Here is a 94602-nt window from a genome sequence, read left to right as displayed (position 1 = left end):
ATTTTACATTGGTCAGACTGGCGACGACGGCATCAATACCGGGCGCAACAATGTCACTACCGCCGCCGGGGAGATCATCGGCTTACAGAGCAATTACGGCTGTAGTACTAATTAGAGTAATGACATGAAAAAGGTGGAATTTGACTTTGACCAATCCCCTGAGCTGGATACTTTCTATGGTAAATCTAAAGTGTATTTCGAGCTTGAGGATGATTTTGGTGTCAACTTAGATGCGCTGTGGGATACAGTGACTGGACATATTCAGTTACCGGTTGAGATTAATCTCATCCACTAAACACCACAAAAATAAACGCTCTTTACGGATTTGATATCGCTGTTTGAAGAAGCCAAAGAAGAGATGGAAGGGGAGTTACAATTTAATGTACTTGGTTGAACTTTCCTTTATGTTGAGACTCCCCGTTTAAAAAACGGGGAGTCTCTTTTGTGGAAAATCATTAAATACCCCACATGAGTTTGTTCTTATTACTTTTAAGGCAATTTCTTCCCATTGATTATACACTCTAGTCTATTTTGGCCTTCTTGGTCTCTTTGGGTAATAAAGATATTAATTTTTTAAAAATTAATATCTACTTGGTATGGAAGAAATTTTTATTTATTAACTACATGGCTTTCATCGCCAGAAAAATATTTCTCAATATTTTTAAATGCACTTTCGAAATAGATGTCATAACAGCTCTTAGTAACATAGCCGATATGTGGGCTACACAGTACGTTATTTCGTTTTAATAAAGAGTGTTCAGTATTCCAGATAGGTTCAATGTCAAAAACGTCCAGTGCGGCAAAGCCGAGTGTTCCTAAATCAAGGGCTTTTTCCAGTGCGCCTACTTCTATCAACCCGGAACGAGCTGTGTTCACCAAGACTGCGGTAGGTTTCATTCTGCTTAAATCAGAAAACGTGATGCCACCTGTGGTTTCTTTGACTAATCGTTGATGCAGGGTGATGATATCTGAAGTCTGAAAAAATTCTTCACGGGAGCCTGGAACAATCAATCCTTCTTGGCGGGCTTGCCCTTGAGCACGGATTGATCCCCAAACCTGTACTTTCATATCAAATGCCTGTGCGTACTTGGCAACGAGTTGGCCTATCTTGCCATAACCGACTATTCCAAGTGTTTTTCCCGCTACAGTATCGCCAAATTCAGTTTGCCAGAGGCCTTTTTTCATCATTTCTACAGAAGACACAAACCGACGAACAGAACTTTGAATTAACAGCCAGGTTAATTCTGCTGCGGCAATAGGTGAACCAATACCTTCAACAACGGCAATACCCCGTTGTTTACATAATTCAAGATCGATATTGTAAGCAATCTTTCCTGTCTGGCTGATGAGTTTTAAGTTAGGGGTTTTAGACAAGAATTTCTCATCAATGAAGGTTCTTTCCCGAATCAGTATTAGGACATCAGCCTTGGACAATAGCTCTTCTGCTTTGGGATCACGGTCGAGGGCACCGAGACAAGCTACCTCAAAGTCACTGTTCTGATGTAAGGCCTGAATTTGTTTTGTAGCATGTTGATAATCATCAGGAATAACAATTAACGGCATTTGAGATATCCTTTAGATAAATTCTTCGTAATGTAGGGAAACGGGATGGAGATAATCAGAAAAAATAAGATTATCTTATATTTCGTTACCAAGCTGTAACATTTGATTCAAAGTGTTAACTTAGGCTGGTTAATATAATGAAAAAGAAGGGATAGAAAGACATTACCGCCAATTCTTAATATGAAATGGCGGTAAGGGAGTGCTAAGCTGATTCCGATAATTCTTTCAAATATTGGAAAATCTGACGGTAGGATTTAGGTGGCTTGTTAGCTGCCTTCTCTTTTTTAGCATTACGAACCAGTGAGCGAAGTTGCTGGCGATCAGTATGTGGATACAGAGCTACGACTTCTTCAAGGGCATCATCGCTTTCAACCAGTTTGTCACGCAGTTCTTCCAGCTTATGTAAAATAACGATTTGCTGGTTGTGACGGTTTTTCAGTTTATCCAATGCAATGGTGATTGGTTCAGGATCGCGGGCACGCAATAATTTACCAATTAACTGCAATTGACGGCGGCGTCCTTCACGTTTGATTTTCTGTGCCAGCTCAATGGCTGCCAGCAGATCTTCATCCAGAGGAATTCGCTCCAGTTGGTTTTTACTGAGTTCAACCAGTTCAGTCCCCAACTTTTTCAGTATTTCAGCATCCCGCTTAATTTCACTTTTACTGACCCAGATTATCTCTTCTTCTTCCTCTTCAGCAGGATAATTGTTGAGCCAATCTTCAGGCTGCTTTGCCATAATCGTTTTCCTTCTAAAAAGGCCGGATAAGGTGCGTTTTGGAGCATGACCTATCGTCCGGTGGGTGTTAACATCCTAATATTGTGTATTGTAACTGGGAAAATTGCCTGATTACCACTCGGCATTCGTGTCATGAACCGAAAATAGGCATTTTTTCTGACTAATTCTCTTTTTAATTCATTGGATTACGGTTAATTAATGATAGTCACTAATCAACAAATCGCGGAGCAGCGTAAAACGCTGGAAGATGCGGTTGCCCATGCTCTGGAATTAGCGAAAGCAGGTTGTGATGCTGCGGAAGTCGCGGTTAATAAAACCACGGGAATTAGCGTCAGCACCCGTTTCAGTGAAGTCGAAAATGTTGAGTTTAACAGCGATGGCGCACTGGGGATCACGGTTTATAACCAGCAGCGCAAAGGGAGCGCGTCCTCTACGGATCTTAGCCCCGAAGCGATTGCTCGTACTGTGCAGGCCGCTATTGATATTGCTCGTTATACTTCTCCTGATCCTTATGCGGGTCCGGCGGATAAAGAGTTATTGGCATTTGAAGCACCTGATCTGGATCTTTTCCATCCCGCTGATCTGGATGCAGATAAAGCCATTGCTTTGGCTGCCCGTGCTGAACAAGCGTCATTGCAGGCAGATGAACGCATTACCAATACTGAAGGTGGAAGTTTCAACAGTCATTATGGTATTCGGGTATTTGGTAATAGCCATGGCATGCTGCAAAGCTACAGCTCAAGCCGCCATTCTATGTCAAGCTGTGTGATTGCTGAGCAAGATGGCAATATGGAACGCGATTATGCCTATACTGTGGGTCGCCATTTTGACGAGTTGCAATCACCTGAATGGGTTGGACAAGAATGTGCTCGCCGTACGCTTTCCCGTCTGGGAGCGCGTAAGCTATCAACGATGAAAGCGCCAGTTATCTTTTCTGCGGAAGTGGCTACTGGGTTGTTCGGGCATTTGGTTGGCGCGATCAGTGGTGGCAGCATTTATCGTAAATCTTCTTTTTTGTTGGATAGTCTGGGTAAACAGATCTTACCTTCATGGCTGACGATTGAAGAGCATCCCCATTTACTGCGTGGATTGGCTTCAACGCCATTTGACAGTGAAGGTGTGCGCACAACACCACGTGATATTGTTAAAGATGGTATTTTGCAGACTTGGTTGCTGACTTCCTATTCTGCTCGTAAGTTGGGAATGATAAACACAGGCCATGCAGGTGGAATTCATAATTGGCACATTGCAGGTCAAGGTCTGGATTTTGCAGGTTTGCTGCGTGAGATGGGAACTGGCCTGATCGTCACTGAGTTGATGGGACAGGGAGTTAGCGCGGTTACTGGTGATTATTCTCGTGGTGCATCCGGTTTTTGGGTCGAGAATGGCGAGATCCAATATCCGGTTAGTGAGATCACCATTGCAGGCAATTTGAAAGATATGTGGGCAAATATGGTGACAATTGGTAATGATATCGAAACACGCAGCAATATTCAGTGTGGTTCGGTGTTGCTGCCGGAAATGAGTATCGCCGGTCAATAGGGATACTCAATCAACAGCAGCCAGTTCGGTGTAACTGAGCTGGCTGGAAATCAGCGGTGGTATTCACCCGCGGCTTCTGGTTGGTAAATTATTTCTAATACTTTTATGCGGGTTTTTTCACCGTTTGGCAATTCCCATGTTATTTCATCACCCACCCGCAGACCCAGAAGAGCGGCACCCAAAGGGGCCATGACTGACAGATGTTTGGTGCTGTCTTGCAGGGAAGCAGGATAGACTAGTGTACGGATACGCTCTTCATTGCTGCTCAGATCAATAAAACGAATTTCACTGTTCATTGTGACAACATCGGCAGGAATATCTACCGGAGCCACTATTTCAGCTCTATCCAACTCTTTGTTCAAAGCATCCGCAATACTGGTATTCGCAAATGCAGGTTGTTCTAACAGAGAATCTAAACGTTCAGCATCCAGTTCATTGATAATGATTTTAGGTTTTTTCATACCACACTCCAAATTAGGCTCAATACAAAATAACACCCCGCATCGCAAGGAGGGGGTGTTATTTTCAAAGTGATTAAAATGATATTAGGCTGTTCTGTCGTGAAAATAAAGAGATCATGATCACGAACTGTTTTGTGTTGTTAATGAAATAAGACTCTTTAACATAGGTTAGAAGAAATAACCAGATATCATTTGCGGCTACTGATTAAAGTCCTGTAACAGCAATTTTTGGGTTGGTTTCCCCCCAAATGGAAGATAACTCTACAACGTGCATATCGCTCCATTTCTGGACATCAGACTGGGTAATTTCGTCGTTGCCTTGTTTACCGAAGATCACCACTTCGTCGCCGGCCTTCACATCAGGCAGGTCAGTAACATCTACCATAGCAGTATTCATGGAAATGCTGCCAACAATTGGCGCACGATGACCATTGATCAAAACATAGGCTTTGTTTGACATTCTGGAGGTTAAACCATCAGAGAAACCAACAGGCAGGTTAGCGAGTTTGGAATCACGTTTCAGGATGTAAGTGTTGTCATAGCCGATACCATTACCTTTAGGATATGGTTTAACGGAAGCAACACGGGTTTTTACTTCAATCAGTGGCTTGAATTCTGGATGGCTGTTGGGCAGAACGCCGTACAGAGCGCTACCCACGCGTGCCATGTCGAATTGTGCTTCTGGGATAGTCATTGATGCAAAAGAGCTTGATGCGTGCAGAGTAATTTTATCTCTTTTCAGGTTGGCAGTTTTGATCAACCAAGAAGTTTGTTCTTTGAAGTTTTTAATACTGTCACGGATTGTATTCAAATCGGTGAATGCATGGTGGCTCATCATGCCGACCAGTTTCAGGTTAGGCAACTGAATGATTTTCAGAGCTTCTTGTTTGCCCTGCTCAGTTTTCATCTCCAATCCATTGCGGCTCATGAGGCCTGTATTCAGCATCAGATGGACGCGAATTTCTTTGCCGTGTTTTTTGACCAGAGCATCAATGGCTTTAGCGTGATTCAGATCACCGATCATCTCTTCCATATCATAGCCCAGTGTGCTTTCGATTTCGCTCACATCGGCTGTGCGGACGCGCATCAATTGCCCTTTAAAACCGCTTTCACGTACGATGCGAGCCTCTTCATTACTGGTGATGCCTACACAAGACACGCCAGTTTTAATAATGGACGGCATTAGCAGGCCGATACCATGACCATAAGCATCACCTTTCAGAATCGCACACATTTTGGTGTCTTTATTCAGTTTTTTTTGCAGTGTGTGGATATTATTTTCGAAAGTCGTGGTATTGACTTCAACCCAAGCGTTATTGGTTGCTGCAACGCTTTCTGTGTGAGTGTTATCTAAAGAGAGTTCAGGTGCTGCTTGAGCTGCTCCTTGGCATAAAGTCAGGCCAAGAAAGATAGCTAGTGCGGTCTTATTAAAATTCATGAAGTAAGTCTCCAGGCTCGGATCTGTTTATATAAAAACTCGTATATAAATACCCCTTGATGATAAATATTTTTCAAATAATTTCATATTGTTAAGTATTATTGGGGTAATTTTAATTGTAACAGGGAGATTATTTGTAATAGACATTATGATAAATTTAATTTATTGGTTAAGGTGTTAATGTGATCTTTTATGGCTGATTGTTGACTGAGGGAATAATAAAAGAAATACAGAACGATATTTGGACAAAAATAGGACTTGGAAGGGAGATGATCCCCCTTACCCAGTGTGGGCAGGGGAGCAGTTATAAAAAGGTCAAAGTTATAAAAAGGTCAATGACATATAACACCGAAGCGTTCTCTGAGTGTTTGTTCTGTATAGTCAAGGCGAAAGAGATTTCTTTGTTGTAATAAAGGGATAACGTGTTCGATCATGATTTGAAGCGCCTCAGGAAACACATCAAAATTTAAATTAAACCCATCTGCGGCATGTTCCAAAAACCATTTTTCCATATCATCAGCAATCATTTCCGGGGTTCCTAACAACATTCGATGCATTCCCAGATTTTGTAAAATAAGCTGATAAACTGTCAGGTTTTTGGTACGAGCTAATTTGATTATTTCTGATGAAAAACCTTTAGAAACAATATCATTAGATGATTTTTCGATGAGTCTATAAGGTAACGGTTCATGTAATTTAAGATCGTCAGGCTCTAATCCCAGTTGCCGAGATAACATGATAATATCTTCGTTCACATCTCTTAACTCGTCCATCTTTGCTTTTCGTTCTTGTGCCTCAGCAAGCGTTGAACCGATTATGGGGTATAAACCCGGCAATATTTTTAGTGAATTTTCACTGCGATTTTTTGCAACAACTTTTGCTTTCAGACGTTGATAAAAAAGCTTTGCTCCTTCAAAAGATGTTTGTGCAGTAAATACAACATCTGCGAACTTTGCTGCTAGGTTCAGCCCCGCTTCCGATGAGCCAGACTGTACCAGTAACGGTTTACTTTGTGGACTGCGGGGAATATTTAATGGTCCTGCAACAGTGTAGTATTGTCCACGGTGGTCAATACTGTTCACCTGTGCGGGATCAGCGAATATACCGCTTATTGCATCTGCGACGAGTGCATTTTCTCCCCAACTTTCCCATAGTTTCGTAGCGACTTGAATGAACTCTTCTGCTCGTGCATAGCGTTCAGAGGAACTGGGTAATGGCATTTGACCAAAGTTTTTTGCAGCAGCCGGATTATAGGTAGTAACGGCATTCCAGCCTATTCGACCGTGGCTCAAATGATCCAGCGTTAAAAGTTGTCGAGCTAAATTAAATGGATCGCTAAAGGTGGTAGAGGCGGTACAAATAAATCCTAGGTGTTTTGTTACTGATAGAATTGATGATGATACTATTAATGGATCTAACATTTGTGAAGGGCCATGAGCATGACCATGTAATGATAGCGAATCTGAAAAAAATAGTGCGTCAAATTTTCCGAGTTCTGCTAATTTTGCTATTTCTTGATAGAAAAGGGGGTTGATGAATGCGCGGGTATCATTGTGAGTTCTCCATCCTGCCGGATGCTGACCGACTCCGACGATATGGCAATTTAGATGCATCATTCTTTTATTAAACATAATGATTTTTTCATTTTTTCTAGAACGGATGTCAATATATTTTATTAAGTTTTAATATTTCTTGAATATCTTTTGATAAGCCAATAGCATTTTCTCCGTAACTTAATTTTGCAGCTTCCCAGACACATTGCCCTATAATTTTAGGATGGTATCCGTTCAACTGTATGACTTTGATAATACTTTCCCCATAAGCAAGGCCTATACCGATTTTTAAAGGGGGTAAATTATATCGTTGCCATAAAATATCATTAACATGTTTAATTGTATTATTAACGCATTTCCTAGCAGCTTTATAAGCTTTATTTATTACATTAATTCTGTTTTCAGGTTCAACATGAAATAAAATTAATACTCCGTCTCCAAGTAGCTCTGTAGCTTGCCCACCTTCTTGTGCGGCTGTATAAACAATTGCAGGAATTAATGCTGATATTTCATAGAAAACTCTCTGTAATCCACTTTCTATAATAGGGGATTCAGGAGAGTGTTGAAAATGAGAACTGGAATTCCTCATGTCTGCCATAAATACAACAAATTCACCAACCTCAGGTTTGTTATTTTCTAAAATTGGATATCCTGGTATGAAAGTTTTGATTAGATTTTTGTCTAATTCAAACGTCGGAGTAAAGGGGTTTTTATTATTGTAATGGGAGTGCAATAATTCTATGGTATTAAAATTGTTATTAATATCAGTATGTTGATGGATATCTTCATCACACGTGGTTTTTAAAATGTTAATTTCATTTCTATATTTATTTAATTCGTGCTGGATTTGCTGCCATTCTTTTTCTGTGTGGTCGAGATTTAAGTTGATATATTCTATTAACTGACTATCAATGTTATATTTTTTTGATTTTTTGGTCATGGCATTCTTTTTGTGTTTTACAAGTAAATCAAAACCAATATAAGTCAGATAGTACATTATGTAAATAAAGAAATAATCTACTTTGTTTGTGTTTTTTAACAAAGTGTACGATTAATTAGATCGTCAGAATCATTTCTGATGAATGTTTTTTGCTCAATGGTGGAGAAAAAAGAGAAGATTTTATTCTTCGTCAAAGCCAGAATTGAACAACTTAACAATAGCTACCAGAGCCTGCTGTTCATCCGGCCCACTGACTTCAACATCAATGTGGCTGCCTTGTTCTGAGTCCAGCATCAGCATGGCAAGGACGCTATGGGCTTCTGCTTGGATATTATTGCTGTTGCGCAGGATGACCTGCGATTGAAACTGCAGTACAAGATCATGCAGTTTCATCGCAGGTCGGGCATGCATTCCAAGCCGATTTTTAATTTCAAGCTGTTGTTTGATTGTCATGCTTCGCTTTGCCGGTTGCTGTTGTCGATTGCTATAAATTATACGATTTATAACTGTATTATTTTATAATTGTATTATTTACGTTTTTCCAGTGTGCGATGACGTGACTGTACGTTTTTACCACGGGAACGAAAATAATCTGCCAACTGTTCTGCAACATAGACTGAACGGTGTTTGCCGCCTGTGCAACCAATGGCGACGGTCAGGTAGCTGCGATTATTGGTTTCCAGCATGGGTAGCCAAAGTTCAAGATAGCTACGAGTCTGGTAAATGAAGTTATGAACTTCTGTATGACGATCTAAAAATGCTGCTACGGGACGATCCAAGCCTGTCATTGGGCGTAGTTTCGGGTCCCAGTGAGGATTTGGCAGGAAACGCACGTCGAAAACATAATCTGCGTCAATTGGAATACCATGTTTGAAGCCAAAGGATTCAAACACCATAGTCAATTCCCGCTCACGTTTGCCCAGTAAACGTGTCCTGAGCATTTCTGCCAGCTCATGAACGGACATTTCAGATGTGTCGATGATCAGGTCAGCGCGTGAACGCAGGGGTTCAAGCAGATCGCTTTCTTGATCAATTGCACTTTCCAGTGACAGGTTTTTGCTGGAAAGTGGATGCAAACGGCGAGTGTCACTGTAGCGGCGGATAAGGGTGTTGCGATCTGCATCAAGAAACAGCAATTGTGGTGAAAAACTGTCAGGTAATTGCGTCAGCGCTTCTTCAAAAATTTCTGGCGACTCTGGCATGTTCCTGACATCAATGCTAACTGCAGCCGAAATATCACGTTCAGCCAGTGTTGTTGCCAATTCTGGCAACAACACAACCGGTAGGTTATCTACGCAATAGAAGCCCATGTCTTCCAATGCACGCAGAGCGACGGATTTCCCTGAACCTGAACGACCACTGACTATCATTAGCACCATGAGGTGACTCTCCTAAATGTTTACAATTGTAATCGCTAATTATTCAGTAATGATTTTATATAATTCTTCATCACTCAGCGCTGAGCGCAGACGGCGGCAAAGATTTTTATCTGCAAAGCGTTTTGCAATCAATGATAGTGTGTGTAAATGGGTCTGGCACTGATCTGAGGGCACCAATAAAGCGAACAGTAAGTCAACAGGTTGATTATCGATGGCATCAAAGCTAATGGGTTGCTCCAGACGCAAAAATACCCCAACGGCACCATCCGGACTCTCTTTATCCAATTTGCCGTGAGGAATCGCAATTCCGTTGCCAATCCCCGTTGTGCCTACTTTTTCGCGGGAAAGAATAGCTTCAAATACGATGTTTTCAGATACTCTGAGCTGTTTTGATGCTAGTTCGCTGATAATCTCTAAGGCGCGCTTTTTACTCGAGCAGGGTACGTTGTTGCGTGTGCATGGGGGTAAAAGCACTGATCTTAGTGGTAAATCTGTTTCGTTGTTCATTTCTTTATTCACTTAGGGCCTTATGATACCAGATGACTGATTAGCCATCTGGTATTGATACACTGCACTAGAACCGGACTATAGCGCATTCTATATAGAGCGAAAGATTACATAGATCGAACTATGGCGCTATAGAAGGTGTAATAATATAGAACAGTGATGATTTTATGATAGCCCCGTTGCCTGAAAGCTATTAATGTTGTCTCAATTTACTTTTGTGTTTGGTCAATTGACGCGCCAGCTTATCTACCAGTGCATCAATTGCCGCATACATGTCTTCATGCTCTGCGGTTGCATGCAACTCATCTCCATTAACATGCACCGTGGCTTCGGCGATTCTTTCCACCTTTTCCACCCGGAGTATGACCTGGATGAGGTTAATTTTATCGAAATATTGATCCAATTTACCGCATTTGGTGTTCACAATGTTGCGAAGTGCATCTGTGATTTCAATATTGTGGCCTGTAACATTGAGTTGCATAGTGTTTTCCTTCTCTGTGTTGTTCAAACCAGTTTTTTACGTTGGTTTGAAGGCGGGATGGATAACGACTCTCTATATTTTGCGACAGTCCGACGAGCCACTTGAATACCTTGTTCAGCGAGTATGCTGGCCAATTTATTGTCGCTCAGTGGCTTGGCCGGGTTTTCTACCGCGACCAGTTTTTTCACCAGAGCACGTATTGCGGTAGAAGAGGCTTCACCTCCACTATCGGTATTAACGTGGCTGGAGAAAAAATATTTAAGCTCAAATATCCCTCGTGGGCTATACAGGTACTTCTGTGTTGTCACACGAGAAATGGTGGACTCATGCATGTCAACTTGGTAGGCGATATCAGCCAGTACCAGCGGTTTCATGTGTTCATCACCATACTCAAAAAAATCTTGTTGTCGCTCAACAATACAGCTGGTGACTTTCAATAATGTTTCATTACGGCTTTCGAGGCTTTTGATCAGCCATTTGGCCTCTTGCAAGTTATTGCGTATGAACAGGCTGTCACTTTCATTATTGGCCCGTTGCCCCAGTGCTGCGTAATGTTGGTTAATTCGCAGACGGGGAATGCTATCGATATTTAGACTGACTTGCCAGCTTTCATTTTCTTTCTGTACCAACACATCTGGAATAACATATTCTGATTCACCAGCATTGACTACCAAGCCCGGTTTTGGCTCCAGTGATTGAATGATATCAATTGCCCCTTTCAGAGCACTCTCTTTTAATTTGCTCTGACGTAATAAATTACGGAAATCCCGGTTACCCAGTAGTTCAAGGTATTTGCTGACAATAAGTCTGGTTTCATTCAGATGAGGTGTCTCTGACGGTAGCATTGAAAGCTGGATAAGCAAGCATTCGCGCAAGTCACGGGCGGCAACCCCAATCGGGTCAAAATGCTGTATGCGCTTAAGGACGATTTCGACTTCTTCTAAAGTCAGTTCATCATCACCAATACTGGCAAGAATGTCTGCAATGGAAATAGTCAGGTATCCGCTGTCATCAATTGCGTCAATGATTGAAGTGGCGATGGCAGCATCCGTTTCGGTGAATGGCGTCAATTCTGCCTGCCACATGAGATAATCTTGCAGTGTTTGAGTGGTTTCCCCCTGATATACAAGGAAGTCATCAGCGCTATAATCACTGCTGGTTCCTGAAGGCGTGCCAGCGGTGTAAATTTCATCCCAACTGGCATCCAGTGGCAATTCTTCAGGTATATCCTTCTGTTCAAGTGCTTCGCGGGTATCCATGACATCAGTTTCCGCATCAGAAAGTAGCTGATTTTCCACTTCCTGATGTGGGTCATCTTGTTCAAGCAGAGGGTTGATTTCCAAAGCTTGCTGAATCTCCTGCTGAAGCTCAAGCGTCGATAGTTGCAACAAACGGATGGCTTGCTGGAGTTGCGGCGTCATCGTCAATTGCTGACTGAACCTGAGTTGCAAACTTTGCTTCATAGCGTTACCACTTTCTTTAATCTAGCCTGAATGGTTCCTTGCATCGCGCCTGACAGAAGGATGAAAGTTAAAGACGGAAGCCTTCACCCAAATAGACGCGTTTGACCTGCTCGTTATTCAGGATGTCATTCGGAGCACCGTGGGCAATCAAGTGGCCTTGACTGACGATATAGGCACGTTCGCAGACATCCAGTGTTTCACGGACATTGTGGTCAGTAATCAGTACACCCAATCCGTAATCCCGCAGGTGTTGAATGATCTTTTTAATATCCAGGACGGAAATTGGATCAACGCCAGCAAAGGGTTCATCCAACAGGATGAACTTAGGATTAGCAGCCAGTGCACGGGCAATCTCCACTCGACGGCGTTCACCACCAGAAAGTGATTGTCCAAGGCTGTCACGCAGGTGAGAGATGTGAAATTCTTCCATCAACTCTTCTGCTCGTTCTTTTCTCTGCTCTTGGGTCAGATCCTTACGGATCTCCAGTACAGCCATCAAATTGTCGAATACACTCAAACGACGGAAGATAGAGGCTTCCTGAGGCAAGTAACCTATCCCGCGGCGTGCACGTTCATGCAGGGGCAGCAGACTGATATCTTCTTCATCAATGGTGATAGAGCCGGCATCACGTGGAATAATGCCGACAACCATGTAGAACGTGGTCGTTTTACCTGCGCCATTGGGACCAAGTAAGCCAACAATTTCTCCTGACTTCACGTTCAGGCTGACATTCTCAACGACCTTACGGCCTTTATATGCTTTCGCCAGATTTTCTGCGTTTAGTATTGCCATCAGTCGTTATTTACCCTTTTTATGAGTATCAGCGCCGTGAGTACCGGGGTCTTTTTCCTGTAGCTGAGCAGGTAACAGGACGGTGGTGACACGTTTACCTTTATCACTAAAGGCTTCCATCTGTTGTGTCGGGACCAGGTAAGTGATTTTATCGCCTTTGATATTGCTGTCTAGTTGTTCAAGGTAGGCGTTACCCGTCAGGGTGAACAGCTCTTTATCCATCTCATAGCGCATCTTTGATGCATGACCTTTGAGAGGTTTACCATCATCCTGCATTTGGTAAAAAGTGGCAGGATTACCGTAAGCTTCAACGACTGTTTTGTTAGAATCACCTTCCGGGCGGGTAACAACGACTTTATCTGCATGAATATCGATTGTGCCTTGTTTTACGATAACACTATCCGTAAATGTGGCAATGTTTCCCGTTAAATCCAGAGACTGTCTTGCTGAGTCGATAGTAATGGGTTTTTTTGTATCATCTTTCAAGGCCAGTACGGGCAGGCTGACTGCAAACAGTGTACTGGCAATAACGGTATTACGGATTAGGTTGTTCATGTGGAATCTCATATCGAGTGGACACTTTTTCAATCAGTTCAGCAGTTTTGTTTCGCAGATTGCCACGCATTTTCATGCCAACAGATTTTAGACCGACGCCAATGATAGTAGCTTGGTCATCGGATGCGACATCTTGTGTTATGAGATTGACGGTCGCGTTGTCTGTTGTGATCCGCTGCAATTGTGATGCATCGGTCAGGCTATCCACTTGGACATCCCCATACAGATAGAGCATGTTATCTTTGGTCAGCTTGGCCTTATTAGCGCGTACTGTCCATGTGGCTATCAGAGTCCCGGGGGTGCCATTCGGGTCAAATGTTGTCAGTACGGGGTTGGTAAACCAGGTCAGTTTCGTTTCCGTATAGTTTTTAACATCGTCAGCGACCAGTTTGTAAGCCAGCTTACCCGTCGGATCATAGACAAAAGTAACAGCTTCCTTTGTTTGATAAGCGGGATAACCATCATCCCCGATCGGTGATGAGGCATCATCATTGACATTTGATAAATTCCAGCCAATCAGCGCAAGCGCGATCAGTGCCAGTATTGCGATTAGCCAGGATTGAATTTTACTCATTCTTTTTTTTCAGTTTTAATTTATATGGATAACCCTTTGGCATCTTCCAGCTTATTCTGAGCGAAGAGCACCAAATCACAAAGTTCCCTGACTGCACCACGACCGCCGGCAATCTGAGTTACATAATCTACTTTTGGCAACAGTAATGGATGAGCATCAGCAACCGCAACAGATAATCCAACTTGTGCCATGACAGGCCAGTCAATAAGGTCATCACCAATATAGGCGACTTGCTCTGGCTGTAATGCTAGTTTATCCAACAGTTCTTTATACGCCAAAACCTTATCGTTCTGGCCTTGGTAAAGATGTGTAATACCCAGTGTATCTGCACGATTTTCCAGCAGTTTTGCTTTGCGACCAGTAATGATGGCAACTTCAATACCAGAAGTGATTAAACAACGGATACCATAACCATCACGAACGTTAAAGGCTTTCAGTTCCTCACCTTCATTGCCCATGTAGATAAGCCCATCAGACATTACACCATCAACATCACAAATCAGAAGACGAATTTGACGGGCTTTTTCAATAATTACTTTATTTACTGGGCCATAACAGGTGTCCAGATACTCTTTTTTACTCATTAAGAAATTCTCTTGAGATGTATATCATGCTTATGTGTATCAGTTTACTTACTTTATACGACTCCGGCCTGCAAAAGATCGTGCATGTGTAGTACGCCAAGTAATTTGTCGCCTTCTGTGACCAATAGTGAGGTAATGTGGCGTGATTGCATTAAGTTTAAGGCATCAACCGCCAGTGCATTCGGTTTGATGCGGATGCCACCCGCAGTCATGACATCAGAGATTTTTGCATTATTTAAATCAATGCCCATATCGAAAACACGGCGCAAATCACCATCAGTAAAAATACCGCTGATTTGCATGTCATCATCACAGATAACCGTCATGCCAAATTTTTTGCGGGTGATTTCCACCAAAGCCTCACGCAGAGTTGCTGTATGGGAAACATGAGGAATATCATCACCTGTGGTCATTAAATCGCTGGTCAGCAGCAGAAGTTTACGCCCGAGTGTACCGCCTGGATGAGAGAGGGCGAAGTCTTCGGCAGTAAAGCCGCGGGCTTGCAAAAGCGCAAGGGCCAATGCATCTCCCATGACAAGTGTTGCGGTGGTGCTGGTGGTGGGAGCCAAGCCCAATGGACAGGCTTCTTGTGGCGTTTTAATGCACAAGTGGATGTCTGAGGCTTTGCCCATGCTGCTGTCGCGATTGTTTGTCATGCAGATGAGCGAGACTTTTTGTCGCTTGAGAACGGGAATTAATGCCAGAATCTCGTTCGATTCACCCGAATTGGAAATAGCCAGAACGATGTCTTTTGATGTTACCATGCCGAGATCGCCATGGCTTGCTTCGCCAGGATGAACAAAGAAAGAAGGAGTACCGGTACTGGCAAATGTCGCAGCGATTTTCCGCCCGATATGACCGGATTTGCCCATCCCCATCACAATAACTTTCCCTTCACAGTCAAACATTAATTCACAGGCTTGGCTGAAATCGTCATTAATATATTGCTCCAGGCCAGCCAGCCCTTCGAGTTCAATATGTAATACTTGCTTACCTGCTTGCTGAAAATCGATCTTAGGCATGTTTTTACTTCCCACTCTTTTCCCATTCAATTGGTAATTACTCAGTACCATGATAATTAGAAACAAAAAGTACGACAAAATAAGCGATAAAACAGCCCAGTAACAAGATGCCATTCAATCGGTTTAATTTATGCTTTCTTCCCAGACAAAATACGGTGAATAGTATACTAGCAGCCATCATGACCCAAAAATCCCGATAAAATGCTTCATCTGCAATGGTGCTGGGGGAAAGTATGGCGGGGACACCCAGAACAAGTGTCACATTGAAGACGTTTGAGCCAATAATATTGCCCACAGCCATGTCATTTTCGCCTTTTATGGCCGCAGCAATGGTGGTAGCAAGTTCAGGCAGGCTGGTTCCCACGGCAAGAATTGTCAGACCAATAACCAGCTCACTGACACCATAAATACGAGCAATGGCAGTTGCATTATCAATGACCATGCGGGTGGAAATGGGAAGAATAATTAAACCCAAGACAACCCAAAGAAGCGCAATCCCTTTGTTGCCTTCAACAGGTAATTCTGAATTTCGTTCTTGGGTATAGCTATCAACACCATTATGTTGAGATAAAGCGGTCTTTTTTATCATCAGCGAGATAAAGAAAACGGCTGAAAGGACTAAAAGGATACCATCCAGACGGCTCAGGTATCCATTCGACAGCTGATACCCTGCAAATGCGGTGATTGCCAACATCAGGGGAACTTCTTGTCGCAGAATTTCTGATTTTACCCTGATTGGCCTAATGATAGCTGCCGCTCCCGCAATTAACAGCAAGTTAGTAATATTGGAACCAATTGCATTACCCACAGCCATATTCGGTAGTCCGTCTAAACTTGCTGTGACAGATACCATCAGCTCTGGCAGTGAGGTTCCGATTCCCATAATGACCAAACCGACAATAAAAGGGGGAATTTTCATGGCACGGGCAAAAACGGCCGCACCATAAACTAATCTATCCGAACTATATACCAGTAAAATCAACCCAGTAATGAGCAGTACAATAGTCAGAAACATGGAGTGTCCCTTAAATAAGATTTATTCCGAGCATAATGCTAATAATGGTTGATTTTTAAACATGGAACGTTTATTCAGCTAGACTTATACATTCTGACGATCAAGAGATGAAAAGTAAAATTTGTCACAACTTTGCTAACGCAAATTAGGCAATTTTTTGTAGTATGCATTATTACTGATTTAAATACAGTAAATGAAGACAGTTCTATTAACGGTTAGGGGCTACCAATAATGAGTCAACAAACAGCAAATCTTATTGAGATCTGCGGTATGCATTTCACCCGAGGCCAACGCCTGATTTTTGCTGATATTAATCTGACCGTTCCGAAAGGAAAAATTACCGCCATTATGGGGCCTTCTGGTATAGGAAAAACCACATTATTGCGTCTGATTGGAGGGCAAATTCGCCCTGAACGCGGTGAAATCTGGTTTGATGGTGATAATATTCCGGCATTGTCCCGTCCACGCCTTTATGCTGCCCGCAAGAAAATGAGCATGTTATTTCAGTCAGGTGCTTTATTCACTGATCTGAATGTTTTTGACAATGTGGCTTTTCCCCTGCGTGAGCATACCCAACTGCCTGAAGAGTTGATTCACACAACTGTGATGATGAAGCTGGAAGCTGTGGGATTGCGTGGTGCTGCGCACTTGATGCCATCGGAACTCTCTGGGGGCATGGCAAGGCGAGCGGCATTAGCAAGGGCAATTGCACTCGATCCTGACTTAATCATGTTTGATGAACCCTTTGTCGGTCAAGATCCCATCACGATGGGCGTTTTGGTGAAGCTGATTGATGAGCTTAATCATGCGCTTGGTGTCACGTGTGTTGTCGTTTCCCACGATGTACCTGAAGTACTGAGCATTGCCGATTATGCTTATATTGTGGCTGAGCAGAAAGTGATTGCAGAAGGTACTCCAGATCAATTGAGAATGAATCAGGATCAACGGGTGCGGCAGTTTCTTGATGGTATTGCTGACGGGCCTGTACCTTTCCGTTTCCCAGCCGGGGATTACAAAACTGAGTTATTAGGATAATGGAATGTTGATATTAACACGGGCATTGGCGGCAATAGGCCGACGTACGATTGAGGTTGCGGCTTCATTCGGTCGTGCGGGTTTCATGTTGTTTAGAGCAATCATTGGTAAGCCAGAGCCTGCCAAGCAATGGGCACTATTGCGTCAGCAACTTTACAGCGTGGGTGTTCAATCACTTCTGATTATTGTGGTTTCAGGATTGTTTATTGGCATGGTTTTGGCCTTGCAGGGTTATTTGGTTTTGAGCACATTTAGTGCGGAAGGCAGCCTCGGCATGATGGTAGCGTTATCACTGCTGCGTGAACTGGGGCCTGTGGTGACTGCATTATTGTTTGCGGGGCGGGCGGGTTCAGCTTTGACCGCAGAAATTGGTTTGATGAAAGCCACTGAACAGATTTCCAGTCTGGAAATGATGGCTATTGACCCGCTGCGCCGAGTTATTGCCCCGCGTTTTTGGGCTGGGTTTATTAGCATGCCTTTGCTCTCCTTAATCTTTGTTGCTGTGGGGATTTTGGGAGGAGCAATGGTCGGTGTCGATTGGAAAGGCATTGATGGCGGTTTTTTCTGGTCGTCTATGCAATCTGTGGTGGAATGGCAAAAAGATTTGCTCAACTGTTTTCTCAAGAGTGTCGCTTTTGCAATTACGGTAATGTGGATTGCACTGTTCAATGGTTATGATGCTATCCCAACATCGGAAGGGATCAGCAGGGCGACGACGCGCACGGTAGTACATGCGTCGTTGGCGGTATTGGGTTTGGATTTTGTGCTGACAGCACTGATGTTTGGGAACTAAGTCGATGCAAAGCAAGAAAAATGAAATTTGGATTGGGGCTTTTATCTTGATTGCGTTGGCTGCAATCATTTTTTTATGTCTGAAAGTTGCAGATATTCGGGCTTTCGGCAGCCAGCCAACTTATCGTGTATATGCTGCATTTGGTAATATCGGTGGTTTGAAAGTTCGTTCACCGGTGAAAGTTGGCGGAGTTGTGATTGGTCGGGTGCAGAGAATCTGGCTGGATCATAAAACTTACACGCCGCAAGTTGAATTGGATATTTTCACACAATATGACAATATTCCAAATACCAGTTCGCTTTCTATCCGAACCTCAGGGCTGTTGGGGGAGCAATATATTGCCCTCAATATCGGGTTTGATGACCCTGATTTAGATACTTCCATGCTGAAAGATGGAGATCGTCTTGAGGATACTAAGCCTGCGATGGTACTTGAAGACTTGATTGGTCAGTTCTTGTATAAGAGTAGTAGTGGAAATCAGGAAAAATCCGCTTCGGCACCTGCACAAGCACACTAACCAGCAATCCACTGCTTAGGAGAAATACACTTATGTTTAAGCGATTACTTATGGTTGCGTTGCTGGTGGTTACGCCATTGGCCAGCGCTGCAGATCAAACCAATCCTTACTTATTGATGAAGGATGCCGCTGAAAAAACGTTTACCCGTTTGAAGAAAGAGCAACCTCAGATTCAGGCAAATCCACAAGTCTTGCGCCAAATAGTGCATCAGGAGTTGATGCCTTATGTGCAGGTCAAATATGCAGGAGCACTGGTTTTGGGGCCTTACTACAAACAAGCGACACCTGAGCAGCGTGATGCTTATTTCAAGGCGTTTGAATCCTATCTGGAGCAGGCATATGGCCAGGCTTTGGCTATGTATCATGGACAAAATTACCAGATTGCACCAGAACAGCCATTGGGTGATAAGTCTATAGTGGCAATTCGTGTCACGATTATTGATCCTAATGGGCAACCGCCAGTTCGCTTAGATTTTCAATGGCGTAAAAACAGTAAGACAGGTAATTGGCAGGCTTATGACATGATTGCGGAAGGCGTGAGCATGATCACGACCAAACAGAATGAATGGGTGGATATCCTGCGTCAGAAAGGAATAAATGGTCTGACTGAACAGTTGACTATCAGCGCGAAAGCACCGATCACTTTAGAAAAGAAAAAGTGAGATGGAAAAAGGCACTTTTGATAGCGGCATGATGAGTAAATAACATGATAAGTAAAGAAAAAGCCAATCAGGAAACTATTGACTGGGAAAAGACCGACAATACATTGTTTCTGAAAGGCACATTGGGTCGTGATAGTTTGCTTCCCCTTTGGCAACAAAAAGACCGTATTCTGGAGGGAATCGACAATATTGATGTTTCCTCGCTTAATCATGTGGACTCTACGGGGTTGGCTCTGTTGGTCCGATTAAAGGGAGAATACCAACAACGTGACAGGACACTGACATTTTCAGGCGTTAGTGAACGTTTAAATACGTTGATAACGTTGTATGGCCTGCAAACTCTTCTTAGCGATAATCAGCCTAAAGTGTAATTCTTTTTTTGATAATCAGCGCCCTTGTAAGCCATAAACTTGCAGGGGCGTTTTTCTTGGTTTAAGAGTCGTCTGGATTCCATTAGGATAGGTATCTACTATTATTTTCTAACGACAAATATTTTCTAACAACGAATGTGAGCAATTTATGGATACTAATGAAATTAAAAAAGTGCTGATGGAAAATTTGGCACTTGATGAAGTTATCGTTAGCGGTGATGGCAGCCATTTTCAGGTTATTGTTGTTGGTGCACTTTTTGATGGTCTGAGTCGAGTTAAACAACAGCAGACGGTTTACGCTCCTCTGATGGAATACATTGCTGATAACCGCATTCATGCGTTGTCAATCAAAGCCTATACTCCTACGCAGTGGCAGCGAGACCGCAAGCTTCAGGGATTTTGAGTCTGTTTTCCTCGCCGCGAACAGCACACTTTGAATTAAATAAGAGAATTATGACAGATGGATAAATTTTGTGTGAAAGGACCTGCCTGCCTATCGGGAGAGGTTACTATTTCCGGGGCAAAAAATGCCGCATTACCAATTATGTTCGCAGCGTTATTGGCAGAAGAGCCAGTTGAATTACAGAATGTTCCTGAATTGAAAGACATTGATACCACAATCAAACTGCTCAATCGTTTGGGAACTAAAGTAGAACGTAACGGTTCTGTTTTTATTGATGCCAGTGGGGTCAACAAATATTGTGCCCCTTATGAGCTGGTCAGGACGATGCGAGCTTCCATCTGGGCATTGGGGCCATTGGTGGCGCGTTTCGGCCAGGGGCAAGTTTCTTTACCGGGTGGTTGTGCTATTGGGGCTCGTCCTGTTGATCTTCACATTACTGGATTGGAACAGCTTGGTGCGAAAATCGTGCTGGATGAAGGTTATGTCAAAGCCACTGTGGATGGTCGCTTGAAAGGTGCCAGCATTGTTATGGATAAAGTCAGCGTTGGGGCAACGGTGACTATCATGACTGCAGCTACATTGGCAGAAGGCACAACCATTATTGAAAACGCCGCACGTGAGCCTGAAATTGAAGATACGGCTAATTTCCTCAATATGCTGGGAGCAAAAATCAGCGGAGCGGGCACCAATCGCATTGTGATTGAGGGTGTCGAGCGTTTGGGAGGTGGTGTTCATCGAGTCCTGCCTGATCGTATCGAAACAGGCACTTTCTTGGTTGCTGCTGCAATTTCTCGTGGTAAGGTGATTTGTCGTCACGCGCAACCAGATACCTTGGATGCTGTTTTAGCCAAACTGCGTGAAGCAGGGGCAGACATCAAAGTGGGAGAGGATTGGATTAGCCTTGATATGCATGGTCAGCGGCCGAAGTCAGTGACATTCCGTACTGCGCCACATCCGGGTTTCCCAACTGATATGCAGGCGCAATTCAGCTTATTGAACATGGTTGCAGATGGTGTAGGTATGATCACCGAAACCATTTTTGAAAATCGCTTCATGCATATCCCTGAGTTGATTCGTATGGGTGCACGGGCTGAAATTGAGAGCAATACAGTACTGTGTCATGGCGTTGAGAAATTGTCTGGTGCTCAGGTAATGGCGACTGATTTGCGGGCTTCTGCCAGTTTAGTATTGGCTGGTTGCATTGCTGAAGGAACGACAGTCGTAGAACGTATTTATCATATTGACCGTGGTTACGAGCATATTGAAGATAAGCTGCGTGGTCTTGGGGCAAATATTGAACGTATTAAGGCTTCTAATTAAACGGAATTAATATTTTTCCTCGCCCAACGTGTGTTAGTAGCCCAATGTGTGGGCGAGGAGTGAGCAAGGTCAGACAATTGGGGGGCATCGATCTGCCGTGTCCGTTTTAGTAATCATCAAACTCATCGATTGTGACGTTAAAAGTGAGGGAAATACCATCGCGCAATACGGTGACAGGCACAACGCTACCTGGGGCTATTTCCGCGACTTGATCCATCATTTCGGCTGGTGAAATTGCAGGCTGATGATTGACGCTGGTAATGATATCTTCCGCTTTGATGCCTGCTTTTTCAGCAGGACTGTTTGGTTTGATCTGGAAAACACGTACCCCTTTAATTTGATTGATGTTATTGCCTGATGAGCGAATATTGAGTAACTCTTGCGAGGTGATACCTATATATCCCCTGATAACTCGTCCATCACGGATCAATTTATGCATGATTGTCGTAGCCAGCTTCGTTGGAATGGCAAATCCCAATCCTTCCGGTGTTATACCAAACTCTGACTGATCGAACGTCAATGTATTGATGCCAACTAATTCTCCTTGCGTATTGACCAAAGCACCACCAGAGTTGCCTTTATTAATTGATGCGTCTGTTTGCAGGAAATTCTGGCGGCGTGTTTGGCTAAGACTGACACGCCCAGTTGCGCTGATAATGCCCTGCGTAATGGTTTGTCCCAAATTGTACGGATTGCCGATGGCTAACACGATATCTCCCACATGGGGGATTCGCTCAGGGTTAATTGGGATCACGGGAAGGTTTTTGGCTCTGATTTTTAAGACTGCCAGATCCGTTGGGCCATCTGAGCCAACTAGCAGTGCTTCATAAAAGCTCCCATCTTGTAATGCGATAATGATGGAACCTGCTTTATTGATGACATGTCTATTAGTGAGAATATAGCCCTGCTCACTCATAATGACACCAGATCCCAAGGCGCGAAGTTCCCGGCTTTCATGGGAAAAACTTCCCATATTGCTACTGTAAATATTAACTACAGCAGGAGCAGCTCGGCGGACTGCTTTGCTGAAACTTGATATTCTATCGCTGTTGTTGCCGCCGCTCAGGAAGTTTTTTAAGCCACTGGGGCGTAGGGACGGTATAGCGATCAGCAAAATAGCTGCAATAAATAAGCCTATGAGTATAGAGCGTAATAACTTGATCAGCATGGCATTATTCAGTAATCAATGATTGAAAGAAGGATAGCATAGAAGTGAACAGACACAGCATTATACTGTGTCTGTATGGATTTTATACTTTTTGTCACCTTGCAAGTTGCTGCTTTGTTGGCTGTGTCGCAACTTGAAATCTATTGAGTATAAATTGTGTTCTTTAGACTCAATAGATTAATTACGCAGTAACAGATAAACATTATCGTCACCACGTAAAACGTTCAAGGCGATAATGGAAGGCTTCTCTTCAGTGATCTTACGTAATTCACTGATGTTCCGCACACGCACATTGTTGGCTCCAACAATTAAGTCATTCTTCTGTAAACCAAACATAGCAGCAGGTGAGTTCGGGGCAATGGAATCCACTTTGATGCCTTGAGTATTTTTTATGGTGCCATTGCTCAGGGACGCGCCTTGCAGGGCGATACTCAGTTTTTCCGCTTTGGTTGACTCGCCATCACTGTTATCAAGAGCTACGGTGACTTCAAGTGGTTTCCCTTTACGCAACAGACCAATTCTGACTTCTTTGCCTACGGCGGTTGTACCAATCTTCGCCCGCAATTCAGCAAAGCTATTCATTTTCTTGCCATCAAAGGAAACCAGCACATCTCCTGGTTTAATACCTGCTTTAGCGGCGGCTGATTTAGGAATGACTTCACTGACAAATGCCCCTTGCTGTGCTTCAACTTTGAGTGCCTGGGCAATGTCAGATGTCATCTCGGTCCCTTTGATACCGAGTATGCCGCGTTTGACTTCTCCATGATCAATAAGCTGCGCTGCAAGGGTCTTGGCCATATTGCCGGGGATGGCAAAACCAATACCGACGTTACCGCCACCGGGGGCAATGATAGCGGTGTTAATGCCGATCAACTCCCCTTTCAGATTAATCAATGCGCCACCGGAGTTACCACGGTTAATGGAGGCATCGGTCTGGATAAAGTTTTCCAAACCTTCCAAATTCAGGCCACTGCGACCCAGAGCGGAAATGATGCCTGATGTAACTGTTTGCCCCAATCCAAATGGGTTACCGATTGCGACAGCGTAATCTCCAACGTGCAGTTTGTCGGAATCAGCGAATTTAATGGCAGTCAGGTTTTTAGCATTTTGCAATTGTAAAAGTGCAATGTCAGTTTGTGGATCACGCCCAATGAGTTTTGCTGAATATTCACGACCATCGTTTAATTGAACGCGTATTTTATTTGCATTATCAATAACATGGTTATTGGTCAACATATAGCCTTTATTGGCATCAATAATAACGCCTGAGCCTAGCCCCTTGAATGGGCGGCTTCTTTGCCCTTGTGGGGGAAAAGCCGGGCCGAAGAAGAATTGGAAATCGTCGGGTAATTGAAGCCGTTGGTTTTGTACTTCTGTACCTGAGGTATGAACCGTGACAACAGAAGGAAGTACTTTTTCCAGCATGGGGGAGAGACTGGGTAATTCTTGAGAGGCCATTGCAGCAGGTAAAGCTGCATTACTTACCACTGGAACTGAAGTTAAAGACAGTCCAATACTAATAGCGAGTGCGCTGAGCAATGTATTTTTTCTTTTCATGAATACGTTCTCTTAATACCTAAGCTAGAAAAGGAAATTTTACTTAAGATACCTATCCCGTCCGGGCATTTAGAAGCCTCAGAAATTACGCGTATTTGGATAGGCTCTAAGCATAATTGTTTCAATGCTGTTATGACTACCAACTATTCAGCAAAGTTCACTAATAAAGTAGTTTAAATGAACTTCTTTACAGGTATTTACGTGAATTAGAAATAAAAAACAAAATTTTTTCGGCTGGATGAAGAGTCACAACAGAAAGCCGTGGTATTCATCGTTACCACGGCAAAGTTCATTATTATTTCTTATCTTGAATTGGGCGGAATAGACCAGAGGCACCCTCAGAATAATCCCGTGGAGGCATATTAGCAGTCGCTTTATGTGTCTTAGCTTCGGATTCGCTCAGACGGTAATTGAAAGGATTATCTTGTACTGGCATGTTGGGCATCAGGTCATTGGAGCTTTTAGCCATGTGCTGATACAATTGACGATAATCGCGCGCCATATTGTCAAGTAATTCAGCACTGCGGGCGAAATGGCTGACCAACTCTTTGCGGTATTCTTCCAATTCAGCCCGATTTTTCTCTAATTCAGCTTGTTGCGCATTTTGTTGGCGTAGCTTGGAGCTGCCAAAGCGGACAGCCAGCGCGCCGATGATAAAACCAATGATTAATCCGATCAGTGCATATTCCCAAGTCATGGCAACTCCTTTAATAACATCATTGTTCTGCAATGTTCTGCAATGTTTTGCAATCAATATTGTTCGCAATCTATTAGAGCTTTATCCCATTAGGCAGTTCTATTTGCAAGGATATACGCCTACTGGGATAGGCTCTTGGTATCATGACTACCACTATAACCGTTAATTTAGTCAGAGTGGAATATTGATTATTATTTAATTAATTTATCTATTGCTTAATATATTAATTTTATACGGATTTACCAAAATATGTAGTCAAAAATTCGTAGCCAAAAGCATCTATACTCAATGGATTTCGGACTAATGGGTTTCTAACCACTGTGCGAAGGCAAGGGCTGCGAATGTAGCCAACAGAGCTGTTACATACGATACGCATTGAGAATAAAAATTTTAAGGATTGTCACTTTCATGTCACCGATTACACCTTCATCTCTCTATCAAGCAGCGCTGTCTGATGGTCAGTATCAACCTGACGAAGTACAGCGCAATACTGTTGAACGTCTCGATATCATACATCGTGATCTCGTCAATGCCCGATCTTGTCATATTCCGCAATCCAATGGATTGAAAGACATGTTGGGCAAGTTGTTTGGTCGGCAATCCCCTGAGCAGTATCGTCCTGTTCAGGGACTCTATATGTGGGGGGGTGTAGGGCGAGGAAAAACGTGGTTGATGGATATGTTTTTCCAGAGCTTGCCTACTGAGAGGAAACTGCGTCTCCATTTTCACCGTTTTATGTTGCGGGTACATGAAGAGTTAACAGTTTTACAAGGACATGAAAACCCTTTGGAAGTAGTCGCTGATGGCTTCAAGGCACAGACGGATATCCTCTGTTTTGATGAGTTTTTTGTATCTGACATTACGGATGCAATGATCCTCGGTACATTGCTGGAGGCCCTGTTTGCACGGGGCATTGCCTTGGTGGCGACATCCAACATTCCACCTGATGAACTATATCGAAATGGATTGCAGCGTGTGCGGTTCCTGCCTGCCATCGAGCAGATCAAAAAATATTGTGATGTCATGAATGTCGATGCAGGTATTGATTATCGTTTACGGACACTTACACAGGCTCACCTTTATTTGACGCCATTGACGGAACAGAATCGGCAGGAGATGCGTCATATGTTCCAGCGTTTGGCTGGACGAGCAGGAGAGCCGAATCCTGTATTGGAGATCAATCATCGCAACATGCCTGCAATCAGTAGTATTGATGGTGTATTGGCCATCCATTTTAAAACATTGTGCGAAGATCCCCGCAGTCAGTTGGACTACATTGCTTTGTCGAAGCTTTATCATTCTGTTTTGTTGCATGATATGCCAATCATGACGGAATTGAATGAAAGTGCGGCACGGCGTTTCATTGCACTGGTAGATGAATTCTATGAGCGTCAGGTAAAACTCATCATCAATGCTGATGCGCCGATGGAACAGATTTATCAAGGTGAGTTGTTGACGTTTGAATATCGACGTTGCTTGTCTCGATTGCAGGAAATGCAGAGTGAGGAATACCTGAAACTTCCGCATTTACCCTGATTTATTTACCTCTTTGGATACCAATGCATGAAAGTAATACCAACCAATAGGATAATTATTGAATTTGGGGTCGATTTTTTATGATGAGTTCTCTATAATCTTGCGACCCCACGTTACAGCAGGTTTTTTTTCCCAAAAAACTTGCATTAGTGCCGGCATAGGCTATTCGAAGGGGTAGGTTTGCTGGACATGAGTCGTGTGAACCTCCAAAAAGTTTCTGAACATCGAGTGTTCACCAACATGTAACTTATAATTGGGTAAGCTTTAATGAAAACTTTTACAGCTAAGCCAGAAACCGTAAAACGCGACTGGTATGTTGTTGACGCAGACGGCAAAACTTTGGGCCGTCTTGCAACTGAAATAGCTCGTCGCCTGCGCGGCAAGCACAAAGCGGAATACACTCCGCACGTTGATACTGGTGACTACATCATTATTGTTAACGCAGAAAAAGTTGCTGTAACTGGCAACAAACGTGCTGACAAAATTTATTATCACCACACTGGCCACATCGGTGGTATCAAGCAAGCGACCTTTGAAGAGATGATTGCCCGCCGTCCTGAGCGTGTCATTGAAATCGCGGTTAAAGGCATGCTGCCAAAAGGGCCACTGGGTCGTGCAATGTACCGTAAACTGAAAGTTTACGCGGGCAACGAGCACAACCACGCGGCACAGCAACCACAAGTTCTGGACATTTAATCGGGATTATAGGCAATGGCTGAAAATCAATACTACGGCACTGGTCGCCGCAAAAGCTCCTCCGCTCGTGTCTTCATTAAGCCAGGTAGCGGTAACATCGTAATCAACCAACGCAGCCTTGAAGTTTACTTCGGCCGCGAAACTGCGCGCATGGTTGTTCGTCAACCACTCGAGCTGGTTGATATGCTGAGCAAACTGGATCTGTACATCACTGTTAAAGGTGGTGGTACTTCTGGTCAGGCAGGCGCAATCCGTCACGGTATCACTCGTGCACTGATGGCTTATGACGAGACTCTGCGCTCTGAACTTCGTAAAGCTGGCTTCGTTACTCGCGATGCTCGTGAAGTTGAACGTAAAAAAGTGGGTCTGCGCAAAGCACGTCGCCGTCCACAGTTCTCCAAACGTTAATTTATTGCCACAGTTGTGGCAATGGGTTAAAGTTAAAAAACCCACCATTTTTATGGTGGGTTTTTTTATTTCTACAGATTTTTTCATTCCTTAATAACTCTCTATTTTTTGCAAATAAATAGCGCTTTTTAATGATAAATTCCTGAATTCCAATATTTCATCATTAATTCTCAATGTACTTCCCCACAAAATGTGCAAAATCTGATAGAGTAGTAATAATTTTTTGCCTTATCCATGAATTTGCCCGATTTGGCAGAGGTTAAATATCTTTCCAAGAAATTTCTCGTTACAGCCAGTAAAGCAGTTACTAGAAAAGTGAAGGGAATAGCCTCGGATAATAAGTGCGAAACAGGATGAGAATATGAGCGAGAATAGCCGCTGTTTATTGAAGGGCTGTTCATTCCTTTTTTTAGATAAACTTGGAGGTTTTCATGGCTGTCGCTGCCAACAAACGTTCGGTAATGACTCTGTTTTCCGGCCCGACCGACATTTTTAGCCATCAAGTGCGAATTGTACTGGCGGAAAAGGGGGTCACTGTAGATATTGTACATGTTGATCCTCTTGAAGAAGATAATTTGCCTCAGGAGTTGATTGATTTTAGTCCTTATAAATCTGTTCCAACTCTCATTGATCGTGATCTGACTTTATATGATTCTCGCGCCATTATGGAATATCTGGATGAACGTTTCCCACATCCACCACTCATGCCTGTGTATCCAGTCTTACGTGGCACGTGCCGCATGGCGATGTATAGAATTGAAAAAGATTGGTATTCCCTGATGTACAAAATTCAGGAAGGAAATGCTCAGGAAGCTAATGCTGCACGTAAACAGCTTGCTGAGAAATTACTGAGTAAGGATTGTATATCTCTTTTCAATCCTTTCTTCGCGCATGAAGAGTTCAGTTTGGTGGATTGCTACTTGGCTCCGCTGCTGTGGCGTTTACCTGCCTTAGGCGTCGAGTTGTCAGGTCCGGGCACAAAAGAGCTTCAAATCTATATGCAGCGTGTGTTTGAACGTGATGCATTCTTGGCCTCACTGACAGAAGCCGAACGTGAAATGCGTTTACAATCACGGAGTTAATTTATGGAGATGACTCAAATGTCTCCACGCCGCCCCTATTTATTGAGGGCACATTATGAGTGGCTATTGGATAATGACATGACCCCACATATTGTTGTGGATGTTAACGTTTATGGAGTTAGCGTCCCGATGGAATATGTGCAAAATGGGCAAATTATTTTGAATGTCTCGCCGAGAGCGGTTGGCAATTTAGAATTGACTAACGATGAAGTGAGATTCAATGCCCGTTTTGGTGGTGTTGCTCGTCAAGTTAATGTGCCGATGGCAGCTGTTATTGCGGTTTATGCCCGTGAAAATGGTGCGGGAATGATGTTTGAGCCAGAACTTGCCTATGATGAGGATACTGGATCAGAAGAAACAGTTGCACCAATAGCCGATAATTTGGTACTTATCCACGATAGCAGGCATGGTAACAAAGCTTCTCACGATAATGATTCGCCAGATGACGAACCGCCACCTCAACCGCCAAAAGGTCGTCCAACTTTGCGCGTTGTAAAATAATTGCTTAACGCTCATACCTTATAGATTTTAAGTTGCAGTCAGCAAGGCTGTAACTTGAAAGGTGAAGAGGCGTATTGGAAATGCAAATAGAGGAGACATTGATCTCCTTTATTTTTAGTTCAGAAATAAGCGTTACGAGCTTTTTCAAATTCCCACATACAGATTTCGATATTATCTCGATTTTCCCCAGTATTCGATTTTTCTGCTGCGTTTAAGCTATTCATCATTTTTTTGGCAAACTCTTTCTTTTTATCCAGTTTATTGAGCGTATTAGGAATAGTGCAGATATCAGTGAATGAAAGCGTACGGTGTGCTTTTGCCAGTGCTAATACCTCTACAGGATTTTCAGTCAAAGCAACAGATAAAGCGTTAATGATTTTCTGAGGAAATTTTGGATGGGCATTAGGGTTGAGCTTAAAGGCAATTTGCAGCCATTGTGTATCACCAGTCGAAATACTATGGAGCATGTTGTCCTGTTCGTATTTTTCATTTATCTCCGCCACAACAGAATTTACACCTCTTTCTTGTAATTGCTGCATAATTTTGGCAGGCGTAGAGAATTTTGCAATTGATGGCAAGCTTGTCAAGGACATGCAAGAGAAGAAGAGTATCTGTGTGAGTAATCGCATGTATTTCTTCCTGTTATTATCGTTTTAATGATCTTTTATTTCACGTCTATTTAACCAGTTACTTTGAGCAACTTTCTTTTCGAAAAAAATAAGCCTTATGGCTGTATTACGGTGTTGCACTATTGTTGTATTGTTATAATGAGTGGGAGATTAAATCGGTATATTTGACTTTAGAATATAAGAATAGTCGTATAAATCGAAAAAATACAACTAGTGTGGTAGTAAAAAGAAAATAAAAAACCGACGGGATTTTTATGTTTTTGAGATCTTCTCCGACTCAGGGATCGGAGAAGTCATTAGAAGAAAAAGAATTGGATATTACACTTCAAGATAATCGAGAATGCCGAAAGCGGCTTTTCGGCCTTCATCAATGGCTGTTACTACCAAATCAGAGCCACGCACGGCGTCTCCACCTGCGAATATTTTCGGATTACTGGTCTGGAAAGGCAGATTACTGGACTCAGGAGCTATAATGCGGCCTTTTTGATCGAGGCTGACTTGATGTTCATCTAGCCAGCTCATGGTATGGGGTTTGAAGCCAAACGCCATGAGCACGGCATCAGCTTCTATCAAGAATTCGGAACCTTGAATAATCTCAGCCTGACGACGGCCTTTTTCATCGATGGCACCCAGTTGTGTTTTCACAACTTTAACACCACAAACATGTCCTGCGTTATTAATCTCAATGCTCATTGGTTGGAGGTTAAAGCGAAACTCTACACCTTCTTCTTTAGCATTTTTTACTTCACGACGGGAGCCGGGCATATTTTCTTCATCCCGCCGATAAGCACAGATAACACTGGTTGCACCTTGGCGAATCGAAGTACGGACACAGTCCATAGCAGTATCACCACCGCCCAGAACCAGAACACGTTTAGCTTTCATATCAACATAAGGCTGTTCAGGGAGAGAAAGGTAGCCCATCAACTGACGGGTATTGGCGATTAAAAAAGGCAAAGCGTCATATACTCCGTCAGCGCTTTCGTTCACTAATCCTCCACGGATGGATTGATATGTTCCAACCCCAAGAAATACGGCATCAAATTCTGTCGTAAGTTCAGCCAGTGTGATGTCTTGGCCTATCTCTGTGTTCAGCCGGAATTCAATACCCATCCCGGAGAACATTTCACGGCGGCGAATCATCACCTCTTTTTCTAGTTTAAAAGCGGGGATACCGAATGTGAGCAAGCCACCAATTTCAGGATGGCGATCATAAACCATCACTTGTACACCGTTACGGCTCAGGACATCTGCACAAGCCAATCCCGCAGGGCCTGCTCCGATCACGGCTACACGTTTGCCTGTCGGGATGACATGCGACATATCCGGTTTCCAGCCCATCGCGATGGCCGTGTCATTAATGTAACGTTCAATATTACCGATGGTGACAGCACCGAAGTCATCATTCAGTGTACAAGCACCTTCACACAGGCGATCTTGCGGACAAACCCGCCCACAGACTTCTGGTAAGCTGTTGGTCTGGTGAGATAATTCTGCTGCTTCAATAATGCGCCCTTCATTGACGAGTTTCAGCCAATTCGGAATATAGTTGTGTACAGGGCACTTCCATTCGCAGTACGGATTACCGCAAGAGAGGCAGCGATCTGCTTGTGCTTGTGCCTGAATTTCAGAAAAGGGTTCATAAATCTCAATAAACTCTATTTTTCTGATTTTCAATGGTTTTTTAGGTGGATCGACACGCTGCAAGTCGATAAATTGATAAACATTCTGGCTCATAATTGACTCCTTACTGTGCCTGAACCCGCAATTCGGCAGCAGAACGACTGCGGTGCCCCAACAACGCACTGACATCACTGGATTTAGGCTTAACCAAAGCAAATTTATTGACCCATTGAGACCAATTTTCCAATATGCTTTCGCCGTGTTGAGAGTTTGTCAGACGAACGTGTTCGGTGATTAATCCCCGCAGATGTTCTTTGTGAATAGCCAAACTATCCATTGAGAGAACTTCCACCAGCTCTGGATTGACGCGTTTACGGAAATCATCAAATTCATCAAGCACGTAAGCGAATCCACCTGTCATGCCCGCCCCAAAATTGACACCAGTGCTGCCTAGAACACAGACGATCCCACCGGTCATATATTCACAGCCATTGTCGCCGATCCCCTCAATAACGGTGATGGCACCTGAATTACGTACTGCAAAGCGTTCACCGGCATGTCCGGCAGCAAAGAGTTTCCCGCCTGTTGCACCATACAGGCAGGTATTACCGATGATAGTGGCTTCGTTACTTTTAAATGCTGAACCAATAGGAGGAAGGATGGTAATACAGCCACCTGCCATACCCTTACCGACATAATCATTGGCATCGCCGATTAAAGTCAGTTCAACACCACCCGCATTCCAGACCCCAAAACTTTGTCCGGCTGTTCCACTGAAATGTAGTTTGATCGGATCGGCCGCCCGTCCCTGATCGCCATACCGGGCTGCAATTTCACCGGAGAGAGAGGCGCCAACAGAGCGATCTGTATTTTGGATATCAAAATAGAACGTCTTGCTTTGTGAATTTTCCACATAAGGCATCGCTTGAGCGACGATTGATTTATTCAGTGTCCCCTGATCAAAAGGAGAATTATCTTCTGTGCAATGCAGTGCTTTGCCGACGTGAGGCTCTGCCGTTTCTAGCAATGGTTCAAGATTGAGTTTGCTCTGCTTAGCCGAAATTCCCTCAAGTATTTCCAACAAATCTGTTCGACCAATCAAATCCGTAAGTTGTTTCACACCTAATTGCGCCATCAGTTCTCGTGTTTCCTGCGCAATAAAGCGGAAATAATTCATGACTCTTTCTGGCAGGCCGTGATAATGAGATTGCCGCAGTTTTTCATCTTGCGTAGCGACACCGGTGGCGCAGTTATTTAAGTGACAGATCCGCAAATATTTACAGCCAAGGGCAACCATTGGGCCAGTCCCGAAACCGAAACTTTCTGCACCTAAAATAGCCGCCTTGATGATATCCATACCTGTTTTCAACCCTCCATCAACCTGAAGGCGGATTTTATGGCGCAGCCCATTGGCAACCAACGCTTGTTGGGTTTCCACCAGTCCCAATTCCCATGAGCAACCCGCATATTTGACTGAAGAGAGCGGACTTGCACCAGTTCCACCATCATAACCAGCAATGGTTATCAGGTCGGCATAAGCTTTGGCGACACCTGTGGCAATGGTTCCTACGCCGGGTTCTGAAACCAGCTTGACGGAGATCAGCGCTTTCGGATTCACCTGTTTAAGATCGAAAATCAATTGGGCCAGATCTTCAATTGAATAAATATCGTGATGTGGCGGTGGGGAAATCAGAGTAACCCCCGGCACGGAATAGCGTAATTTGGCGATATAAGGCGTGACCTTATCTCCCGGTAATTGACCACCTTCCCCCGGTTTTGCGCCTTGGGCGACTTTTATCTGGATCACATCGGCACTGGCTAAGTATGCTGGTGTCACTCCGAATCTGCCAGAGGCGACCTGCTTAATGCGGGAAACTTTGTTGGTGTGATAACGCGCAGGATCTTCTCCACCTTCTCCTGAGTTGGAAAACCCACCTAACGCATTCATCGCTTCTGCCAGCGCTTCATGGGCTTCAGGACTGAGTGCGCCAATTGACATGGCTGCTGTATCAAAACGTTTGAACAAGGCTTCCGCGGATTCAACATCTTCAATGTTAATGGGATCGCCTTTAGGGGAGATGGCTAGCAGATCCCGCAATGTTGCGATGGGACGCCCATTAACCAATTCAGAATATTTCAGATAATCGTTGTAATTGCCACTATGAACTGCCGCTTGCAATGTACTGACAACATCAGGGTTATAAGTGTGATATTCCCCATTATGGACATATTTCAGTAGCCCCCCTTGATCAATAGCGTGGCGATGTAACCATGCCCGTTTGGAAAGATTACGCAGATCTTGTTCAAAATCACTGAAATCTGCGCCTTCAATACGACTGACGACACCATTGAAGCAGATATTTGTCACATCAGAGTGCAGGCCGACGGCTTCGAACAATTTCGAGCAGCGGTAAGAGGAAATGGTGGAGATACCCATTTTGGATATAATTTTATACAGCCCTTTATTAATGCCATTGCGATAATTAAGCATAACGCGGGCGTATGGCGTATTGATTGTGCCGTCATCCACCATTTTTCCCAGTGACTCATAGGCCAGATAAGGATAAACCGCAGTAGCACCAAAACCGATTAATACCGCAAAATGATGTGGATCACGCGCACCAGCGGTTTCTACGATCAAATTGGTATCGCAGCGCAGGTTTTTTTCAACCAAACAGTGCTGAATTGCACCGACTGCCATTGGCGCAGGAATTGGCACTCTTTCAGGTGAAATATTGCGGTCGGATAGTACCAGCATTACTGCACCATTGCGGGCGATTTCTTCCGCTCTTTCACATAAAGTTGAAATAGCGCTCTTCAGCGTGATCTCCTGTGGATTGAAGGTCAAATCCAGCGTATCAGCGCGATAATAGGATTCCTGATGGGTCGTCAGTTGTACAAAATCAGAGTAAAGCAGAACCGGAGATTCAAAGCACAGTCGATGAGCCTGTCCCTCAGCTTCGCAAAAGACATTCATTTCTCGTCCAATGCGGGTAGCCAGAGACATAACATGGGCTTCACGCAATGGATCAATAGGAGGATTGGTAACTTGAGCGAATTGCTGACGAAAATAATCATAAATAATGCGCGGACGGCTGGAAAGTACAGCAAACGGCGTATCATCTCCCATTGAACCTGTCGCTTCTTGAGCATTTTCACCGAGGATACGGATAATTTGATCCAATTCCTCATAACTGTAGGCAAACTGTTTGTGGTAAGTCGCCAACAGGCAATCATCCAAATCTCTCTGCCCGATTTGCTCTTCCGGCAACTCTTCGAATGGAGTCAACCGTTTGACGTTTTTCTCCAGCCACTCTTTATAAGGGTGACGGCTTTTCAAATCATTATCAGTTTCAGCAGAGTGAAGAATGCGGCCCTCATAGGTATCAATGACCATTAATTCACCAGGTCCAACACGGCCCTTTTCGACGACTTCATCTGGTTGATAATCCCAAATACCGACTTCAGAGGCACAAGTAATCAGCTTATCTTTGGTGATCACATAGCGGGCAGGGCGCAAGCCGTTGCGATCCAGATTACAGGCGGCATAACGCCCATCGGAAATAACGATGCCGGCTGGCCCATCCCAAGGTTCCATGTGCATGGAATTGAAATCGAAGAATGCACGCAGGTCATCATCCATATCAGGGTTATTCTGCCATGCTGGTGGAACGAGCAAACGCATGGCGCGTATTAAATCCATACCGCCATTGAGAAACAGTTCCAGCATGTTGTCCAGTGAACTGGAATCGGAACCGGTTTCATTAACAAAAGGCGCAGCAGTATGTAAATCAGGGATAAGTGGTGTGTGAAACTTATAGGCTCGCGCCTTAGCCCATTCACGGTTTCCCGTAATGGTGTTGATTTCCCCATTGTGAGCCAGATAGCGAAATGGTTGTGCCAACGGCCAGCGGGGAACCGTATTAGTTGAAAAGCGCTGATGGAATAAACAGATAGAAGACTCCATACGCAAATCGGCTAAATCGGGGTAGAAACGGGGTAAATCCGCAGCCATGCACAGTCCTTTATAAATCGTGACCAGATTAGACAGGCTGCAAATATAAAAGTCGTTGTCGGTAATGCGTTTCTCTATGCGGCGACGGCAAACGAACAGGCGGCGTTCCATATCTTGCGCCCGCCATCCGGCTGGTGCGTTGATGAAAACTTGCTCAATGCGGGGGAGGCTTGATAGGGCAATATCACCTAAAATATCGCGATTGATAGGAACTTCCCGCCAACCCACAATGGATAGGGTTTCGTGTTGTAATTCCTGTTCGATAATGTCACGGCATGATTGGGCTATTTTTGCATCCTGACTCAGGAACAGCATGCCGACAGCATAGTTTTTAGCGAGCCGCCATGATTGCTCACTGGCGATCATTTGAAAGAAACGGTTTGGTTTTTGCATTAACAAACCACAGCCGTCACCCGTTTTTCCATCCGCCAGAATCGCGCCCCTGTGTTGCATACGAGCCAGTGCGTGTATGGCTGTGCGCACCACTTTGTGACTCGGCTCTCCTTCAATATGTGCGATTAATCCAAACCCACAGTTATCTTTTTCCTGCAATTTATTATACAACATTGTAAAACTCCCCAAGTTCTGTCCGACTCTTTCTGTCTGACTCTCACATCACTCGCGAGATGGCATAGATATATTTATTTCTACGGGCGTCTAATTCGCGCCCTCAGTTAAACGCCACTTGTTTTATTGATATCCACAAGCGGTAAATCAAAATGATGTTATGTCATATGTCACTGCATAAATATGAGACGGATGATTATCCGACAGGTGATTTTCAGTGAATTCCCAACTTAACGATAAAAATAGAGTAGGTCAAATAGTGTCAAATTGCGTTTTTTGTAGGAAGATTTTATTTATTTGATTGATTTTAATGAAGAAACATTGAGTTTTTGTCTTTTGTGACCAAGATCACCCTCTTAGGTGATGTGATTTATATCACTAAAATTACCACATTATCTATTTTATATATGCTTTAAAATGCAAAATATTTAACATTTTATACTGATAATTTATTTTAGATTGGATTTGTTATGTGTATTTTCTTCTTTTCAAGAGAATGTGATTGATTGTTTTTTAATCTCAAAAAAGATGATTGAAACCTATTTGCATAGTTATTCTATTTTTTGGATATTTTATTCTACATAGGGTTTAAGGGTGATATCACTCAACGAAGTTGGGGCTTTTTTGCGTTATGATTCAATCTGGTGACTTTACCGGGAATAATTTTACTGGGAGCGGTTATGAAGCTGATTCGAGGGCTTGCCCAATATTATGTAGATTTGATGATGAAGCTGGGGCTGGTGCGTTTTTCTATGTTGCTTGCATCGGCTTTGGTTATTCTTGCTATAGCTATGCAGATGGCAGTCACAGCCGTACTGACTGGAAAAGTGGAGAGTATTGACTTAATCCGCTCCATCTTTTTTGGTTTGTTGATCACACCTTGGGCGGTTTATTTCCTTTCCATCGTAGTTGAGCAACTTGAAGAATCCCGCCAGCGTTTATCTAGTCTGGTCGAAAAACTTGAAGAAATGCGTCAGCGCGATGCGGCATTAAATCTGCAACTCAAAGAAAATATTGCCCAATTAAATCAAGAGATCGGCGATAGAGAAAAGGCGGAAAAAACGCATTTGGTTTTGTTGGATAAACTTAAACTGGAAATGGAGCACCGAGAAAAAACCCAGATTGAACTTGAGCAGCAATCAATACTATTGCGTTCATTTCTGGATGCCTCCCCAGATTTAGTTTATTACCGTAATGAAGAGAATGAATTTTCCGGCTGTAATAGGGCGATGGAATTGCTGACTGGCAAAAGCGAAAAAAATCTCATAGGTCTGACGCCGACGGATGTTTACGATAAAGAAATTGCCAGCAAGGTGATGGAAACTGATGAAAAAGTATTTCGCCACAATGTATCCCTGACTTATGAGCAATGGTTAGTTTATCCCGATGGTCGCAAGGCCTGTTTTGAGCTAAGGAAAGTCCCTTTTTATGATCGCGTTGGCAAGCGACATGGGCTAATGGGATTTGGGCGCGATATAACGGAGCGTAAGCGCTATCAGGACGCATTGGAGAATGCCAGTAGGGATAAAACGACTTTTATCTCTACGATTAGCCATGAGCTTCGTACGCCTTTAAATGGCATCGTGGGCTTGAGCCGAATATTGATGGATACCGACTTAACACCAGAGCAATGCAAATATCTGGAAACGATTCATGTCAGCGCCGTTACCTTGGGGAATATTTTTAATGATATCATTGAATTAGATAAAATTGAGCGCCGCAAGGTTCAGCTTGATAACCAACCGGTTGATTTCACGGGTTTCATAACAGATTTGGAGAACATTTCAGGTTTATTGGCGCAGCCGAAAGGAATTAAATTTGTATTGGAACCAGAGCAGCCATTACCAGCAAAAGTACTTACTGATGGAACCCGCTTGCGACAAATCTTGTGGAACCTGATTAGCAACGCCGTCAAATTTACGCTTCAAGGTGAAATTAGGGTTCGTATCTGGCGTGAAGAAGGAGAGCGCTTATTTTTTGAAGTAACGGACTCCGGTATTGGCATTCCTCCTGATGAGCTGGAAAAAATCTTCGCAATGTATTATCAGGTCAAAGACAGTGCTGGCGGACGCCCTGCGACAGGCACAGGCATTGGCCTTGCGGTTTCGAAGCGCCTTGCTCAAGGCATGGGGGGAAACATTGCAGTGAAAAGTACGTTAGGCCAAGGTTCTTGCTTTACTTTGTCTGTTGTTGCTCCAGCCATTGGTGATAACCCAGAAGGGAAGGCTGAACAAGATACTGTGCCATTGCCAGCACTTAACATCTTGTTGGTGGAAGATATTGAATTGAATGTCATTGTGGCTCGTTCTGTGCTGGAGAAACTGGGTAACAGCGTGGATGTAGCCATGAATGGCCATGATGCATTGGCAATGTTTGATCCTGATGAATATGATTTAGTGCTACTGGATATCCAATTGCCGGATATGACCGGACTCGATATCGCCCGTCAATTGCACCAGCGTTACTCCTCTCAATCCTTGCCTCCTTTGATCGCTCTGACGGCTAATGTATTGAAGGATAAAAAAGAATACCTTGATGCAGGCATGGATGATGTGCTCAATAAACCGCTATCCGTCAAGGAATTGACTGCCGTAATAGAAAGATATTGGGGTAAGACATCTGAATCTGAAAGTATCTTACCGGAAGTTGTTATTGTGAATCAGGATGAAGAGCGGCTAGATATAGAGATGCTTAACCAATACATCGAATTGGTTGGATCCAAAATGATTATAGATAACCTGTCTATTTTTGAAACCATGATGCCAAGTTACATTTCTTTGCTGGACTCCAACATGACTGCCAGAGATCAAAAAGGCATCACGGAAGAGGCTCATAAGATTAAAGGGGCGGCTGGTTCAGTAGGGTTACGTCACTTGCAGCAATTGGCTCAGCAGATTCAGTCACCAGATTTACCTGCGTGGTGGGATAATGTTCAAGAGTGGGTGGATGAGTTAAAGTTGGAATGGAAGCAGGATATAGAAATATTGAGAAATTGGTTATCAAGCGCTACAAAAAAATAACCCCAACCGAAGTTGGGGTGCGCTAATACTGCGCCAACACCAGGGAAACTTGTTTACCCGCTTATCTAAGATTTATTTTCGATGCGAGTAATTAAAGAATTCTTCCGTATAGAACACAAGTACCAACATAGCAAAGATAAGATTTTTTGTTACAAGATTCATTAAAATCTGTGATGAAGATTGGTGTTTAACCCTCTAAGGGGTTAAGCATTAATCTACTACAAATGGAGAGAAATATGAAATCTGTTGCCGTTATATTAAGTGGATGCGGAGTGTACGATGGAAGTGAAATTCACGAATCAGTCCTGACTATGCTCTCTTTAAGCCGTCTTGGCGCTGAAGTGTCTTTTTTTTCGCCTGATGAGGAACAACATTATGTTATTAATCACCTTAATGGAGAAGAGAAAAAAGAAAGTCGCCACATAATGGAAGAATCCTCCCGTATAACACGTGGAAATATACAGCCTTTATCCAAAGTTAATATTGATGAGTTGGATGCGCTGATTATTCCTGGGGGTTTTGGTGTAGTCAAGAATTTATCTAATTTCGCATCTAAAGGTTCTGATTGTGAAATAAATAAAGAGTTATTAAGTGTGGTGCAAAATATGCACAAGAAGGGTAAGCCGATGGGGTTTATGTGCATTTCTCCTGTTATGGTACCTAAAATATTAGGCAAACCGATAAAAGTAACCATCGGCAATGATCCAGAAACTGCGGCTGAAATAGAGAAGATGGGAGGCATACATATTGAATGCCCCGTTGATAGTGTTGTCATTGATTTTGAAAATAAAATTGTAACAACACCCGCTTATATGCTTGCAGAATCTCTGTCTCAGGCAGAAAAAGGAATTGATAAATTGGTTAGAGAAATATTGGGAATGATTGAGTAATAGGATGAAAAATCCTTTTTCAATATTATGGCGCTGGCTGAAAAGAATTGTCGTGTCGATCACAGTTCTGTGGTTTGTTGCTGTAATCGCTTTTTCATTTCTGCCGGTGCCGTTTTCTATGGTGATGATAGAGAGACAAATAGGCGCTTTAATGTTAATTAATTTATCTTATGTTTCTCATTCCTCATGGGTAGATCAGAATCAAATTTCACCTTATATAGCATTAGCCGTCGTTGCAGCCGAAGATCAAAAATTTCCAAAACATTGGGGATTTGATTTTGATGCTATTGAAACTGCTATAGCGCATAACAAAAAATATCAGAAGCGAATTCGGGGAGCATCGACAATTTCTCAGCAAACAACCAAAAATTTATTTTTATGGGAAGGACGGAGTTGGGTCAGAAAGGGGTTGGAAACGGGAATGACGGCGGTACTGGAATTGCTATGGTCAAAGAAACGTATTTTGACGGTCTATCTTAATATCGCCGAATTTGGCAATGGCATTTTTGGTGTTGAAGAAGCAGCCCAGCGTTACTTCGGCAAACCTGCCAGTCGATTGACAGTTTCTGAGTCAGCGTTGCTCGCTGCTGTACTGCCAAACCCCCATCGCTATCAGGTGGATGCTCCCACTAAATATGTATTGCAGCGTCAACAATGGATTTTGCGGCAAATGCAGTTAATGGGGGGAGAGAATTACTTAAAGCAAAATGACTTGAGATAGGAGAAAGCGGCCCAAATTGGTGCCGCTTTAATGGTTGTTAGCTGAGCTATCGCTTTTGGCTGAGATTTTCAGTTGAGATATGTAAATGCTGTTGTTACACGTCTTACGCCGCTGGTTTCGCTGGCGATTTTCGCAGCGTCACTTCCTTCTTGTCGAGTGACGATGCCAAACAAAAAGACTTCACTATCTTCTGTCACCACTTTGATGCTGGATGACCTCACGGCATCACTGGCTAAAATTTTTGAGCGCACTTTGGTTGTCAACCAGGCATCGGAGGAAACTGTGCCCAATGAAATGGGGTTACCCTGACGGATTTCGTTATATACCGCCTTGGTGCCTTCAACTTTCGACGCAATCTGTTTTGCCTGCTCAGCCAGAGCTATATTTGGGCTTTGGCCTGTTAAAAGAACCTTATTTTGATAGACAGTGGCGACCACACGGGCTTGTGCCTTAATTTGTGGATCTTTGCTGATAGCCGTGCTGACACGGGCTTCCAATGTAGTATCGTCAACTTGTTGGCCAATTGTTCGCGGATCTGAACCGGCTTTTGTGGCAAACGCGGCCGAACCTACGACGGCAGCGCCAATACATCCTTGTAATAGCATTGCGCTGAAACATACCAATAATAGAGAAAATAACCGCATAAGCTGGCTCCTTATTCATCCTGATGAGGGAATAATGTATTGTCGATTAAGTCGCACAGACAGTTAATTGTCAACATATGGACTTCTTGGATCCTGATGCTATGGTGTGAGGGAATGCGTATTTCAACATCCTGAGGGCCTAGTAAGCCCGCCAATTCACCACCATCGTAGCCTGTCAGCGCGACAATCGTCATATCACGTGTAACAGCAGCTTCTACCGCTTTGATGATATCCCGACTGTTTCCATGTGTAGAAATAGCAAGCAGAACATCCCCTGTATTTCCCAATGCTCTGACTTGTTTGGCGTAGATTTCGTCAGGCTGTTTACTGTTGGCTATGGCGGTGATCACCACATTATCCGTATTCAGTGACAGGGCAGGCAAACTTGGTCGATCCGTTTCGAAGCGATTAATCATGCTGGCGGCAAAACGCTGTGCGGTTGCGGCAGATCCACCATTACCACAGCAAAGGATTTTATTGCCGCTCAGCAGTGATTGAACCATCATGATTGCGGCGCGTGAGATTGCGTCGGGTAATGCTTCTGCTGCTGCGATCTGAGTTTGAATACTTTCTGTAAAGCAGACTTTAATTCTATCCAGCACGTTATGACCTATGTATTTAGAATATATTTATTTAGCGAGAAAATTGAGAACCTACTGAAATAGGCTCTCATTCAGGGTGAAGGCATTTTTCAGCCATTCAAATTTTTGGCCTGTTATTGCACAAACATCGAAGCGGCATGGTGCAGTTTCCAGACATTCATTTCGTCGGGACAGCCAGACAGCCGCTGTATACAAAAGCTTTCTGCGCTTACTTTGGGTAATTGTAGCAATGGCGCCACCATATTGTGCATTCTGACGAAAACGGACTTCAACGAATATCCATGTATATTTATCACGCATAATCAGATCGATTTCCCCACCACGAATTTTCACATTCTCAGCAACAAAGACAAGCCCTTGTTTTTGCAAAAACAGTTTAGCTTGTTGTTCATAATGGCGCCCTAGTGCATAGCGATTGTTTGTTGGTTTTTTCATCCTGAAATGACCACGATTCCTTTCATATTTCAAACGGTAGCTTTGTTTCCTGCTTTTACGCCCCCTACTATTATTTATGTTCGGGGGAACCTTTGTACCATATGAATATTTATCTAATTGTTTTTACGTGATTTTATGTTTAATTGTTGTAAGCGGCATTATTCACGTTATCGACATTTTCAGTGTTATTAGCATTCTCAGTGTTATCGATACTGTCTGATCGATCTTCAATAACTATACGACCACTATTGAATCGCATCCATGGTAGTTGACGCAAGATGGTGCAGTTATCCGTCACGGAAAGTTCTCCCGATGCACCATTCAGGCGGAATCCCATCTCCTGCCGCATTTGCGCAAATTGGTTAGCCAGTGACCATGCATCGATTCCCATTGCATAGATGCGCATCAGAGAATAGTCATTGGCGAATTTTTTGGCGGCTTGTTGCATTAATGGCACATTCGCACCTGTCAGCAATGGAATATCACTAAATTGCATACCATCCATCTCTAGACGGAAATCAGGGCCTGAGCCTGATGTATTGCTGCGTGAGCTGGCATAGAGAGTCGGTTTTTTACGGGAACTGATTGCCATATCGATCATTGGTTTGATGGTGGTCAGTTCATTTGCTGTCGCGATAATGTAAACAGCATCCACAGGGGTAGTCGCTGAGCTTGTGGGGATAACTGGCGTACCAGACAAGCGAATGCCAATACCACGGTTCATGGACTGTCTCATTTCGCTCGGTGTTCCAAAAGCTTGTTGCAATACCGCCTGACCGCCCAATTTTTGCCACTCTTCTGCAAAGGCTTTTACAACTCGAGTACCCAATTCAGTGCGGGGTATCAACACCAGAGGACTGCGCTTTTGTTGTTGCCAAATATGCATCGCGGCATTTTTCGCCTCATCTTCAGGAGAGAGCGAGAAATAACAGATACTTGGCTGCGTTTGTGGTACATCGAGTTCATTGAGCGCCAGAATATTCAATGGAGTTTCAATCTGAGCCAATTGTTCTACATTAATTTTCAGCAATGGCCCAACGACCAGAGTCACACCATCTTGTTCAGCCTGTGCCAGCAGAGCAGTGAGTGGCTGGCTGTTGGTGTCATAGACTTTTACAGTCTGATTATTGATAGGGGCATCATTAATCGTAGAAGCCACTGTTGGTACCGAATCCGCAGTTGATACGATATCTGTGGCCGCATCCATGTCAGATACGGGTTCAATCGCAGCAACGCCACTATTTTCTGAATTTGCAACGCGGGTATTTTCAGGATCAGCTGATTCAGTATTAGATGGAGTGGTGTTGATTGCTCCATTTGAATCAACGGTATTCGTTGGCAATTCTGGTTTTGGCAATGCAGGTCTTGATGAAGATAACTTTGGCAATCCTTTTTGTGCATCAAGGAAACCTTGGCGAATAGCTTCACCAAACACTTTTGTCGGACCGCTCAAAGGCAGAAATAATCCAATTGTGGCATGGCTGGTTTTGGTCTCTTGCAGAATTTGTTGCAGGGGCGAAGGTAAACTACGTGCAGCAGGATTGTTTGAATAACGGATTTGCCAATCGTGGACAGCTGAACGCAGTTTCTCCAGATCCTGTTTATTGATCTGATAGGTATTGAGTAAATCAAGCCAACTTTGCAATGTATATTCGTTGGCATTAATCACCAATTCACTCATTTGCCGGGGTGAAAGATGCGTCAGTAATTGCCATGTCTCATCAAGATTTTTCTGGCGGGTGGTATCATCTGTTTGGTTTTTTGTTAAATAGGACTCCAACGCGATGTAAGCACGGATAACATCCAGCGATGGTTGATTGTGTGCTGCATCAATAATGGCTTGATAGCGGTTAATCTCTGCGCTGATATTGTCCTGAGGCTCAGAAGTTGGTTGCCCTTGCTGTACGGGCGTGGTACACCCTGCAATAATCATAGTCGACAGCAGCGCTGTATAGACTAAACCAGTTTTAAAACGCACAAAAATTGAGGGAAGCATACTGTATCCAGTGATGTTTTTTTTCAAAGATGCTCAATTTTAAATCGGTCATTCGGATGAAACAATGAATCAAACCAATCGAGCAGTGGTTACGACATCCACGCTATATGTTGTACCAACCCCTATTGGAAATCTGGGGGATATTACTCAGCGTGCTCTTGAAGTTCTTAAACATGTCGATCTGATTGCAGCCGAAGATACGCGACACACTGGCTTGTTGCTTCAACATTTTGCCATTAATGCGCGCATGTTCGCACTTCATGATCATAATGAACAGCAGAAAGCAGATCAATTACTTACGAAACTTGAACAAGGGATGAGCATCGCATTGGTATCTGATGCCGGTACACCTTTGATCAATGATCCGGGCTATCACCTTGTCCGTCGCTGCCGTGAAGCGGGCATTAATGTGGTGCCACTTCCTGGTCCTTGTGCGGCAATTACAGCATTGTCTGCTGCTGGCTTACCTTCAGATCGCTTTTGTTATGAAGGTTTCTTACCCGCCAAAAGTAAGGGGCGCCAGGATACTTTGCACGAGTTAGCACAAGAGCCGCGAACGCTGATTTTCTACGAATCGACACATCGTCTGTTGGACAGTTTAGAAGATATTGTGAAAGTGTGGGGTGCGGATCGTTATGTGGTTCTGGCACGGGAATTGACCAAAACGTGGGAATCTATTCGAGGAATGCCCGCTGGTGAACTTCTGACATGGATCAGGGAAGATGAAACCCGTCGTCGAGGAGAAATGGTTCTGATTGTGGAAGGGTATCGTAAACCTGCGGATGATAGCTTGCCGCCAGAAGCCTTGCGAACGCTGGCGTTGCTGCAAAAAGAACTTCCATTGAAAAAGGCGGCGGCATTGGCGGCAGAAATCCATGGTGTGAAGAAAAATGCCTTGTATCGTTATTCGCTCGATCAAAACGCTGCACAGGATCAAATTGAAGAAGACGCGTGAAAACTCCTATACATTGAATAGCAAACCTCTTATAATCCGCGCCGGAGTTGACCAGACAGTCGCTGCTTTACCACTCTCCCTTGGGAGAAGTAAAGGGGAGGAAAGTCCGGGCTCCATAGGGCAGGGTGCCAGATAACGTCTGGGAGGTGAAAGCCTACGACCAGTGCAACAGAGAGCAAACCGCCGATGGCTCATTTTTGCAAGAAAATGAGATCAGGTAAGGGTGAAAGGGTGCGGTAAGAGCGCACCGCGCGACTGGCAACAGTTCGTGGCACGGTAAACTCCACCCGGAGCAAGACCAAATAGAGGTTCAGATGGTACGGCCCGTATCGAACCCGGGTAGGTTGCTTGAGCCAGTGCGCAAGTGCTGGCCTAGATGAATGGCTGTCCAAGACAGAACCCGGCTTATCGGTCAACTTCACAAATTTAGCCCTATAGAGCGAAAGCTTTATAGGGCTTATTTCATTTATGGGTAAACTGGGTAAATTGGCTCAACATGGAATGGGTATCAGGAACAAAAGGAATTAGTCATTCAAATCAATAAATAGGCCTCGAAATGGAGTATCCGCCTGTAATATCACTTCCTGCTCTTCCTGAATGAATACACCATCCCCGCATTTGATCATTACCTCTCTGCTTTTGTTATCCTTGATTCTTATGTTACCGCGAATGATTGCGTTACCACTGATGGATTGCAGGTAAGCATGTTTGCCTCGCAAAGTCAGAATCTGGTTGTTATGGGGCTTAAGCACGAGATAGCTTATCCAGACTTGTTGGCGCAGACGCATACTATTGTTTTCTGACGTAGGCGAGGCCAGCAATGTGAGTGGCTTGTTTGTCAGTACCTTACGCTGTAATGGCTGTGCTTCTTGCTGAGGGCAAGCATTGAGCCAGAGTTGCAGCCGTGTCAGTGGTATTTTGTCACTGGTATTGTGCTCACTGTAACGAATTCCCTGACGGGCAGAAAATAGCAGGCAATCCCCCTGACGTGCCTGGAAGTTGTTGCCTTCACTGTCCCGATATTGAACTTCCCCTTGCAGGATAATATTCAGAATATCAACATGAGGGTAAGCTTTGGGTTGGAACTCAGTTTTTGGTGCCAAAACTTCCTGATTAAGAACACGCAGTGCCCGGTAGTTCAAAAATTTTGGGTCAAAATAGTGACCAAATGAAAAAGTATAGCGAGCCTGTACCCAACCATAATCAGCTTTTCCGCATTGATTTGCTGTTCTCGTTATAATCATGACTGTAATCTCTTCAACTATAGATCTATTATTCTCGATCTTAATTATCTGGACGTTGAAATGTTAGCCAGTTAATCTGGTGGCTATATTCAAAATTCCTGATTGAGAAAAATATGGGTAAAGAACGAGCGCTTACATTGGAATCCCTGCGGGTAATGGATGCGATAGACCGACGGGGAAGTTTCGCTGCAGCAGCGGATGAGTTGGGCCGAGTTCCTTCCGCATTGAGTTACACCATGCAGAAATTGGAAGAAGAGCTGGATGTTGTGCTGTTTGATCGTTCTGGTCATCGCACGAAATTTACCAATGTTGGCCGGATGCTGTTGGAACGAGGGCGATTATTGCTTGAAGCGGCAGATAAATTGACAGCAGATGCCGAAGCGCTTGCCCGCGGTTGGGAAACACACCTGACTATTGTGTGTGAAGCCCTGTTCCCAATCACATCACTTTTTCCTATCGTGGATAAACTGGCTACTAAATCGAATACACAACTTTCGTTAATGACGGAAGTACTGGCAGGTGCTTGGGAGCGCTTGGAAACCGGGCATGCTGATATTGTGATTGCACCTGACCTTCATTTTAGGGCTTCGGCGGAAGTGAATTCGCGGGCACTTTATTCTATTAATAACGTCTATGTTGCCAGTGTGGATCATCCTATCCATCATGAGCCCGAACCACTGTCTGATACTACACGAGTAAAGTATCGTGGAATAGCAGTAGCTGATACGGCAAGGGAGCGTCCTGTATTGACGGTTAAATTATTGGATAAACAACCACGTTTAACGGTGAGTACACTGGAAGATAAACGTCGGGCGCTTTTGGCTGGGTTGGGCGTGGCTACGATGCCATATCCTATGGTGGAACAAGATATTGTTGAAGGCCGCTTGTGTGTTGTGGGTTCGGAATACAGCCATGAAACCAACATTATCATGGCATGGCGGCGCGATAGTATGGGAGAAGCGAAGTCCTGGTGCTTACGTGAAATCCCCAAATTGTTTGCGAAGAAATAGCGTGCATGAAAGCCCCTTGCTGCGATTACACAGCAAGGGGCTTTCAGCTTCTACCAGTTTTTTCTACCAGTTTTTCTTCAATGCATGATCAATACTGAATTTTCCTGGTCCCATCATAGCCAGCAGCAGGTAACCTGCGCCGATGGAGAAATTTTTCAGGAACATAGTCAGGTTCATGTCATTTGAAAAATCATTGTGGAACAGAATAGCTGTCAGAATACAGAAAATAAATGTAAACACAGCCGTGGTACGGGTTAACAGGCCGAACAGCACAGCAAGCCCGCCACCAAGTTCAAGTAAGATAGTCAGTGGCAGTAAAATTCCCGGTACCTTCATGGCTTCCATAAATTCCTGCGTTCCCGCGTAGGCATCACCTAGTTTTCCATACCCTGCGATAATGAAAAGAACGGATATTAAAATACGGGCAACCAATAGGCTACTATCTTCAAATTTTTTCATGAACGTCTCCAAAAATACCGCAGGTAGCGATAAATAAGCTGTTTATTTTGATTTTTTGTCCAATAAATGAACTAAATGGCACAATTTGTTAATCATTGGCTGATGGGTGGTATTCTAAAGAGAGGTGTTATTTGTTGATAGTAAGGAATATTAACAATTTCATGCAGTTTTTTTGAAGAAATTAGTCATAGTACAAAAGGGGATTTGAATAAGAAACAGAATTGTGGCGACTTACTTGTATAATGTATTTCGCATGGCTTTCATGAACCCCAAGATGCTGACCATACGGCGTGACCAGCGATAAAATTTCTTGGGATGGCGCAGACCATAAATCAGGGCAATACCAGAGCCAATGGCGAAATAAGGCTTGAAAGCAGCCAAAGTTTGCCAGCCTTTATCATAAGCTTGCGTGGCTTCAAGCCAGCTCCGGCTATAAACAGAGAGTAACTGTCGTTGTTGCTGGATCTCTTTTAACAGCTGCTGTTTTCGCAATTTTCGCTGATGATACCCCGATTTATTCATGATGGTCACCCTCCAGCATTTTTCGGTCAACATTCAACTGTTCTCGGGTTGCGTTAAGAAAGGTCAGTTTTCGGGCTTTTTTTATCGTCCATATTGCACTAAATACGGCGAGGAACAGTAGCGTTCCGGCAGTGATGACCATTGCCGTTATTCGGTAGTCTGGATCGATAGCCCAGAATATCAGCACCAATAGGCACATCAGGCCAAAGCCCGCGAACACTAAGGTAAACCCTACCAGCAGAAGCAGATGTATCAGCGTTGCTGCTCCCTCCTCCAGTTCGACAGCGATGAGTTTGATACGGGTTTCAACCATATGAACGACAATTGCTGCTACTCGTCGTACAGTATCAAATAGCCCTTTTCCAGGGCCTTTCGAGTGAGGGGATTGAGTCATTTCAGCGCCTTGAAAGCAGAACACCCAATACAACGCCAACTGCTGCACCGATACCGATACCAGTCCACGGATTGTCACGGACATAATTATCTGCATGACCGGCAATTTCTTTCGTTTGATCGACTAGTTTATCGTTGGCATCATTGAGGGCATGACGTGCATCTTTCAGCATTTTTTCTGCTTTACTGCGTAATTTCTCCAGTTCAGCCTTCGATTTTTCACCAGAGTCATTAAGGACTTCTTCCAGAGTATCCGCGAGGGATTGTAACTCAGCGCGTAAATCTTCAGAGCTTCTTTTCTGTGGCATTACTTATCTCCTAAAATATACGGTGGATGAATCTCTACCATAGACGCTTTTATAAGGAGTTTAAAGCATGAATAGATGAAAAATTGTCATAATATGCTACGAATTAATCTAAAAAACTGTTTGAAGTGGACGAGAGGGAGCGCTTAATAGATAAGTGAAATGGGCCGGGAGAGTAATGCCCTGTGATATGTTTTTGGTCATATCACAGGGAAAAAGTGGATTGTTATAAAGCCAATTGCTTAAAGTAGATTGTTTTAAAGTAGATGACTTTACAGCCGATTGTTATAGGGAAGAATTATTAGCGCGTTTTTTCCGCCAAACGACGACCAGGCTGCCAATTAAGCCGATGAGCAGTAAGCACAGTGGTAACAGAACCAAAAAATTCATCAGATATTCTTCATACTGGCGGAACAGAGGGCTTTTACCAAGAACATAACCCAGTGTTGTTAGAATAATCACCCACAGGAATCCGCTAAGCCAATTGAATATTTGGAAACGTCCATTTTTTAGCCCGGCAAGGCCTGCCAGTGTTGGTAGCAATGTTCTGACAAAAGCAATGAAACGACCTATCAGTAAGGCGGATAAGCCATGACGATGGAATAGGTTATGTGCACGTTGGTGGTAATGTGCGGGAAGGTGTGACAACCAGCTCTGAACTAATTTCGAATTGCCAAGCCATTTTCCTTGAAGATATCCAACCCAACAGCCAAGGCTTGCTCCGGCGGTAAGAATAACTAAAGTTTCAGGAAAGCTCATGGCTTCTTTTGCAATCAAGACACCAACTAATATCAATAGACTATCACCGGGTAAAAATGCGGCAGGTAATATTCCATTTTCCAGAAATAGGATAGTAAATAACAGGATGTAGATCGCCCATACTAATGATGGATTAGCTAGTGTTTCGTAATCTTGGTGCCAAAGTGCATAAATAAGGTCTGTTACAATTTCCATCAAATGTTCCTAAAACGCGGGTTAAGGATTGCATCTTACTTTTATGGTGCATTTATGGTGAATTTCTATTGGTTGCTTTGAAATACAAAGCATTAAATTCCATTGTCATAAAATGCTCTCGAAATCCCTTCAAGATGGCATAAAGATTGACAGGGACACTTTAACAAAATCAGCAGTAGCGAGACAGAAAATTTTGTTGAGCAATTGAACATTAACTCAATGTAAAAGTAATTCATTCGGATATATCAATTAATTAATTAATCATTTGATGAATTTCCCAAAAATAGCATTAATGGCAATTTATCATGCGAATGGATTAAATTTATCTATCTTTTCAGCTAATCCACCCCTGTTCATTGACTAAATTTGACGAAAAATAATCCCTCCATGCTATTCGTATTAAACAAATAATCTGTGTTTATTTCTGAAAATGGATTTTTTATAATATATTGAATTTATGGATTAATTTTCTATTTTTTATTGTCACATTTATTACGTTATGAATGTATTGCGATGAGAAATTTGCAGTTTCGATCACACAAATGTAACTGAATTGTTATCAATCGTTGTGTTGTCTGTATATTGCAAGGAATTACGCTTTGGCGTTCTCTTAATTTCCCTATACTGGGAAAGTAAACACAAAAACATCAAGCTCAATGAGCCAAAAATATCAAATGGATAGACTATGGAAAAACAACAAAAAGGCTTTGTGTGGTACATTACACAAGGAAGCCTAGTAAAACAAATTCTGCTCGGATTAATACTGGGGATATTACTGGCATGGTTAGCGCCTTCTGCGGCTGAATCGGTTGAACTGCTTGGAACACTTTTTATAGGAGCCTTGAAAGCGGTGGCTCCTGTTTTGGTGTGGATATTGGTCATGTCTTCGATTGCAAACCACAAGATAGGCCAGAAAAGCAATATTCGCCCGATCATCTTCTTGTACATTATCGGAACATTCCTTGCAGCAGTAGTGGCCGTAATTGGCAGTATGCTGTTCCCATCGACGTTGGCGTTGGTGATGAATGATGCTCAAGTATCACCACCGGAAAATATTGTAGAGGTACTGAAAGGGGTATTGATCAATATTGTTGCCAATCCGATCGATGCGATATTGAAAGGGAATTACGTTGGAATTTTGGTGTGGGCAATTGGTTTAGGCATTGCTTTGCGCCATGCTAAAGAATCAACAAAGGCACTGCTTCAAGATTTGTCAGAATCAGTGACACAGATTGTACGTGTCGTTATCCGTCTGGCCCCTATTGGCATTTTCGGGTTGGTTTCTTCAACGATTGCGACAACTGGTTTTACAGCTTTGCTCGATTATGTTCACCTGTTAACCGTCCTGATTGGCTGTATGATTATCGTTGCTCTGATCGTCAATCCACTGATTGTTTTCTGGAAAATCCGTCGTAATCCTTACCCGTTGGTTTTTGAGTGCTTACGCGAAAGTGGTGTAACGGCATTCTTTACCCGCAGCTCAGCCGCTAATATTCCCGTGAATATGTCAATGTGCCGCCGCATGAATCTGGATGAAGATACCTATTCTGTTTCCATTCCGTTGGGTGCAACTGTCAATATGGCTGGTGCTGCGGTAACCATTACTGTATTAACACTGGCGGCAGTGAACACTATGGGCATGTCTGTGGATATTCCTACAGCGATATTGCTGAGCGTAGTTTCAGCCATCGCTGCATGTGGATCGTCTGGGGTCGCGGGTGGTTCATTATTGTTGATCCCACTGGCATGTAGCATGTTTGGTATTTCCAACGAAATCGCTATGCAGGTTATAGCTGTGGGATTTATCATTGGTGTTTTACAGGACTCTGCTGAAACAGGCCTGAATTCATCCACTGATGTACTATTTACTGCTGCGGCTTGTCAGGCAGAAGATGCCCGCATGGCTACTGACCAATTAGCTCAGCGTTAATTATTTGCTGTAATTAAAAAGGTGATAATTGCTCGACGAATTATCACCGTTTTTCTTTGGATTTTTATCCGGATCTGGCTTGTTACACTTTCAACGCCAGTCTGGCCCCCTGATCGATAGCTCTGCGGGCATCCAATTCGGTTGCGACATCTGCACCACCAATCACATGCACACTTTTTCCCATTGCCTGCAACGGCTGGTAGAGTTCTTTCATCGGTTCCTGCCCTGCACAGATAATTACGTTATCTACTTCAAGGCATTGTTGCTCATCATGACGACGGATATGTAGCCCTTGATCATCAATTTTCAGATATTGAACACTATTAAGCATCATTACGCCCCGCATAGACAGGCTGGCTTTATGTATCCAGCCAGTGGTTTTCCCCAAGCCTTCACCGACTTTGGAATCCTTGCGTTGCAGCAGATAAATTCTGCGTGGAGAAGGTTCTACTTGTGCTCCATCTGGCCTTAACCCGCCCCGATATGTAATCGTCTGGTCAATTCCCCACTCATGGCTAAACGCATGACTGCTCAGGCTGGTGCTTTGTCCGCTTTGGCTCAGATACTCAGCGGTATCAAAGCCAATGCCTCCCGCACCGATAATGGCGACGCGTTTTCCGACTTGCCGCTTGTGTTTCAATACATCAAGGTAAGTCAGCACTTTTTCATTATCAATGCCGTCGATATTGGGGGTACGTGGCGTTATCCCTGTCGCGATGACAACTTCATCAAACGATGAAAGCTGGTCGGCAGTGGCAGTATGGTTGAGGCGCAATGCGACACCATTCAATGCTAATTGGCGTTCAAAATAGCGTAAGGTTTCATGGAATTCCTCCTTGCCGGGAATTTGTTTAGCAATATTAAATTGCCCGCCAATTTGATTTTCCCGTTCAAACAGCGTGACATGGTGTCCTCGGCTGGCGGCTGTGACGGCAAAGGATAGTCCCGCAGGCCCTGCGCCGATGACAGCAATGGTTTTGGGGGCTTGGGCGGGGGCAGTAATGAATTCGGTTTCGTGGCAGGCACGTGGGTTGACCAGACAAGACGTCAACTTGCCGACAAAAACTCTGTCCAGACAAGCTTGGTTGCAGCCTATACAGGTATTGATTTCGTCAACGCGGTTCTGTTCGGCTTTCAACACAAATTCGGCATCAGCAAGGAAAGGACGCGCCATGGAAACCATATCGGCGCAACCTTCACTGAGAATTTGTTCGGCCACTTGGGGATCATTAATGCGGTTGGTTGTAATTAAAGGGATGCTGACTTTCCCCATTAATTTCTGAGTGACCCAACTGAACCCGGCTCTGGGCACCATAGTTGCAATCGTTGGGATACGGGCTTCATGCCAGCCGATGCCGGTATTGATGATGGAGGCTCCTGCTTTTTCAATCTCCAGCGCCAGTTGTTCGATCTCTTGCCAATTAGAACCATCTTCTACTAAATCCAGCATGGAAAGACGATAGATGATGATAAAACGCTCTCCCGTGATGGCATGGACGGCTTTGACAATTTCTACAGCAAAACGCATACGGTTTTCTAAGGTTCCACCCCACTTATCCTGCCGATGATTAGTGCGTGTGACCAGAAACTGATTGATCAGATAACCTTCTGAGCCCATGATTTCCACACCATCATAGCCTGCTTGTTGTGCAAGCTGGGCGCAGCGGGCAAAATCTTTGATTGTCTGCTGGATGTCCTCCTCAGACATTTCTTGAGGTATAAAAGGATTAATCGGAGCTTGAATAGCTGAGGGCGCGACAGAGTTTTTCTGATAGCTGTAACGTCCGGTATGCAGGATTTGCAAAGCAATCTTTCCCCCGGCCTGATGTACAGCATCTGTAATAAGCTTGTGGTGGGGTAGGGAATCTTCACTATTCAAGACACTTGTCCCTATGGCGGCAGCGCCTTGTTGGTTTGGTGCGATACCGCCGGTCACAATCAATGCGACGCCACCCGCCGCTCGTTCTGCATAAAATTGAGCTAAACGTTGGGCACCGTCGGGATGTTCTTCAAGCCCTGTATGCATTGAACCCATCAATACACGGTTTTTTAGTATGGTAAAGCCCAAATCCAGTGGTGCAAGCAGGTGAGAGTAGTTGCTCATTGCATTCTCCATCAAATATTTGGTAGCTCAAGAAATATTATTTTTCTCTGTATGGAGCTATATAGCCAAGTGGTCGGATGAGATGATGTTTAAATTTAGACAGTTCCAGCATTATTGGAATCACTTTGTTAATTGATTGTGACAAATATCATGAAATAGAGCATCAATGGCACCTTAATGAAAATCTGTTAAGAATAGAAATGCCTCTTATTTATGATTATTGTATGCTTTTAGCTGTGCATGTTGTAAATGCTCTATTCTATGGTGATATAAATAAAAAATTTAGCATTAAGTATTGTAATAATAGAACATATTAGAAATAAATATGGAGTAAATAAGTATGAGAAAAATAACAGATTGGGTTACGTTGACAGGAAAAAGTGTAACTTTAGTACCTTTGTCGCATGATAGACATGATGAATTTGTTCGCGCCATTGAGGATGGGCAGTTGCATAAACTGTGGTATACCAATGTACCTGATCCTGCAAATATCCATGAGGAAGTTGAGCGCCGTTTAGACCTGCATACTGATGGCAGCATGTTGCCTTTTACTGTTATTGATAATGCAACAGGAATGGCAGTGGGTATGACAGCATACATAAATATTGTTGAGAGTATTCCCAGATTGGAAATAGGTTCTACATGGTATGCGCGTTCTGTCCAACGCACTGCTATCAATACAGAAGCAAAATTTTTATTGTTGCAGTATGCATTTGAGGAACTGGAATGTGTTGCGGTGGAATTGCGCACTCATTTTTTAAATCACCAGAGTCGTAAGGCGATCGAGCGATTGGGGGCAAAACTGGATGGTATTTTGCGTCAACACTTGCGAGCTAAAGATGGTTCATTACGAGATACTTGCGTTTATAGCATTCTTCTCAATGAATGGCCCGCCATTAAAAACCATCTTACATGGTTAATGACGAAGCCACGTTGAGTTACCAATTGGTATTCCTTTCTGACAGGAAATCAGACTATTGTAAGAGATTCCTTGATGCTGTTTTCCAGATCATCCAGTAATTGATAGCGACGGCGATATTCAGCACGTTTTTTGCTGGGAATATCATCCAAAGATTTTCTTTCTATGAATAATGGCAAATGGAAGTCATTATTTTCCTTTCTGATACCACTTAGGGATTCCCAGAAGGAATTATAATCCGCCACCATTTGCTTCTTCTTTTTATGCCAATAACGGATACTACGGTAGATATGAGTCTCGTTACTGACTGCCAAGATTTGCTCACAATTAACATGTTCGGAAAAACGACAAATAGCCTCAATTAACAGGCGCTTGGGAAAAAGTCCATAACATTCTTTAGTTGCGTGGCGGATAATATCCAGAGAATTATCCCCTTTAGCCGGGCCTTGCAGTACACCAATAAATAGTGTTTGTTTGCCATCTATTGTTAATAAAGTAAATGCACATTTAGCCAGAATGACATTTTCTGCAGTAGTAATATATAAAGAGAGTTCACCTTCTTTATTCAGATTATCCAGTGAGTCAATATATATCAAAAATGTTTCATTTTTACCCTGAATGGTTGCCAGTAAATAAGCATGAATATCAAAAATTCTGCTAATAATGGCAGGTTCTAATTGCTTGAATAATAGTTGATAGTGTTCATTTAGAGCATTCACAATTTGTTTGCGCTTAAAATTAATACTTAAGTATGGGCGATGTAATTTGCAAGGCAAACTGGGCTGCTTTTTCAAAATATCCAAATAATGGGGTGTTCTGGCAAGGCCATTCAACAATTTCAATGTAGAAACCGGTGTCAGGATACTGCGTAGTGCAAATTTAGTGCGATTGCTGGAAGAATGCCAGTGCTCCCCTAGAGTAACACGTTTTCCAATAAGATCAGTAAACAGCTTCATACCTGAAGCTGTAGATTGTTGTAAATAATTCATTAATGCTTAAACTCAATAGAAATAAAAATACTTATAAAAACGCCATTATATCATTTAACTATCAAGTTCCACTCAGTCGTTTACAAAATATTCCATTACTTTAAATTTATTTATTTTTTTGTATTAAAGAATCTTATTTTGTTGTCATTTTGGCAGAATCGTTTTGTTATTCATTCCCTGAAAAGCCGCAGAATGTTGAAAGTCATTCTGAGGCTTTCAACGATGATTGAAGTGTTTCTGGAATAGGATATATTGGCTGAATGAATTTCAGGCCAGCTTCATATGTAATAAAGGAAATGGATTCCCTTGTCCATCAAGCTCTGAGCGGGAAAAAACCTGAAATCCCATATGTTGGTAGAAGCCGACGCCTTGTGTATTTTGTTCGTTTACATCCAATTCATTGATCTGTAATTCTTTAATGGCAAATTTCAGTAACATCTTGCCGATCCCTGTTCCCCGCGCTTGTGGTGCAATAAACAACATTTCTACTCGATATTGATCAGTACTGATAAATCCCACGATATTATCTTGCCCCTCTACAGCCTTATAAACAGTGAGATTAGGCAGATAATCGTTAAGGATTTGCGGGCGTAAAACTTCAATCATGGCTTTGGGCAAGAAATTATGAGTTGCAAGTACCGAGGCTTCCCAAATCTGAATCAGTGTCGAAAAATCAGTTTTGGTGGCTTGCTGTATTTGCATTTAATACCTCCCCATTTTTCTATCGTTTTCAATTTCAGATTGGACATTTTTGCGGCTATCTTACAGTAAAAATGATGTAATGCAACTTTGAGAGCATATGTTCAATCATTGTCAATGATATTGATATGGTTGCATTGTTTGGTTTTTAGGGGAAAGAAATCCAGCTTAAAACAAACAAAAAACAGTATGGAAGAATCTACATGTGGATTAGTGGAATAAAAGCAAAAAGCACCACAGGTTGCGGTGCTTTCATGCAAATTAAGATTATTTAGCAACTAACTTGCCAATACACGCTCTTTGCGGCCCAAGCTTGCCAGCAGCATATAAATTGCAGTAACCAATAAGACAATGAAAAAGAAACTCATCAGCCCATTATGCTGAGCTTGAAAGTAGTGCTGTAGCATAAAATGCCCCGCTCCCAGTGGCCCGATAGAGGAACCAATACTGTAACTTAATAACATGACCTGACTTGCCGCTACAATATAGGACGAATCCAGCTTGTCACAAGCAAGAGTAATTGCAATGGGATACAGCGCAAAAGATGACATACCTAAAAGTGCCAGTGCCACTATCATTACAATATAATGTTCAAAGAGATACATTATTCCTACAGCGAATACACCCAGTAATGACACTATTGCCAATAGAAAAGTTTTGCTCATGATGACGGACAGCTTACTGATAATCGGCTGTATGACCATTCCGCCCAGAATAATGGATGCCATCAATACACCGACTTGATCGGCATTGAAATCACTTTGGCTTAACGATAAAGGCATCAAGCCATAGATAGTGCCCATAACAATGCCGGATGTTATACAGCCAACGATCGCTGGCTTACTGAATTCAGTGATTTTTCTCAGCGATATACTCTGGTGATGGAGCGCGGGAGGTTGTCCATGACGCACGAATAATGGAGGCAAAATAGCGACAAACAGCAGCGCCGAAATCACCATAAAGGGGATCATCCCCTGAGTGCCGATAGACCCAATCAATAACTGCCCTAAAGTTGTTCCACCGTAAAGGGAAGTCATATAGAAGCTCAGGCGTTTGGCGCGTTCTTTGGGATTATCACCAATTAACAACCAAGATTCGACCACGACAAAAACACCAGCAACGGCCACGCCGGCAATACACCGAACAACTAACCAGATTTCTTTATTTGGAAAAAAAGGTAATACAATTACTGTTGCTGATAAGAGCAACAAAAAAACAATAAATGAAAGACGGTGACCTATCTTGGCAATAACAGGCTCAATCATCATTGAACCTATTAATAGACCGATATAATAAGCACTGGCTAACCAACTGGCATAAATTGTATCAATGCTGAAACTTGCCATCGACAGAGGAATTAAGCTCATTAGGTAACCAGAAGCAATTGCAAAAACAGTCAAGCCGGCGACAGGTACAAATGCACTGTCATTCTTGCGCAGCAGTTTCACTACTGTCGTCTCCACATAAAAAATCAGTCAGAAATGCGCTGCTTCTCATCAAGATTTTGCCGAATGGCAGCCACGATATATGCCAAGGACTGGAATATATCTTGGTGATTTAAGCAGTAATTCACTCAATAACCTTGAGTGGTGCGGACTATAGTCTTTTCTCACAAAGAGATACAACGAGAAAAACTGATACTCATGAATGAAAAGATTTATGGAAAAAGGGCATATACGAAACAATTCCCATTAGAATTTTTTTTTGTAGTTGGAGTAGAAAGAAGCCTGATGTATCAGCGACATTACATTCCATATTAAGAAAGATTAAATGAATTCAGGGGTAAAATACGCAAAAAGTCAAAATCTCCAAAATATAAATCTATTGGGAATGAGTAGGATGCGCGTATTAAAAATTTTTTGCCCTGAATGTGGCGCTAAAGCGGTCATTAGTAAAACCAATCGGAAGCACCATGAAATTGCCGATCTTTACTGTGCGTGCGCTGATATTGAATGTGGTTACCGATTTGTCATGAATTTGACTTTTTCACACACATTAAGCCCCAGTGCCAAAAATGGCGATAAATTGCTGCGGACTATGGTGAATAACCTCAATCCGCAACAACGTCAGGAGGCATTGGCCTTATTGAAAGCTGATTCTGTTGCTTAATGAAGCTACTTTCGAACTTTTCATTATTCATAGAATTTACTTGTAAAATTAATGTTTGTTTTTTGTTGAAAAATTTAAGATTGGTACTATACTTTTAAAACGAAATAGGCCTATATCATTCATCTTGAATTATATCGGATATAAGCTATCGCTTTTGGTAGCTTATTTAGAATATACCCGTCGTCTTTCAAGTTGCCTCTTTGTTGGCTGCGCTCACTCACCCCGGTCACATAGTTATCTATGCTCCCGGGGATTCGTTCCCTTGCCGCCGCGATGCACCTTAAAATCCATTGGGTATAAACCATAATGATAAACAAACTGATAAATAACACCAAATTTATACTGAGAAAAATTTCTTTATTAATAACATCACTAATAAAAATTAAAAGTATTTATTACCATCAGGAATAAAGATGTGTAATTATTCTCTGGTAATGGATAATTAGAAATAATGTTTAAGTATTAAATTAATTTTTCTCGTTTTATAAAATCGGGGGATATTATGAAAAAACCATTATCTACTGAATCAGAATCTTCTCTGCTTGTTGAAAAAGGGCTGAAAATTATCGAGTCTTTATCTGAAGCAACAGCAGATAAGTTAAAGCACAAAACGACAGATGATTCGATCATAAATTTATCTGAATCCAATATAAAAATATATAAGGCTCGTTTGGCCTTAAAAAGTTACTTTCTTTACTTTACATGTAATCTATATGTTGATGGTGCGAAAACTTTTTACGGGCATGCAGGAGGATTAGGATCTCCGGGGCTAGGAGAATTTTCCGGTGAGTTTTATTTTGGTTTGGATGATATTAATTTAATTTATCAGGAAGCAAAAGCCTTTGTTGCAATTACAACACCTATAACTGTGTCTATAGCTTTTATAAATTCATCTTTAGCGAAAGTGGCACAGTTTAACGGAACCGGATTAGGAACGATATCTTCCACAATATCAGGTGGTGGTTATTGGGAATAGATTTAATACATGGGTGTTGAACGGAAGGAGTAAAATATCTCTGTTTAATCCACAACTAGGTGTGAAAACGCTTTGGCAAAGGATTGCCACCCGTTTACGAATAGAGATGGCTTTATTATCTGTAGCTTTTACCCGTAATAATTAAAATTATTTATTACTATCTGGAATAAAGATGCGTAATTATTCTCTGGTAATAGATAATTATAAATAATATTCAAGTGTTAAATTAATATTATGTGGTTATAGTATTTAGACCAGGGGAATATTATGAATAATAGCTCAAATGATGAATCAAAACGTTTTTTATCTGTTGAGCAAAGATTAGAAGTTATAGAATCTTTATCTGAATTATTAACCGGAAAATTAGATCAAGAAGTCATTGATGATGCACGAAAAAAAATATTGGAAAAAAGAGCCATAAGCCTTAAAGCCAAATTAACTATAACCAGTTTTATCTTTTACCATAAGCATTTTTTAGAAATTGACGATCATAAGGAATTTTCCGGGACATCTGGTGGAGCGACATCACTGGGTCTTGGAGTATATTTCGGTAATTTTTATACAGATGATATTGATAAAGTATATGCGGAGGGGCTTGACTTTACTACAATTACCACAGCTTTTGCTGGAACTATGCAAATTTGGAGTATAAAAAATAGAAAATTGTTGGGACATTTTGAAGGGTTAGGAGCAGGAACGACACTTGGCGTAAGTGGTGGTTCTGGTTATTGGAGATGAAAATGGTCTTACAATGAAAAAATCTCATTTTATTTCTATCCTTAAACCACCTCTTTGAGAGGTGGTTTTTATTTCTATTTAAACAAAATAAGGTGAGACGAAATATTTTAATTCTGATGAATTCGGTTATCGAGCAATATCCGAATTCATCAGAATTAAACCATTCGCAGAGTTTTATTAGATCCGCAATAATGCGCTTGATTCGAACGGAAGAGATTAATTATCTCAGTCTAATCCACGATTAGGCGTGAAAACGCTTCGGCAAGGGATTGCTACCCGTTATGAGTTAAAGCGGATTTTTACCTGTAATAATGAAAGGATTGAAACTGACAGCGGTATGCATGATATGAGCAAATTACAGCAATTAACGACATTTTTACGGGAAAATTTGCCAGCAGAGTCTATTGGTAAAACGGAATTTACTAGTGATATGGGGAAAATCCGCTTTATTCAGGCTCAACGGGATTTAGGTCTGGGGCAATACCAGATGTTTATCCAAAAGTATGAAGCGGTGATTTCATGGGAAAACTTCCCTTACAGGGAGCAAGATCCCCGATATATTCCGCTGCTAATAGATGCGTGGCTGACAGAGCAAAACGATGAATTAGGGAGTGCTAATCAGGGACAGGAACGTCCAACCATGACGGTCAAAGCGAATAAAGAAACCGCTGTCGTTGTGGTGTCGTTATCACTGTCAGAACCCGTAATTATGCGTGAGGATAAAAATGGTATTGTCCCCTTTGATGGTAAGCGCTGGCTGTTGGCTCCCCCTGAAATCTGGTTTGCTGAAAACAGTATTGTGCATTACATGGATGAATCAGGCACAGCCGTTGAACAGATCCAATAATGATCAATGGGCAGTCAAAGCAGAATGGCTCAAGGAATGGCAAAACGCATCTTGCAACCTTGAGCGACTGAAAACATAAATAAAGGAATAAATTATGTGGCCACATGTTCAGGTTAACCAAATTAACCAATTACAGGGCGAAACAAAGGAAATTGAGCGGGTATTGCTCTTTGTTGGTACGGGAAAAACCAACGTAGGTAAAACTTTCTCCGTGAATACCCAGACGGATTTTGATTCCGTATTGGGTGCAGCGGATACCACTCTGAAGCGCAACGTACTGGCGGCGATGGCAAACGCAGGGCAAAACTGGTCTGGCTATGTCCACGTCTTGCCAGAATCGGCAGATGAACTGGCTTTTGTCGAGGCGGTGACAGCAGCACAGCATATTGCCAGTGTTGAAGGTTATGTGCTGACGAACGGTGCAACGAAATCCGTTATCAAAGCAGCACAAACCTTGCGGGCAAATATCATTGCCAAATTTGGTCGTTGGCAGTGGGCTATTCTCGCTGTTAATGGTACACAGCAGAAAGAAACTTGGGCGGATTATGTCTCTCGTCTGGCTGAATTGCAAAAGGGCGAAGCGGTTGCTTCGGTGCAACTAGCACCGTCTCTGTGGGGCAACGAAGCGGGGGTATTGGCGGGTCGTTTGTGTAACCGTGCCGTAACCGTGGCAGACAGCCCGGCACGAGTCCAGACAGGGCCGTTAATGGATTTGGGTTCGACGGATTTTCCGCTTGATGGTGAAGGAAAGTCAATTGATTTGGCAACACTACAGGCATTGGAAAAACTGCGTTTCAGTGTTCCTATGTGGTATCCCGATTATGACGGCATGTATTGGTCAGATGGCCGCACATTGGATGTGGAAGGCGGGGATTACCAGAGCATCGAAAATTTGCGTGTTGTAGATAAAGTTGCGCGCCGTGTACGCTTGCAGGCTATCGCTAAAATCGCTAATCGCAGTCTGAACAGTACGCCGGGCAGCATTGCAACGCATCAGGCTTACTTTGCCCGTACTTTGCGTGAAATGTCCCGCAGTACCGAAATTAACGGTGTGACATTCCCCGGTGAAGTGAAATCGCCTGAAGATGGTGACATTGCTATTACATGGCGCAATAAAAACACGGTAGAAATTTATATCACCATTCGCACCTATGAATGCCCGAAAGGGATCACGGCGAGTTTACTGCTGGATTTAGGAGGAAACTAAATGAGCCAGCGTATTTCCGGCCAATCGGTCGATTTTAATATGGATGGAGATCTGGTTCATGCTGAAAAGGTCAATCTGTCCATTACTGACAATACTGCTGCGGCCCAAACACAGGGCGTACCGGACGGTTATATTTCCGGTGATGTTGCGGCAGAGGGCGAAATTGAACTCAGCACCAAATATCTGGATATTGTCACTGCCAAAGCACGTGCGTCGGGTTCATGGCGAGGCATTCAGCCTGTTGATTTGATGTGGTACGCCAAAGCAGGCAATGAAGAAATGAAAGTCGAGGCTTATGGCTGCAAACTGATCCTCAGCGATATTCTGGATGTTGATCCGAAAGGTGGAAGCGTGATGACACACAAGGTTAAATTTGTGGTCACTTCCCCGGATTTTGTACGTATCAATGGTATTCCATATCTGGAAGCAGAGTTAACCCGCAATCTGATTGGCTAAACTGATTAGCTAAATCTTGTGGGCACGGAAGAACATAAGAAGTCATTAGTTGTATGAATATTATTATATACATGCACTGGGGCGACTTATGACATCAGGGATGATGTTTATCTAAAGCAATATAATCTAAGACAATCTAATAAATGGATTAAGTTAAATAAAGGAATTAAATCATGAGTAAAGAAAATAAAATTGTCAGTTTAATTGTTGCGGGTGATGAAATTAAATTCGAGCCAAATATTGTTGCTTATAACAATATGATTAATGATATGACAATGGACAATAAAATTGTACCAATTGTCACTTATTTACGTCGTATCGTTCAACCCACATCTAAATCTGCTCTTGATGAATTATTGCAGATTCCGGGTGCGGCAATGCAATTGGTTGAGAAAATTAACTCTGAATATGCACCAAAGCTGGAAATTGAAATAAAAAACTAAATGCACGGGTTAAGGCTATTGACAATAGCTTATTTGAACAAGCCTTAACTTTGCGTCGTCATTATTTACCAAATGAAAATGATGAAACGGAAAATTTAGCCCGTGCAATTTGGTTGGATAATCGATACTGGGAATATACACGCATTGCCACTGCAAATGGAATTGCATTGGCATTAAAAGGTGAGCCATGAGTCATCCAGGTTTTATACACAGACTAATCAGTGAAATTACACGACCTATTGCCAGTGTAAAAACGGAACTTAGTCAACTTGCTGAACAGTCACAAAAGGCATTTGGCAAAATTTCAGCGGGTGGGCAAACAATCGCTGATTCGTTCTGGTCAACTCATGGCTTCCTTGAGCCAGCCATTCAAATGGATGAAGCCCTGAAATCAGCTTCATTACAGGGAATTGATAGTGGAGTCATGGCAAAAATTGCCAAAGACTCAATGACCTTCAGCTCACAGTATGGCAAGTCCGCCATCGAATTTGTGAAATCAGCGGCGGAAATTAACAAAGCAGTACAAGGGCTGGAGCAAACAGAATTACCTCAGATGACCAAGATTGCCAACACTACTGCTGTCGCTCTGAAAGCCAGTGCGTCGGATGCGGCTGGCTATATGGGGACAATGTTTGATCTGTTTTCCGATCACGCTCAGTCTGTAGGAAATATCCAGTTTGCTGAGGAGCTATCAGGTAAGGCCGTTTTTATGGCGCAAACTTTCGGCACCAGTATGCCGGAAATTACGCAACTGTTGAAAAATTCCCGCAAAGCAGGAACGAACTTCGGTGTGGGGATTGATGAACAACTGGCGGTATTGGGGGAATTGCAGAATTCATTGGGAACGGATTCTAGCCGTGCTTATGAAAACTTCCTATCGGTCGCGCCCAAAGGAGCGAAAAGTCTGGGATTGAGTTTCGTTAATACATCCGGTCAAATGCTTTCCATGCCGGAAATGCTGGAAAAATTACAGGCCAAATATGGCAAGAGCATTGACGGTAACCTTAAGGCGCAAGCGGAGATCGAAGCTGCATTTGGTGGTTCTGCTGTGGTGGTTAAGGCACTCTTCAACAATGTTGATTCGTTAAGAGAGAACATCACGGCGCTGGGTGCGAATGATGGGATGGAGCGTACCCGTAAAATGGCCGCACAAATGGCAGATCCGTGGGAACGATTACAGGCCATTTGGGAGAACCTTCAGATTCTGGTGGGTTCAGCATTATTGCCTGTTATCAAACCCTTGGTCAACCGACTCGCCGATACCAGCCAAATATTAGTACGTTGGATGGAACTGTTTCCCAATATTGCGCGCTGGATTGGTTATATCACGCTTGGGATTATGAACTTTGCTGTCGTGGGAGCAATGGCCAATATTGTGATGGGGATATCCAAATTTATCCTGATTGCTCTGAGGGGGATTTGGATAGGTTTTACCTTGATCATGAAATTGGGAACAGCAGCAATATGGTTGTATAGAACGGCTATCATTGCATTTAATGCTGCACTGAGAATATTACGCAGCACATTGCTGGTTATCCGTATGGCGGCAATTTTAGCGGGTATTTCATTCAGCTTTATGACCTGGCCTGTCTTGCTGATTATTGCTGCTATCGCGTTGCTGGCCGTGGGCATTTACCTGCTGATTAAGCATTGGGATACCATCAAAGCCGCCATTATGGATACCACAGCCTTTAAGGTTATCGCGGCCTGTGTGAAATGGGTTGGCGAGATCTTTGGTGCAGTCTTTGCGTGGATTGGTGAAGCGTGGGACAACCTGTGTCACTGGTTCAGCAACTTTTCACTGGCGGATACCTTTTCCAACATGGTGGACAGTGTCAGTAATTTTTTCAGTGGATTATGGGATTGGCTGAAAGAATCCTTCGCTGGCGTTTATAACGGCATTGTCGAGACGTTAAATCAGATTCCGGGTGTCAACATCGAAACGATGGCGATCCAGAAAATGGTAGTTGAACCCGCAACAAACGCCCCCGTGCCCAATGTCAGCATGGCGGAAAATACCCAGAAATTGATGACCCAGCCGAAGGGAATTTTGCAGGGACAATCCCAAGTCATGATGCAATCGGTTAAAGCCATCACCCCGCCTGAAAGTGAAGGCGTATTAACGGGCGGGAAAATGCAGGGGATCGGCAGGCAGGGACTGATGAAAGACGTCACAACAAATTCACAGACCCTCACGGATAACAGCCGCCGTATTGAAAGCGTAACGCTGAATATTTCCAATGGCATAACGCCGGATCAATTAATGGAATGGGAGCACGTGGCTTATGGATAAGCCTAAATATATTGATTTATTAATTAGTGAGCGTGACTTCACGCTCAATTCAGGAAATGAACCGCAATTCTGTAATAACCGTATCTCTATTGGACAAGATTGTGTTCACGCAATTATTGAAAGTGGATTAGCAATGAATTTAATTGCCGAACGCAGTCCGACATTACGGGCCGACATTCATACCCAGATAGTGATATTGGTTGAAAATGATGAACGGATTATTCCAGGGACGGTCAGCATCAATGAAGAAGCGCGGACTAAATTATGGATCACGGCTGAAACCTACGATTTTGGTCGTATTAATGTGAGCGTAGGCAATGGAAACTAAACCGACGATTGATTATGAAAAGGTGCTGCGTGACAGTGGGATGCCGACCACGGAAACCGAGATCAGCGCCGCTTTTGCCAAAGTTGTGGATGAGTCAGGACTTATAACCAACACTTCGCAGATGTCCCCGTTCTGGCGGCTGATTAACACCATTGTCACGCGACCCGTGTTGTGGCTGAAAGAAGCATTAATCAACGTGACACTAAAGAATATGTATCTGGCGACCGCATCAGGTTCATGGCTGGATATGTTTGCCTGGGGCGTGAACCTGAAACGCAAGCCCGCCTCTGCCGCGCAGGGTGTTATTCGCTTCTATAAGGCAGCGGGCGCCTCCGCCGTGACCGTGCCAGCCGGAACGGTGATCCAGACTGAACGTATTAACGGTGAAATCTACCGCGTCAGCACCACGGAAAGCGCGGTGATGGCTGAGGGTGTGTCCAGTGCCTTACTGCCTGTGAGAGCAGAAGCCGCAGGCGGCGCATTTAACCTTGCCCCCGGCTACTTTCGACTTCTGCCCGTGGCGGTATCCGGTATTGCGCGGGTGCAGAATGAAGAAGGCTGGCTGTTAACGCCCGGTGCGGATGCGGAATCCGATGATGATTTGCGTGACCGTTGCCGCAACCAATATAACCTGGTCGGTAACTATCATACCGATGCGGTTTACCGCGGCATGATTGCGGCGGTGGCGGGCTTAAGCATTGACCGCATCTTCTTTCTGCATGATGCGCCCCGTGGGGCAGGCACGGCCAATGCGTATCTGTTGCTGGATTCGGGGGTGATTAGCCAGCCGTTTATTGAGGCGGTCAACGATTACATCACTAATCAGGGCCATCACGGGCATGGCGATGATATGCAGTGCCTGCCGATGCCGGAAACCCAGCATGATTTATCAGTCACGCTGTTTGTGGTCAGTCTGGCGAACTACCGTCAGGAGCAGATAGCCACCCTGAAACGGGATGTGGAGAACCTGATCCGCTGTGCGTTCCGGGAAAACAGCCAGTATCCGGTGAAAAAAACATGGCCCTACTCGCGCTTTTCCTTTTCCAACTTAGGGCGGGAAATCCACCGTGAATTCAGTGCGATTGAATCCCTGACTTTTTCACTGGGGGATATTCTCAGTGACTTAAGTGTGCCGAGACTGAAAACGCTCTCCGTGGAGGTGAAGAATGGCTGAGTTTACGGAACGCCTTAAGCGGCTGGCTCTGCCCTCATGGATGGATAAGGGCGAACCCGCCAAACTGCTCAGTGCAGCGCGGACATTCTGGGCACAGGTTTACGACTGGCTGACATGGCCGCTGGCCCAACTGGATGCGGAAACCTGTACCGAGCCGCTGTTATCGGTATTGGCCTATCAGCGGGATATCCAGCGCTTTAATGGCGAACCGCTGCCGTTGTTCCGCAAGCGGGTGAAGTACGCGTTTATCAACGCCAAAGATGCAGGCAGCATCGCCGGATTTATTGCCATCTTTGAACGGCTGGGTGTGGGCTATGTGGAATTGCTGGAGCGCCAGCCAGACATTGACTGGGATGTGATTATCCTGCGCCTCAGTGACGGCCAGATAGCGGCAAACCCCGATTTGTTGATGAATATCATCCGTCAGTATGGCCGCACCTGCCGCCGTTATCGGTTTGAAGTGATCGCCAAAAATCAGTTGCTGATGCGGGTAGGCAGTATCGGTGCGGATTATTGCGCTTATGCCGCTGCCATTCCGACCCAACTATTATTATTAAAAGTGGGGCATATCGCAGGCGTTGCCGTCTGTGACAGTGCCAGCCTCAAGGAAAGCACCGCACCGAACGTAACTTACGGTGCGTCATTATAAGGAAATAGTATGTCTTCAGTAATAACGACAGACTTTGAAAAGTGGAAGGCGCAACAGGTTGCCGCAGGTAAGCCCGTGGTGCTGGATGAGTTTGTTTTTGCCAATGTACCGAACCTTGATCCGTCGAAAGAGTTCGGCCGCAGTGAAAAACAACCCGCTCAAAACCAAATCGTTCACCGTCAGGCGGTCAACAAAACCGGACTCGCCAGTGAGCATGCCGTGGCTTACAGCGTCACATTGGGTACAGAAGTGGGTAACTTTGATTTTAACTGGATTGGCCTGATAAATAAGGCCTCCGGTGTGACTGGCATGATCACCCATGCGCCCATTCAAAAGAAAATCAAGACCGAAGGCGGCTTGCAGGGCAATGTCCTGACCCGCTCTTTCCTGCTGGAATTTGACGGTGCAGCAAAAGAAACGGCTATCACCACCACGGCAGAAACATGGCAGATTGATTTTACCGCCCGTTTGATAGGTATGGATGAAATGCAGCGTTTGATCAATACCGACAGTTACGGGGAAGCCGCTTTTTTTGGGGATAGCTTTGCTGTGGTGCGTCAGGGCGAACAGTATGTTGTGAAAAAAGGGCTGGCTTATGTGGGCGGCTTGCGCGGGGTACTGGAATTTGACCAGACCTTAAACAGCCTGCGCAATACCCGTGTGTATGCGGATTTTAGCTATCAGGGGAATTTGGTCAGTCAGTGGAAAACAGCCGTTAAAATTGCGACGGCAAATGATCTGCGAAATTATCTGGATGCGGCAGGCTACCCGCATTATGTGTTTGCCATTGCGCAGATTGATGGAAATGGCAACGTTACTGATTTACGCAAGAGAGGCACATTGAGCGATCGTGATATTGCTGACCTGCAAAAAGAATTGAACAAGGTTAAGCAGGACTATGCGACGAAATCAGCATTATCCAGCGGATTAAATGAGAAGCAACCGAAAGGCGATTATGCCACACGGCAGGACGTACAAAATGGCTTAGCCGAGAAACAACCAAAGGGCGACTATGCTACTAATACGGCATTGAATGTGGTTAGTGATAATGCCAATGGGCGTTTGTCCAAAGCACAAAACGGCGCGGATATTCCCAATAAATCTGAGTTTGTTCGGCAACTGGGTTTGTCAAAAACAGTAGAAAAAGCAGAAAATGCGGTTCCGACTACCCGGAAAATAAACAATAAGCCATTAACGGGTGATATCACACTGAATGCAACAGATGTGAACGCATTTCCACAAACTCAAGATTTGTCCCAATTCCCTGATAGAAGTTACGTTGGGCCATTCTCATGCGGTCAGGAATACGGGTGGGCAAAAGGGATCTGTATTGGCAATCAACAAGACGATGTTGGGCAAATCTGGATCGATGTTGACGCAGTTTTGCATACCCAATTCTTGAATAACAATGGTGGTCGTAGTGAACAATCCATTATTGGTGTACCCATTGGCGCAACGATTGAATGGCAATCTGAAGCTGCAATACCTTACGGATTTGTGGAAAATAATGGGCGGGAGTTTAACAAATCTCGATACCCTGATTTATTAAAAGTATTTCCCAGTGGACGATTACCTGATGACAGAGGATTATTTAAACGCGGATTAGACACCATGGGGGGGATCAGCCGAGGACTCGATCCGGGGCGTAAACTGGGTACTGAACAAGGTGATGCGATACGAAATATTACGGGTGGTTTTGGTTCACCCACAATAGAAAGGGGGGGGTATGGTAATGGTGCGTTTGCGTCAACGTTTAAAGATGGCGGCCGTTCTTCGGGAAGCGGCGGTGGTTCAATCACATTCACCTTTGATGCGTCACGCGTTGTCCCAACAGCAAACGAAAACCGACCCATTAACAAGGCAGTGATTTATATTACAAGGATATTCTAATGGCAAAATACACAACAAATATTCCGATGGCGGAATTTGATGATAATGGGCTGGCAATTGACGCGGGCTGGGTAGAGGTTTATCATTGTCATGCCCAGACCCGTGAGTTTTTGGGCAAATCGTATGATAGTGTACCCGTCGGTTTTTCCATCGTTTCAGATGCCTATTTGGATGAACCGGAATTACCTGATGCGGAAGATATCGCGGTGATCCGTTCACCGGATGAAACCTGCTGGCTACAGGTGCCCGATTATCGTGGCAAAAAGGCCTACCATATCAAAACCCAAGCACCACAGCGGGTGCAGAAAATCGGGGAACTCGCCATTGACCTGACCTTGCTTGAACCCAATACCCCGTTTGATAAATGGGAGGGTAAAAAGTGGGTGACAGATACGATGGCAAAACAGCGCCATGATAGGCAACAGGCCGAAAAACAACGAGAAGAATTGCGCGAGCAGGCAGAGAAAATCATCACTCCACTACAGTATGCTATTGATACAGGGCTGGCGACAGAAACCGAAGAACACGCGCTGGTGGCATGGAAAAAATATTTGGTGACCTTGATCCGCCTTGACGTGTCCGATGTCACTCACATTATCTGGCCGGAACGTCCTGATGTGGCAGCGTAAGATATTACAACTGTCCCCGGATTTATCGGGGATATCCGCCGCCATTGTGCCCGTTCATCCGTTTATTTACGGTATCGGGCAGCAGACTGACAGTGGCAGCTATTTAAGCCCGACCAATGCCATTGACACACTGGCGACTAAACTTACGGGTGCAGGCGATATCAACAGCCTGATACTGATGGTCTGTGCCAAAACCCATGCTGAATTTATGCAACACCTCACGCAATTTTCATCGGTGTTGCCACTGCCTGCGTTTGCACAGGTCAAACGCATGGCAAAAACAGCGGACAGTCTGGTCATTACCAAAATGCAACTGCCGGGCAAGCTGGGCGGCGGGCTACCTCCGCCGCAACCCTTATCAACCGCAACCAGCCGTCTGGCGGTCAATGCGCAACTGATCGCCAAAGCCAAAGCACAGGCCAGCGCGGGCAGCAGTATTGCCGGGTTAAAATCCCAGTTAACCGCGTTTACCTCTGCCCGACAATCTGCGTTGCAGCAAATCACCGATGCCATGAGTGGGTTGGCGGGAAAATCTGCCACTGTCTGGGCGTTCTCTGGGAAAGGGAACGGCGCACATGTGGCGGAAAAATTACGCAAGAACATTCCCGAACCGGACGCGGTTTACACGCTGGCGATCCTGTTTGTCGGGGATGATATCCGCCCATTAGAAAGGATGCTACATGAGCCAAATTATCACCCTCGCCCTTGATGGCGAGGCCATCCCGTTAAAAAGCCTGACCGTGACCCCGTCCATGATGTTTCAGGATCAAGACCAAAGCGGCCAGTCATCCAGTACCGCAGTAGCCGAGCAGGGCATTAAGCCAAAAGAATTGCGTATCACGGGCATTATTCCCTTTACCGAACAAAAGACGCTGTCCCGCCTGTTTGCATTGGCGGAAGCGAAAGACAATGGCAACCTGAAACGCTACCGCGTCGCCAACCTGACCGCACAGGCCATCAATTTTCGCATCGGAACATTTACGGGCACGATTGATGCCAGCAAGGTAGACGGTAAGCAGGCATGGCAGGTCACCTTTACCTTAAGGGAGCATTTATCGGTATCTGAAAAACGGGATGCCCGCGTTGCTGGCAATGTTCAGGCCAAAAAACAGACAGCGCAGGGCGGTGGCACAGCCAAGGAAACGCCGGAGGAATTAAGCTGGTTTGAGCGTAATGTATTGAAGCCGATTAATGATTGGATAGGGCCTGCCAAATAATGACACCGATTAACCGACTTCATCTTTCCGGTGATGAGATCCATTTGGTGGATGCCAATATCATGCTGGAACTGTCATCTTGCGGCCGGGGCTTTATCACGGCAGAGACGACCACCGATTACACCGGGAAACTGGTGCGCCTCGATGTGGGCTATACCGATTTGGTGCTGCGCTGGTTTACGGGTTATGTGGAACGCTCACAGCCCGCCCAGAACGGCTATCAGCGCCTGTTTGTGCGTGAGCTGGTTGGCGTCTTTGATCGCCCGTGGCCGTGTTCGTTTCAGCACCCGACGTTACGCCAGATAGTGAACTGGTTGCAGGAACACAGCGGCCTGACGTTCACGCTACCGGATGCCCCTTATACTGATAAACCCATCCCGCACTATACCCATAACGGCACGGGCTACCAGTTATTGGGGAGTCTGGGGCAGCTTTTTGCCATTGAGGACTATATCTGGCACCAGTTGCCGGATGGTTCGGTGTATGTCGGCAGTTGGGTGCATTCGCTGTTTGCCGGAAAGCCCGTCGCCATCCCCACTGAATTCAGCCAAAGCCAATCTGCGGGCAATGCGATGACGATTCCGATGATCCAATCCCTGCGTCCCGGCGTGGTGGTCAATCAGCAGCGGCTGACCAAGGTCAACCTGTTGAATGAAAACATGAGTATCACATGGCAGCCGAAAGGCCAGACGGCGAATAAAACCCCCGCCCAGCGCCAGATTGATGCGGCCTACCCTGAATTATCCGCCGGGCTGCATCTGCCTAAACTGGCCCGGATTGAAGCCCATACGGAAAACACGGTCAGTGGCGATATTTCTGACCCGTTCCGCCCGCGCTATGCGGTGGATGTGCAATTGCTGGATGATAACGGCAAAGACGCAGCCGCCCCGGTTTATCGCGCCGTGCCGCTGCCTCTGCCGATGGCGGGCAGTGAATCGGGCATGTTCCAGTACCCGCCCATTGGCACCGTGGTTGAAATCGCGTTTGAGGGCGGGCGACCCGATAAGCCCTTTATCCGCCAGACCTTAAGTCAGGGCAACACCCTGCCGGATATCAAGCCCGGTGAACAGTTGCAGCAGCAGCGGGCGGAAGTCTCGCAGCGCGTGACGCAGGAGGGGAGCTGGATACGCCAGACTGACCAGACCATTAACGAATCGTCCATGCACCGCGAAATCAAGGCAGATACGGAAACGCGCACGGTGGTGGCACGGGAAACCACGGTACAGGCGACGGATAAAATCACGGTCTTGGGAACGTCTGCGCTATTGGCGGGCGCTGTCCAGCAAATCGCCGAGGGTGACTACAGCGTGGCGACTTCATCAAATTTTGTTGCCAGTGTGGGGAAAGAGGCCAATATTGACGTCGGCCAAAAGCTGATAGAGAAAATTGGCCTGCTTAAGCAGAGCATCGCCGGAGTCAAACAGGAAATCGTCGCCCCTGTGGTCTGGGTGGGCAGCCAGCAAATTAATGTCATGACCCTGATGTTAGACACGCTGGATGTGGTCAGGGAACTGGCGGAACTGACCGCCGCCCATACCCATCACAACACAGGTACACCGGAGAACGCCAGCGCGATAAGGAACACGGCGTATCAATCCGATGGGCTGAAACAGAAGTATTCGCCTGTGATTGGTTAATATGGTTGTATAATAATTGCACATAATACATTGATACACTTTGCATTAGGTTGTGGGCTGTATTCGTTATAATTGCCTAATGGTATAGGGTATCATTCTGATTGTCGTGATATCAAAATGTGATACTATTTGCCTTTATGAAAAAACGACATCAAAGAACGCTGTCAGACGTGTTTGCCCGCCCTATCTTCGGATCTGGTTGGATAGCTTAAGAAAGACCATGATGAATAATACATTAAAAATCGACGGTCATATGGCTGTTATTTCTTTCGACCCTGAAATTGAGATGTTTCGCGGTGAATTTGTTGGCTTAAATGGAGGAGCTGATTTCTACGCATATAGTGTTGATGAGTTAAAGAATGAAGGCGCCCGGTCTTTGGCTATTTTTCTTGATGAATGTAAGAAAGACGGTATAGCACCTTATAAGACGTACAGTGGCAAAATTGCGGCACGACTGACGCCAGAACGACATCATGCATTAGCGATAACCGCTCAGGCAAGTGGTCAATCTCTTAATGAGCTTTTAAATGAAGGTGTTGATTTGGTGGTTGAAAAACATTCTTGATAGCAATATAACAATGATGTCAGGCTACCATGTGATGATCTCTGTTTAATAACAAAGCGCTGGGTCAAACCAGCGCTTTGTCTGTCCCTTAATTCCCAATTAAGCCCAACGTTGGATCACAATCGAGGTATTGATGCCACCAAAGGCAAAGTTATTGCTTTGAATAAACTCGGTCTGGATTGCACGAGGCTGGTGCATAATGTAATCCAGCTCCCCACAAGCGGGGTCAACCTCTTGCAGATTGAGGGTAGGGGCAAACCAGCCTTCATTCATCATTTCCAGACTTAACCATGCTTCAAGTGCACCACAAGCCCCCAATGTATGACCGAAATAGCTTTTCAGTGAAGATATAGGTGTTTGGTTGCCGAAAATATTAGCCGTAGCTTGGCTCTCTGCGACATCTCCACGATCGGTTGCAGTACCGTGAGCGCTGAGGTAACCGATATCGGCTGGCTGTAAGCCCGCTGATTTCAGTGCCATTTCAATGCAGATCTGCATAGTTTCGGATTTTGGCTGGGTAATATGGGAAGCATCACAGTTAGTGGCAAACCCGATGATTTCACCATAAATCTTGGCACCACGTGCTTTGGCGTGTTCCAATTCTTCAAGGATCAATGTACCTGCACCTTCACCAATGACCAGCCCATCGCGATTAACATCAAACGGGGAAGGTGTGGTTTTCGGTGCTTCATTTTTCTGGCTGGTGGCGAACAGCGTATCAAATACTGCCGCTTCGGATGGACACAATTCTTCGGCTCCACCTGCGACCATTATGGTTTGATAGCCATGGCGGATAGCTTCCCACGCGTACCCGATTGCCTGACTGCCAGATGTACAGGCACTTGAGGTTGGAATAACCCTGCCACGCAGACCAAAGAACAAGCCGGTGTTGACGGCGGTGGTATGGGGCATCATTTGCACATAAGTTGTGCCAGTGATGTTATTGGTATGCTTTTCAGTCAGCATGGTGGCAAATTCACTGACTGGCTTGGTACTGCCCGTAGAGGAACCATAGGCAATGCCTGTTTCTCCATTGGTCAGTATCGGGTCGCCAAGCAAACCCGCCATTTCTAAGGCTAGCTCTGTGGCACGCGTTGACATCAGGGAAACACGTCCCATTGAGCGAATGCGTTTGCGGGTATAGTGCTCGGGTAAAATGAAATCTGTAATGGGTGCTCCGAGGTGGGTATTGAGTCCGTCATATTCTGCCCATGCCGGCATCTGTTGGACAGTGTTGATACCCGCTTTCAACCCAGCGGAAACAGATTGCCAATCGTGTCCCAATGCAGTAATGCCACCCATTCCGGTGATAACTACCCTACGTGGTATTTCATTGTGGAATTCCTTCTGGAATATCGCATTATGGCTCATAACATTCCCCCGTTGATTGAGATGACCTGACGGGTTACATATCCCGCAATATCAGACATCAGATAGCTGGCAAGACCAGCCACTTCATCCACTTGTCCCATTCGTTTCATTGGGATCATATTCATGGCTTCTTTCAGAGCCGCTTCTTCCATTTGGATCATGTCTGTACCAATCAATCCGGGAGCAATGCAGTTTACGGTGATTTTCCTTTTCGCCAATTCGATTGCCAGCGCTTTTGTTGCCCCGATAATGCCGGCTTTAGCCGCGCTGTAATTGACTTGTCCGCGATTGCCCATCAAACCGGACACGGATGATAATGTGATAATGCGCCCTCCCTGACGTAAGCCGATCATCGGCATGACGCAAGGGTGGATAACATTGTAGAAGCCATCCAAATTGGTATGAATAACACTGTCCCAGTCATCGCCTTCCAAAGCAGGGAAAGCACCATCTTTGGCGATCCCGGCATTGCAGACAATGCCATAGTAAGCACCATGGTTTTCGATGTCTTTTTCCAGCACTTCACGGCAGATAGTTCGATCCGAAACATCAAAATTCAGTATACGGCCACTGCCTCCGTTTGCCTGAATTTGTTCCAGTGTCTCTTCCGCACCTTTAGCATCGCGGTGATAATGCACGATGACCGTAAAACCATCTGCCGCCAGCCGGCAGGCAATAGCCCTGCCTATCCCTTTGCTGGCACCGGTCACTAGAACTGAACGCATTATGCTACTCCATCCTGTTTATTTATTAGTTGTGTGAGTTCTGTTGTGTTAGGTTGGTAGGTGTTCAGGCGGCCTGTCACCAGTACAGTGCCATTACAACTGATTTCACCTTCAAAACTGCCAAATTTTTCATCTTGCAGTAATAAATTCATCTGAATATCCAGCACGCTGCCTTGGGTAAAAGCGGGTATTTGGCACCGTACGGCACGTCCGCCCAATAACATGCCCAGTGCAGAGTCTTCTTCTTCTCTTTCCTTGCGATGCCAGCCAGACCAGACACCAATGGTTTGGGCCATGATTTCAATGGCAAACCAACCCGGCAGGTGGCCTTTTTCATTGAGAAAAGGGGATAGAACGCCGTCCTGGCTGACCGTAACCTGACAATGCACATGTTCGCTGGATACGGAGATCACTTTTTCCAGTAATACCATTGGTGCTTCATGTGGGAGATAACGATCCACTGGTAAATAACGCTCTACTGGCAAATAGTCAGACATTATGCGACTCCCAATATCAGGCTGGTATTGTTGCCACCAAAGGCAAAAGAATTTGACATGACAATCGGTTTTTCCAGTGGTTGCGATTGGGTTAGCAAGCCGCAATCAGATAGTGAGGTATCTATGTTTGAGCGTGAAAAATCTTGTGCCGGCAGCGGTAGGTTACGCGACAGCAGTAGCCAGCAAATTCCGGCTTCACAGGCACCTGCGGCACCCAGAGTATGACCGGTTAAATACTTGGTTGAACTGCATGGGGTGTTTTCACCAAAAATCTGGTTGATGACAATAGATTCCATTTGGTCATTTAATTTTGTGCCTGTTCCATGCAGGTTGATATAACCGATTTCTGCTGGAGAGAGTTTTGCATTTCCCAATGCCATATTGATAGCTTCAATGGCTCCTTTCCCTTCAGGATGCGGGGCAGACATATGCCATGCGTCACTTGATTCCCCTACGCCAAGTAATGCTATTGGCTGAGATGCGCTCGGCTGAGGTTCCCGAGTTAGCAGCAGTAATGTTGATGCTTCTCCGATAGTGATGCCTTGGCGGTTTTCACCAAATGGTTCACACAAGGTAGGGGAGAGAGATTCCAGGCTATTGAATCCATTGATTGGCATACGGCTCAGTGTGTCCGCACCACCAACAATCGCCACATCCACTACGCCCATTTCAATCAGACGTTGACCGGTGATAATTGCCCGCGAGCTGGATGAGCAGGCTGTCGAGATAGTAAATTCAGGCCCATCAATACCAAGATAACTGGCGAGGAAGCGGGAAGGATCACCTAATTCCTGTTGGTAATAATGGTAATCCTGATTGGGTTGTTGATGGCTGGATTGCTGATAGATCGTGCGGCTGACATGTTGATCACCCTCTTCAAGGCCAGATGTGCTGGTTCCCATGATCACAGCGATACGTTCCCGACCATAACGGGCGATGGCATCGTCTACCTGTGGTTTTATTTGCATCAAGGCAGCCAGTAACAAACGGTTATTACGGCTGTTGTGTTTAAACAGGGCGGCAGGAATAGCGGGCAATTCACCGTCAACGCCTCCCAGACAGCAGGTTTTTTCGGGTTGTAGCCAGCCAGAGCGCTCATACATGCCAGGTGCCTGACCGAGCACGAGATTCTGCGCAATCTCATCGACGTTATTGCCCAAGGCATTGAGCATACCCACGGCAGAAATATAAATCATGCTTTACTCTTCCAGATGCTGAATGGCGATGTCATAACCGAAAATGAATTGCTGGACGTGAATCGGGCGTCGTTTGCCATTTGGGCTATCATAATGAATTTCTATGATTAATTTCCCATTTTTATCATGTAGTTGGCGCAGATTACCTCTGTCCTTAAGCACCCAGCCATCAGGCAGTCGGCTCTGCCAAGCGGAAACAGGCCAATAACTGAGCATAATATCAGCCAAGACTTGATTGGCAGGCGGAAGTTCCGGCAAGACAATGGATTGTTCGGTATGAATGCCATTTTGATCGTAATTCAATTTGAACAGCCGAATGCCCAGCGAAGACAATCCTGCCAATGACAGGTGTTGTTCATTGGCGCTGAGTAGCACAATCAATGACTGTTGCTTGCCTTTTACTGTAGCCGTCAGCAGTTGTTGTTTATTTATGGCAGGCGTTATGGTTGGTTCTGGTAATGCAACACTTACACCCGGTTTCAGCCATGCACTGGGCGCGCCGTTTTGCGGGGAGTTCATACACGCTGCCAGCAGGCAAGCCAGGGATAGAATGAATAACCGTATCATGATTTCTTTTTCCTTTTTTGGCGCTCAGGCATTGCCAATGGCGATAGCAGGAAAGCGGTAAAGATCCCACTGCATAATACGATGCCAAAACTGCTGATTGCTTGAGTGCTGCTGAATACCAACATCCCCAGTGTGAGTAATGCAGTACACATTGCGACACTGATCGCTAATAGCGAGGTCAGCGGAGTACCACGGGGGTTACTGAAAAACAGGGTGTAGTTGATGCCAATGCCAAGCACCAGAACCAGAGCCAATATTGAGAACAAGTTAAGGCTATGACCACTAAAGCCGAGAACAGCCAGCCCACAGCCAAGAGATAGCAAGGATGGCACTATGTTGATGACGCCGCGACGCAAACCGAGCCGTGCTATGTAACTGATGGCAATCAGTATTATTGAACCTGCCAACAACCAGCCAAGCATGGTGCGGTAGAATTGAAACATTTCATCGAAAGCCAGTTTGCGATCAACCCAACTGACGCCTTCCTGTTTTTCTACCAACTGACGCATCGATACACTGTCTTTAACGCCGTTTACAGGTAGCAAAACGCCACTGTGACCGTTTGGCAGGGTTATCCACATCAAACGCCAACCTTCACTGACTACACTGTTGAGCCAGTCATTCGGCGTGACAGTTATGAGATGAGCATCAGGCTGTTTCATTGTCAAACCTGATTCTGCCAGGCGAGCCATGATATTGGGAGTGGCTGCCTTGAGCAGTTCAAGATCCCGGTGTTGCTGAGCAAGGGAGGAGAGCGGGAATCGTTGGTAATGGCTGATATTACCTTGCTGTTTTTCTGTATCCAATTTTGGAATAAAAGATTCCAGTCGCTGCAAGGTTTGTTCTGCATTATTGCCGTAAATAACGAACCATTTCTGATCGCTTCGCTGTCCGGTTAGTGCTGCAATGCGTTTTTCCTGTTGATGGATATCCTGTGGCAGAGCCTGTAATTGGGCAATGTCATCATTGATCTGCAAACGGGAAATTCCCAGCATCGCAAAAACTACCAGTATTGTTGGTAATCCCATATAAAACAGCCTATTGCGTCTCCATAACGCCAGCCAGCGCATTAACATGATCATGGCTGGAACAGGGCGTACTGGCAGATTTTTAGCAAGACGGGGATACCAGCAGACGACGGTCAGGCAGGAAGCCGTCAAACCCGCAGCCGCAAATACAGCCAATTGGCGTAGGCCGGGGAAAGGGGCGAACATCATGATTAGATAGGCAATAACGGTTGTTGCCAATGCCATCAATAAGGCTGGCAAGACTTTTCGCATACTTTGCCACGGTGTGACTTCCTGACCATGTACCATACGTTCTGTCAGATAGTAAATGGCGTAGTCGGCGGAAATACCGATAATACTGACGCTCATTACCAGCGTCATGAAATGAAGTTCACCAAAGATCCCTAAAGTCGCCACAGTTCCTGCCAATGCGCCGATACTGATGGACAGAACACACAGTAGCAAAGGTTTTAGGGAGCGGAAAACACTGTAAATGAGCAGCAATACGCCGAGTACCGTAGCGCTACCCAGTGTTGAAATATCGTGTTTCGCCTGTTGGGTGGCGTAATCGCTATAGAATAGGGTTCCCCGTGACATGACTTCGGCATCAGGAAATTGAGCTTTCAGAGTCTGCTGCAACTTATTCAACTCAGTGACAGCGTGATGCCCTTGCTGCATGTCAAAGGAGGAGCTTTTTAGCTCTCCGTGAAGCAGATACCATTTTTTCCCTGAATCATCTTTGGCGACCAACCAGCCATTCTGGAGTCGCAATTGGCTGGATGTCTGCTGAAGCGCCAGTTGTGAACCTCTGACCAGCATCAGGGGATCATTATTAAGCTCTTGCCCGCTGACACCGGAAAATGCGGAATAAATTTGAGACAAGATCCAGTTTGCCTGCTGATTGCCTTCATCTTTCAGCCTGTCACGGGTAGCAGGATCGAGCATGGCATTACGGTGTTCGTAGTAAAAACGACCCCATGTTTGTTGCTGTTCTGCCGTCATTGGCCCTTTGACATGGCTCAGAAACGGTGTTTTTTGCAAATGCTCCAACCAGTATTGGGCAGGGGCGACATCCTCTTTTTTCCCCGGACTGACCATCCACACCAATTGCCGATCAAGACGTTGTATGAACTCTTCTTGCAAAGCAGGTGGCATGTTGCCGGCACTTTGTGCCGGCAACAATGCCAGTACGCTGGTGGACAGACGGGATTGAGGTAACAAGGTTACCAGCGATATCAGCAGGATAGCGCATATCAGTAACCAGAATAGCGCCAGCAGACGTGGCTCAGAATTTGAAGTGTTGCTCTTCTTCATTACTCAGCGTCTCTGGTGTTAATTGGTGTTGGGTAAAAGAGAGTTCTGTACGATCATCTTGGCGATCGGTCAGTAAAATCGTATCAAGGTTAGCTTGGCCGCTCAGAGTAATCGCGGTGAAAAGTTTATCCAAAGGAGACGTTTTGGGTGTCAGTACCAAGCGCCATTTTTCCTGCCCAAGATCGTTGAATTCGATTTTGAAATTTTCTTCCAGCACGGCACGATCGGCCTGAAACAGCGCCCGCATCAGATGGTTAAACTGAAACAGTTGTGGATTGGAATCGGCGGTAATCACTTGGGGAGTCTGCCCCGGCATGACTTGCACCATATGGCTGTCATCCAGCACCAGTGTCAGTGGAAAAGGTTTTTGTTGATGCCACCAAAGCCCTTTATGTTGTGAAACCAGCATTTCACCGCTGGAAGAGAGGGGTTGTGGCATACCCTGAATTTGACGCACTTGGGTGAAATGTGCTCGCACAGTTGGCTGGTGGGCGAACCGCTGTTGTAATTCTTCAAGAGTGATGGCATGTGCCACGTTGTTGATTATCATGAAACTTGCTGTCAGGAACAGTAATATCCAGCGCCATTTTTTCACGGTTTGACCCCCATGCGTTCAAATAAAATGTCCGGGCTGATAAAACTCATTTCCTGTGTTTCTTTAGAAACGGCGACCTGAATGGTGTAGCCTACGGTTGTTTTTTTGCCGCTTGCTGCATCAAAAATCTGATAAGCAATTTTCAGGCGATTTTCAAATTCTTCAATGGTGGCCCTGACGCGTATTTTTTGCTCAAAGAGCACGGAAGCCCGGTACTTGATTTTGGCATCGACGACAGGCCAGACATAGCCGGATTCACTCATTTCCCGATAACCATAATTGAGTTGGTTCATCAATGCTTCACGGGCAATTTCAAAATAACGGAAGTAGTTTCCATGCCAAACAACGCCCATTGGATCAGCATCATGGAATGGCACAGTTAATTCAACCTCAGCCGTAAAGCGGGGATCAGTCAGCATTTTTTATTCCTTATTTGTCCGAGCAGACGGCAATTGCCAAAAATCGAAAAAATTAAACCAATCGAGCGGAGATTGCAGGGCATGGTGTTCCAGTCGGGAAGCATAGAGATCTACCGCCTGCTGCAACGCTTGGTCTCGTTGTTTACGTGGCAATTCCAGAGGATTGGCAAAATGTTCACAATAAATTTTGAACTGTTTATTTTGCCGGAGAGCGAACATCAGTAGGACTGGACAACGCAACACCGAGGCAAGGATAAACGGCCCCTGCGGAAATGGTGCAGAATGACCGAGAAACTGGCTCCAGACAACGCGTTGAGTGTTGGCGCGAGAAGGATTAACGGCAATCCGGTCACCGACAATTGCCACCCATTCTCCGGCATCAATTTTTTCTTTCAGCATGATGGCGGTATCTGCTCCGACATCCGTTACTGGTAATAAATTGATTCCTGCTTGTGGTGAAACTTCTTCAATGATCTGTTTGAAACGTTCGGCGTGCTCAGTAAATACCAGTGCATTGATGGTCGGTTTACCCGTTTGTTGAGCCAGTGCCCGACAGACTTCAATATCACCCAAATGCGAAACCAACAGTAGTTTTCCGCCTGAGTTTCCATCCAAAAGTTTTTCATCCAAAAGTGCTTGTTCTGCTCCCGCAGCAAACTCGATATCTTTTCCCCATTTAAAGTCACCACGCCAGCTTGCGATTTTGTCCAACATGGCTGTGCCAAAACGCAGGTAATGGCGATAACTATCAAGGCCCTGTGGAATAGTAATGCCTTTATGTTGCATGGTTTGTTTCAGTCGCTCAAGATATTGGCGGGATGCCTGACGCTGTGAACCACCAGTTGCCCAGAAATAGCCAACGATAGGGTAAAGCAGCCATTCAAAAGGCTTGCGCCCGAACCATCGATAAACCGCCAGCATGAACTTCATGCCAAGCAACCCTTTGCGTTCTTGAATAGCTGACCAATGCTGGCTATTTATTCCCAGTCGATTACGCCATAGCTGTTGTTTATGCCATAGCAGTTGTTTACGCCATAATAAAGAAGGAATGCGCGGTAACATGCCGAAAAACAGGCGGGTATGCATCCATGAAATGCTGAGGTTATCCCTCAACGCATCGAAATGGGATAGGCCATTTTCAGGATAGGTAACTTTTGTTGGCACAAATTGACTTTCTGTTCCCTGCCAATAGAGCCGCACCATGATTTCAATATCAAAATCCATGCGCCGACCAACATCTTTTTTAGCCAACAGTTGTAGTGTGGGAGCCAGCGGATAAACACGAAAGCCACACATACTGTCTTTAATGGATAAAGAAAGCGTTTCCACCCAAACCCAGAAATGAGTTATATAGCGCCCATAAAGGCGGGATTTTGGCACGGAATCATCATACTTTGGATTGCCGGAAATCAAGTGATTGGGATACTGCTGCGCCTTTGTCAAAAACAGGGGGATATCGGCAAGGCAATGTTGCCCATCGGCATCAACCTGTAAGGCATGGCTATAGCCTGAATCCGCGGCTGCCCGCATTCCTGCCATGACTGCTCCACCTTTGCCCTGATTATGTTCAAGGCGGATAAGCGTTACATTAGGAACAGACTTTGCTAAATCTTCAAGACGGTGTTGAGTGTCGGGAGAACTGCCATCATCCACGATAAAGCAGTGGAGATGATAAGGGGATAATCTTTCCAATACTGCCGACATGGTTGCGCCGTGATTATAACAAGGAATAACCACGCAGGGCGTAATCGTACTTACGCTCGTATTTGCGCTCAGCGACATAATTTTATCTTTCCTTGGCTTGCTGTCTGGCTTTCGCTTCCGTTCTGAGCTTTTACATCATAATGGAAAGTCAGGAGATGTTTTTCTTCATCCCATTTGATTTTCAATAGTAGCTTGTCGCCCGGTTGTAGAGGGAGTTGGAACTTCACCATTTCAACCGAAGAGAAAAACCAGCTCGGTGCCAACAGCGTTTCGGCATAATGCATGACCCAATCGATTTGAGCCACACCCGGCAGAAGTGGCTGAATGAAAAAATGCCCCCGGAACCAATTTAAATCGGGGTCTAAGTACAGTTGTACAATGACCTCATTTTGAGCAGGTTGCTCGCGGTGAATTTCAATGGGTTTCATTAAATAGCTCCTGTAAAGCAGGCCATGAGCGCTTGCTTTGGGCATTCAAGGGAATGGCTTCAACGACTCGCCAATAGCGTGGTAATGCGACAGATTCCAACCAAGGCTTTAACTGGTGACGCCAATCTTGTGACAGCTTGCGAATTCCTTGCTGCTGATAACGTTTGTAGGTTTCGTGATCTAAAACGACTACCGCGCCAATGTTATTGCGCTTACCTCGATTAATGAGCAATGCAACAGCGTCAGTGATACCAGAAATTTCACTCAGGCGACGTTCGATTTCTGACAGGGAAATACGTTTTTCTTCAATTTTCACCAGACGATCCCGGCGCCCCAATAAAGCAAAATTACCGTGCTCATCAAAGTCAAACTGATCGTCCAGAATAAGACCAAAGGGGTCAGCAAGTAGAGGAGAATAGACGCGCACATTTTTTTCTCCATCTTCCTGAAATGAAACTCCCTCAAAGGTCGTCCAGACTTCGTTGTTTGTTTTACGGCTTCGCCAGGCCATTATGCCTGTTTCGGTACAGCCATAAATTTCATTAGGCGGGATGTTGAGCCACTGCATTGATCGTTCCGCACAGGCAAAGTGCAGTGGGCCACCCGCTGAAACTACAAAAATACAATCAGGGGCAGGAAGTTTGTCATCCAGCCGTTGCAGGAAGGCAGGGCTACTGATCAGCGCACAACGTGGGCTATTGATAAGCTGTTCAGGAAATTCCACCATATTACGATCGAATGGTAACCCCAGAGCCATTGGCAGCCAGATGCGGAAGGTTAAACCATACAAATGCTGGTGGCTGACTGAAGATCTGACAATGCAGGATTGCAGTTTATCTCCCCACAGGGAAGCAAGCCATTGGGATTCAAGATCCATGGCTGCCACAGTTTTGAGCACTTGTTGAGGAATACCCGTTGAACCAGAAGTAAACATCACCAAAGTGGCATCCGGTGAGATGGCTGGCAATGTGATGTTCAGCGAGGTTTTTTCCGTAACATCAATGTCTGGATTTGATGGTGTCATCCGTAAACAAGGACAGGATAAAGTCAGGGGTAAATCGGTCAATACACCATCAAACAGAGATTGTTGCTCTTGTAATTGGGCTTCTCGGCAATGACCCGGAATTACGGGAGTTTTACCAGCATGAAGTGTTGCCAGCAGCGTGACACAGAAACTGTAGCTATCATCAAAACACAAGGCCCAGCGGGACGCTGAGAGTTTTTGGTCTTTTGCGTGTATTTTCAGGCGTAAATATAACGCGGTCACATCCTGTCGAAGTGTATTCAGGCTGATGGCGTGATTTCCCCAACTGATTAGCCTGTCGGGGTTATTATCTTCTGATAGCCATTGAGATATGGGTTGTGCTTTCATCATTTTTTTACCCGCTGGCGTACCAGCCATTCAATGGAAATGAGTAACCCAATTAATAGGTAGCTCACCATTCCGTTCCACAATGTCCATAAGGTCATATCGTTATACAGGCAAGTTCCAAGTGCTACTGCGCCATTGAACATAAAAAACAGGCACCAGATGTAGGTGACTTTACGTGTATAGGCAATGCCCTCAGGGGGTAAATCCGGCTCTTTGATGCGGGCTATTTTTTCAATAATGGGTGGGCCGTAACGCAATGAGCTGCTAAACAGAATCAGCAGAACAGCATTAACGACTACCGGGTAGTACATAAGAAGCTGGTGGCTGCGAAGGAATAAACTGGCCAGCCCCAAGGCTATCCCTGTTATGGACAATATCCATCCGGTATGCCAGCCAGCTTTCTGCTGATTATGGGTTTGATGCCTGCTTAACAATAATCGCAAAACAAAAAATAAAATAATGACGATCAACATGGCATGAAATTGCCCGTAGTTAACCATCGCCCAGACCAAGAACGGCCAGGCGATTAACATCACGGTATTGGCAATACGGAGCAATAAAATCAACGGCTTCAATTAACTACCCAAATGTTTGTTTCTGCTTTACTGATTATTTATTGCTGATTATCGTTCTTTCAACGACGGTTCTTTCAACGATGGTTCTGTCGATGATTGCTCTTTCAATAACTGTTCCACGGCATCCACGACATCCTGCACGGTACGAACGGATTTGAATGCTTCAGGTTTGATCTTGCGTCCGGTTTTTTTCTGTAAGTGGACAACCATATCAACCGCATCAATGCTATCGAGTTCCAGATCTTCATAAAGTCGTGATTCAGGCGTAATGTCTTCGGGGGACAACTCAAACAGTTGAACCAGTAGCTGGGAGACTTCCTGAAAAATAGCTTGTTTTTCCATGATTACACCTACTCTTATGCCTGTTGTGACTGGATATAAGCTGCCAATGTGGCTATAGAAGTAAAGTGTTGGCGCATTTCTTCACTTTCAGAGGATAGTACGATGCCAAAACGATTTTTTACTGCCAACCCCAGCTCCAGAGCATCGATTGAATCTAAGCCTAAGCCGTCGCCAAACAGAGGGGTATCAGTTTCAATATCGGCAGGTGTAAGATCTTCCAAATTCAGGGTGTCTATAATTAATTGTTTTATTTCAATATGTAATTCTTGCATCATCGTATCCGACATCTGTTAGTTTGATGGTGTTAATAATTGAGTTAGCTGACGATTGAGTTGGCGGGCAGCGATGGCATGCCCATTTTCTATATCAACAGCAAAATTTTCATTGGTAAGCTGTTCACCAATATTGATTGTATAAATGGGCTTTTTCGGTGGGATTTGATACCACTTGCTTTTTTTATCCAGCATAGTCTGGCTGCAAGTAATATGTATGATCCGCAAATCACATTCACATCGTACAGCGATATTAGCGGCTCCACGTTGAAGCGAAATAGGTTGACCGGGCGTCGTGCGTGTTCCTTCTGGGAAAATCAGTATATTGTGACCAGAAGTCAGCCGTTCGCGGCAAACAGGAAGCAGAGTTTCTGCATCACTGTTAATCAGGTAACGTGCAGAGCGGATTACGCCGCTGACAAAAGGATTACGCAGTAACGCAGATTTTACGATGCAATCCACGTCTGGCAGCGTTGATGCCAGAATGACGTAATCCAGTAAAGTTGGGTGATTGGCAATAATCAAACAGCCTTTATCCGCCCGAATTTTATCCAGGCCATTGAAATGGTAATCCAGTACGCCCAATTTTCTGGTCAAAAAAAGGAACAGGCGAAAACTGAATGAAATGCTGTGGCGTGCGAGATGGCAACGTTTATTTTTATTGCGTAGGAAAACCAGCAATAAATTAAACCAAACAAGAGAAAGCAATAACCCACCTACGCCAAACAGGGTAAAACAAAATCCGGTCATGAGCAGACGCCAGAACCAGTTAATGCGTTCAGTGATATTGATGGAAACCCTTTTAATCATCTGGCAGGCTCCAATTCCACTGGCAATGATCCCCTGAAACAGTGAAATTCTGCTTGCCCCGTAACCAGCCATGAAGAAACTGGAGGCTTTGAGGAAGGTCAGGCTCTGCTTCTGATGAAGATTGCTTTGTACAGCGTAAGCAAGTACCTGACTCCAGCAATAGAGCGACTGCAAATGGATAGGTTGGGGTATTGGCATCTATGACATTGTGATAAAAGCTGGGGATCTCACCATCAAAATCGACCAGCAGGACTTTGCGGTGACCCGCATGAAGCAGTGTTGAGGCTTCAAACAGTCCTTGCTGGAAACTGTCAATGCCTGCCGAAACGGAAGAGGAAACCAGAGGAGCCTTCGCCACAATGGTTAGATTACCTACAGAAGAGTTATGCACTGACATGGCAAAATTGGTTGGAGAAACACTCTCTTTTTGCGCCAGATTCTGCAATATTTGGTAATTGCGTTCCAACTCACCGTGACGGCTGGTATAGACAATGGCATCGACTTGATTACGGCACAGGATGCTTAAACCACAATCCACGGCAAGACGGCTGCCAGAGCTTAAACGGCGAGCTGTCATCATGGGTAATTGGGCACATTTCTCTAATGGCTGTGATTTATCAATAGTAGCTGGTAATTTCGCAGACCACTCTTTCCACTCTTCAGCAAGAGAAAGCCCTGGGGCGATTGCTTGCCAGTCTGTAATATCCAATGTCAATTTCATGAAATACCGTTCGTTACTGCTTTTTGCAGATCAGTAATGTGTGTCCTAGCCCTAGCTGATCAATTTGGTTTTCTATTACCAACCCAGCTTTATTAAGGAATTGGGTAAAATCATCAACGCTATAAAAACGACTATTACCATTTGCCATACAAGTAAAATAAAGCGAGGTAGCATTAAGGCTATAAGCCGCTGCTTCAAAAGGCTGGCAGTCCCAAAACAGCTCCATAATGCAAATTCGCGCATCAGGTTTCATGGCTGCGGAAATCTTGCGTAAAATGCCTATAATTTGTGTTTCGGAAAAACAATCTAAGAATTGGCTCATCCACCAGATATCTGCTTCTGTGGGTAAGTCGTTATCCGATAACATGTCAATAGGATAGCCGAAAATACGATCAGCCATACCTTGGCTGCGTATATTTTCTTCAGCCAATTTTATTTGCTGGGGTAAATCCAGAATAGTAACGCTGACTTTACTGTCATATTGGCAACAGCGCAATGCCCATTTTCCTGTATTACCACCAATATCATAAATCACTTTGGGATTCATGGAGAAAACAGTTTTCAATGCCGCACTAAAGGCAGAATCAGAATAAAAATGGTCGAATGAAAACCAGCTTGTTTTAGCAGGTTCAGGTAATTGGCTCAGGGCAGGATAAATCGTTGGCCACTCACCGAACACTTTTAATCCGGCAGGCTTATTTTTCAGGAGAGATTCTTTTAAGTGAAATAGCCCTTGATAACAAACATCCTGAGTGAAATCCATATTGACGCGAGTCATCTTGTCATGTAGCAAATAATGTCCGATTTTACTGAGGAAATAACGATCATCCTGCTTAATAATAATTCTGCCGCTCAATCCCATATCCAGCAAAATACCCACACCGTAGCTATCTAATTCGGAGTTCCTGAAAATCTCATCTTTGGTCGCACCATTTTTGTGGTTTTTATCCAAGAAAGATAAAATTCCGCAATCGCGTAGTCCGATTGCTGTTTGAAATAGCATAGGGGCAAAAGCAATACGCTGAGCTTCTGTAATTGCCTCAAGTGCACTGAACTCATCTTTGTCATAATTATAGGGTGCGGTCATATATCCAGATATCCGATATGTCTGTAGCCAGAATGTATATTGAAAAACTAAAGCCTATCTTATCAGTATGTTTTCACCGATATAGGATAGGCCCTAAAGTGGAAATTTATTGATTAGCCAACAGGGCTAAATTTAACTGAATGTCTTTATCCAAGTTATTGACCCAACGGTTATAATTACGATGAATTTTTCCGTTGCGCTCTCTTAATTTATGGCTATTGACATAATTGATAGAGTAGTTTTTGGCGGTATAATTGATGCGTATTTGAACATCATGATCGCGTTTTTTCAGGAAGCCATCAATAACACCAGGAGAAGTTTCAGTCATTGCCCACTTACGTTTTTTACCTGCTTCCAAAATAGCTTTTTTCACGGAAGGCAGAGAATTATGAGTCATGATAGTGGATTGGGGAGTTAATATCGGTGCGTTACGAGCACAGCCAGCGAGCGTGATGACGCAAGCCAGACTAATTAATAGCTTATATGAAGTTTTCATTATTTTTCTCTTGTTAGATGAGATGATATAGCTTATGTCATAGTGACGTTGTACAGATTAGTTTAAATAAATTCTTACAATACTGCTACATCTATCATTTCATTATGGTTTCCATTGAGGCATTTTCTGAATCCTATTCGATTTTATTTCTGCTTTTTATTTTTTCCTGAATCTCATAGCGAATCTCGTATTGCCCAACCAAGATTCGTCTCACTTCACCAGGGGAGGTATCTTCTGGCAGGAAAATAAAACAGAAACAACCTGTCTAGCACGTTAGTATAATTTTTGTGGCATTACCTGTAATTTTAATGAGTTAATTATCTGATTTTATTTAAGAGTAGAAGTTAATCATAATTTCATTGGTGTACTTTCATTCACGCTGGAACAGATAAATAATACTGTTGTATCCTGTTTAGAGCATGCGGCATTGAGTATTTATTGGAAACCCTATTACAGGAGACAAGATGTCACACATCATTTACTTGTCATTAAAAGTACTTGTCATTAAAAGGAAAGAAGCAAGGCCAATTTTATTCTCGCCCTTGATGAAACTGGCCTTATTGGATATGAATTTCGCTTGAAATCTGGATTTGTAACAGCAAAAAACGATTTCTCTTTCGAAATTTCCCTGTCAAAGAGGTAACTCGAAAGATGAGAGATTATAATCTTACCGATATCATTTACTGTTTTTTATTAATTATTCACCAAGCCAACGTAGCGCAGCCTGTGCAAGACTAAGTCTTTTTTCTTCAATAGAGCTACTGTAGGTTCGTTGTTTTCCGTCAATCGTACGGATCACTTTATGGCGATTATATCTGTCTATCAATGTTTCCCCTCCTTTCCACTTATTCACTTTTTTACTGGTTTCATCAGGATGGTTTTCTAAGTAAGCATTAATTGGCGTCTTTGAATGTGCATGTTTAAAAAAATCAATAGGTAATAATTTTATTGCTTGATCGAAGAATACAACATGAGCCTTCTCTAAATAATCATCACTAAGTTCTTCTGGTGGATTAAAAGTTGTATTTTTTTCTCTAATAAATCTTATTCTATCATTAAAAAGATCTTGATGAAGTTTTACAAAGTGATTACGGTGTTTATGCATCTTTTTCAAAAAATGAAGTGAAAACAGTAGACAATCTCCATTGCTATTTTGTATTTGGTTATAAATATAAAGTGTTTTTATGTTAGAAGCGTCTTTAAAATTTAAATATAATGCGAAAAGAATATGCTGATTTCTTCCGAGACTTGAATCAACAAAAATGATGGAAATTTTATCATTCATATCTTTAAAAACATTAGCGGTGGCAAAATGTGTTCGATCACCACCAGCGTTAACAATAAAAAGTTTTCTTTCATTATTATTTGGCGGTGAATCTTTTATGTTTTTAATGAAATCATTTACATTCATAATAGTAGGATGAGAATTCATATCCGGATATCTTGAATTGAAATGCCTTAATATTATTTCACAATTCGACATATCCACTAGTATATCATTGAATTGAATGTCATTTTGTTTATTTGACTGAGCTTTTTCTATATATTTGTTCAAAGAGTCTTTAGCAAGCATTTTTAACACTCCAATGGCTATATAAAGTATTTCCATAATAATCTGATTTAATTGCTGAAAAATAATTTTCCACAAATCATTTCTCTTTCTATATTACTTAATTTTGCGATCAAGGAAAGCAATTAATGGTTCTCTATACCCAATGGATTTCAAGATGCGTCGCGGCAGCAAGGGAGAGAATCCCCGGGAGCATAGATAACTATGTGACCGGGGTGAATGAGTGCAGCCAACAAAGAGGCAACTTGAAATACGAAGGGTATATACATTAATTTAAATAAGAGAGTAATAGGGTATACAGTTAGTAAAAGCCGTATTAATCGTTAAAATCCAAATAATAATAAGGCGTTAAGGGAATTGTATATAGGAGGTATGGCGGGATATCTTAAAAGATTTTTTAGAGGGTATTTTGGTAGAAAATAAAAGCTATTATCTGAGATAATTATATAATCTCCTTTTATCTCGATGTTATTGTGTGACTACCCATCAAAAATAGATAACTTCATATTACTTTTCATGATGTTAAAAATTATAGCTAATTTAATTCGACTATATCTTATATAGAAACTGAAGTGGTCAACCAAAATGGGTCACTAACTTAGGGTCTTGCCAAAACTGTCCAGATGTAGGTCACATCGCCACACCAAACCAAATTGGGCTCGGTGACCGCAAACTGGCGGTCAGGGTGGTTAGGGATATCAATATGTTCCTGCTCCTTACGCGAATAGCGGTGTTTGGGTGGCTGGCGACTGACCAGCCCCGGTTCAGCCATTAACTTCCCGGCCAGCCATCGGCCTAATGGCATGCCTTTGGCGGTCACCATGTCCGACATCAGGAGCGCTAACGATTTTTTTAATATTTCATTTTCCATTTCAATATGTTGCAGTTTCTTTTTGAGTTCACGTATTTCAGTTTGCTCCGGTGTGATGGGCATGGCTTTAGGTAATCTGACGAACCCAACTGCCCAGGGCTGATTTACTGACATTCATCGCCTTAGCAGCGTCCATTACACTGTAATTCTGGTCAAGAACTAACTGGGCTGATTCCAGTTTGAACTCAGGGCTAAAACTTCTTTTCATCATGTCACCTGTTTAATAATTGAAGTGAGAATATCACCTCTATCAAGGTGACCAAAATCAGTCTGCCACTTCACTATCCAACAGGTAACAGACGGCGACAACAGTCTGGCCTCATCGAACTACCTTGCCAGTGTGGGGAAAGAGGCCAATATTGAAGTGGGACAAAAACTGATAGAGAAAATCGGCCTGCTTAAACAGAGCATTGCGGGTGTGAAACAGGAAATATTCGTCCGTGATTGGATGAGTGTCACTTATCTTTTCCACATGCGCGAGTTGATATCCAGCATGACAGGCAGTAGAGTGATTATGTTAGTTGAGGAGTGTCGCGCTCTGACCGAGGTTGCTCCTCTCAGTCAGCGCACAAACGATAAATCATCACGTCGAAGTAAAAACAGAGAAATCAACCTCACCAATTGATTATTCTGTTGTAGTCAAAGTAACCCTGCTTCGGCGGGGTTTATTTTTATCCGCCTCTTTCCCTGTAAACAAAAATGCTGACATGGTAAGCATTAATGTTTACTATAATCACATGTTCAACAGAATGGAGGAGTGGTGAAGCAAAGCGAGTTCAGGCGGTGGCTGGAAGCTCAGGGCGTTGAAGTTTCAAATGGTACAAACCATCTGAAACTGAGATACAAAGGGAAGCACAGCGTCATGCCAAGTCATCCCAGCCATGAGATAAAAGAGCCACTGAGGAAAGCAATCATTAAGCAGTTAGGATTGTAGTAAAAACTCGTCTCTCAGGAGGCGGGTTCTCGCACAGGCTTCACCATCAAATACTATGCGATATCCCGTAATATTAGAGCCAGTCGAAGAGGGCGGTTATTTCGTCTCGTTCCCGGATATCCCTGAAGCCTTAACCCAAGGGGATACACGGGAAGAGGCGCTGGAGATGGCACTTGATGCGCTAATAACGTCCTTTGAGTTTTATTTCGAAGGCAATGAGAAAATCCCGTGTCCCAGCCCCATGGGGCAAGGTGATGATTATGTCGATGTCCCCTTAAGCGTGGCCTCAAAGGTGCTGATGCTCAATGCGTTTGTTGATTCCCGATTAACGCAAACTGAGTTAGCCCAACGTATGGGGGTGAAAAAGCAGGAAGTCACCCGACTCTTTGATTTACACCATTCGACCAAGATTGATACGGTCGCTAAGGCGGCAACAGCAATCGGGCATCAATTGACCGTGTCCATCTTATAACGATGATCACCTTTCAAAAGGCTGCGTAAATCGTGGCCTTTTTCATGCTCTCATCAAGCGCAATCAAACGCCCTATAAACTATTCATCTATTAACGTATAGGTCATCTTCGGTTAATTTGGATCAAAAGAGGATCACGGAGAAAATCATAATGCAATGATAGTCAAAGGAAAATTATATTTTACGTGGGAAGTAAGATCACGGGGAGAAGCCGCGCTAAATCATGGAACTCAGACAGAACGCGGCTTGAGACTAACTATTGAACTGAAATTTATAGTCTTCCTTGCTCAACACTTACATCCAGTACTGTTTGCGTTTTTAAGTTCATTGTACAATTATAAATCATTGGAACTTTCGCATTAAAGCCATTAGTGAATTTAACTTTATCCCCGATGAAGGTCATTTGGTTGTTTTTTGCATCGAGTCGAGCGTGTGAGAACATTGGCGTTAAGATTCCGTCCGCCCATTCATAATCATATTTAGATAGCTTCTGTATTGGAGTTCTGCACTGCATTGCAGCTTCTGGCCAATTTTGATCAAAGAGGCACTGAGTATCAGTTGGTGCGCAAGTTTTAGCAGCTGATACTGTTTTAGTGTCATTGGTTTCATCATCTCCTGAAAAGTAAAACCAAATCCCTCCTATGATAAGAAATAGGACAATAAAGCCACCGAACTTTTCTTTGGCTCCCACTCCGGGATCTTTAACCCCACAGTGTGGACATGTTTTCGCTGATGTAGAAACCTCTTTCCCACACTCTTTACATTTTTTAGTGCCATAGATTAATCATCTTTAAATATTAAAAAAGCGCGGTAAGGATAACGGATTTAGGTGTAAAGAAAAGTAGCACGAACATTGAGTTATTCTGAGTGGGTATAAAGTGAACATGTGTAAAGAGGATGGAAAACAATCAACAAAAGAAGTGAAACATTGAGTGTCGGAAAAATCCCTGTCGCCATTTTGTCGCCACTGGCCTATAAAAATAAAAAAGCCACTTGTTGAAAAGCGGCTTAATGTGCTGATTTAACAGCTAAAATTTGGTGGCCCCTGCTGGACTTGAACCAGCGACCAAGCGATTATGAGTACCGTGAATGGTATCGGTAAATCATATATTTATGCTTA

Annotated in this window: 99 protein-coding genes, 1 other RNA gene and 1 pseudogene; 43 read left to right on the top strand and 58 right to left on the bottom strand. The window is 44.1% G+C overall.

Annotation, left to right across the window (positions count from 1 at the left end; translation table 11 throughout):
* Window positions 1–124 precede the first annotated feature (124 nt).
* Window positions 125–295: a barstar family protein gene (locus PSI23_RS23180; RefSeq protein ID WP_373567290.1), complete on the top strand. Its 171-nt coding sequence runs from the start codon at window positions 125–127 to the stop codon at window positions 293–295.
* Between the two features lie 314 nt (window positions 296–609).
* Here the strand turns inward: PSI23_RS23180 and PSI23_RS07865 are convergent, their stop codons facing one another.
* Together PSI23_RS07865 and yjgA are read right to left on the bottom strand one after the other, a co-directional pair.
* Window positions 610–1563 carry a D-2-hydroxyacid dehydrogenase family protein gene (locus PSI23_RS07865; RefSeq protein WP_273554565.1) on the bottom strand — a complete coding sequence of 318 codons (954 nt, stop codon included), beginning with the start codon at window positions 1561–1563 and terminating at the stop codon, window positions 610–612.
* 202 nt (window positions 1564–1765) lie between these two features.
* Window positions 1766–2302 carry a ribosome biogenesis factor YjgA gene (gene yjgA / locus PSI23_RS07860; RefSeq protein ID WP_273554564.1) on the bottom strand — a complete coding sequence of 179 codons (537 nt, stop codon included), beginning with the start codon at window positions 2300–2302 and terminating at the stop codon, window positions 1766–1768.
* A 198-nt stretch (window positions 2303–2500) separates the two neighbouring features.
* Here yjgA and pmbA point away from each other — a divergent pair, with 198 nt between their 5' ends.
* Window positions 2501–3844 carry a metalloprotease PmbA gene (gene pmbA / locus PSI23_RS07855; RefSeq protein WP_273554563.1) on the top strand — a complete coding sequence of 448 codons (1344 nt, stop codon included), beginning with the start codon at window positions 2501–2503 and terminating at the stop codon, window positions 3842–3844.
* Window positions 3845–3894: 50 nt separating this feature from the next.
* Here pmbA and rnk read toward each other — a convergent pair whose 3' ends face one another.
* From rnk to PSI23_RS07780, 15 genes are all read right to left on the bottom strand, one after another.
* Window positions 3895–4305 (bottom strand): nucleoside diphosphate kinase regulator, encoded by a 411-nt coding sequence (rnk, locus tag PSI23_RS07850; RefSeq protein WP_273554562.1) that lies wholly within the window; start codon window positions 4303–4305, stop codon window positions 3895–3897.
* 205 nt (window positions 4306–4510) lie between these two features.
* Window positions 4511–5743, bottom strand: a complete 1233-nt coding sequence (gene alr, locus PSI23_RS07845; RefSeq protein ID WP_273554561.1) for an alanine racemase — start codon at window positions 5741–5743, stop codon at window positions 4511–4513.
* 332 nt (window positions 5744–6075) lie between these two features.
* The gene (locus PSI23_RS07840; protein WP_273554560.1) at window positions 6076–7374 is read right to left on the bottom strand and encodes an LLM class flavin-dependent oxidoreductase; all 1299 of its coding nucleotides are present in this window, start codon (window positions 7372–7374) and stop codon (window positions 6076–6078) included.
* A 31-nt stretch (window positions 7375–7405) separates the two neighbouring features.
* The gene (locus PSI23_RS07835) at window positions 7406–8236 is read right to left on the bottom strand and encodes a hypothetical protein (protein WP_273554559.1); all 831 of its coding nucleotides are present in this window, start codon (window positions 8234–8236) and stop codon (window positions 7406–7408) included.
* 180 nt (window positions 8237–8416) lie between these two features.
* Window positions 8417–8689, bottom strand: a complete 273-nt coding sequence (gene npr / locus PSI23_RS07830; protein ID WP_273554558.1) for a PTS phosphocarrier protein NPr — start codon at window positions 8687–8689, stop codon at window positions 8417–8419.
* A 74-nt stretch (window positions 8690–8763) separates the two neighbouring features.
* A complete protein-coding gene (gene rapZ, locus PSI23_RS07825) occupies window positions 8764–9615 on the bottom strand; it encodes an RNase adapter RapZ (protein ID WP_273554557.1) in 852 nt (283 codons plus the stop codon).
* A 39-nt stretch (window positions 9616–9654) separates the two neighbouring features.
* A complete protein-coding gene (gene ptsN, locus PSI23_RS07820) occupies window positions 9655–10122 on the bottom strand; it encodes a PTS IIA-like nitrogen regulatory protein PtsN (protein WP_273554556.1) in 468 nt (155 codons plus the stop codon).
* Between the two features lie 193 nt (window positions 10123–10315).
* A complete protein-coding gene (hpf, locus tag PSI23_RS07815; RefSeq protein WP_273554555.1) occupies window positions 10316–10603 on the bottom strand; it encodes a ribosome hibernation promoting factor in 288 nt (95 codons plus the stop codon).
* 23 nt (window positions 10604–10626) lie between these two features.
* Window positions 10627–12066, bottom strand: a complete 1440-nt coding sequence (rpoN, locus tag PSI23_RS07810; RefSeq protein ID WP_273554554.1) for an RNA polymerase factor sigma-54 — start codon at window positions 12064–12066, stop codon at window positions 10627–10629.
* Window positions 12067–12133: 67 nt separating this feature from the next.
* A complete protein-coding gene (lptB, locus tag PSI23_RS07805) occupies window positions 12134–12859 on the bottom strand; it encodes an LPS export ABC transporter ATP-binding protein (RefSeq protein WP_273554553.1) in 726 nt (241 codons plus the stop codon).
* A 6-nt stretch (window positions 12860–12865) separates the two neighbouring features.
* Window positions 12866–13414, bottom strand: a complete 549-nt coding sequence (gene lptA, locus PSI23_RS07800; RefSeq protein WP_273554552.1) for a lipopolysaccharide ABC transporter substrate-binding protein LptA — start codon at window positions 13412–13414, stop codon at window positions 12866–12868.
* Window positions 13395–13988, bottom strand: a complete 594-nt coding sequence (lptC, locus tag PSI23_RS07795; RefSeq protein WP_273554551.1) for an LPS export ABC transporter periplasmic protein LptC — start codon at window positions 13986–13988, stop codon at window positions 13395–13397. Before lptC ends, lptA begins: the two co-directional genes overlap by 20 nt.
* Before the next feature lie 20 nt (window positions 13989–14008).
* Entirely contained in the window at window positions 14009–14572 is a 564-nt protein-coding gene (kdsC, locus tag PSI23_RS07790; protein WP_273554550.1) for a 3-deoxy-manno-octulosonate-8-phosphatase KdsC, read from the bottom strand.
* 53 nt (window positions 14573–14625) lie between these two features.
* Entirely contained in the window at window positions 14626–15594 is a 969-nt protein-coding gene (kdsD, locus tag PSI23_RS07785) for an arabinose-5-phosphate isomerase KdsD (RefSeq protein ID WP_273554549.1), read from the bottom strand.
* Between the two features lie 37 nt (window positions 15595–15631).
* Window positions 15632–16609, bottom strand: coding sequence for a calcium/sodium antiporter (locus PSI23_RS07780; protein ID WP_273554548.1), 978 nt, complete (start codon window positions 16607–16609; stop codon window positions 15632–15634).
* A gap of 231 nt (window positions 16610–16840) precedes the next feature.
* Between PSI23_RS07780 and mlaF the strand changes: the two genes are divergently transcribed.
* The 7 genes from mlaF (at window position 16841) to murA (ending at window position 21710) form a co-directional block, all read left to right on the top strand.
* Window positions 16841–17644 (top strand): phospholipid ABC transporter ATP-binding protein MlaF, encoded by an 804-nt coding sequence (mlaF, locus tag PSI23_RS07775; protein ID WP_273554547.1) that lies wholly within the window; start codon window positions 16841–16843, stop codon window positions 17642–17644.
* 10 nt (window positions 17645–17654) lie between these two features.
* Window positions 17655–18437, top strand: coding sequence for a lipid asymmetry maintenance ABC transporter permease subunit MlaE (gene mlaE / locus PSI23_RS07770; RefSeq protein ID WP_273554575.1), 783 nt, complete (start codon window positions 17655–17657; stop codon window positions 18435–18437).
* A gap of 4 nt (window positions 18438–18441) precedes the next feature.
* A complete protein-coding gene (mlaD, locus tag PSI23_RS07765; RefSeq protein WP_273554546.1) occupies window positions 18442–18954 on the top strand; it encodes an outer membrane lipid asymmetry maintenance protein MlaD in 513 nt (170 codons plus the stop codon).
* Window positions 18955–18986: 32 nt separating this feature from the next.
* On the top strand, window positions 18987–19616 hold the full coding sequence (gene mlaC, locus PSI23_RS07760) for a phospholipid-binding protein MlaC (RefSeq protein ID WP_273554545.1): 630 nt from the start codon (window positions 18987–18989) through the stop codon (window positions 19614–19616).
* Between the two features lie 44 nt (window positions 19617–19660).
* Window positions 19661–19987, top strand: coding sequence for a lipid asymmetry maintenance protein MlaB (gene mlaB, locus PSI23_RS07755; RefSeq protein WP_273554544.1), 327 nt, complete (start codon window positions 19661–19663; stop codon window positions 19985–19987).
* A 148-nt stretch (window positions 19988–20135) separates the two neighbouring features.
* The gene (gene ibaG / locus PSI23_RS07750) at window positions 20136–20390 is read left to right on the top strand and encodes a BolA family iron metabolism protein IbaG (RefSeq protein WP_092518284.1); all 255 of its coding nucleotides are present in this window, start codon (window positions 20136–20138) and stop codon (window positions 20388–20390) included.
* Between the two features lie 57 nt (window positions 20391–20447).
* Window positions 20448–21710 (top strand): UDP-N-acetylglucosamine 1-carboxyvinyltransferase, encoded by a 1263-nt coding sequence (gene murA / locus PSI23_RS07745; protein ID WP_273554543.1) that lies wholly within the window; start codon window positions 20448–20450, stop codon window positions 21708–21710.
* Between the two features lie 106 nt (window positions 21711–21816).
* On the opposite strand, the gene degS is transcribed toward murA, so the two are convergent.
* From degS to zapG, 3 genes are all read right to left on the bottom strand, one after another.
* On the bottom strand, window positions 21817–22878 hold the full coding sequence (gene degS / locus PSI23_RS07740) for an outer membrane-stress sensor serine endopeptidase DegS (protein ID WP_273554542.1): 1062 nt from the start codon (window positions 22876–22878) through the stop codon (window positions 21817–21819).
* Window positions 22879–23055: 177 nt separating this feature from the next.
* On the bottom strand, window positions 23056–24435 hold the full coding sequence (locus tag PSI23_RS07735) for a Do family serine endopeptidase (RefSeq protein WP_273554541.1): 1380 nt from the start codon (window positions 24433–24435) through the stop codon (window positions 23056–23058).
* Window positions 24436–24730: 295 nt separating this feature from the next.
* Window positions 24731–25132 carry a Z-ring associated protein ZapG gene (zapG, locus tag PSI23_RS07730; protein WP_273554540.1) on the bottom strand — a complete coding sequence of 134 codons (402 nt, stop codon included), beginning with the start codon at window positions 25130–25132 and terminating at the stop codon, window positions 24731–24733.
* A 408-nt stretch (window positions 25133–25540) separates the two neighbouring features.
* On the opposite strand from zapG, the gene zapE reads away from it, so the two are divergent.
* From zapE to sspB, 5 genes are all read left to right on the top strand, one after another.
* Complete coding sequence (gene zapE / locus PSI23_RS07725) at window positions 25541–26668, top strand: cell division protein ZapE (protein WP_273554539.1); 1128 nt, start codon at window positions 25541–25543, stop codon at window positions 26666–26668.
* A 267-nt stretch (window positions 26669–26935) separates the two neighbouring features.
* Window positions 26936–27364, top strand: a complete 429-nt coding sequence (gene rplM / locus PSI23_RS07720; RefSeq protein WP_092518260.1) for a 50S ribosomal protein L13 — start codon at window positions 26936–26938, stop codon at window positions 27362–27364.
* A 15-nt stretch (window positions 27365–27379) separates the two neighbouring features.
* Complete coding sequence (gene rpsI / locus PSI23_RS07715; protein ID WP_092518258.1) at window positions 27380–27772, top strand: 30S ribosomal protein S9; 393 nt, start codon at window positions 27380–27382, stop codon at window positions 27770–27772.
* 431 nt (window positions 27773–28203) lie between these two features.
* The gene (gene sspA / locus PSI23_RS07710) at window positions 28204–28854 is read left to right on the top strand and encodes a stringent starvation protein SspA (protein ID WP_273554538.1); all 651 of its coding nucleotides are present in this window, start codon (window positions 28204–28206) and stop codon (window positions 28852–28854) included.
* Between the two features lie 3 nt (window positions 28855–28857).
* A complete protein-coding gene (sspB, locus tag PSI23_RS07705; RefSeq protein ID WP_273554537.1) occupies window positions 28858–29355 on the top strand; it encodes a ClpXP protease specificity-enhancing factor in 498 nt (165 codons plus the stop codon).
* 119 nt (window positions 29356–29474) lie between these two features.
* On the opposite strand, the gene PSI23_RS07700 is transcribed toward sspB, so the two are convergent.
* The 3 genes from PSI23_RS07700 to gltB form a co-directional block, all read right to left on the bottom strand.
* On the bottom strand, window positions 29475–29984 hold the full coding sequence (locus PSI23_RS07700; RefSeq protein WP_273554536.1) for a hypothetical protein: 510 nt from the start codon (window positions 29982–29984) through the stop codon (window positions 29475–29477).
* Window positions 29985–30302: 318 nt separating this feature from the next.
* The gene (locus PSI23_RS07695; protein WP_273554535.1) at window positions 30303–31721 is read right to left on the bottom strand and encodes a glutamate synthase small subunit; all 1419 of its coding nucleotides are present in this window, start codon (window positions 31719–31721) and stop codon (window positions 30303–30305) included.
* A gap of 10 nt (window positions 31722–31731) precedes the next feature.
* Window positions 31732–36189 (bottom strand): glutamate synthase large subunit, encoded by a 4458-nt coding sequence (gene gltB, locus PSI23_RS07690; RefSeq protein WP_273554534.1) that lies wholly within the window; start codon window positions 36187–36189, stop codon window positions 31732–31734.
* Between the two features lie 680 nt (window positions 36190–36869).
* Between gltB and arcB the strand changes: the two genes are divergently transcribed.
* The 3 genes from arcB (at window position 36870) to mtgA (ending at window position 40820) form a co-directional block, all read left to right on the top strand.
* Complete coding sequence (gene arcB, locus PSI23_RS07685; protein WP_273554533.1) at window positions 36870–39209, top strand: aerobic respiration two-component sensor histidine kinase ArcB; 2340 nt, start codon at window positions 36870–36872, stop codon at window positions 39207–39209.
* 236 nt (window positions 39210–39445) lie between these two features.
* Complete coding sequence (gene elbB / locus PSI23_RS07680; RefSeq protein ID WP_273554532.1) at window positions 39446–40099, top strand: isoprenoid biosynthesis glyoxalase ElbB; 654 nt, start codon at window positions 39446–39448, stop codon at window positions 40097–40099.
* Window positions 40100–40103: 4 nt separating this feature from the next.
* A complete protein-coding gene (gene mtgA, locus PSI23_RS07675) occupies window positions 40104–40820 on the top strand; it encodes a monofunctional biosynthetic peptidoglycan transglycosylase (RefSeq protein WP_273554531.1) in 717 nt (238 codons plus the stop codon).
* Window positions 40821–40888: 68 nt separating this feature from the next.
* Here the strand turns inward: mtgA and dolP are convergent, their stop codons facing one another.
* The 4 genes from dolP to PSI23_RS07655 all read right to left on the bottom strand — a co-directional run bounded on the left by dolP (window position 40889) and on the right by PSI23_RS07655 (window position 44497).
* Window positions 40889–41464: a division/outer membrane stress-associated lipid-binding lipoprotein gene (gene dolP / locus PSI23_RS07670; protein ID WP_273554530.1), complete on the bottom strand. Its 576-nt coding sequence runs from the start codon at window positions 41462–41464 to the stop codon at window positions 40889–40891.
* Window positions 41465–41475: 11 nt separating this feature from the next.
* Window positions 41476–42066 carry a DnaA initiator-associating protein DiaA gene (diaA, locus tag PSI23_RS07665; RefSeq protein WP_273554529.1) on the bottom strand — a complete coding sequence of 197 codons (591 nt, stop codon included), beginning with the start codon at window positions 42064–42066 and terminating at the stop codon, window positions 41476–41478.
* Window positions 42067–42117: 51 nt separating this feature from the next.
* Window positions 42118–42501 (bottom strand): YraN family protein, encoded by a 384-nt coding sequence (locus tag PSI23_RS07660; protein WP_273554528.1) that lies wholly within the window; start codon window positions 42499–42501, stop codon window positions 42118–42120.
* A gap of 139 nt (window positions 42502–42640) precedes the next feature.
* On the bottom strand, window positions 42641–44497 hold the full coding sequence (locus PSI23_RS07655; RefSeq protein WP_273554527.1) for a penicillin-binding protein activator: 1857 nt from the start codon (window positions 44495–44497) through the stop codon (window positions 42641–42643).
* Window positions 44498–44561: 64 nt separating this feature from the next.
* On the opposite strand from PSI23_RS07655, the gene rsmI reads away from it, so the two are divergent.
* Together rsmI and rnpB are read left to right on the top strand one after the other, a co-directional pair.
* A complete protein-coding gene (gene rsmI / locus PSI23_RS07650) occupies window positions 44562–45452 on the top strand; it encodes a 16S rRNA (cytidine(1402)-2'-O)-methyltransferase (RefSeq protein WP_273554526.1) in 891 nt (296 codons plus the stop codon).
* A 43-nt stretch (window positions 45453–45495) separates the two neighbouring features.
* Window positions 45496–45876: RNase P RNA component class A (rnpB, locus tag PSI23_RS07645), an RNA gene on the top strand.
* A gap of 100 nt (window positions 45877–45976) precedes the next feature.
* Here rnpB and PSI23_RS07640 read toward each other — a convergent pair.
* Window positions 45977–46696: a pirin family protein gene (locus PSI23_RS07640; protein WP_273554525.1), complete on the bottom strand. Its 720-nt coding sequence runs from the start codon at window positions 46694–46696 to the stop codon at window positions 45977–45979.
* 113 nt (window positions 46697–46809) lie between these two features.
* Here PSI23_RS07640 and PSI23_RS07635 point away from each other — a divergent pair, with 113 nt between their 5' ends.
* On the top strand, window positions 46810–47706 hold the full coding sequence (locus tag PSI23_RS07635) for a LysR family transcriptional regulator (RefSeq protein WP_273554524.1): 897 nt from the start codon (window positions 46810–46812) through the stop codon (window positions 47704–47706).
* 63 nt (window positions 47707–47769) lie between these two features.
* Here the strand turns inward: PSI23_RS07635 and PSI23_RS07630 are convergent, their stop codons facing one another.
* From PSI23_RS07630 to PSI23_RS07610, 5 genes are all read right to left on the bottom strand, one after another.
* Window positions 47770–48165, bottom strand: coding sequence for a DoxX family protein (locus PSI23_RS07630; RefSeq protein ID WP_273554523.1), 396 nt, complete (start codon window positions 48163–48165; stop codon window positions 47770–47772).
* Between the two features lie 231 nt (window positions 48166–48396).
* Window positions 48397–48687, bottom strand: coding sequence for a YqjK-like family protein (locus PSI23_RS07625; RefSeq protein ID WP_273554522.1), 291 nt, complete (start codon window positions 48685–48687; stop codon window positions 48397–48399).
* Window positions 48680–49081 (bottom strand): phage holin family protein, encoded by a 402-nt coding sequence (locus PSI23_RS07620; RefSeq protein ID WP_273554521.1) that lies wholly within the window; start codon window positions 49079–49081, stop codon window positions 48680–48682. The genes PSI23_RS07625 and PSI23_RS07620 overlap by 8 nt, the downstream gene beginning before the upstream one ends.
* A gap of 1 nt (window position 49082) precedes the next feature.
* Entirely contained in the window at window positions 49083–49388 is a 306-nt protein-coding gene (locus PSI23_RS07615) for an ElaB/YgaM/YqjD family protein (protein ID WP_273554520.1), read from the bottom strand.
* A gap of 282 nt (window positions 49389–49670) precedes the next feature.
* Complete coding sequence (locus PSI23_RS07610) at window positions 49671–50339, bottom strand: DedA family protein (protein ID WP_273554519.1); 669 nt, start codon at window positions 50337–50339, stop codon at window positions 49671–49673.
* A gap of 685 nt (window positions 50340–51024) precedes the next feature.
* Here PSI23_RS07610 and sstT point away from each other — a divergent pair.
* On the top strand, window positions 51025–52269 hold the full coding sequence (gene sstT / locus PSI23_RS07605) for a serine/threonine transporter SstT (RefSeq protein WP_273554518.1): 1245 nt from the start codon (window positions 51025–51027) through the stop codon (window positions 52267–52269).
* A gap of 82 nt (window positions 52270–52351) precedes the next feature.
* Here the strand turns inward: sstT and PSI23_RS07600 are convergent, their stop codons facing one another.
* On the bottom strand, window positions 52352–54373 hold the full coding sequence (locus PSI23_RS07600; RefSeq protein WP_273554517.1) for an oxidoreductase: 2022 nt from the start codon (window positions 54371–54373) through the stop codon (window positions 52352–52354).
* 340 nt (window positions 54374–54713) lie between these two features.
* Between PSI23_RS07600 and PSI23_RS07595 the strand changes: the two genes are divergently transcribed.
* A complete protein-coding gene (locus PSI23_RS07595) occupies window positions 54714–55310 on the top strand; it encodes a GNAT family N-acetyltransferase (RefSeq protein ID WP_273554516.1) in 597 nt (198 codons plus the stop codon).
* A 32-nt stretch (window positions 55311–55342) separates the two neighbouring features.
* Here PSI23_RS07595 and PSI23_RS07590 read toward each other — a convergent pair whose 3' ends face one another.
* From PSI23_RS07590 to PSI23_RS07580, 3 genes are all read right to left on the bottom strand, one after another.
* A complete protein-coding gene (locus tag PSI23_RS07590; RefSeq protein WP_273554515.1) occupies window positions 55343–56281 on the bottom strand; it encodes a VirK/YbjX family protein in 939 nt (312 codons plus the stop codon).
* A 267-nt stretch (window positions 56282–56548) separates the two neighbouring features.
* Entirely contained in the window at window positions 56549–56983 is a 435-nt protein-coding gene (locus tag PSI23_RS07585) for an acetyltransferase (protein ID WP_273554514.1), read from the bottom strand.
* 275 nt (window positions 56984–57258) lie between these two features.
* Window positions 57259–58428, bottom strand: a complete 1170-nt coding sequence (locus PSI23_RS07580) for an MFS transporter (protein WP_273554513.1) — start codon at window positions 58426–58428, stop codon at window positions 57259–57261.
* Window positions 58429–58819: 391 nt separating this feature from the next.
* Between PSI23_RS07580 and PSI23_RS07575 the strand changes: the two genes are divergently transcribed.
* The 18 genes from PSI23_RS07575 to PSI23_RS07490 all read left to right on the top strand — a co-directional run bounded on the left by PSI23_RS07575 (window position 58820) and on the right by PSI23_RS07490 (window position 74138).
* A complete protein-coding gene (locus PSI23_RS07575) occupies window positions 58820–59089 on the top strand; it encodes an Ogr/Delta-like zinc finger protein (protein WP_273554512.1) in 270 nt (89 codons plus the stop codon).
* 502 nt (window positions 59090–59591) lie between these two features.
* Window positions 59592–60065, top strand: a complete 474-nt coding sequence (locus PSI23_RS07570; RefSeq protein WP_273554511.1) for a VapA/VapB family virulence-associated protein — start codon at window positions 59592–59594, stop codon at window positions 60063–60065.
* A 267-nt stretch (window positions 60066–60332) separates the two neighbouring features.
* Window positions 60333–60803 (top strand): VapA/VapB family virulence-associated protein, encoded by a 471-nt coding sequence (locus PSI23_RS07565; protein WP_273554510.1) that lies wholly within the window; start codon window positions 60333–60335, stop codon window positions 60801–60803.
* Window positions 60804–61050: 247 nt separating this feature from the next.
* Window positions 61051–61650, top strand: a complete 600-nt coding sequence (locus PSI23_RS07560) for a phage tail protein (protein WP_273554509.1) — start codon at window positions 61051–61053, stop codon at window positions 61648–61650.
* A 91-nt stretch (window positions 61651–61741) separates the two neighbouring features.
* A complete protein-coding gene (locus PSI23_RS07555) occupies window positions 61742–62857 on the top strand; it encodes a DUF2586 domain-containing protein (protein ID WP_273554574.1) in 1116 nt (371 codons plus the stop codon).
* On the top strand, window positions 62858–63313 hold the full coding sequence (locus PSI23_RS07550; protein WP_273554508.1) for a DUF2597 family protein: 456 nt from the start codon (window positions 62858–62860) through the stop codon (window positions 63311–63313).
* Window positions 63314–63486: 173 nt separating this feature from the next.
* The gene (locus PSI23_RS07545) at window positions 63487–63756 is read left to right on the top strand and encodes a putative phage tail assembly chaperone (RefSeq protein ID WP_273554507.1); all 270 of its coding nucleotides are present in this window, start codon (window positions 63487–63489) and stop codon (window positions 63754–63756) included.
* A gap of 50 nt (window positions 63757–63806) precedes the next feature.
* On the top strand, window positions 63807–63947 hold the full coding sequence (locus PSI23_RS07540; protein WP_273554506.1) for a DUF6890 family protein: 141 nt from the start codon (window positions 63807–63809) through the stop codon (window positions 63945–63947).
* Window positions 63944–66049 (top strand): phage tail tape measure protein, encoded by a 2106-nt coding sequence (locus tag PSI23_RS07535; RefSeq protein ID WP_273554505.1) that lies wholly within the window; start codon window positions 63944–63946, stop codon window positions 66047–66049. Before PSI23_RS07540 ends, PSI23_RS07535 begins: the two co-directional genes overlap by 4 nt.
* On the top strand, window positions 66042–66377 hold the full coding sequence (locus PSI23_RS07530; RefSeq protein WP_273554504.1) for a DUF2590 family protein: 336 nt from the start codon (window positions 66042–66044) through the stop codon (window positions 66375–66377). The genes PSI23_RS07535 and PSI23_RS07530 overlap by 8 nt, the downstream gene beginning before the upstream one ends.
* A complete protein-coding gene (locus PSI23_RS07525) occupies window positions 66367–67551 on the top strand; it encodes a baseplate J/gp47 family protein (RefSeq protein WP_273554503.1) in 1185 nt (394 codons plus the stop codon). Before PSI23_RS07530 ends, PSI23_RS07525 begins: the two co-directional genes overlap by 11 nt.
* Window positions 67544–68200 carry a phage tail protein gene (locus tag PSI23_RS07520; RefSeq protein WP_273554502.1) on the top strand — a complete coding sequence of 219 codons (657 nt, stop codon included), beginning with the start codon at window positions 67544–67546 and terminating at the stop codon, window positions 68198–68200. Before PSI23_RS07525 ends, PSI23_RS07520 begins: the two co-directional genes overlap by 8 nt.
* Window positions 68201–68209: 9 nt before the next feature.
* Entirely contained in the window at window positions 68210–70090 is a 1881-nt protein-coding gene (locus PSI23_RS07515) for a phage tail-collar fiber domain-containing protein (protein ID WP_273554501.1), read from the top strand.
* Entirely contained in the window at window positions 70090–70719 is a 630-nt protein-coding gene (locus PSI23_RS07510) for a tail fiber assembly protein (RefSeq protein ID WP_273554500.1), read from the top strand. The genes PSI23_RS07515 and PSI23_RS07510 overlap by 1 nt, the downstream gene beginning before the upstream one ends.
* A complete protein-coding gene (locus PSI23_RS07505) occupies window positions 70703–71428 on the top strand; it encodes a hypothetical protein (protein ID WP_273554573.1) in 726 nt (241 codons plus the stop codon). The genes PSI23_RS07510 and PSI23_RS07505 overlap by 17 nt, the downstream gene beginning before the upstream one ends.
* Window positions 71400–71936 carry a baseplate complex protein gene (locus tag PSI23_RS07500; protein ID WP_273554499.1) on the top strand — a complete coding sequence of 179 codons (537 nt, stop codon included), beginning with the start codon at window positions 71400–71402 and terminating at the stop codon, window positions 71934–71936. Before PSI23_RS07505 ends, PSI23_RS07500 begins: the two co-directional genes overlap by 29 nt.
* Window positions 71936–73573, top strand: coding sequence for a hypothetical protein (locus PSI23_RS07495; RefSeq protein WP_273554498.1), 1638 nt, complete (start codon window positions 71936–71938; stop codon window positions 73571–73573). Before PSI23_RS07500 ends, PSI23_RS07495 begins: the two co-directional genes overlap by 1 nt.
* A 220-nt stretch (window positions 73574–73793) precedes the next feature.
* Window positions 73794–74138: a type II toxin-antitoxin system HicB family antitoxin gene (locus PSI23_RS07490; protein ID WP_273554497.1), complete on the top strand. Its 345-nt coding sequence runs from the start codon at window positions 73794–73796 to the stop codon at window positions 74136–74138.
* A 99-nt stretch (window positions 74139–74237) separates the two neighbouring features.
* Here PSI23_RS07490 and PSI23_RS07485 read toward each other — a convergent pair whose 3' ends face one another.
* From PSI23_RS07485 to PSI23_RS07390, 20 genes and pseudogenes are all read right to left on the bottom strand, one after another.
* Entirely contained in the window at window positions 74238–75467 is a 1230-nt protein-coding gene (locus PSI23_RS07485) for a beta-ketoacyl-ACP synthase (RefSeq protein ID WP_273554572.1), read from the bottom strand.
* A 38-nt stretch (window positions 75468–75505) separates the two neighbouring features.
* Window positions 75506–76237 carry a 3-ketoacyl-ACP reductase FabG2 gene (locus tag PSI23_RS07480; RefSeq protein WP_273554571.1) on the bottom strand — a complete coding sequence of 244 codons (732 nt, stop codon included), beginning with the start codon at window positions 76235–76237 and terminating at the stop codon, window positions 75506–75508.
* Window positions 76234–76731, bottom strand: a complete 498-nt coding sequence (locus tag PSI23_RS07475; RefSeq protein WP_273554496.1) for a hotdog family protein — start codon at window positions 76729–76731, stop codon at window positions 76234–76236. The genes PSI23_RS07480 and PSI23_RS07475 overlap by 4 nt, the downstream gene beginning before the upstream one ends.
* Window positions 76731–77927, bottom strand: a complete 1197-nt coding sequence (locus PSI23_RS07470; protein WP_273554495.1) for a beta-ketoacyl-[acyl-carrier-protein] synthase family protein — start codon at window positions 77925–77927, stop codon at window positions 76731–76733. Before PSI23_RS07470 ends, PSI23_RS07475 begins: the two co-directional genes overlap by 1 nt.
* Before the next feature lie 3 nt (window positions 77928–77930).
* Window positions 77931–78494 carry a DUF3261 domain-containing protein gene (locus PSI23_RS07465; protein WP_273554494.1) on the bottom strand — a complete coding sequence of 188 codons (564 nt, stop codon included), beginning with the start codon at window positions 78492–78494 and terminating at the stop codon, window positions 77931–77933.
* Window positions 78491–80815, bottom strand: coding sequence for an MMPL family transporter (locus PSI23_RS07460; RefSeq protein ID WP_273554493.1), 2325 nt, complete (start codon window positions 80813–80815; stop codon window positions 78491–78493). Before PSI23_RS07460 ends, PSI23_RS07465 begins: the two co-directional genes overlap by 4 nt.
* Window positions 80787–81365 (bottom strand): outer membrane lipoprotein carrier protein LolA, encoded by a 579-nt coding sequence (locus tag PSI23_RS07455; RefSeq protein ID WP_273554570.1) that lies wholly within the window; start codon window positions 81363–81365, stop codon window positions 80787–80789. The genes PSI23_RS07460 and PSI23_RS07455 overlap by 29 nt, the downstream gene beginning before the upstream one ends.
* A gap of 41 nt (window positions 81366–81406) precedes the next feature.
* Window positions 81407–81829: an acyl-CoA thioesterase gene (locus PSI23_RS07450; RefSeq protein WP_273554492.1), complete on the bottom strand. Its 423-nt coding sequence runs from the start codon at window positions 81827–81829 to the stop codon at window positions 81407–81409.
* Window positions 81830–81832: 3 nt separating this feature from the next.
* Complete coding sequence (locus PSI23_RS07445; protein WP_273554491.1) at window positions 81833–83611, bottom strand: glycosyltransferase family 2 protein; 1779 nt, start codon at window positions 83609–83611, stop codon at window positions 81833–81835.
* Window positions 83602–83961: an ApeI family dehydratase gene (locus tag PSI23_RS07440; RefSeq protein ID WP_273554490.1), complete on the bottom strand. Its 360-nt coding sequence runs from the start codon at window positions 83959–83961 to the stop codon at window positions 83602–83604. The genes PSI23_RS07445 and PSI23_RS07440 overlap by 10 nt, the downstream gene beginning before the upstream one ends.
* Entirely contained in the window at window positions 83948–85336 is a 1389-nt protein-coding gene (locus PSI23_RS07435) for a class I adenylate-forming enzyme family protein (RefSeq protein ID WP_273554489.1), read from the bottom strand. Before PSI23_RS07435 ends, PSI23_RS07440 begins: the two co-directional genes overlap by 14 nt.
* On the bottom strand, window positions 85333–85908 hold the full coding sequence (locus PSI23_RS07430; RefSeq protein ID WP_373567289.1) for a COG4648 family protein: 576 nt from the start codon (window positions 85906–85908) through the stop codon (window positions 85333–85335). The genes PSI23_RS07435 and PSI23_RS07430 overlap by 4 nt, the downstream gene beginning before the upstream one ends.
* A gap of 48 nt (window positions 85909–85956) precedes the next feature.
* Window positions 85957–86250: an acyl carrier protein gene (locus PSI23_RS07425; RefSeq protein WP_306309533.1), complete on the bottom strand. Its 294-nt coding sequence runs from the start codon at window positions 86248–86250 to the stop codon at window positions 85957–85959.
* A 14-nt stretch (window positions 86251–86264) separates the two neighbouring features.
* Complete coding sequence (locus PSI23_RS07420) at window positions 86265–86522, bottom strand: phosphopantetheine-binding protein (protein WP_273554567.1); 258 nt, start codon at window positions 86520–86522, stop codon at window positions 86265–86267.
* An 18-nt stretch (window positions 86523–86540) separates the two neighbouring features.
* The gene (locus tag PSI23_RS07415) at window positions 86541–87332 is read right to left on the bottom strand and encodes a lysophospholipid acyltransferase family protein (protein ID WP_273554488.1); all 792 of its coding nucleotides are present in this window, start codon (window positions 87330–87332) and stop codon (window positions 86541–86543) included.
* Window positions 87325–88053, bottom strand: coding sequence for a beta-ketoacyl synthase chain length factor (locus PSI23_RS07410; RefSeq protein WP_273554487.1), 729 nt, complete (start codon window positions 88051–88053; stop codon window positions 87325–87327). Before PSI23_RS07410 ends, PSI23_RS07415 begins: the two co-directional genes overlap by 8 nt.
* A gap of 13 nt (window positions 88054–88066) precedes the next feature.
* Window positions 88067–89140, bottom strand: coding sequence for a methyltransferase (locus PSI23_RS07405; protein WP_273554486.1), 1074 nt, complete (start codon window positions 89138–89140; stop codon window positions 88067–88069).
* Window positions 89141–89246: 106 nt separating this feature from the next.
* Window positions 89247–89636: a hypothetical protein gene (locus PSI23_RS07400; protein ID WP_273554485.1), complete on the bottom strand. Its 390-nt coding sequence runs from the start codon at window positions 89634–89636 to the stop codon at window positions 89247–89249.
* 697 nt (window positions 89637–90333) lie between these two features.
* Window positions 90334–91284 carry a YopJ family acetyltransferase gene (locus PSI23_RS07395; protein ID WP_273554484.1) on the bottom strand — a complete coding sequence of 317 codons (951 nt, stop codon included), beginning with the start codon at window positions 91282–91284 and terminating at the stop codon, window positions 90334–90336.
* 538 nt (window positions 91285–91822) lie between these two features.
* Window positions 91823–92288, bottom strand: a pseudogene (locus PSI23_RS07390) (transposase); the annotation flags it as partial.
* Between the two features lie 153 nt (window positions 92289–92441).
* On the opposite strand from PSI23_RS07390, the gene PSI23_RS07385 reads away from it, so the two are divergent.
* The 3 genes from PSI23_RS07385 (at window position 92442) to PSI23_RS07375 (ending at window position 93483) form a co-directional block, all read left to right on the top strand.
* On the top strand, window positions 92442–92702 hold the full coding sequence (locus PSI23_RS07385; protein ID WP_273554483.1) for a hypothetical protein: 261 nt from the start codon (window positions 92442–92444) through the stop codon (window positions 92700–92702).
* A gap of 135 nt (window positions 92703–92837) precedes the next feature.
* On the top strand, window positions 92838–93011 hold the full coding sequence (locus PSI23_RS07380; protein ID WP_273554482.1) for a type II toxin-antitoxin system HicA family toxin: 174 nt from the start codon (window positions 92838–92840) through the stop codon (window positions 93009–93011).
* 55 nt (window positions 93012–93066) lie between these two features.
* On the top strand, window positions 93067–93483 hold the full coding sequence (locus tag PSI23_RS07375; RefSeq protein ID WP_273554481.1) for a type II toxin-antitoxin system HicB family antitoxin: 417 nt from the start codon (window positions 93067–93069) through the stop codon (window positions 93481–93483).
* 270 nt (window positions 93484–93753) lie between these two features.
* Here PSI23_RS07375 and PSI23_RS07370 read toward each other — a convergent pair whose 3' ends face one another.
* On the bottom strand, window positions 93754–94263 hold the full coding sequence (locus PSI23_RS07370; RefSeq protein WP_273554566.1) for a zinc ribbon domain-containing protein: 510 nt from the start codon (window positions 94261–94263) through the stop codon (window positions 93754–93756).
* Between the last annotated feature and the right edge of the window lie 339 nt (window positions 94264–94602).

Origin of the sequence: Xenorhabdus yunnanensis (assembly GCF_028598805.1) — a bacterium.
Classification (GTDB): domain Bacteria; phylum Pseudomonadota; class Gammaproteobacteria; order Enterobacterales; family Enterobacteriaceae; genus Xenorhabdus; species Xenorhabdus yunnanensis.
This window is presented reverse-complemented; position numbering and strand designations above follow the sequence as displayed.

What these genes read in the sequence shown, in the direction of transcription:
- PSI23_RS23180 (WP_373567290.1), top strand. Translation starts at nt 125, where the DNA reads ATGAAAAAGGTGGAATTTGACTTTGACCAATCCCCTGAGCTGGATACT.
- PSI23_RS07865 (WP_273554565.1), bottom strand. Translation starts at nt 1,563, where the DNA reads ATGCCGTTAATTGTTATTCCTGATGATTATCAACATGCTACAAAACAA.
- yjgA (WP_273554564.1), bottom strand. Translation starts at nt 2,302, where the DNA reads ATGGCAAAGCAGCCTGAAGATTGGCTCAACAATTATCCTGCTGAAGAG.
- pmbA (WP_273554563.1), top strand. Translation starts at nt 2,501, where the DNA reads ATGATAGTCACTAATCAACAAATCGCGGAGCAGCGTAAAACGCTGGAA.
- rnk (WP_273554562.1), bottom strand. Translation starts at nt 4,305, where the DNA reads ATGAAAAAACCTAAAATCATTATCAATGAACTGGATGCTGAACGTTTA.
- alr (WP_273554561.1), bottom strand. Translation starts at nt 5,743, where the DNA reads ATGAATTTTAATAAGACCGCACTAGCTATCTTTCTTGGCCTGACTTTA.
- PSI23_RS07840 (WP_273554560.1), bottom strand. Translation starts at nt 7,374, where the DNA reads ATGTTTAATAAAAGAATGATGCATCTAAATTGCCATATCGTCGGAGTC.
- PSI23_RS07835 (WP_273554559.1), bottom strand. Translation starts at nt 8,236, where the DNA reads ATGACCAAAAAATCAAAAAAATATAACATTGATAGTCAGTTAATAGAA.
- npr (WP_273554558.1), bottom strand. Translation starts at nt 8,689, where the DNA reads ATGACAATCAAACAACAGCTTGAAATTAAAAATCGGCTTGGAATGCAT.
- rapZ (WP_273554557.1), bottom strand. Translation starts at nt 9,615, where the DNA reads ATGGTGCTAATGATAGTCAGTGGTCGTTCAGGTTCAGGGAAATCCGTC.
- ptsN (WP_273554556.1), bottom strand. Translation starts at nt 10,122, where the DNA reads ATGAACAACGAAACAGATTTACCACTAAGATCAGTGCTTTTACCCCCA.
- hpf (WP_273554555.1), bottom strand. Translation starts at nt 10,603, where the DNA reads ATGCAACTCAATGTTACAGGCCACAATATTGAAATCACAGATGCACTT.
- rpoN (WP_273554554.1), bottom strand. Translation starts at nt 12,066, where the DNA reads ATGAAGCAAAGTTTGCAACTCAGGTTCAGTCAGCAATTGACGATGACG.
- lptB (WP_273554553.1), bottom strand. Translation starts at nt 12,859, where the DNA reads ATGGCAATACTAAACGCAGAAAATCTGGCGAAAGCATATAAAGGCCGT.
- lptA (WP_273554552.1), bottom strand. Translation starts at nt 13,414, where the DNA reads ATGAACAACCTAATCCGTAATACCGTTATTGCCAGTACACTGTTTGCA.
- lptC (WP_273554551.1), bottom strand. Translation starts at nt 13,988, where the DNA reads ATGAGTAAAATTCAATCCTGGCTAATCGCAATACTGGCACTGATCGCG.
- kdsC (WP_273554550.1), bottom strand. Translation starts at nt 14,572, where the DNA reads ATGAGTAAAAAAGAGTATCTGGACACCTGTTATGGCCCAGTAAATAAA.
- kdsD (WP_273554549.1), bottom strand. Translation starts at nt 15,594, where the DNA reads ATGCCTAAGATCGATTTTCAGCAAGCAGGTAAGCAAGTATTACATATT.
- PSI23_RS07780 (WP_273554548.1), bottom strand. Translation starts at nt 16,609, where the DNA reads ATGTTTCTGACTATTGTACTGCTCATTACTGGGTTGATTTTACTGGTA.
- mlaF (WP_273554547.1), top strand. Translation starts at nt 16,841, where the DNA reads ATGAGTCAACAAACAGCAAATCTTATTGAGATCTGCGGTATGCATTTC.
- mlaD (WP_273554546.1), top strand. Translation starts at nt 18,442, where the DNA reads ATGCAAAGCAAGAAAAATGAAATTTGGATTGGGGCTTTTATCTTGATT.
- mlaC (WP_273554545.1), top strand. Translation starts at nt 18,987, where the DNA reads ATGTTTAAGCGATTACTTATGGTTGCGTTGCTGGTGGTTACGCCATTG.
- mlaB (WP_273554544.1), top strand. Translation starts at nt 19,661, where the DNA reads ATGATAAGTAAAGAAAAAGCCAATCAGGAAACTATTGACTGGGAAAAG.
- ibaG (WP_092518284.1), top strand. Translation starts at nt 20,136, where the DNA reads ATGGATACTAATGAAATTAAAAAAGTGCTGATGGAAAATTTGGCACTT.
- murA (WP_273554543.1), top strand. Translation starts at nt 20,448, where the DNA reads ATGGATAAATTTTGTGTGAAAGGACCTGCCTGCCTATCGGGAGAGGTT.
- degS (WP_273554542.1), bottom strand. Translation starts at nt 22,878, where the DNA reads ATGCTGATCAAGTTATTACGCTCTATACTCATAGGCTTATTTATTGCA.
- PSI23_RS07735 (WP_273554541.1), bottom strand. Translation starts at nt 24,435, where the DNA reads ATGAAAAGAAAAAATACATTGCTCAGCGCACTCGCTATTAGTATTGGA.
- zapG (WP_273554540.1), bottom strand. Translation starts at nt 25,132, where the DNA reads ATGACTTGGGAATATGCACTGATCGGATTAATCATTGGTTTTATCATC.
- zapE (WP_273554539.1), top strand. Translation starts at nt 25,541, where the DNA reads ATGTCACCGATTACACCTTCATCTCTCTATCAAGCAGCGCTGTCTGAT.
- rplM (WP_092518260.1), top strand. Translation starts at nt 26,936, where the DNA reads ATGAAAACTTTTACAGCTAAGCCAGAAACCGTAAAACGCGACTGGTAT.
- rpsI (WP_092518258.1), top strand. Translation starts at nt 27,380, where the DNA reads ATGGCTGAAAATCAATACTACGGCACTGGTCGCCGCAAAAGCTCCTCC.
- sspA (WP_273554538.1), top strand. Translation starts at nt 28,204, where the DNA reads ATGGCTGTCGCTGCCAACAAACGTTCGGTAATGACTCTGTTTTCCGGC.
- sspB (WP_273554537.1), top strand. Translation starts at nt 28,858, where the DNA reads ATGGAGATGACTCAAATGTCTCCACGCCGCCCCTATTTATTGAGGGCA.
- PSI23_RS07700 (WP_273554536.1), bottom strand. Translation starts at nt 29,984, where the DNA reads ATGCGATTACTCACACAGATACTCTTCTTCTCTTGCATGTCCTTGACA.
- PSI23_RS07695 (WP_273554535.1), bottom strand. Translation starts at nt 31,721, where the DNA reads ATGAGCCAGAATGTTTATCAATTTATCGACTTGCAGCGTGTCGATCCA.
- gltB (WP_273554534.1), bottom strand. Translation starts at nt 36,189, where the DNA reads ATGTTGTATAATAAATTGCAGGAAAAAGATAACTGTGGGTTTGGATTA.
- arcB (WP_273554533.1), top strand. Translation starts at nt 36,870, where the DNA reads ATGAAGCTGATTCGAGGGCTTGCCCAATATTATGTAGATTTGATGATG.
- elbB (WP_273554532.1), top strand. Translation starts at nt 39,446, where the DNA reads ATGAAATCTGTTGCCGTTATATTAAGTGGATGCGGAGTGTACGATGGA.
- mtgA (WP_273554531.1), top strand. Translation starts at nt 40,104, where the DNA reads ATGAAAAATCCTTTTTCAATATTATGGCGCTGGCTGAAAAGAATTGTC.
- dolP (WP_273554530.1), bottom strand. Translation starts at nt 41,464, where the DNA reads ATGCGGTTATTTTCTCTATTATTGGTATGTTTCAGCGCAATGCTATTA.
- PSI23_RS07660 (WP_273554528.1), bottom strand. Translation starts at nt 42,501, where the DNA reads ATGAAAAAACCAACAAACAATCGCTATGCACTAGGGCGCCATTATGAA.
- PSI23_RS07655 (WP_273554527.1), bottom strand. Translation starts at nt 44,497, where the DNA reads ATGCTTCCCTCAATTTTTGTGCGTTTTAAAACTGGTTTAGTCTATACA.
- rsmI (WP_273554526.1), top strand. Translation starts at nt 44,562, where the DNA reads ATGAATCAAACCAATCGAGCAGTGGTTACGACATCCACGCTATATGTT.
- PSI23_RS07640 (WP_273554525.1), bottom strand. Translation starts at nt 46,696, where the DNA reads ATGATTATAACGAGAACAGCAAATCAATGCGGAAAAGCTGATTATGGT.
- PSI23_RS07635 (WP_273554524.1), top strand. Translation starts at nt 46,810, where the DNA reads ATGGGTAAAGAACGAGCGCTTACATTGGAATCCCTGCGGGTAATGGAT.
- PSI23_RS07630 (WP_273554523.1), bottom strand. Translation starts at nt 48,165, where the DNA reads ATGAAAAAATTTGAAGATAGTAGCCTATTGGTTGCCCGTATTTTAATA.
- PSI23_RS07625 (WP_273554522.1), bottom strand. Translation starts at nt 48,687, where the DNA reads ATGAATAAATCGGGGTATCATCAGCGAAAATTGCGAAAACAGCAGCTG.
- PSI23_RS07620 (WP_273554521.1), bottom strand. Translation starts at nt 49,081, where the DNA reads ATGACTCAATCCCCTCACTCGAAAGGCCCTGGAAAAGGGCTATTTGAT.
- PSI23_RS07615 (WP_273554520.1), bottom strand. Translation starts at nt 49,388, where the DNA reads ATGCCACAGAAAAGAAGCTCTGAAGATTTACGCGCTGAGTTACAATCC.
- PSI23_RS07610 (WP_273554519.1), bottom strand. Translation starts at nt 50,339, where the DNA reads ATGGAAATTGTAACAGACCTTATTTATGCACTTTGGCACCAAGATTAC.
- sstT (WP_273554518.1), top strand. Translation starts at nt 51,025, where the DNA reads ATGGAAAAACAACAAAAAGGCTTTGTGTGGTACATTACACAAGGAAGC.
- PSI23_RS07600 (WP_273554517.1), bottom strand. Translation starts at nt 54,373, where the DNA reads ATGAGCAACTACTCTCACCTGCTTGCACCACTGGATTTGGGCTTTACC.
- PSI23_RS07595 (WP_273554516.1), top strand. Translation starts at nt 54,714, where the DNA reads ATGAGAAAAATAACAGATTGGGTTACGTTGACAGGAAAAAGTGTAACT.
- PSI23_RS07590 (WP_273554515.1), bottom strand. Translation starts at nt 56,281, where the DNA reads ATGAATTATTTACAACAATCTACAGCTTCAGGTATGAAGCTGTTTACT.
- PSI23_RS07585 (WP_273554514.1), bottom strand. Translation starts at nt 56,983, where the DNA reads ATGCAAATACAGCAAGCCACCAAAACTGATTTTTCGACACTGATTCAG.
- PSI23_RS07575 (WP_273554512.1), top strand. Translation starts at nt 58,820, where the DNA reads ATGCGCGTATTAAAAATTTTTTGCCCTGAATGTGGCGCTAAAGCGGTC.
- PSI23_RS07570 (WP_273554511.1), top strand. Translation starts at nt 59,592, where the DNA reads ATGAAAAAACCATTATCTACTGAATCAGAATCTTCTCTGCTTGTTGAA.
- PSI23_RS07565 (WP_273554510.1), top strand. Translation starts at nt 60,333, where the DNA reads ATGAATAATAGCTCAAATGATGAATCAAAACGTTTTTTATCTGTTGAG.
- PSI23_RS07550 (WP_273554508.1), top strand. Translation starts at nt 62,858, where the DNA reads ATGAGCCAGCGTATTTCCGGCCAATCGGTCGATTTTAATATGGATGGA.
- PSI23_RS07545 (WP_273554507.1), top strand. Translation starts at nt 63,487, where the DNA reads ATGAGTAAAGAAAATAAAATTGTCAGTTTAATTGTTGCGGGTGATGAA.
- PSI23_RS07535 (WP_273554505.1), top strand. Translation starts at nt 63,944, where the DNA reads ATGAGTCATCCAGGTTTTATACACAGACTAATCAGTGAAATTACACGA.
- PSI23_RS07530 (WP_273554504.1), top strand. Translation starts at nt 66,042, where the DNA reads ATGGATAAGCCTAAATATATTGATTTATTAATTAGTGAGCGTGACTTC.
- PSI23_RS07525 (WP_273554503.1), top strand. Translation starts at nt 66,367, where the DNA reads ATGGAAACTAAACCGACGATTGATTATGAAAAGGTGCTGCGTGACAGT.
- PSI23_RS07520 (WP_273554502.1), top strand. Translation starts at nt 67,544, where the DNA reads ATGGCTGAGTTTACGGAACGCCTTAAGCGGCTGGCTCTGCCCTCATGG.
- PSI23_RS07515 (WP_273554501.1), top strand. Translation starts at nt 68,210, where the DNA reads ATGTCTTCAGTAATAACGACAGACTTTGAAAAGTGGAAGGCGCAACAG.
- PSI23_RS07510 (WP_273554500.1), top strand. Translation starts at nt 70,090, where the DNA reads ATGGCAAAATACACAACAAATATTCCGATGGCGGAATTTGATGATAAT.
- PSI23_RS07500 (WP_273554499.1), top strand. Translation starts at nt 71,400, where the DNA reads ATGAGCCAAATTATCACCCTCGCCCTTGATGGCGAGGCCATCCCGTTA.
- PSI23_RS07495 (WP_273554498.1), top strand. Translation starts at nt 71,936, where the DNA reads ATGACACCGATTAACCGACTTCATCTTTCCGGTGATGAGATCCATTTG.
- PSI23_RS07490 (WP_273554497.1), top strand. Translation starts at nt 73,794, where the DNA reads ATGATGAATAATACATTAAAAATCGACGGTCATATGGCTGTTATTTCT.
- PSI23_RS07475 (WP_273554496.1), bottom strand. Translation starts at nt 76,731, where the DNA reads ATGTCTGACTATTTGCCAGTAGAGCGTTATTTACCAGTGGATCGTTAT.
- PSI23_RS07470 (WP_273554495.1), bottom strand. Translation starts at nt 77,927, where the DNA reads ATGATTTATATTTCTGCCGTGGGTATGCTCAATGCCTTGGGCAATAAC.
- PSI23_RS07465 (WP_273554494.1), bottom strand. Translation starts at nt 78,494, where the DNA reads ATGATACGGTTATTCATTCTATCCCTGGCTTGCCTGCTGGCAGCGTGT.
- PSI23_RS07460 (WP_273554493.1), bottom strand. Translation starts at nt 80,815, where the DNA reads ATGAAGAAGAGCAACACTTCAAATTCTGAGCCACGTCTGCTGGCGCTA.
- PSI23_RS07455 (WP_273554570.1), bottom strand. Translation starts at nt 81,365, where the DNA reads ATGATAATCAACAACGTGGCACATGCCATCACTCTTGAAGAATTACAA.
- PSI23_RS07450 (WP_273554492.1), bottom strand. Translation starts at nt 81,829, where the DNA reads ATGCTGACTGATCCCCGCTTTACGGCTGAGGTTGAATTAACTGTGCCA.
- PSI23_RS07445 (WP_273554491.1), bottom strand. Translation starts at nt 83,611, where the DNA reads ATGTCGCTGAGCGCAAATACGAGCGTAAGTACGATTACGCCCTGCGTG.
- PSI23_RS07440 (WP_273554490.1), bottom strand. Translation starts at nt 83,961, where the DNA reads ATGAAACCCATTGAAATTCACCGCGAGCAACCTGCTCAAAATGAGGTC.
- PSI23_RS07435 (WP_273554489.1), bottom strand. Translation starts at nt 85,336, where the DNA reads ATGATGAAAGCACAACCCATATCTCAATGGCTATCAGAAGATAATAAC.
- PSI23_RS07425 (WP_306309533.1), bottom strand. Translation starts at nt 86,250, where the DNA reads ATGGAAAAACAAGCTATTTTTCAGGAAGTCTCCCAGCTACTGGTTCAA.
- PSI23_RS07420 (WP_273554567.1), bottom strand. Translation starts at nt 86,522, where the DNA reads ATGCAAGAATTACATATTGAAATAAAACAATTAATTATAGACACCCTG.
- PSI23_RS07415 (WP_273554488.1), bottom strand. Translation starts at nt 87,332, where the DNA reads ATGATTAAAAGGGTTTCCATCAATATCACTGAACGCATTAACTGGTTC.
- PSI23_RS07410 (WP_273554487.1), bottom strand. Translation starts at nt 88,053, where the DNA reads ATGAAATTGACATTGGATATTACAGACTGGCAAGCAATCGCCCCAGGG.
- PSI23_RS07405 (WP_273554486.1), bottom strand. Translation starts at nt 89,140, where the DNA reads ATGACCGCACCCTATAATTATGACAAAGATGAGTTCAGTGCACTTGAG.
- PSI23_RS07400 (WP_273554485.1), bottom strand. Translation starts at nt 89,636, where the DNA reads ATGAAAACTTCATATAAGCTATTAATTAGTCTGGCTTGCGTCATCACG.
- PSI23_RS07375 (WP_273554481.1), top strand. Translation starts at nt 93,067, where the DNA reads ATGCGATATCCCGTAATATTAGAGCCAGTCGAAGAGGGCGGTTATTTC.